The sequence below is a fragment of the Rhodococcus sp. MSC1_016 genome, from assembly GCF_023667485.2.
GTDB classification, from domain to species: domain Bacteria; phylum Actinomycetota; class Actinomycetes; order Mycobacteriales; family Mycobacteriaceae; genus Rhodococcus_F; species Rhodococcus_F oxybenzonivorans.
This window is the reverse complement of record NZ_JAMOZI020000001.1, coordinates 689298-802387: the sequence shown is the minus strand read 5'-3', so window position 1 is coordinate 802387 and position 113090 is coordinate 689298. Positions and strand designations below refer to the sequence as shown.

Annotated in this window: 122 protein-coding genes and 1 tRNA gene (2 of these 123 cut by a window edge); 37 read left to right on the top strand and 86 right to left on the bottom strand. The window is 65.9% G+C overall.

Translation table 11 applies throughout. The features are described from left to right. Positions 1-5529, top strand: the final stretch of a protein-coding gene (locus tag L1080_RS03685) for a non-ribosomal peptide synthase/polyketide synthase (RefSeq protein ID WP_459030329.1). The gene continues 21276 nt to the left of window position 1, outside the view; the window shows 5529 of its 26805 coding nt (coding positions 21277-26805); its start codon lies beyond the left edge, outside the window; the stop codon is at positions 5527-5529. Here the strand turns inward: L1080_RS03685 and L1080_RS03680 are convergent. From L1080_RS03680 to L1080_RS03670, 3 genes are all read right to left on the bottom strand, one after another. Further along, positions 5490-8459, bottom strand: coding sequence for a non-ribosomal peptide synthetase (locus tag L1080_RS03680; protein WP_250776271.1), 2970 nt, complete (start codon positions 8457-8459; stop codon positions 5490-5492). The genes L1080_RS03685 and L1080_RS03680 overlap by 40 nt on opposite strands. An 85-nt stretch (positions 8460-8544) precedes the next feature. Further along, on the bottom strand, positions 8545-9375 hold the full coding sequence (locus tag L1080_RS03675; protein ID WP_250776273.1) for an SDR family oxidoreductase: 831 nt from the start codon (positions 9373-9375) through the stop codon (positions 8545-8547). Beyond that, the gene (locus L1080_RS03670; protein ID WP_250776275.1) at positions 9372-10085 is read right to left on the bottom strand and encodes a thioesterase II family protein; all 714 of its coding nucleotides are present in this window, start codon (positions 10083-10085) and stop codon (positions 9372-9374) included. Before L1080_RS03670 ends, L1080_RS03675 begins: the two co-directional genes overlap by 4 nt. A gap of 259 nt (positions 10086-10344) precedes the next feature. Here L1080_RS03670 and L1080_RS03665 point away from each other — a divergent pair, with 259 nt between their 5' ends. The 3 genes from L1080_RS03665 to L1080_RS03655 all read left to right on the top strand — a co-directional run bounded on the left by L1080_RS03665 (position 10345) and on the right by L1080_RS03655 (position 14207). Next, entirely contained in the window at positions 10345-12648 is a 2304-nt protein-coding gene (locus L1080_RS03665) for a carbon starvation CstA family protein (protein WP_250776277.1), read from the top strand. Next, positions 12638-12832, top strand: coding sequence for a YbdD/YjiX family protein (locus L1080_RS03660; protein ID WP_250776279.1), 195 nt, complete (start codon positions 12638-12640; stop codon positions 12830-12832). The genes L1080_RS03665 and L1080_RS03660 overlap by 11 nt, the downstream gene beginning before the upstream one ends. Positions 12833-12965: 133 nt before the next feature. Beyond that, on the top strand, positions 12966-14207 hold the full coding sequence (locus L1080_RS03655; RefSeq protein WP_250776281.1) for an AI-2E family transporter: 1242 nt from the start codon (positions 12966-12968) through the stop codon (positions 14205-14207). Positions 14208-14214: 7 nt separating this feature from the next. Here L1080_RS03655 and L1080_RS03650 read toward each other — a convergent pair whose 3' ends face one another. Together L1080_RS03650 and L1080_RS03645 are read right to left on the bottom strand one after the other, a co-directional pair. After that, positions 14215-17196 carry an AAA family ATPase gene (locus tag L1080_RS03650; RefSeq protein ID WP_250776283.1) on the bottom strand — a complete coding sequence of 994 codons (2982 nt, stop codon included), beginning with the start codon at positions 17194-17196 and terminating at the stop codon, positions 14215-14217. After that, entirely contained in the window at positions 17193-18377 is a 1185-nt protein-coding gene (locus tag L1080_RS03645) for an exonuclease SbcCD subunit D (protein ID WP_250776285.1), read from the bottom strand. The genes L1080_RS03650 and L1080_RS03645 overlap by 4 nt, the downstream gene beginning before the upstream one ends. A 196-nt stretch (positions 18378-18573) precedes the next feature. On the opposite strand from L1080_RS03645, the gene L1080_RS03640 reads away from it, so the two are divergent. Continuing rightward, positions 18574-19452 (top strand): DUF6542 domain-containing protein, encoded by an 879-nt coding sequence (locus L1080_RS03640; RefSeq protein WP_250776287.1) that lies wholly within the window; start codon positions 18574-18576, stop codon positions 19450-19452. A 49-nt stretch (positions 19453-19501) separates the two neighbouring features. Here L1080_RS03640 and L1080_RS03635 read toward each other — a convergent pair whose 3' ends face one another. After that, positions 19502-20509 (bottom strand): 4-hydroxy-3-methylbut-2-enyl diphosphate reductase, encoded by a 1008-nt coding sequence (locus L1080_RS03635; protein WP_109332216.1) that lies wholly within the window; start codon positions 20507-20509, stop codon positions 19502-19504. Between the two features lie 142 nt (positions 20510-20651). Between L1080_RS03635 and L1080_RS03630 the strand changes: the two genes are divergently transcribed. Genes L1080_RS03630 through L1080_RS03620 form a run of 3 tightly spaced genes read left to right on the top strand, consistent with a single transcriptional unit; the run spans position 20652 to position 22756 of the window. Then, complete coding sequence (locus tag L1080_RS03630) at positions 20652-21272, top strand: lipid droplet-associated protein (RefSeq protein ID WP_109335266.1); 621 nt, start codon at positions 20652-20654, stop codon at positions 21270-21272. After that, entirely contained in the window at positions 21269-22525 is a 1257-nt protein-coding gene (gene xseA, locus L1080_RS03625; protein ID WP_250776289.1) for an exodeoxyribonuclease VII large subunit, read from the top strand. The genes L1080_RS03630 and xseA overlap by 4 nt, the downstream gene beginning before the upstream one ends. A gap of 3 nt (positions 22526-22528) precedes the next feature. Next, positions 22529-22756: an exodeoxyribonuclease VII small subunit gene (locus L1080_RS03620; RefSeq protein ID WP_250776291.1), complete on the top strand. Its 228-nt coding sequence runs from the start codon at positions 22529-22531 to the stop codon at positions 22754-22756. Positions 22757-22770: 14 nt separating this feature from the next. On the opposite strand, the gene L1080_RS03615 is transcribed toward L1080_RS03620, so the two are convergent. After that, positions 22771-23340, bottom strand: coding sequence for a DUF4245 domain-containing protein (locus tag L1080_RS03615; protein ID WP_250776293.1), 570 nt, complete (start codon positions 23338-23340; stop codon positions 22771-22773). Between the two features lie 191 nt (positions 23341-23531). Between L1080_RS03615 and glpX the strand changes: the two genes are divergently transcribed. Both glpX and L1080_RS03605 read left to right on the top strand, forming a co-directional pair. Then, positions 23532-24572 (top strand): class II fructose-bisphosphatase, encoded by a 1041-nt coding sequence (gene glpX / locus L1080_RS03610; RefSeq protein ID WP_159925240.1) that lies wholly within the window; start codon positions 23532-23534, stop codon positions 24570-24572. A gap of 91 nt (positions 24573-24663) precedes the next feature. Further along, complete coding sequence (locus L1080_RS03605) at positions 24664-26067, top strand: class II fumarate hydratase (RefSeq protein ID WP_250776295.1); 1404 nt, start codon at positions 24664-24666, stop codon at positions 26065-26067. Between the two features lie 64 nt (positions 26068-26131). Here the strand turns inward: L1080_RS03605 and L1080_RS03600 are convergent, their stop codons facing one another. Beyond that, positions 26132-26989, bottom strand: a complete 858-nt coding sequence (locus L1080_RS03600) for an acyl-ACP desaturase (RefSeq protein WP_208960920.1) — start codon at positions 26987-26989, stop codon at positions 26132-26134. 166 nt (positions 26990-27155) lie between these two features. On the opposite strand from L1080_RS03600, the gene L1080_RS03595 reads away from it, so the two are divergent. Together L1080_RS03595 and L1080_RS03590 are read left to right on the top strand one after the other, a co-directional pair. After that, positions 27156-28760, top strand: coding sequence for a serine hydrolase (locus tag L1080_RS03595; protein WP_250776297.1), 1605 nt, complete (start codon positions 27156-27158; stop codon positions 28758-28760). A gap of 23 nt (positions 28761-28783) precedes the next feature. Then, positions 28784-29215 carry a limonene-1,2-epoxide hydrolase family protein gene (locus L1080_RS03590; RefSeq protein ID WP_250776299.1) on the top strand — a complete coding sequence of 144 codons (432 nt, stop codon included), beginning with the start codon at positions 28784-28786 and terminating at the stop codon, positions 29213-29215. Between the two features lie 111 nt (positions 29216-29326). Here the strand turns inward: L1080_RS03590 and L1080_RS03585 are convergent, their stop codons facing one another. The 3 genes from L1080_RS03585 to L1080_RS03575 form a co-directional block, all read right to left on the bottom strand. After that, positions 29327-30694 (bottom strand): PhoH family protein, encoded by a 1368-nt coding sequence (locus tag L1080_RS03585; RefSeq protein WP_109332225.1) that lies wholly within the window; start codon positions 30692-30694, stop codon positions 29327-29329. 314 nt (positions 30695-31008) lie between these two features. Beyond that, on the bottom strand, positions 31009-32304 hold the full coding sequence (gene glyA, locus L1080_RS03580; protein WP_159925230.1) for a serine hydroxymethyltransferase: 1296 nt from the start codon (positions 32302-32304) through the stop codon (positions 31009-31011). An 80-nt stretch (positions 32305-32384) separates the two neighbouring features. Beyond that, on the bottom strand, positions 32385-33590 hold the full coding sequence (locus tag L1080_RS03575) for a DUF885 domain-containing protein (protein ID WP_250776301.1): 1206 nt from the start codon (positions 33588-33590) through the stop codon (positions 32385-32387). Between the two features lie 169 nt (positions 33591-33759). On the opposite strand from L1080_RS03575, the gene coaA reads away from it, so the two are divergent. Then, the gene (gene coaA / locus L1080_RS03570) at positions 33760-34692 is read left to right on the top strand and encodes a type I pantothenate kinase (RefSeq protein ID WP_109332232.1); all 933 of its coding nucleotides are present in this window, start codon (positions 33760-33762) and stop codon (positions 34690-34692) included. Between the two features lie 12 nt (positions 34693-34704). Here the strand turns inward: coaA and L1080_RS03565 are convergent, their stop codons facing one another. After that, complete coding sequence (locus L1080_RS03565; RefSeq protein WP_159925226.1) at positions 34705-35472, bottom strand: isoprenyl transferase; 768 nt, start codon at positions 35470-35472, stop codon at positions 34705-34707. Positions 35473-35633: 161 nt separating this feature from the next. Between L1080_RS03565 and trhA the strand changes: the two genes are divergently transcribed. Then, entirely contained in the window at positions 35634-36305 is a 672-nt protein-coding gene (gene trhA, locus L1080_RS03560) for a PAQR family membrane homeostasis protein TrhA (RefSeq protein WP_159925224.1), read from the top strand. On the opposite strand, the gene L1080_RS03555 is transcribed toward trhA, so the two are convergent. Genes L1080_RS03555 through mca form a run of 3 tightly spaced genes read right to left on the bottom strand, consistent with a single transcriptional unit; the run spans position 36306 to position 39534 of the window. Beyond that, positions 36306-38321, bottom strand: coding sequence for a thioredoxin domain-containing protein (locus L1080_RS03555; RefSeq protein WP_250776303.1), 2016 nt, complete (start codon positions 38319-38321; stop codon positions 36306-36308). Positions 38322-38338: 17 nt separating this feature from the next. Continuing rightward, complete coding sequence (locus L1080_RS03550) at positions 38339-38656, bottom strand: hypothetical protein (protein WP_284708783.1); 318 nt, start codon at positions 38654-38656, stop codon at positions 38339-38341. Continuing rightward, positions 38656-39534, bottom strand: a complete 879-nt coding sequence (gene mca / locus L1080_RS03545; protein WP_250776305.1) for a mycothiol conjugate amidase Mca — start codon at positions 39532-39534, stop codon at positions 38656-38658. Before mca ends, L1080_RS03550 begins: the two co-directional genes overlap by 1 nt. 193 nt (positions 39535-39727) lie before the next feature. Here mca and L1080_RS03540 point away from each other — a divergent pair, with 193 nt between their 5' ends. Both L1080_RS03540 and greA read left to right on the top strand, forming a co-directional pair. Continuing rightward, complete coding sequence (locus L1080_RS03540) at positions 39728-40153, top strand: DUF4307 domain-containing protein (RefSeq protein WP_109332242.1); 426 nt, start codon at positions 39728-39730, stop codon at positions 40151-40153. 227 nt (positions 40154-40380) lie between these two features. Then, a complete protein-coding gene (greA, locus tag L1080_RS03535; RefSeq protein ID WP_005238978.1) occupies positions 40381-40875 on the top strand; it encodes a transcription elongation factor GreA in 495 nt (164 codons plus the stop codon). A 76-nt stretch (positions 40876-40951) separates the two neighbouring features. Here the strand turns inward: greA and L1080_RS03530 are convergent, their stop codons facing one another. Then, on the bottom strand, positions 40952-42316 hold the full coding sequence (locus tag L1080_RS03530) for a C40 family peptidase (RefSeq protein WP_250776307.1): 1365 nt from the start codon (positions 42314-42316) through the stop codon (positions 40952-40954). Positions 42317-42570: 254 nt separating this feature from the next. Between L1080_RS03530 and L1080_RS03525 the strand changes: the two genes are divergently transcribed. Together L1080_RS03525 and L1080_RS03520 are read left to right on the top strand one after the other, a co-directional pair. Further along, complete coding sequence (locus L1080_RS03525) at positions 42571-42762, top strand: hypothetical protein (protein WP_250776309.1); 192 nt, start codon at positions 42571-42573, stop codon at positions 42760-42762. A gap of 22 nt (positions 42763-42784) precedes the next feature. Beyond that, positions 42785-43552: an FAD:protein FMN transferase gene (locus tag L1080_RS03520; protein ID WP_250776311.1), complete on the top strand. Its 768-nt coding sequence runs from the start codon at positions 42785-42787 to the stop codon at positions 43550-43552. 8 nt (positions 43553-43560) lie between these two features. Here L1080_RS03520 and ilvA read toward each other — a convergent pair whose 3' ends face one another. The 4 genes from ilvA to L1080_RS03500 all read right to left on the bottom strand — a co-directional run bounded on the left by ilvA (position 43561) and on the right by L1080_RS03500 (position 48029). Next, the gene (ilvA, locus tag L1080_RS03515; protein ID WP_159925216.1) at positions 43561-44793 is read right to left on the bottom strand and encodes a threonine ammonia-lyase; all 1233 of its coding nucleotides are present in this window, start codon (positions 44791-44793) and stop codon (positions 43561-43563) included. Positions 44794-44865: 72 nt separating this feature from the next. Then, positions 44866-46038, bottom strand: a complete 1173-nt coding sequence (locus L1080_RS03510) for a cystathionine gamma-synthase (protein WP_159925214.1) — start codon at positions 46036-46038, stop codon at positions 44866-44868. 21 nt (positions 46039-46059) lie between these two features. Further along, the gene (locus tag L1080_RS03505; RefSeq protein ID WP_159925212.1) at positions 46060-46575 is read right to left on the bottom strand and encodes a hypothetical protein; all 516 of its coding nucleotides are present in this window, start codon (positions 46573-46575) and stop codon (positions 46060-46062) included. 68 nt (positions 46576-46643) lie between these two features. Further along, positions 46644-48029, bottom strand: a complete 1386-nt coding sequence (locus L1080_RS03500) for a cystathionine beta-synthase (protein ID WP_109332248.1) — start codon at positions 48027-48029, stop codon at positions 46644-46646. Positions 48030-48164: 135 nt separating this feature from the next. On the opposite strand from L1080_RS03500, the gene L1080_RS03495 reads away from it, so the two are divergent. Together L1080_RS03495 and L1080_RS03490 are read left to right on the top strand one after the other, a co-directional pair. Beyond that, positions 48165-49187, top strand: coding sequence for an SGNH/GDSL hydrolase family protein (locus L1080_RS03495; protein ID WP_201453439.1), 1023 nt, complete (start codon positions 48165-48167; stop codon positions 49185-49187). Between the two features lie 108 nt (positions 49188-49295). Continuing rightward, a complete protein-coding gene (locus L1080_RS03490; protein WP_250776312.1) occupies positions 49296-50513 on the top strand; it encodes an acetyl-CoA C-acetyltransferase in 1218 nt (405 codons plus the stop codon). Positions 50514-50629: 116 nt separating this feature from the next. Here the strand turns inward: L1080_RS03490 and L1080_RS03485 are convergent, their stop codons facing one another. The 3 genes from L1080_RS03485 to L1080_RS03475 form a co-directional block, all read right to left on the bottom strand. Beyond that, entirely contained in the window at positions 50630-51484 is an 855-nt protein-coding gene (locus tag L1080_RS03485) for a Bax inhibitor-1/YccA family protein (RefSeq protein WP_201453438.1), read from the bottom strand. Positions 51485-51649: 165 nt separating this feature from the next. Next, a complete protein-coding gene (locus L1080_RS03480) occupies positions 51650-52777 on the bottom strand; it encodes a class I SAM-dependent methyltransferase (protein WP_250776315.1) in 1128 nt (375 codons plus the stop codon). Position 52778: 1 nt separating this feature from the next. Next, positions 52779-53486 carry a nitroreductase gene (locus L1080_RS03475; protein ID WP_250776317.1) on the bottom strand — a complete coding sequence of 236 codons (708 nt, stop codon included), beginning with the start codon at positions 53484-53486 and terminating at the stop codon, positions 52779-52781. 100 nt (positions 53487-53586) lie between these two features. Here L1080_RS03475 and L1080_RS03470 point away from each other — a divergent pair, with 100 nt between their 5' ends. From L1080_RS03470 to L1080_RS03460, 3 genes are all read left to right on the top strand, one after another. Further along, positions 53587-57084 carry a protein kinase domain-containing protein gene (locus L1080_RS03470; RefSeq protein WP_308202201.1) on the top strand — a complete coding sequence of 1166 codons (3498 nt, stop codon included), beginning with the start codon at positions 53587-53589 and terminating at the stop codon, positions 57082-57084. Positions 57085-57130: 46 nt separating this feature from the next. Further along, positions 57131-57571 (top strand): Fur family transcriptional regulator, encoded by a 441-nt coding sequence (locus tag L1080_RS03465; RefSeq protein WP_250776322.1) that lies wholly within the window; start codon positions 57131-57133, stop codon positions 57569-57571. A gap of 116 nt (positions 57572-57687) precedes the next feature. Beyond that, positions 57688-58557: a class II glutamine amidotransferase gene (locus tag L1080_RS03460; RefSeq protein WP_250776323.1), complete on the top strand. Its 870-nt coding sequence runs from the start codon at positions 57688-57690 to the stop codon at positions 58555-58557. Positions 58558-58568: 11 nt separating this feature from the next. Here L1080_RS03460 and L1080_RS03455 read toward each other — a convergent pair whose 3' ends face one another. Beyond that, on the bottom strand, positions 58569-58874 hold the full coding sequence (locus L1080_RS03455) for a hypothetical protein (protein ID WP_109332254.1): 306 nt from the start codon (positions 58872-58874) through the stop codon (positions 58569-58571). 134 nt (positions 58875-59008) lie between these two features. Next, entirely contained in the window at positions 59009-59770 is a 762-nt protein-coding gene (locus L1080_RS03450) for a hypothetical protein (RefSeq protein WP_250776325.1), read from the bottom strand. A gap of 188 nt (positions 59771-59958) precedes the next feature. On the opposite strand from L1080_RS03450, the gene L1080_RS03445 reads away from it, so the two are divergent. The 9 genes from L1080_RS03445 (at position 59959) to L1080_RS03405 (ending at position 67688) form a co-directional block, all read left to right on the top strand. Beyond that, positions 59959-60396 (top strand): hypothetical protein, encoded by a 438-nt coding sequence (locus L1080_RS03445; protein WP_250776327.1) that lies wholly within the window; start codon positions 59959-59961, stop codon positions 60394-60396. Positions 60397-60519: 123 nt separating this feature from the next. Further along, positions 60520-60891 carry a hypothetical protein gene (locus tag L1080_RS03440; RefSeq protein ID WP_250776329.1) on the top strand — a complete coding sequence of 124 codons (372 nt, stop codon included), beginning with the start codon at positions 60520-60522 and terminating at the stop codon, positions 60889-60891. Between the two features lie 245 nt (positions 60892-61136). Then, entirely contained in the window at positions 61137-62423 is a 1287-nt protein-coding gene (locus tag L1080_RS03435; RefSeq protein WP_250776330.1) for a competence/damage-inducible protein A, read from the top strand. Between the two features lie 302 nt (positions 62424-62725). Then, positions 62726-63208 (top strand): DUF2637 domain-containing protein, encoded by a 483-nt coding sequence (locus L1080_RS03430; protein WP_250776332.1) that lies wholly within the window; start codon positions 62726-62728, stop codon positions 63206-63208. Positions 63209-63717: 509 nt separating this feature from the next. Then, a complete protein-coding gene (locus L1080_RS03425; protein ID WP_250776334.1) occupies positions 63718-64845 on the top strand; it encodes a TIR domain-containing protein in 1128 nt (375 codons plus the stop codon). A 322-nt stretch (positions 64846-65167) separates the two neighbouring features. Further along, positions 65168-65620 (top strand): DUF4352 domain-containing protein, encoded by a 453-nt coding sequence (locus L1080_RS03420; protein WP_250776336.1) that lies wholly within the window; start codon positions 65168-65170, stop codon positions 65618-65620. 495 nt (positions 65621-66115) lie between these two features. Then, positions 66116-66433, top strand: coding sequence for a hypothetical protein (locus L1080_RS03415; RefSeq protein ID WP_250776338.1), 318 nt, complete (start codon positions 66116-66118; stop codon positions 66431-66433). Beyond that, on the top strand, positions 66430-66861 hold the full coding sequence (locus tag L1080_RS03410; RefSeq protein ID WP_250776340.1) for a hypothetical protein: 432 nt from the start codon (positions 66430-66432) through the stop codon (positions 66859-66861). Before L1080_RS03415 ends, L1080_RS03410 begins: the two co-directional genes overlap by 4 nt. 56 nt (positions 66862-66917) lie before the next feature. Then, entirely contained in the window at positions 66918-67688 is a 771-nt protein-coding gene (locus L1080_RS03405) for an SGNH/GDSL hydrolase family protein (protein ID WP_250776342.1), read from the top strand. Here the strand turns inward: L1080_RS03405 and L1080_RS03400 are convergent. The 52 genes from L1080_RS03400 to L1080_RS03145 form a co-directional block, all read right to left on the bottom strand. Further along, positions 67685-68965, bottom strand: a complete 1281-nt coding sequence (locus L1080_RS03400; RefSeq protein ID WP_250776344.1) for a polysaccharide deacetylase family protein — start codon at positions 68963-68965, stop codon at positions 67685-67687. The genes L1080_RS03405 and L1080_RS03400 overlap by 4 nt on opposite strands. A 1-nt stretch (position 68966) precedes the next feature. Further along, positions 68967-69641, bottom strand: coding sequence for a hypothetical protein (locus L1080_RS03395; protein WP_250776346.1), 675 nt, complete (start codon positions 69639-69641; stop codon positions 68967-68969). 30 nt (positions 69642-69671) lie between these two features. Then, positions 69672-70898 (bottom strand): hypothetical protein, encoded by a 1227-nt coding sequence (locus L1080_RS03390; RefSeq protein ID WP_250776348.1) that lies wholly within the window; start codon positions 70896-70898, stop codon positions 69672-69674. Then, positions 70895-71752, bottom strand: a complete 858-nt coding sequence (locus L1080_RS03385) for a hypothetical protein (RefSeq protein ID WP_250776350.1) — start codon at positions 71750-71752, stop codon at positions 70895-70897. The genes L1080_RS03390 and L1080_RS03385 overlap by 4 nt, the downstream gene beginning before the upstream one ends. Before the next feature lie 2 nt (positions 71753-71754). After that, positions 71755-72123: a putative phage holin gene (locus tag L1080_RS03380; protein ID WP_250776352.1), complete on the bottom strand. Its 369-nt coding sequence runs from the start codon at positions 72121-72123 to the stop codon at positions 71755-71757. Beyond that, complete coding sequence (locus L1080_RS03375; RefSeq protein ID WP_250776354.1) at positions 72120-72326, bottom strand: DUF7620 family protein; 207 nt, start codon at positions 72324-72326, stop codon at positions 72120-72122. The genes L1080_RS03380 and L1080_RS03375 overlap by 4 nt, the downstream gene beginning before the upstream one ends. Beyond that, the gene (locus L1080_RS03370; RefSeq protein WP_250776356.1) at positions 72323-72643 is read right to left on the bottom strand and encodes a hypothetical protein; all 321 of its coding nucleotides are present in this window, start codon (positions 72641-72643) and stop codon (positions 72323-72325) included. Before L1080_RS03370 ends, L1080_RS03375 begins: the two co-directional genes overlap by 4 nt. Further along, entirely contained in the window at positions 72643-73149 is a 507-nt protein-coding gene (locus L1080_RS03365) for a holin (RefSeq protein ID WP_250776358.1), read from the bottom strand. The genes L1080_RS03370 and L1080_RS03365 overlap by 1 nt, the downstream gene beginning before the upstream one ends. A gap of 2 nt (positions 73150-73151) precedes the next feature. Next, the gene (locus L1080_RS03360) at positions 73152-74447 is read right to left on the bottom strand and encodes a peptidoglycan DD-metalloendopeptidase family protein (RefSeq protein ID WP_250776360.1); all 1296 of its coding nucleotides are present in this window, start codon (positions 74445-74447) and stop codon (positions 73152-73154) included. Beyond that, positions 74447-74695, bottom strand: coding sequence for a hypothetical protein (locus tag L1080_RS03355; protein WP_250776362.1), 249 nt, complete (start codon positions 74693-74695; stop codon positions 74447-74449). Before L1080_RS03355 ends, L1080_RS03360 begins: the two co-directional genes overlap by 1 nt. A 9-nt stretch (positions 74696-74704) precedes the next feature. Next, complete coding sequence (locus L1080_RS03350) at positions 74705-76258, bottom strand: Gp37-like protein (RefSeq protein WP_250776364.1); 1554 nt, start codon at positions 76256-76258, stop codon at positions 74705-74707. Continuing rightward, positions 76255-77088: a hypothetical protein gene (locus tag L1080_RS03345; RefSeq protein ID WP_250776366.1), complete on the bottom strand. Its 834-nt coding sequence runs from the start codon at positions 77086-77088 to the stop codon at positions 76255-76257. Before L1080_RS03345 ends, L1080_RS03350 begins: the two co-directional genes overlap by 4 nt. Then, positions 77085-81842, bottom strand: a complete 4758-nt coding sequence (locus L1080_RS03340; protein WP_250776368.1) for a phage tail tape measure protein — start codon at positions 81840-81842, stop codon at positions 77085-77087. The genes L1080_RS03345 and L1080_RS03340 overlap by 4 nt, the downstream gene beginning before the upstream one ends. Further along, complete coding sequence (locus L1080_RS03335) at positions 81832-82236, bottom strand: DUF7426 family protein (protein WP_208961970.1); 405 nt, start codon at positions 82234-82236, stop codon at positions 81832-81834. The genes L1080_RS03340 and L1080_RS03335 overlap by 11 nt, the downstream gene beginning before the upstream one ends. Continuing rightward, complete coding sequence (locus L1080_RS03330; RefSeq protein ID WP_250776370.1) at positions 82217-82912, bottom strand: DUF7426 family protein; 696 nt, start codon at positions 82910-82912, stop codon at positions 82217-82219. The genes L1080_RS03335 and L1080_RS03330 overlap by 20 nt, the downstream gene beginning before the upstream one ends. Positions 82913-82915: 3 nt before the next feature. Continuing rightward, the gene (locus L1080_RS03325; RefSeq protein ID WP_250776371.1) at positions 82916-83710 is read right to left on the bottom strand and encodes a phage tail tube protein; all 795 of its coding nucleotides are present in this window, start codon (positions 83708-83710) and stop codon (positions 82916-82918) included. After that, on the bottom strand, positions 83707-84177 hold the full coding sequence (locus L1080_RS03320) for a minor capsid protein (RefSeq protein ID WP_250776372.1): 471 nt from the start codon (positions 84175-84177) through the stop codon (positions 83707-83709). Before L1080_RS03320 ends, L1080_RS03325 begins: the two co-directional genes overlap by 4 nt. Next, positions 84174-84497 (bottom strand): hypothetical protein, encoded by a 324-nt coding sequence (locus L1080_RS03315; RefSeq protein WP_250776373.1) that lies wholly within the window; start codon positions 84495-84497, stop codon positions 84174-84176. Before L1080_RS03315 ends, L1080_RS03320 begins: the two co-directional genes overlap by 4 nt. An 8-nt stretch (positions 84498-84505) precedes the next feature. Beyond that, positions 84506-84835: a hypothetical protein gene (locus tag L1080_RS03310; RefSeq protein WP_250776374.1), complete on the bottom strand. Its 330-nt coding sequence runs from the start codon at positions 84833-84835 to the stop codon at positions 84506-84508. After that, complete coding sequence (locus L1080_RS03305) at positions 84826-85200, bottom strand: hypothetical protein (protein ID WP_250776375.1); 375 nt, start codon at positions 85198-85200, stop codon at positions 84826-84828. Before L1080_RS03305 ends, L1080_RS03310 begins: the two co-directional genes overlap by 10 nt. Positions 85201-85216: 16 nt before the next feature. Continuing rightward, positions 85217-85633: a hypothetical protein gene (locus tag L1080_RS03300; RefSeq protein ID WP_250776376.1), complete on the bottom strand. Its 417-nt coding sequence runs from the start codon at positions 85631-85633 to the stop codon at positions 85217-85219. Between the two features lie 5 nt (positions 85634-85638). Next, entirely contained in the window at positions 85639-86547 is a 909-nt protein-coding gene (locus L1080_RS03295; protein ID WP_250776377.1) for a major capsid protein, read from the bottom strand. A 10-nt stretch (positions 86548-86557) separates the two neighbouring features. Further along, positions 86558-86932, bottom strand: a complete 375-nt coding sequence (locus L1080_RS03290) for a DUF2190 domain-containing protein (protein ID WP_250776378.1) — start codon at positions 86930-86932, stop codon at positions 86558-86560. A 2-nt stretch (positions 86933-86934) separates the two neighbouring features. Further along, the gene (locus L1080_RS03285) at positions 86935-88281 is read right to left on the bottom strand and encodes a phage protease (RefSeq protein ID WP_250776379.1); all 1347 of its coding nucleotides are present in this window, start codon (positions 88279-88281) and stop codon (positions 86935-86937) included. Beyond that, on the bottom strand, positions 88275-89693 hold the full coding sequence (locus L1080_RS03280) for a phage portal protein family protein (protein WP_374435430.1): 1419 nt from the start codon (positions 89691-89693) through the stop codon (positions 88275-88277). The genes L1080_RS03285 and L1080_RS03280 overlap by 7 nt, the downstream gene beginning before the upstream one ends. Then, complete coding sequence (locus L1080_RS03275; RefSeq protein WP_250776380.1) at positions 89671-91224, bottom strand: hypothetical protein; 1554 nt, start codon at positions 91222-91224, stop codon at positions 89671-89673. Before L1080_RS03275 ends, L1080_RS03280 begins: the two co-directional genes overlap by 23 nt. Next, positions 91202-91546 carry a hypothetical protein gene (locus tag L1080_RS03270; protein ID WP_250776381.1) on the bottom strand — a complete coding sequence of 115 codons (345 nt, stop codon included), beginning with the start codon at positions 91544-91546 and terminating at the stop codon, positions 91202-91204. The genes L1080_RS03275 and L1080_RS03270 overlap by 23 nt, the downstream gene beginning before the upstream one ends. A gap of 175 nt (positions 91547-91721) precedes the next feature. Further along, entirely contained in the window at positions 91722-92447 is a 726-nt protein-coding gene (locus L1080_RS03265; protein ID WP_250776382.1) for a hypothetical protein, read from the bottom strand. Positions 92448-92757: 310 nt separating this feature from the next. Beyond that, positions 92758-92901, bottom strand: coding sequence for a hypothetical protein (locus L1080_RS03260; protein ID WP_250776383.1), 144 nt, complete (start codon positions 92899-92901; stop codon positions 92758-92760). A gap of 1 nt (position 92902) precedes the next feature. After that, complete coding sequence (locus tag L1080_RS03255) at positions 92903-93103, bottom strand: hypothetical protein (protein WP_250776384.1); 201 nt, start codon at positions 93101-93103, stop codon at positions 92903-92905. Between the two features lie 13 nt (positions 93104-93116). Further along, the gene (locus L1080_RS03250) at positions 93117-93419 is read right to left on the bottom strand and encodes a hypothetical protein (protein WP_250776385.1); all 303 of its coding nucleotides are present in this window, start codon (positions 93417-93419) and stop codon (positions 93117-93119) included. Next, positions 93416-93706 (bottom strand): hypothetical protein, encoded by a 291-nt coding sequence (locus L1080_RS03245; RefSeq protein ID WP_208961986.1) that lies wholly within the window; start codon positions 93704-93706, stop codon positions 93416-93418. Before L1080_RS03245 ends, L1080_RS03250 begins: the two co-directional genes overlap by 4 nt. Positions 93707-94043: 337 nt before the next feature. Continuing rightward, on the bottom strand, positions 94044-94448 hold the full coding sequence (locus L1080_RS03240) for a DUF6221 family protein (RefSeq protein WP_250776386.1): 405 nt from the start codon (positions 94446-94448) through the stop codon (positions 94044-94046). Next, complete coding sequence (locus L1080_RS03235) at positions 94445-95200, bottom strand: hypothetical protein (protein WP_250776387.1); 756 nt, start codon at positions 95198-95200, stop codon at positions 94445-94447. Before L1080_RS03235 ends, L1080_RS03240 begins: the two co-directional genes overlap by 4 nt. Next, positions 95197-95478: a glutaredoxin domain-containing protein gene (locus L1080_RS03230; RefSeq protein WP_250776388.1), complete on the bottom strand. Its 282-nt coding sequence runs from the start codon at positions 95476-95478 to the stop codon at positions 95197-95199. The genes L1080_RS03235 and L1080_RS03230 overlap by 4 nt, the downstream gene beginning before the upstream one ends. After that, positions 95475-95873: a RusA family crossover junction endodeoxyribonuclease gene (locus L1080_RS03225; RefSeq protein ID WP_250776389.1), complete on the bottom strand. Its 399-nt coding sequence runs from the start codon at positions 95871-95873 to the stop codon at positions 95475-95477. Before L1080_RS03225 ends, L1080_RS03230 begins: the two co-directional genes overlap by 4 nt. Then, positions 95870-96109: a zinc finger domain-containing protein gene (locus L1080_RS03220; RefSeq protein WP_250776390.1), complete on the bottom strand. Its 240-nt coding sequence runs from the start codon at positions 96107-96109 to the stop codon at positions 95870-95872. Before L1080_RS03220 ends, L1080_RS03225 begins: the two co-directional genes overlap by 4 nt. Before the next feature lie 244 nt (positions 96110-96353). Beyond that, a complete protein-coding gene (locus L1080_RS03215) occupies positions 96354-96713 on the bottom strand; it encodes a hypothetical protein (RefSeq protein ID WP_208961992.1) in 360 nt (119 codons plus the stop codon). 189 nt (positions 96714-96902) lie between these two features. Then, on the bottom strand, positions 96903-97313 hold the full coding sequence (locus L1080_RS03210; RefSeq protein WP_250776391.1) for a hypothetical protein: 411 nt from the start codon (positions 97311-97313) through the stop codon (positions 96903-96905). Next, positions 97310-97645 carry a DUF6085 family protein gene (locus tag L1080_RS03205; RefSeq protein ID WP_250776392.1) on the bottom strand — a complete coding sequence of 112 codons (336 nt, stop codon included), beginning with the start codon at positions 97643-97645 and terminating at the stop codon, positions 97310-97312. The genes L1080_RS03210 and L1080_RS03205 overlap by 4 nt, the downstream gene beginning before the upstream one ends. 2 nt (positions 97646-97647) lie before the next feature. Then, a complete protein-coding gene (locus tag L1080_RS03200) occupies positions 97648-98409 on the bottom strand; it encodes a hypothetical protein (protein ID WP_250776393.1) in 762 nt (253 codons plus the stop codon). After that, positions 98406-98867 carry a hypothetical protein gene (locus L1080_RS03195; RefSeq protein ID WP_250776394.1) on the bottom strand — a complete coding sequence of 154 codons (462 nt, stop codon included), beginning with the start codon at positions 98865-98867 and terminating at the stop codon, positions 98406-98408. Before L1080_RS03195 ends, L1080_RS03200 begins: the two co-directional genes overlap by 4 nt. Continuing rightward, on the bottom strand, positions 98864-99196 hold the full coding sequence (locus tag L1080_RS03190; RefSeq protein ID WP_250776395.1) for a hypothetical protein: 333 nt from the start codon (positions 99194-99196) through the stop codon (positions 98864-98866). The genes L1080_RS03195 and L1080_RS03190 overlap by 4 nt, the downstream gene beginning before the upstream one ends. 112 nt (positions 99197-99308) lie before the next feature. Beyond that, positions 99309-100406, bottom strand: coding sequence for a hypothetical protein (locus L1080_RS03185; RefSeq protein WP_250776396.1), 1098 nt, complete (start codon positions 100404-100406; stop codon positions 99309-99311). A 43-nt stretch (positions 100407-100449) separates the two neighbouring features. Beyond that, positions 100450-101304, bottom strand: coding sequence for a PD-(D/E)XK nuclease-like domain-containing protein (locus L1080_RS03180; protein WP_250776397.1), 855 nt, complete (start codon positions 101302-101304; stop codon positions 100450-100452). Then, the gene (locus L1080_RS03175; RefSeq protein WP_250776398.1) at positions 101301-101624 is read right to left on the bottom strand and encodes a hypothetical protein; all 324 of its coding nucleotides are present in this window, start codon (positions 101622-101624) and stop codon (positions 101301-101303) included. Before L1080_RS03175 ends, L1080_RS03180 begins: the two co-directional genes overlap by 4 nt. Continuing rightward, a complete protein-coding gene (locus tag L1080_RS03170) occupies positions 101624-102052 on the bottom strand; it encodes a DUF4326 domain-containing protein (protein ID WP_374435443.1) in 429 nt (142 codons plus the stop codon). The genes L1080_RS03175 and L1080_RS03170 overlap by 1 nt, the downstream gene beginning before the upstream one ends. Before the next feature lie 41 nt (positions 102053-102093). Next, on the bottom strand, positions 102094-102477 hold the full coding sequence (locus L1080_RS03165; RefSeq protein ID WP_250776400.1) for a hypothetical protein: 384 nt from the start codon (positions 102475-102477) through the stop codon (positions 102094-102096). Beyond that, positions 102474-102791, bottom strand: a complete 318-nt coding sequence (locus tag L1080_RS03160; protein ID WP_250776401.1) for a hypothetical protein — start codon at positions 102789-102791, stop codon at positions 102474-102476. Before L1080_RS03160 ends, L1080_RS03165 begins: the two co-directional genes overlap by 4 nt. Then, on the bottom strand, positions 102788-103159 hold the full coding sequence (locus L1080_RS03155) for a hypothetical protein (protein WP_250776402.1): 372 nt from the start codon (positions 103157-103159) through the stop codon (positions 102788-102790). Before L1080_RS03155 ends, L1080_RS03160 begins: the two co-directional genes overlap by 4 nt. Further along, positions 103156-103338: a hypothetical protein gene (locus tag L1080_RS03150; RefSeq protein WP_250776403.1), complete on the bottom strand. Its 183-nt coding sequence runs from the start codon at positions 103336-103338 to the stop codon at positions 103156-103158. The genes L1080_RS03155 and L1080_RS03150 overlap by 4 nt, the downstream gene beginning before the upstream one ends. Further along, positions 103335-103529 (bottom strand): hypothetical protein, encoded by a 195-nt coding sequence (locus L1080_RS03145; protein ID WP_250776404.1) that lies wholly within the window; start codon positions 103527-103529, stop codon positions 103335-103337. The genes L1080_RS03150 and L1080_RS03145 overlap by 4 nt, the downstream gene beginning before the upstream one ends. 113 nt (positions 103530-103642) lie before the next feature. Between L1080_RS03145 and L1080_RS03140 the strand changes: the two genes are divergently transcribed. Next, on the top strand, positions 103643-103855 hold the full coding sequence (locus L1080_RS03140; RefSeq protein ID WP_250776405.1) for a hypothetical protein: 213 nt from the start codon (positions 103643-103645) through the stop codon (positions 103853-103855). Positions 103856-104008: 153 nt separating this feature from the next. Further along, positions 104009-104194, top strand: coding sequence for a hypothetical protein (locus L1080_RS03135; RefSeq protein ID WP_208962011.1), 186 nt, complete (start codon positions 104009-104011; stop codon positions 104192-104194). Between the two features lie 128 nt (positions 104195-104322). Here the strand turns inward: L1080_RS03135 and L1080_RS03130 are convergent, their stop codons facing one another. Genes L1080_RS03130 through L1080_RS03120 form a run of 3 tightly spaced genes read right to left on the bottom strand, consistent with a single transcriptional unit; the run spans position 104323 to position 105651 of the window. Beyond that, positions 104323-104535, bottom strand: a complete 213-nt coding sequence (locus L1080_RS03130; protein ID WP_250776406.1) for a helix-turn-helix domain-containing protein — start codon at positions 104533-104535, stop codon at positions 104323-104325. Beyond that, complete coding sequence (locus tag L1080_RS03125; protein WP_250776407.1) at positions 104532-105329, bottom strand: phage antirepressor; 798 nt, start codon at positions 105327-105329, stop codon at positions 104532-104534. Before L1080_RS03125 ends, L1080_RS03130 begins: the two co-directional genes overlap by 4 nt. 55 nt (positions 105330-105384) lie before the next feature. Next, positions 105385-105651 (bottom strand): XRE family transcriptional regulator, encoded by a 267-nt coding sequence (locus tag L1080_RS03120; RefSeq protein ID WP_250776408.1) that lies wholly within the window; start codon positions 105649-105651, stop codon positions 105385-105387. A gap of 303 nt (positions 105652-105954) precedes the next feature. Between L1080_RS03120 and L1080_RS03115 the strand changes: the two genes are divergently transcribed. The 3 genes from L1080_RS03115 to L1080_RS03105 all read left to right on the top strand — a co-directional run bounded on the left by L1080_RS03115 (position 105955) and on the right by L1080_RS03105 (position 108469). Next, positions 105955-106608: a hypothetical protein gene (locus L1080_RS03115; RefSeq protein WP_250776409.1), complete on the top strand. Its 654-nt coding sequence runs from the start codon at positions 105955-105957 to the stop codon at positions 106606-106608. 130 nt (positions 106609-106738) lie between these two features. Next, positions 106739-107170, top strand: a complete 432-nt coding sequence (locus L1080_RS03110; RefSeq protein ID WP_250776410.1) for a hypothetical protein — start codon at positions 106739-106741, stop codon at positions 107168-107170. 87 nt (positions 107171-107257) lie between these two features. Next, entirely contained in the window at positions 107258-108469 is a 1212-nt protein-coding gene (locus L1080_RS03105) for a tyrosine-type recombinase/integrase (protein ID WP_250776411.1), read from the top strand. Between the two features lie 22 nt (positions 108470-108491). Here the strand turns inward: L1080_RS03105 and L1080_RS03100 are convergent. From L1080_RS03100 to L1080_RS03075, 6 genes are all read right to left on the bottom strand, one after another. Next, a tRNA-Leu gene (locus tag L1080_RS03100) sits at positions 108492-108565 on the bottom strand. Positions 108566-108615: 50 nt separating this feature from the next. After that, complete coding sequence (locus L1080_RS03095) at positions 108616-109560, bottom strand: Ppx/GppA phosphatase family protein (RefSeq protein WP_250776412.1); 945 nt, start codon at positions 109558-109560, stop codon at positions 108616-108618. Beyond that, entirely contained in the window at positions 109557-110111 is a 555-nt protein-coding gene (locus L1080_RS03090; protein WP_159925188.1) for a DUF501 domain-containing protein, read from the bottom strand. The genes L1080_RS03095 and L1080_RS03090 overlap by 4 nt, the downstream gene beginning before the upstream one ends. Further along, a complete protein-coding gene (locus L1080_RS03085) occupies positions 110108-110833 on the bottom strand; it encodes an FtsB family cell division protein (RefSeq protein WP_250776413.1) in 726 nt (241 codons plus the stop codon). The genes L1080_RS03090 and L1080_RS03085 overlap by 4 nt, the downstream gene beginning before the upstream one ends. Before the next feature lie 33 nt (positions 110834-110866). Beyond that, a complete protein-coding gene (eno, locus tag L1080_RS03080; RefSeq protein WP_159925184.1) occupies positions 110867-112153 on the bottom strand; it encodes a phosphopyruvate hydratase in 1287 nt (428 codons plus the stop codon). Between the two features lie 185 nt (positions 112154-112338). Further along, positions 112339-113090: the 3' portion of a lytic transglycosylase domain-containing protein gene (locus tag L1080_RS03075; RefSeq protein WP_374435469.1), read on the bottom strand. 19 nt of this gene lie beyond the right edge of the window; only the last 752 of its 771 coding nucleotides appear in the window; its start codon lies off the right edge, out of view; its stop codon occupies positions 112339-112341.

Genomic DNA, 113090 nt, shown 5'->3' with positions numbered 1-113090 from the left:
GCGTTCCTGCCTGTGGACCCGGGGTACCCGCGCACCCGCATCGAACAGATGCTGACCGACTCCGGCACCCTGCTGGGTCTCAGCTGTTCCGAGCACCGCGACCAGCTGCCGGACACCACGTCCTGGCTGTTCGTCGACCGACCCGACTTCCGCACCCGGACGGAAAGCTACTCGGCCGCTCCGGTCGACGACCGGGATCGCCGACGGCCGTCGCGGATCGACCACCCGGCCTACCTGATCTACACCTCCGGGTCGACGGGCGTGCCCAAGGGTGTGGTGGTCACGCACCGCGGTCTCGGTCCGTTCGCCGCAGCGCAAGCCGAGCTGCTCACACCGCACACCGATTCCCGCGTGCTGCATTTCTCGTCGCCCACCTTCGACGGTTCGCTGTTCGACTACCTCCTCGCGTTCGGTTCTGCCGCAACGATGGTGATCACGCCACCCGGAGTGTTCGGTGGCATCGAACTGACCCGGCTGATCGAAGCCGAGCGGATCACACACGCGTTCGTGCCTACCGCCGCACTCGCCACAACCGACCCCGCGGACCTCGACACCTTCCGCGACGTGGTGGTGGGTGGCGAGGCGTGCCCACCCGGTCTAGTCGACAGATGGGCACCGGGGAGGAGGCTTCGGAACGGGTACGGGCCCACCGAAACGACTGTGATGTGCAATATCGGTGATCCGATGAGCGACGGAGCCGACATCACCATCGGAAAGCCGGTCCGCGGCGTCGCCGAGCTCGTACTCGATGCGCGTCTGCAGCCGGTGCCGGCGGGAGTACCCGGCGAGCTGTATGTCGCGGGTCCCGGATGCGCCCGGGGATACCACCGGCGGCCGGGGCTGACAGCACAGCGATTCGTGGCTGATCCGTTCGGCGGCGGTGAGCGCTTGTACCGCACGGGCGACATCGTCCGATGGCGACGTGAGGACCACTCACTCGAATACCTGGGCCGCAGCGACTTCCAGGTGAAGGTCCGCGGTTTCCGGATCGAGCTGGGCGAAATCGATGCCGCGCTGACCCGCCACCCCGCTGTCGCGTACGCGGCCACGATCGGAACGACGGGACCCTCCGGCGATACCGTGCTCGTCTCCTACGTCTTGCCTGCCGAAGGCATGGAGGCCGTTCCTGCGGAACTCACTGCATACCTCGCCGAGTCGCTTCCGGCCTACATGGTTCCGGCGGCCATCGTGACGATCGAGGAAATTCCGTTGACGCGGGTGGGCAAGCTCGATCGCGCCGCGCTACCCGAGCCCCAATTCGACCGCGGCGCGGATACCGCGCGCCACACCGCGACTCCGATCGAGGAGACGGTCGCCGACGCCTTCGCTGCCGCACTCGGACTCGACCACGTGGGCATCGACGACAATTTCTTCGAAGCGGGCGGCAATTCGCTGACTGCCACCCGGGCGGTAGCGCGCATCAACAGTGCTCTGCACACCGATATCGGCGTGCGCACGCTGTTCGAGGACCTGACCCCGCGCACCGTGTCGAGCCACCTCGTTCATCGAACGAACAACGTTCCGCATCCGTTGGTCGCGGGTCCGCGGCCGCGGTGGATCCCCCTCTCCCCCGCCCAGAAACGCATGTGGTTCCTCAACCAATACGACACCACCTCACCCGCCTACAACATCCCCCTCACCCTCCACCTCACCGGACACCTCGACACCACCGCACTCGAACACGCCCTCACCGACCTCACCACCCGCCACGAAACCCTCCGCACCACCTACCCCCTCCACCACGGCCAACCCACCCAACACATCCACCCACCCACACCCCACCACCTCCCCACCACAACCACCACCGAAACCCAACTCCCCCACCACATCACCAAAGACACCACCACCGGATTCGACGTCACCACCGACACCCCACTACGCACCCACCTCTACCAACTCACCCCCCACCACCACATCCTCACCCTCGTCCTGCACCACATCAGCGCCGACGGCCACTCCCTCACCCCACTCCTGCGCGACCTCGTCACCGCCTACACCGCCCACACCCACCACCACACCCACCACCACACCCCCCACCTCACCCCCCTCACCATCCACTACGCCGACTACACCCTCTGGCAACACCAACTCCTCGGCACCACCGACGACCCCCACAGCCTCATCACCACCCAACTCCACTACTGGAAAAACACCCTCCACGCCCTCCCCGACCTCCTCCCCCTCCCCACCGACCACCCACGACCACCACAACGCACCCTCCGCGGGGATCGCCTCGGGTTCCGCATCGATCCCGAACTGCATCGTCAACTGCGTTCGACGGCGCGCGCGAGCAATTCGACGCTCTTCATGACGTTGCACGCCGCGTTCGCCGCCCTGCTTGCCCGATCGACCGGCACCGAGGACATCGTCATCGGTACACCTATCGCGGGCCGCACCGAACCCGCCCTCGACGACCTCGTCGGGATGTTCGTCAATACGCTGGTGCTGCGTACTCGGGTGACGGCAGCCGCATCGTTCGCCGAACTCCTCGCCGACACCCGGGAAGTCGACCTCGGCGCCTTCATCCACGCCGATCTGCCGTTCGAGCAACTGGTCGAGGCCCTGGCTCCCGTCCGCTCCACCGCGCATTCCCCGCTGTTCCAGGTGTCCCTCGAATTCGACAGCAGCGCACCGTACGACCTCGAGATTCCCGGTGTCACTGTCCATCCCGCAGAGGGCACACCGGCGACGGCCAAGGTGGATCTCGAGTTGGTGGTCACCGAGGAACTCGACACCGCGGGAGAGCCGGCGGGAATCACCGCCGGATTCACCTACGCCACGGACCTGTTCGAGCCGGCGACGATCCGGAACCTCGCGGACCGGTTCCTCCGTGTCCTCGAACAGATCGTCGCCGAACCTACGGTCGTGGTCGGCGACATCCGACTCGGTGACGAGCAAGCACCCACCGCAGGACCGCGCGGGTGCACTCCTCAACTGTGGCCCGAGATCCTCTCCTCCGCCGCGCGGGCACGTGGCGACGACGTGGCCGTGTCCTGCGCAGGCCGCCACCTCACCTACCGGGAACTCGACGAACAGTCGAACAGACTGGCGCGGTGGTTGGTGCATCGCGGAGCCGGGCCGGAAAGCTCTGTGATATCAGCCCTTCCGCGCTCGATCGAATCCGTGGTCGCTCTGTGGTCGGTGGCGAAGTCCGGGGCCGCCCTGGTGCCCGTCGACCCCACCTATCCCCCTGCGCGCATCTCCCACATGCTCGACGACTGCGGGGCGCGGCTCGGCATCACCGTCTCGGAGTTCCGGGCAAAGCTCCCCGATGAACTGTCGTGGCTGGTTCTCGACGAACCCCGTTTCGACGACCGTCTACGAGGATTCCCGGCTGCCGCCGTGACCGACGCCGACCGCGCGGCGACGCTCCGCCTCGACCACCCCGCGTATCTCATCTACACCTCTGGATCGACGGGGACCCCGAAGGGCGTCGTGCTCACCCACCGCGGTCTGACCGATCTCGCCGAACAGGAACGGACGCGGCTGAAGGTGACCGCCGAAGCTCGGGTGTCGCACCTGGCGTCCCCGAGCTTCGATGCGTCGATCTTCGAGATGATGATGGCGTTCTGCGCCGGTGCCCGCGTCATCATCGCGCCCCCGATGACCTACGGCGGGCCCGCGCTGGCCGAGTTCTTCGTTCGGGAAGGGGTCACCCACGCCTTCATCACACCCACCGCGCTGGCCACCCTCGAACCCGGCGGACTCGGCACGGTGGGGGTCCTCACCGTCGCGGGCGAGTCGTGCCCCTCGGCCCTCGTCTCCCGCTGGGCCGCCGGCCGTCGGATGGTCAACGCGTACGGTCCCACCGAAACGACCATCATGTCGCACATGAGTGAGCCGTTGACTCCGGGCGACCCGGTCACCATCGGCCTGCCGACCCGCGGATTTGTTGCCGCCGTGCTGGACGACCGACTCCACCCCGTCCCGGCGGGCACACCCGGCGAACTGTACCTCGCCGGTCCAGGACTCGCCCGTGGATACAACGCCCGGCCCGCGACAACGGCGCACCACTTCGTGGCCTGTCCCTTCACGGAAACCGGTGGCCGGATGTACCGCACCGGCGACCTGGTGCGTGCACACTCCGACGGCACGCTGGAGCATCTGGGACGCACCGACTTCCAGATCAAGGTCCGAGGCTTCCGGATCGAACCGGGCGAGATCGACACCGCGCTCACCACTCACCCCGACGTCTCCTTCGCTGCAACTGTCAGCAGACCGGGTCCGGGCGGCACCCCCGTCATCGTCACCTACATACAGTCCGATACCGGATCGGCCGATCCGGAGGCACTGACCGCATACCTGTCCACACTGCTGCCCGCGCACATGATTCCCGCCGCCATCGTTTCGCTCGACCACATCCCACTCACACCCGCCGGGAAACTGGACCGAAGCGCCCTGCCGGAGCCGGCGTTCCGTCCGGAATCCACCCCGTCCCGCAGTCCTCGAACCGCCACCGAACGCGTCGTTCTCGACGCTTTCGTGGATGCACTCGCACCGGACAGCGGTGACACCGACGCCGGACGGATCGGTGTGGATGACAACTTCTTTGCTCTGGGCGGCACCTCGTTGACCGCGATCGGCGTGGTCACCTCCTTGGAGAAGCGCCTAGGACGCACGGTGCCTCTGCAGGCGCTGTTCCTCGATCCGACGACGGCAGGGCTGGCCACGCGGCTCGATGCAGAATCGGAGGCTATCGGCGAGGCCGTCACCGTCGACGCGGCACTGCGTGTGCTCGTTCCGCTTCGACCGAGCGGAGCTCTCCCACCCCTGTTCTGTGTGCATGCCGGGATCGGACTGGCCTGGGCATACACCTCTCTCGTGCGCCACCTCTCGCCGGACCGTCCCGTATACGGGTTGCAATTGCCCGCCATCAGCGGCGGCTCCGAATACGAGTCGATCGACGAATTGGCCCGGCGGTACATCGACGAGATCAAGGCAGTTCAACCGGACGGCCCCTACCATCTCCTCGGCTGGTCGCTCGGTGGGACAATCGCTCACACCATGGCCACCGCACTGCACACCGGCGGTGACCGAGTTGGGGCGCTGGTTCTGCTGGACAGCTATCCGGGCAATCCGGACGAGGAACACGCCGCGGCACTGCCGATCCCGGAGTTGCTCGCGGGACTCGGCGTCGACGCCGGCACACAATCACAGGAAGAGGAACTGACGTACGACGAGGCCGCACTCCTGATACAGCGCGCATACGGATCGTCGGTGGCCGGGCTCACCGCCGAGCATCTTCGGCGAATCAACGAGGGATATGCCAACTCCACCCGCATCCTGGGCCGGTTCACGCCCGCATCATTCTCCGGGGATCTGCTGTTCTTCACCGCGAGCGGCACCACACAGAACGGCGGTGCCGTACGCGCCGTCGACGCCTGGCGAACCGCGGTTGACGGCACCATCCACGAGCATGCGGTCGCGTGTAGCCACAACGACATGATGCAGCCGGAACCTGCCCGAGAGATCGGGGCCGTCGTCGAACGCTATTTGTCCACCGAATCCACCGGGTCCGCCGAAGGATAGAGTCTGTCCAGCGTCTGGCAGATTCCCCGGATACTCGGCCGGAGATACAGTTCACGCATCGGCAGTACCGGTAGGCCGAGTCTGCGCATCATGCTGTCGGCCTTGATGGCGCACAACGAGTTTCCGCCGAGCTCGAACAGGTTGTCGTCGGCGCCGACGGGAACCCCGAGGACGGACTCCCAGATGTCGGTGAGAGTGGTAGCCAGATCGTTCGTCGATGTCACCTCCGGTGCCCGAATGGGTGGCGGCGGGAAAAGCCTATCGGGCACCGGAAGTCGGGCAGTGTCCAATTTTCCGTTGATCGTGAGAGGAAGCGCGTCGACGATGGTGATGGTGCGCGGCAGCATGTACTCGGGCAGGAACGTGGCAGCGCGTTGACGTATCGACGCCGGTGTCCCGCCGCGCGAGACCACGTACGCATCGATGCCCGGTCCTGCCGGATCGTCGTCGGCGTCCGTGGCCACCACTGCCGCAGCCGTGACCTGAGGGTCGTCGAGCAGCACACCCCGCACCTCACCGAGTTCCACCCGAAATCCACGAATCTGCACCTGAGTATCCAGCCGGCCCAGGTGCTCGAGAGTGCCGTCGCCGTGAAGGCGTCCCCGGTCGCCCGTGCGGTAGAGCTTTTCGCCGTTTCGCCAGCACACGAACCGTTGCTCGGTCAGTTCGGGCCGGTTGAGGTATCCGAGCGCGACGCCCGCTCCCCCGACATAGATTTCACCGGTCACACCTGTGGGCACGGGACGGCCACGATTGTCGAGCACTCGCACGGACCACCCCTGCAACGGCCTGCCCACCACCTTCGAATTCGACAACGCGTCCCGCCGCGTCACGGTGTGGGCGGTGACGTGCACGGTCGTCTCGGTGGTCCCGTACATGTTGACCAATCGGCATGTCGACTCCGGGTAGCGGTCCATCCACGACACGAGCATGCGCGTGTCGAGCGACTCCCCACCGAAGACGACCAACCGGAGGTGGTCCAAGCTCGGCAGTTCACGGTCGGCCACCATGAGTTGCCCGAAGGCGGATGGTGTTTGGCTCAGCACGCTCACGCCTTCCTCCTGGAGGAGGGTGTGGAATTCGACGGGTGAGCGGGATATCCAGTACGGCACGATGACCAACCGGGCGCCTGTGAGTAACGCACCCCAGATCTCCCATACCGAGAAGTCGAACGCCGAAGAATGGAACATCGACCAGGTGTCATCGGGGGCGAGAGCGAATTCTGTGTCGGTGGCGGCGAGGAGAGCGAGCACATTGCGGTGGGGAATGAGCACACCTTTGGGACGGCCCGTCGACCCGGATGTGTAGATCACGTACGCCACAGCGGCGGCCTCGCCCACATCGGCCTCCGGCCCGGGTGAGCGGGCCCCGTCTGGGTAGGCAGCACTCGCCGCGGCCTCGAGATCCTGCGGAGACACCGCGCGTATTCCGTCACCCCAGCTGATGTCCGGCCGGTCGGTGACGACCAGGCGAATCCCGGCGTCACCGGCGGTGTACTCGAGGCGGTCCGGTGGGTGCCGGAAGTCCATGGGCACGAACGCCGCACCCACCTGGAGAATCGCCAGCATCGTGACGATGAGCTCGATGGATCGGTCCAGGCACACGCCGACACGATCACCGGGGGAGGCACCACATTCCCGGAGTCCGGCTGCGGCCCAGCGTGATTGCTCGTCCAATTCGCCGTAGGTGAGTGTACGGCGGCCCTGCACCAGCGCGACCGAGTACGGCCTCTCACGGGCTCGTTGCCGGAACACGGTGTCGATCCGCTGCGACCGGTCCGGCACGCCGTCCGGTCCCGTTTCGGCCACGGCGAGGTGATCATCTTCGGACACGAACACGTCGTCATGCTCGGATCCCGACCCTTCGACGCCGAGCCGGCGGAACATCTCGACCACGTGATGTGCGAATTGCCGCGCCGCCTGTTCGTCCACCACATACGGTTGCGCGTGCACCTGCAGCGATGCGTCCCCCGACTTTTCGACGACCACGGCGAGAGTGAGCGGAAATGGTGGGGTCTGGCAGGGCAGCCATCGTCGCTCCGAGCCAGGGTATCCGCAGGCCCCGCCCAGGACGCCGACCGGAACACTGCCGGCGCTCTCCCGGGCAGAGTCCGAAGAGTCGGTACTGGTTTCGGTGTCGTCATCCGCCGCCATCGGTGGTTGCGAAACATGTTCAGGTGCAGAACCTTCGGCACAGTCGATCGACAACACACCGAATTCGTGCTGTCCTCGCAACACATCCACGGGTCCTTCGGGAACCGGCGACCACAGACCGACTCGCACCGTGTCGAGGTCTTCGTAGCGCCCCAGGACCCTCCCGGCCGCGAGTGCGACACGGGCTGTGTCCTCACACTGTTGCCGTCCCAGCGATACCTCGACCAACGCGGGGTGTGGACTCGGTTTCCGACCTGCCATCCAGGCGAACCGGGTGCGTCCCCCCGGGATCGTTGCCGGCGGTGGCAGCAGGGCACGCCCGTCGGGGCACCGCCGCACAGGTTCCGCGGTGAGGGAGTTGGGATCGCGGTTACCCAGAAGGACATCCACCACCGTGCTCAGAGACGGTGGATCCAGGTCGCGGCGATCCGCAGTGACGACGAGATCGGCCACGCCGTCCGAGTATCGCAGCAGCACAGCCCGCATCACCGGCCCGTCGATACCCATCGGCCTGCGCAGTTCGGCATCGAGTCGTCGTCGTGCCACCGAGTCGGTGGAAGCAGCGTCGACGCGTTCGATCCACAGCCGCGGATGCGGCACTTCGTTGCCCCACCACCGGTTACTCGCCGCCTCGAGAGTGCGTGCGACGGTATCGCCGTTCCACCGCTCTCGATTCAAGCCTTCGTCGGCCGAGGAGCCCAGGGGAATACGCACCGACAGTGCATGGCCGTACGCCGTGCGCGCCAGCCCAGCCCGACCCCAATGGGATTGGTGCATGTGTCGATTCTACCGAAGAACCGTTCCGAGGCGCCTGCCGAGAAGCGCCCGGGCGCACCGCGGACCTGCCTCTGGATTGGTCGTGTCACCGCGCCGAGAAGCCGCCGTCGACCGTGACGACCGATCCGGTGACCCTCCGTGAGTCGTCGGACGCGAGCCACCGGGCAGCCGCAGCAACATCCTCCGGATCGATGAGTGCATTGTTCGGCTGCGACTGCACGAACACGGACTCGTGCTCCTCCACTCGAATGCCGAGCGATCGAGCGATCTCGGCCAGCATCCGGCCTTCGAAGGCGGGACTGTCGCGGACCGATCCGGGGCACAGCGCATTCACGCGGACACCACTGGGCGCATAGTCCAGTGCGGCGGCCTTGGTCAGGCCGACCAATCCGTGTTTGGCGGCAACGTAACCGGCGAAGCGTCTGTACCCGACGATGCCCGCGGTGGAACTGATGTTGATGATGCTGCCGCTGCGTTGCGCCACCATGATCCGTCCCGTGGCGGCGATCGCCCGCCACGCCCCCGAGAGGTCGACGTCGATCATCAATCGCCATTCGTCCTCGTCGATCTCGTGGACGAGCGTTCCCGACGGTGCCGCGATTCCCGCGTTGTTGACCAATACGTCGACGTGGCCGAATCGTTCGTGTGCCGCGTCGACGGCAGCGTCGATCTCGCTGCGCACCCGCACGTCCACCGCGCGCGTCAGCACCGCAACTCCGTGTCCGCGGCACAGGTCGGCGGTGTACTCGAGCTGGCTCGTGGAGCCCAGTGGGTAGGGAACACCCGGAATGTCCCCGCACACGTCGAGCAACATCACGTCCGCCCCGCCCGCAGCGAAGTCGATCGCACAGGCGCGTCCGATGCCCCGCGCGGCACCGGTGACGACGGCGGTCTTGCCTTCCAGAGAGGGGCTCATCGCGGTTCGGTGACCGAGAGGCGGGACGCGACGAGTCGTAGGAGGGCATGCGGATGGTCGGTGAGGTACATGTGACCACCGTCGAGTTCCACGACCGTGCTCTCGCCGGTGGTGACCTCTTTCCACTGCGCTGCCTGTTCGGCGCTGACGAGATGATCCTCGCGTCCACGAAGCGCGGTGACCGGGATGTCCAGCAGCGGATGCGGCGGCGGCCGGTAGTTCTCGTGCATCTCGACGTCGGCGCGGAGGACCGGAAGGAGAAGTTCCCGCAGTTCGGGATTCTCCAACGCCGGGTGCGAGTAACCGGCGAGTTCGTTTACCTGCGCGAGGAAACCCTCGTCATCCAGGAGCGACGCACGTATCTCCCGGACCGTCGCCGGACCGGGCGACCCGCTCACGAACAGATGGGTGAGCGGCACACCGCCTTGACCGGCGAGTCGATGGGCAAGCTCATAGGCAAGGACCGCGCCCAGGCTGTGACCGAAGATCGCGACCCGCTCCGCACCTTGCCCGATCGGCAGCACCCGGGGCAGCAGGTCGTCGACGGCCTCCGCGACCTCGGTGAGAGGAGGGTCCACGAACCGCTCCTCGCGCCCGGGTAATTGCAGCGGCGCGACCTCCAGCCCTCGCGGAGCGAAACTCCGCCACCCCCGGAAGAACGACGCACCGGAACCGGCATACGGCAGGCATACGAGCACGGTCTCACTCATAGCGCGTCTCCGTTCGACGAAGCTCCTCGTCCGGCAGTTCCGGCGCTCCGCCGCGCGGATGCGGGCGAGCCGTCGAAGTACCGGGTTCTTCCTTCAGCCTGCCCGGGTTCGCGCTCAGATAAACGGGCGACATTTCCCGGGTCGGCTCACACTGGCAATGTGGGGGCAATAGGGTGACGGAGGCCATAACACCGGAAGCCGTGCCCACACCGTTCCCCTGCCACACAATGACGGCGGGAACGATGGAAAGGAGATCGAGATGGCTCTGAAAGCCGCCCCCGAACCCGAGGTCGAATATCTGAGGACGGACCCCGATCTGCCGCCGGTGGGCGTCGTGGACCGCACCCCGATTTCCCCGACGGCACGGATCGTCTTCATCGTCCTGGGCATTCTCGGCGGCATCGCGTGGGCGATGATCGCGTTCGTCCGCGGCGAGAACATCAGTGCCGTGTGGTTCGTGGTCGCTGCCGTCTGCACCTACCTCATCGCCTACCGCTTCTATGCGCGGCTGATCGAGAGCAGGATCGTCAAACCCCGTGACGATCTGGCGACACCGGCCGAGATTCTGGAGAACGGCAAGGATTACATGCCGACGGATCGGCGGGTGCTCTTCGGGCACCACTTCGCCGCCATCGCCGGTGCGGGACCACTCGTCGGCCCAGTACTCGCCGCGCAGATGGGCTACCTACCCGGCACCCTCTGGATCATCATCGGTGTCGTCTTCGCCGGTGCCGTGCAGGACTTCCTGGTCCTGTGGATTTCGACGAAACGGCGCGGGCGCAGCCTCGGGCAGATGGCACGGGACGAACTCGGACTGGTCGGTGGTGTCGCCGCCATGATCGGCGTGTTCGTCATCATGATCATTCTCATCGCCGTCCTGGCCCTGGTGGTCGTCAACGCGCTCGCCGAAAGCCCCTGGGGTGTCTTCTCCATCGCGATGACGATTCCGATCGCCCTCTTCATGGGCGTCTACCTGCGATACCTCCGACCCGGCAAGGTGGCGGAGGTTTCTCTCATCGGCGTGGTCCTCCTGCTCGCCGCCATCGTCGCCGGCGGCTGGGTCGCCGACACCTCCTGGGGCGCCGACTGGTTCACACTGTCCAAGGTCACCATCGCGTGGCTGATGATCGCCTACGGATTTGCGGCGTCGGTCCTGCCCGTGTGGCTTCTACTCGCACCGCGCGACTACCTGTCGACGTTCATGAAGATCGGCACGATCGTTCTTCTGGCAGTCGGAATCCTCGTCGCCCGGCCCACCATCAAGATGCCGGACGTCACCACCTTCGCGATCCAGGGAAACGGCCCCGCGTTCGCCGGATCGCTCTTCCCGTTCCTGTTCATCACGATCGCGTGCGGCGCGCTGTCCGGCTTCCATGCGCTCATCGCGTCCGGCACCACCCCCAAGTTGCTGGAGAAGGAGAAGCAGACCCGCCTCATCGGCTACGGCGGCATGCTCACCGAGTCGTTCGTCGCCATCATGGCGCTCGTCACCGCCTGCATCATCGATCAGCACCTGTACTTCGCCCTCAACGCCCCGTCCACCCTGACCGGTGGAACTCCGGAGACCGCAGCCGATTACGTGAACGGGCTCGGACTGACCAGTCCCGACATCTCCCCCGGCACCCTGTCGGAAGCCGCCGAGAACGTCGGTGAGGAATCGATCATCTCGCGCACCGGCGGTGCACCCACACTCGCCTTCGGAATGTCGGAGGTGCTGAGCCAATTCCTCGGGGGTACTGCGCTCAAATCGTTCTGGTACCACTTCGCGATCATGTTCGAAGCGTTGTTCATTCTCACCACGGTGGACGCCGGTACTCGTGTCGCCCGCTTCATGCTCTCCGATTCCCTCGGCAACTTCGGGGGACCGGCCCGCAAGTTCAAGGATCCGTCGTGGCGCGTCGGCGCCTGGGTGTGCTCGCTGGCTGTCGTCGGACTCTGGGGTGCCATCCTGCTCATGGGAGTCACCGACCCGCTCGGCGGCATCAACACACTCTTCCCGCTGTTCGGAATCGCCAACCAGCTCCTCGCTGCCATCGCCCTGACCGTGGTCCTCGCCGTCGTCATGAAGAAGGGCCTCTTCAAGTGGGCGTGGATTCCCGGGGTGCCGCTCGTCTGGGACCTGATCGTCACGATGACGGCGTCGTGGCAGAAGATCTTCTCGGGCAACACCTCCATCGGCTACTGGTCCCAGCACGCCGCTTTCAAGGACGCCAAGGAAGCCGGGAAGACGAGCTTCGGTTCGGCGAAGACACCGGATGCCATCGACGCGGTCATCCGCAACACCTTCATCCAGGGAACACTGTCGATCGTCTTCGCCGGACTGGTCCTGGTCGTGGTGGCTGCCGGACTGCTCGTGTGCATCAAGGCGTTCCGGGCCGGCGGTCTACCCACCACCGAGTCGCCCGAGCAGCAGTCCAAGATCTTCGCACCCGCCGGTTTCGTGCCCACCACCGCCGAGAAGGGGCTCGAGAAGGAATGGAACGACCTGATCGCCGAGGGCGTCGTGCGCGCGCCCGGTGCGGCCCACGCGGTCACCGGAAAGGCGCATCACCATGACGAATAGGGTTGTCGGAGCTCTCCGGACGGCTTGGTGGTGGACGGGCTCGTTGATGGGCGATCACGACTATTCCCGCTATGTCGACCACCTCCGCCGATGTCATCCCGATGCAGCCGTTCCGAGCGAACGCGAGTACTGGCGCGCCCGGTACGCCGACGCCGACGCGAATCCGGGTGCCCGTTGCTGCTGACCGCACACGGCGGCGCTGTCAGTACGATCGGCTGGACGGGCAGTCGGCACACGCGGTCAGTGCCGTCACCGGTCCGCCCTCGCGGACCGGGGCGATACGGCGGATATGTCTGTGAGACGAGGGAGGACCAACTGTGGCGGAGCAGGAAGCCCCGGCAGCGCCCGGGCAGGAGATCACCAAACCCGATCGCGGGCATCTCATCGGGCTCGGCGGTATGTGGTTGGCCAAGTGGTCGCTCGTTCTCGTTGCGATCGCGCTCGGAGCGTTGCTGTTCGGGTGGATCATCGAGAAGCTCTGGGTGATCGTCCTCCCAGTGCTCCTCGCGATCGTCGTGTGCACCGTGCTGTGGCCGCCGACGCGGGCAATGACCAAACGAGGCATTCCCCCGGCGGCCGCCGCGGCGACCACACTCGTCTTGTTCATCGCGGTGCTGGCAGGCATCATCGCCGGCATCGTGCCCTCGGTGGTCAGCCAGGCTCCTGAGCTGGCAAACAAGGCCACCGAGGGCATCAACCAGGTGCAGGACTGGTTGCAGGGTCCGCCGATCAACCTCAAGGACGACCAGATCGACGAGGGTATTCACACCATCATTGCGAAGGTCCAGGAAAGTGGAACGGTCATCGCGTCCGGCGTCTTCACCGGCGTCAGCACCGCGAGCTCACTGCTCCTCACCCTCGGCCTGGTGCTGGTTCTGTCGTTCTTCTTCATCAAGGACGGACCGCGCTTCATCCCCTGGCTCCACTCGGTGAGCGGCGGCCGGGCCGGCCGACACCTCGAAGTCGTGCTCGGCCGGATGTGGGACACCCTCGGCGGATTCATCCGAACGCAGGCGCTGGTGAGCCTCATCGACGCGGTGTTCATCGGCGCCGGACTGCTCATCCTCGGGGTGCCCCTCGCGCCGGTCCTCGCGATCCTGACCTTCATCGGTGGCTTCATCCCGATCGTCGGTGCCTTCGTCGCCGGGGCGCTCGCCGTCCTCGTCGCCTTGGTGGCCAACGGGCTCACCACCGCAGTGATCGTGCTGATCATCATCCTGGTGGTTCAGCAGATCGAGGGCAACGTGCTCCAACCGGTTCTGCAGAGCAAGAGCATGAAACTGCACGCGGTCGTGGTGCTGCTCGCCGTCACCGCGGGCGGGTCGGTATTCGGCATCGTCGGCGCCTTCCTCGCGGTGCCTACCGCCGCCGTGGCCGCCGTCGTGGTGCGCTACATCGGCGAACAGATCGACGAGAAGAGTGCCGAGGCCAACATCCCCGACGACGTCGCCGCCGACGAGGACATCGACGATGCCGAGCGGGAGGGCGTGACGATCGACGAGGCTGCCGTGGCTCCGAAAGGTATCGCTCCCAAAGCGATCACACCGCAGGCCGAGTGATCGGTGCTCAGCCCGCGATCACCTCGAGCGTCGAGCCGGTGCGTCCACGAATCACGTGGAGGCGACTGGGGATTCGCTGACGCATCTCGTCGACATGGCTGACGATACCGACCACGCGACCACCGTCCCGTAGTTCGTCGAGCACGCCCATCACCGAGTCGAGCGTATCGGCGTCGAGGGTGCCGAACCCTTCGTCGATGAACATGGTGTCGAGGACGACGCCGCCGGACTCCGCCGCGACCACGTCGGCGAGACCGAGGGCCAGCGACAGCGAGGCAAGAAACGACTCGCCGCCGGACAGCGTCTTCGCCGACCGCACGACGCCGGTGTAGTCGTCGCGGATATCGAGTCCGAGGCCACCACGACGCCCACGCGGGCCGGCCTCGTCGGTGTGGACGAACGAGTAGCGGCCAGCGGACATCCGGCTCAACCGGGCGGACGCCGACACCGCGACCTCCTCGAGCCGGGCGGCGAGCACATAGGAGCGCAGCGACATCTTGCGTGAGTTCTGACCACGACCGGCGATCACCTCGGCGAGCGCGGCCAGTTCCTCGTGTTCCGCCTGCATCGGGGCGATGGCCGCGGCAGCTCTCTCGAGCTGGCCGACGAAACGCTCGAGGTCGAGTAGTCGTCGTTCGGCCTCCGACGCCACCGCCACCGCGACGTCGACCGCCTCCGTTGCGACGTCGTGTGCCTGCTGGACGGACACCAGGTCGACCGGCGCTGCATCTGCGACGGCGGCGATCTCCGGTTCGTCGAGTATTCGGCGGGCACCCACCTCGGCATCACGGGCAGCGGTGAGTCGGGCGTCGATTTCGTCCTGTCGGGCAACGGGACGCACCGCCGCCACCGCGTCGCTCGTTCGGTCGAATCCTGCTTCGCGAGCGAGTAATTCGGCCTTCGCGGCGAGTTCCTGGGCTGAAGACTCAGCGGCTGCTCCCTCGTCCCGGGCGTCGAGCAGTTCGGACGCGGCGTCCGCCAGCACCGCGATGCGGGCGCGGCGGGCCGCGGGACTCTCGTCCTCGCCTGCGGCCTCACGCACCCGCGCCCGGATCTCCTCGAGCTGCGCGGCACCCGAGGTGATTTTCTCGGCGACGGTGGCAGCCTCGACCGCAAGATCGTGCGAACGAGTGTGCAGTTGCGTCTCACGGTCGCGGAGCTCACCGAGATGACGGGCCCGCGACGCGGCCTGCTCGCCGAGGTCGCTCGCATGGCGCAGTGCCGCCTCCGCGGAGGCGAGTTCGGCCCCGAGGTGGTCGGTGTCGCCGTCCCCGCAACGCTGGACCAGAACGTCGATTGTGCGGTCTGCCGTTGCCAGAGCCTCCGCCGCAGTGTTCACCTTCGCGGCGGCCTTCTGTTCCGCTGCGAGGGCCGCATCCTCATCTGCCTTGGTGACCGACAGTTCGGACTCCGCCGCGGGGTCGGGGTGCTCCACCGAACCGCACACCTGGCACGGTTGACCGTCCTCGAGCGTGCCCGCGAGTTCGGCGGCCATCCCCAGAATCCGGCGCTGCAGGAGCGTCAGCCAGTGTTCGCGGGCATCCTGGTGTGTTCGCCGGGCGTCGAGCACGGCGCGCTCGAGTGCGTCGCGGCGGTCACGGCACTGCCGAAGCTCTGCGGCGGCCGCGGCGGCGTCGGCCGCGCGAGCACGAACATCCTCGAGCCCCGGTAAAGACACACGAGCCTTCTCGGCCTCGTCGAGCGCTCGCTCCGCGACCCGAATGGCGCCGGGCAGCTCCTCGCGTTCGCGGGCAAGCTCCGCGCGGGTGTCGGCCAGCCCGACTTCCCGGGCGCGCAGCCGGCCGAGTTCGACTTCGAGCCGGTCCCCCACTTCCGCCTCTGCGAGCACACCGTCGAGGCGGACAATATCGTCGCGCCACGACCGGATGCAGGTTCGAAGACGTTCACGCTCTTCACTGTTCGGCGGCCACGACAATTGCTCGACCACCTCGGCGCCACCTGCCGTCGAACACAGCCGGTCTGCGATGGCGGCAACCCGCCGCGCCGCGGTCGCCGCCTTGTCGCGGGCAACGTCCGCTTCGCGGACGACGACGGCAACCGGCTCCGCCCGCCGCGCTGCGGCGACCTCGGCGGCGAGAACCGCCCGTTCCGAAGCTCCGGCCTCGTAGGCGGCGAGTTCGGCCTCTGCCCGGGCACGCCGGTTCTGGAGTTCGAGGATTCGGCGCGCCTGCGCCAGAGCATCTCGCGTCAGGGCCGCGTCCGACTTGACCTTCTCGAGGTCCTCGACGGCAACATCGCGGGTGGCGCGCGCCTCTTCCTCCAGTTTGTGCGCCCACGTGACAGGGTCTGCGTCCGCCCCGCCCTCGATACCGGCTGCCGTGGCGACCTTGGCGATCAGCACGTCGATGGAACGCTGATGCTCGTCCAGGTCATGAGCGCTCGCTCGCCGCCGATTCAGGAACCACTCCTCCGCCGTCCCGAACCGCGTGGTGTCGAACAACCGCTCGAGGAGCTGTCCGCGTTCTTCGTTGTCGGCACGCAGGAAACGGGCGAACTCACCCTGCGGAAGGAGCACCACCTGGAAGAACTGGTCGGCGCTCATCCCCATCAACCGGCCGATCTCCTCGGCGATGTCGGGGATTCGGGACAGGTGTTCTCCTCGCCCGTCCAGCCAGGTGAGAGTCGCTTTGGCGTTCTCCTTGATTGTTCCCGAACCGCGACGTTTCGGGCGTTCGAATTCGGGACTGCGGACCAGCCGGAGGCGGCGACCGGAAATGGTCACCTCGAGCGTCACCGTCGGCACGGAACCGGCCGGCGCATGGTCGGAGAGGAGCCGCTTCCCGTCCTTGCGCGCACCGGGAACGGTGCCGTACAGCGCGAAGGCCACCGCGTCGAGCACCGTGGTCTTGCCCGCACCGGTTTGCCCGTGCAACAGAAAGAGGCCGTCGGCGCCGAGTCGGTCGAAATCGACCTCGACCGAATTCGCGAACGGTCCGAACGCCTCGACTTCGAGTCGATGCAGTCTCATGCCGACTGTTCCAGCACCACGACCCCGGCCGTGTCTTCCCCGGCACGGTCGGCATGACCGAGCGCGGCCTCCACGAGGCGGACCTCGCGCGGGGACGGCTCGCTGCGCACATCGGTCAGGAAGCTGCGGGTGATCTGCACGTCGCTGCGCCCGTGTACCTTCTCGCGATACCGCAAATCCTCGGTGCCTGCCGGTCGCTGCCATTCCAGGTGGACGGCGAACGGAAATCGGGTCTGCAGAGAGCGCATGGCGTCGACGGGGCGCTGCGGATCGGTGAGGACCGCCGACACGTAGCACTCCTCCGCGTCCTGGAAATGCTCGTCTTCGAGTAACTCTGCCAAGGTGCCGGTGAGCTGTCGTAGCCCGCGGACCACGGGTAGATCCACCCGCTCGACACGGCGGAGCCCATCCGCGGCAAGGTCGACCAGGAAGACGGCCTTGCGGTGAGTGCGTTCACCGAAGGAGTACGGCAGCGGCGACCCCGAGTACCGGATGTGCTCGGCCAGCGTCTGCGGTGAGTGCAGATGGCCCAGCGCGACGTAGTCGACGTCGCCGAACGCCGACGCCGACACGGTCTCGACCCCACCGACCGAGATGGACCGCTCCGACCCTGTGGCCTCGGCCCCCACCACGAAGGCATGAGCCAGCACGACCGACCTCGTACCCGGTGCGTCGGCGGCCCTGGCGTCGAGGTCGGCGCGCACACGATCCATGGCCGCATCGAGAATGTCCGCGTGCGATCGGGCAGCGGGGACGCCGAGCTGAGTGCGGGTGATCTCCGGTTCCAGGTAGGGAATCCCGTAGAACGCGACGGGACCGTGCTCGTCGTCCAGCACGACGGGGGAGGTGATGCCGGCCACCGTGGTCATCAGGTGCAGACCGCCCGCCCGGGAGAAGGCGGCGCCCGCGCCCAGCCTCGCGGCGGAGTCGTGGTTGCCGGACGTGGCAATGATGACGGCACCGGCGTCGCGGATCTCTTCGAAACCGCGGTTGCACACCGTGACGGCGTCCGCACTGGGAATCGAGCGGTCGTACACGTCCCCGGGAACCACCACGACGTCCACCGAATACTCGCGGACCAGTGCGGCGATCGAGTCGAGCACCCGGGACTGATCGGCGAGCAGATCCACTCCGTGGAACGTGCGTCCGATGTGCCAGTCCGACGTGTGCAGGATCCTCATGTCTCGGACGGTAGAGCACGGTGCCGACAAATCCCGAACACCCCCGCCGCGTGGCGGGCAACCGATCGGGGCTGCCCGGACAGAGGGCGACGTCGTGGCTCCAATTCGTGAGGAACGGCACAATTACCGTGCAAGTCCGGTCTCCGACCGGTCACGCCAACGGCGATAGTCGACATGTTGCCGCTACTGTCGTTGTGTGTCTGCAACCCAACGTGCTCGCTCCGGGGTGCCGCTCGATCGGCAGTCGATTGTCGGGTCGGTTCCCGGTCTCCCCTGGTGGGGTGTCATTCTTCTGGCCGTCGGAGTCACCTGTCTCGGGTTCGTGGCCGATGCGGCCGGCGGGAGCGAACTCACCGCGGCGTTCTCGACGTTCTATTTCCTCGGCTGCGTCCTCGCGGTGGTGGCTGCCGGCAACGGCGCCCTCTTCACCGCCATCGTGCAACCGCCGCTGATCCTGTTCGTCGGCGTACCGCTGGGCCAGAGCCTGATCGCGGAAGAGAACAGCACAGCCCTGCGAGACCTCGCCATCAATGTCGCGTACCCGCTGGTGAACCGGTTCCCGATCATGCTGGCCGCCACGGTCGTCGTCCTGGTGATCGGCGGGCTGCGGCTCTTCCTCCTCCAGCAGCGTCGAACCGGGCCCGCCCGTACGTCGGAACGGCGCCGCACGCCTCGTTCGGTACGCGAGGGCACGCGCACACGTCGAACCGCACCGGACGCCGACGAGTCGGCCACGAGGTTGCGGCCGAGGCGTTCCGCCCGGGAGCACCCTCGCTCCTCGGCGCGGCGGGCCGACAGCCCGCCTCCGCGTCGGTCGGCGTCTTCGGGACGCCCCACTCCCCCGCCGCCGGTATCCGACAGGATCTCGCAGGCACCCCGCTCTACCCAGGTACCGCGCAGCGCACAGCCGTCCCGGTCCTCCACCGAAGCCCCGCGATCGGCACAGACACCGCGATCGACCCCGCAGCGGCCGACGGCCCGCTACCGTTCCACCGACGTGCCTGCCCACCCGATCCCTCAGGTGCGCTACCGGGACCGCTACGAACCACCGTTCGAGACGGAGCAGCCCCGCTGATTCCGGGCGGTCGGCACGGTGTCAGTGCTCCTCGGCGGTCGGCACAGTGTCAGTGCCGGGCGGCGCGAAGCTCCCGGGGAAGCGCGAAGACGAGTGTCTCGTTGGCAGTCGTGACCGGCTGGACGTCGTGGAACCCGTGTTCGGCCAGTAGGTCGATCACACCGCGCACGAGAATTTCCGGCACCGAGGCGCCTGAAGTGATGCCGACCGTGCGAACACCGTCGAGCCACGCCGGATCCACCTCACGGGCGAAGTCGACGAGGTACGACGCTTTCGCGCCGGCTCCGAGAGCCACCTCGACGAGGCGCACCGAGTTGGACGAGTTGCGGGAGCCCACCACGATCACCAGATCGCACTCGGGGGCCATCGCCTTCACCGCCACCTGACGGTTCTGGGTGGCGTAGCAGATGTCGTCGCTGGGCGGATCCTGCAGGTGGGGGAACTTCTCCCGCAGCCGCGCCACGGTCTGCATGGTCTCGTCGACGCTCAGCGTGGTCTGCGACAGCCAGATGACCTTCGACTCGTCGCGGACCGAGACGGCATCCACCGACTCGGGTCCGTCGACCAGTTGCACATGGTCTGGGGCCTCGCCGGCAGTGCCTTCCACTTCCTCGTGGCCCTCGTGGCCGATGAGGAGAATGTCGTAGTCGTCGCGGGCAAAACGTTTCGCTTCCTGGTGCACCTTGGTGACCAGTGGACACGTCGCATCGATGGTGCGGAGATTGCGGGCTGCGGCCGACTCGTGCACGGCCGGCGACACACCGTGCGCAGAGAATACGAGCAACGCACCCTCGGGCACCTCGTCGGTTTCGTCGACGAAGATCACGCCGCGCTCGGTGAGCGTTTCCACCACGTGGCGGTTGTGCACAATTTCTTTGCGGACGTAAATCGGGGCGCCGTGCTTCTCCAGCGCCTTCTCGACCGTCTCGACAGCGCGGTCGACGCCGGCGCAGTACCCACGGGGTTCGGCGAGCAGCACTCGCTTCTCACCGCTCGCATGCACTCCCGAATCTGCCGAACGTGTGATACCCACATTGAGTGGAACAGCCGAAGACATGGTTCCAGCGTACGGGTCACCCCCCGGCTAGGACACTTTCGCCGGGCCTCGGGAGGGGTACTGTGCGCGTCATCGAGTCGAGTCGTCCACGCTGTGGGCACGTCGGCTACCCAAACGTGCCGATGTCAGGCAGGCTGTGAGCATGATTCGTCCCCCGTTCGTGGCGCGCGTCGCCGCTGGAATCGCCGTGACGGCCGTCGAAGAAGCCAGGAGGCTGCCCACGACGGCGGTCACTCTGCCGATGACTGCGGTCAGCCAGGTGCTGCAGACCACGATGCGTGTCCAGCAGACCATGACGGCGCTGGCCATCAAGGGTGACCAGGCTTTTGCCCTCATCCACTGGTCGCACGACGAAGAGCAGCCGTCCTGGGCGGTGTTCGACGAGGACACCGACGGAGAACCCGACATCGAGGACGCGCCGGACGATCGTCCCGCCGGGCCCGGCCGCTTCGCGCTGTACTCCCTCAGCCCTCAGGGTGACGACCTCGCAGAGAAGTCCACCGCCCCCACCGGCCCGAAGGCTCCGAGTACCAACGGTGTGGCGAAGACCACGACCCCGAAGCCCGCCTCCGCAGTCGCCGAACCCGAGATCGCCGCCTACCTCGACTATTCGTCGCTGACCCTTGCCCAGTTGCGGGCCCGCCTGCGCTCGCTGTCCGTCGAGGACCTGACAGCGCTGCTGGACTACGAGACGGCAACCCTTGCCAGGGCACCCTTCCTGACCATGCTGACCAATCGCATCACCACCGCCAAGGCCAAGTGACTTCCGCCCAGTCCCGCGCAGCCAGTACAGCACCGAGTACCGCCGACAAACCGTGGCCGGTTCGCACCGTCTCGGCCAAGGTCGCACAGTGGATCGACCGGCTCGGGAGTGTGTGGGTCGAGGGTCAGATCACCCAGATCAATGCCCGTCCCGGTACCCGGACGGCGTTTCTCGTGCTGCGCGATCCGTCCGTCGACATGTCCCTCTCCGTGACGTGCTCACCTCAGCTGTTGCAGAACTCCCCTGTCCCCCTCACCGAGGGCAGTCGGGTGGTGATGTTCGGGAAGTTGTCGTTCTACACCGGCCGCGGATCGGTGTCGCTGCGAGTGACCGAGATCCGCGCGGTCGGAATCGGCGAACTCCTCGCCCGAATCGAGAGGCTGCGCGCGCTTCTGGCTGCGGAGGGCCTGTTCGACCCCCGGCTCAAGCGCCCGCTGCCCTTCCTTCCCGGGACCGTCGGCCTGATCACCGGCCGAGCAAGCGCCGCCGAGCACGATGTCCTCAGCGTGGCGCAGCGCCGCTGGCCGGCCGTCCGGTTCGAGATTCGTAACACCCCGGTGCAGGGCGTCACCGCAGTGCCGCAGATTCTCGACGCGTTGAAGGAACTCGACGCCGATCCGCACGTGGATGTGATCATTCTGGCCCGCGGCGGCGGAAGCGTGGAGGACCTGCTGCCGTTCTCCGACGAGACCCTCTGCCGGGCGATCGTCGCGTGCACCACCCCGATCGTCAGTGCCATCGGACACGAGCCCGACAGCCCGCTCAGCGATCACGTCGCCGATCTGCGCGCCGCTACCCCCACGGACGCCGCCAAACGGGTGGTCCCGGACGCTGTCGCCGAGCAAGCGCTGGTCAGCGAGCTGCGCTCACGCAGTGCGGCGGCGCTCCGGAACTGGGTACAGCGCGAATCCCACCTGATCTCCCAGCTGCGGAGCCGGCCGGTGCTCGCCGATCCGGTGCGCGCTCTCGACGAGCGGGGCGACGAGGTCGAGCGACTGCGCGAGGCGGGCCGCCGCGACATCGCCAGGGCAATCGCCGCCGAGAGCACCACGATCGAGCACCTGCGGGCACGGTTGACCACCCTCGGACCCGCGGCCACGCTCGCCCGCGGCTATTCCGTCGTTCAGCGGATCGTGCCCGACGGCGATCCCGAGGTACTGCGTTCGGTCGACGACGCCCCGCCGGGCACCCAGATTCGCGTTCGAGTCGCCGACGGCGCAATCCGTGCCGCGGTGATGGGAAAGGACAAGTAGGACATGAGCAACACCGGGAACGACACCGACATCGCGGAGCTCGGTTACGAGGCGGCACGTGACGAACTCGTCGACGTGGTCAAGGTGCTCGAACAAGGCGGCCTCGACCTCGACGCGTCACTCGCCCTGTGGGAGCGCGGGGAGGCTCTCGCAAAGCGGTGCGAGGAGCACCTCGCAGGAGCCCGCAAACGCGTCGAGACCGCGCTCGCGCACGCCGACGACGAGAGCTGACGAATCGGCTGCGATCAAGCCGGGAGGATCGGGGCTTCGGCCGCGGCCGCGGTGAGCTGCTCGAACGCCTCTTCGGAGGCGCTGCCCGTGACGAGGAGCCGGACGTCGCCGAAGTCGGAGACCCAGATCGGTTCGACTCCCTCACCGCCGTACACGATCCACGTGTGACCTGCGATATCTTCCGTACCGGTCGCCCTCCGCGGACCACCGGCCACGAAGGGCACCAGCACGGTTTCGAGCGCGTTGCTCTGCGTCAGCTGGATGTACCGACCGGCCGGCGTGATGAAGCCGACGGTGCTGGAGTCGCCGCCGCCGTCACCACTGACGATGCTGCGGCTCCCCGAGTTGGGTGTCCAGCCCTCGGGCGTCTCCGGCTGCCGAACCGGGAACGGAAGGTCGTTCGCGTCGTACTTCAGCGCAGCGTCGATGTCGAAGCTGGGAATCGGCCCGGTCGTGGGACCGCCGGGGCTGAACGTGCACTGGCTGGCGATACCGGCGATCAGCACGCAGAACAGGACAAGGGGTACGAGCGACCACACCATGTCGCGGTTGTTGTGCAGGATGCGCGGTTTATCGGATGCCACGCACACCAGTATCCAGGGTCCGCCCCCGAACGACGATTCTCGGTCCCCGATATGTCGCCCCAGCAACGCACGTCACACAACTTTCTGGGAGAATCAGCCCTGAGATTCACTCGACAGTCGGCGGCCGACAGGCCGACCGGCACAGCGTCGACGTACAACGTCGACCGGAACTGCATCAGGAGGCACTGCCCATGACGGCCAGCACCACATCGAGACGCCGCGAGGCCCCGGACCGAAACCTTGCTCTCGAATTGGTCCGAGTCACCGAGGCTGGTGCAATGGCTGCCGGTCGCTGGGTCGGCCGTGGCGACAAGGAGGGTGGCGACGGAGCCGCCGTCGACGCCATGCGTCAGCTCGTGCACAGCGTCTCCATGCGCGGCGTCGTCGTCATCGGCGAGGGCGAAAAGGACGAGGCGCCGATGCTGTTCAACGGCGAAGAGGTCGGCAACGGCGACGGCCCCGACTGCGACTTCGCGGTCGACCCCGTCGACGGCACCACACTGATGTCCAAGGGCATGCCCAACGCCATCTCCGTCCTTGCTGTCGCAGAGCGCGGCGCCATGTTCGACCCGTCGGCCGTGTTCTACATGGAGAAGATCGCGGTCGGCCCCGACGCCGCCGACGTCATCGACATCACCGCGCCGGTGGCCGAGAACATCAAGAGGGTCGCGAAGGTCCGCAAGGCTTCGGTCTCGGACATCACCGTGTGCATCCTCGACCGTCCCCGGCACGCCGAACTCATCCACGAGGTCCGTCAGACCGGCGCCCGGATCCGCCTGATCTCGGACGGTGACGTGGCAGGCGCCATCGCCGCGGCCCGGCCCGAGTCCGGCACCGACATCCTCCTCGGCACCGGCGGTACGCCGGAGGGCATCATCGCCGCCGCGGCCATGCGCTGTATGGGTGGTTCGCTGCAGGGCAGGCTCTCTCCCACCGACGACGCCGAGCGCCAGAAGGCCATCGACGCCGGTCACGACCTCGACCGCGTGCTGACCACCGAAGACCTGGTGTCCGGCGAGAACGTCTTCTTCTGCGCCACCGGTGTCACCGACGGCGACCTGCTGCGTGGTGTCCGCTACTACGGTGGCGGCGCGTCCACCCAGTCCATCGTGATGCGATCCAAGTCGGGAACCGTCCGCATGATCGACGCGTACCACCGCCTCGAGAAGCTTCGTGAGTACTCGTCCGTCGACTTCGACGGTGAGGACGGGGCGGTTCCGCCGTCCTTCTGAGCGCCTTCGCCGCCCGTGCGCCTTTCTGGTAGCTCCTGCAACCACAACGGCGCACGGGCGCGCAGCGTCCGGAAGTGGCAATGTTTGACCCATGACGGAGAGCAACGAGCAGCAGTACCGGATCGAACACGACACCATGGGTGAGGTGCGGGTCCCCGTGGACGCGCTGTGGCGCGCGCAGACGCAGCGCGCCGTCGAGAACTTCCCGATCAGTGGTCGAGGTCTCGAACGCACCCAGATCCGCGCCATGGGCCTCCTGAAGGCGGCGTGCGCGCAGGTCAACAAGGACCTGGGGCTCCTCGATCCCGAGAAGGCCGACGCGATCATCGCAGCGGCAGGTGAGATCGCCGAAGGCAAGCACGACGACCAGTTCCCCATCGACGTCTTCCAGACGGGCTCCGGAACCAGCTCCAACATGAACGCCAACGAGGTGATCGCCTCGATCGCCGCCGCAGCGGGTGTCGTCGTCCACCCCAATGACGACGTCAACATGTCGCAGTCGTCGAACGACACCTTCCCCACCGCCACTCATGTGGCCGCGACCGAGGCGGCGGTGAAGAACCTGATCCCGGCCCTCGACCACCTCCGGTTGGCCCTTCTCGACAAGTCCACCGAGTGGAAGACGGTCGTGAAGTCGGGACGCACCCATCTCATGGATGCAGTCCCGGTGACGCTGGGTCAGGAGTTCGGGGGGTACGCCCGGCAGATGGAAGCCGGCATGGAACGCATCGTGGCGTGTCTTCCACGGCTCGGCGAACTGCCCATCGGCGGCACCGCGGTCGGCACCGGCCTGAACGCCCCGGACGGTTTCGGACCCAAAGTGGTGGCCGAACTGGTCAAGGCGACGGGCATCGACGCGCTCACGCCGGCGAAGAACAGTTTCGAGGCGCAGGCGGCGCGAGACGGTCTCGTCGAGGCGTCCGGGGCGATGCGCACCATTGCTGTATCCCTCACCAAGATCGCCAACGACATCCGCTGGATGGGTTCGGGTCCGCTCACCGGTTTGGGCGAGATTCGGCTTCCCGACCTGCAGCCCGGAAGTTCGATCATGCCCGGCAAGGTCAATCCGGTTCTCCCGGAGGCCGCCACCCAGGTGGCTGCCCAGGTAGTCGGCAACGATGCCGCCGTCGCCTGGGGTGGGGCTGCGGGCGCATTCGAGTTGAACGTCTACATCCCGATGATGGCCCGGAACGTTCTCGAATCGTTCACCCTTCTCGCCAACGTCACGCGGCTGTTCGCCGACCGGTGTGTCGCGGGCCTGGTAGCCAATACCGATCACCTCAGGACCCTCGCCGAGTCTTCGCCGTCCATCGTCACGCCCCTGAACTCGGCGATCGGATACGAGGAGGCGGCCGCCGTTGCCAAGCAGGCCTTGAAGGAGAAGAAGACGATCCGGGAGACCGTCGTCGACCGCGGTTTGATCGGTGACAAACTCAGCGAGGAGGAGCTGGACAAGCGTCTCGACGTGCTCGCCATGGCGAAGGTCAAGGACTGACCTCCAGCCAGACATGACGATGGCCCGCACTCCTCGGAGTGCGGGCCACCTTCGTTACCGTTCCCTACAGCAGTGCGGACAGTTCCTCGCGGGCCTTCTCGCCCTCGGTCCCGAGGTCGGAGCGGCCGGCGATGTTCCACGCCGCGAGAAGCGGTGCGAACACCTTCTCGCGCTGGTGTGCGGGATCGTAGATGCCGGCTTCGGCGAGCACCGCAGTGCTGTTCTTCCCACCGGGCAACTCCACGCTCGGCACGTCGAATGCGTCGATCCGCGAGGCGATGGCGCGCACCATCTGTTCGGGCGCCACTGCGAACGCGGCTTCGACGACGTTGCGGTAGAACACCGACTGCAGTTCGTCGTCGGCGGCCAGCCGCGTTTCGATCGACGCCACCAGCGGGTCCTCGGCGAGGGCGGCGGTGTTCTGGTGCCGGACGGCCGCGGCCTTCTCTTCGAATGCCGAGTTGGCGAGCATCTCGAGCAGGTGCATCGGCGGCATGGCGTATCCACGCACCATCTCGTCCATCCGAGCGCGCTCGAGTGCGACAGGATCGACCGCGCGGGTCACCATCAGATAGTTCCGGAGCACGATGGAGTGCCGGTTCTCCTCTGCGGTCCAGCGGCCGACCCAACGCCACCACGGGCCCACCATGGCCAGGTGCTTGGCGATCTCCCGGTGGTACGCGGGCACGTTGTCGGCGACGAGAACGCCCACGGTGAGTGCAAGTGCCTCCACCTCGCTCAGGGTGGACTGATCGGCCGACCAGTCCGTGCCACCCATGAATGCGAAGTTCTTACCCTGGTCCCACGGGACCAGGTCGTGCGGCAGCCAGCCGTCGGCCTCGGCGATGTGACGAGCGAGATTCTCCTCGACCACAGGAGCCAGTTCGGTGAGAAGGTGCTTGTCCGTGAATTCAGTCGGCATTCGCATACCGTAGCGTCCGCGTGCTCGCGCAGGAATCTCGAGCACGCGGTCACCGGCTCGCCCAGCCCGGACCCGAGCCCGGATCGGCGGAAAAGCCCCAGGTCACCGAGCTTCGTGGTTACGCTGAGAGTTCCCGATTTTCGCCGGCCCGAGCAGAGGACCTCCAATGCGCAGACGTGGGAACTCGATGACACTGTTCTTCGCTGTCCTGTTGGCCGGGTCGCTCGTCACGGGGTGCACCGACAATGAGCCGTCCACCGACACCGCCAGTTCTCCCGCGTCGACAACCGCCCGGGACAAGCCGGCCAATCCCGCAACCGTCTCCGGCGTCGACATACCCGACGGCCGAGTCGACGACGCGGTCGGACGCCTGGACGACCTGGTGAAGAATCTCATGGACAGCACACACGTGCCCGGAATGGCGGTCGCGGTGGTGCACGGAGGGCGAACCGTCTATGCGAAGGGATTCGGCGTACGCGAAGAGGGCACCGACGAGATGGTGGACGCCGACACCGTCTTCCAACTGGCATCGCTGTCGAAGTCGGTGGGGTCCACGGTGGTCGCGCACGAGGTGGGGACCGGCGTGGTCGGCTGGGACACGACCGTGGTCTCGAAGCTTCCGGGTTTTGCGCTCGCAGACCCTTGGGTCACCGAGCACGTCACGGTCGGCGATCTGTACTCGCACCGCTCTGGTTTGCCGGATCACGCCGGTGACGGACTCGAGGATCTCGGCAACAACCAGCAGCAGGTACTCGACAAGCTTCGGCTCGAGCCGCTCAATCCGTTCCGTATCACGTATGAATACACCAACTTCGGGGTCACCGCCGCCGCCGAAGCGGTGGCCGCGGCATCCGAAACGGATTGGGCGACGCTGTCCGAACGGGCGATCTACCAACCACTCGGGATGGACTCGACCAGTTCCCGGTTCGCCGACTTCCAGGCGCGCAGTAACCGTGCCATCGGCCATCAGCTCGTCGACGGCAAGTACGTCGCCGACGCCGTCCGCGACCCCGACGCTCAGTCACCGGCCGGCGGCGTCAGCTCGTCCGTCAACGACATGAGCAAGTGGCTCACCATGCTCCTGGGCGACGGCATGTTCGAGGGCAAGGAAATCGTCGATTCGAAAGCCCTACTCCCCGCGGTCAGTCCGCAGATCGTATCGAGTCCCCCGAGCTCCCTCGACGCGCGTCCAGGGTTCTACGGATACGGCTTCAACGTGTCGACCACTTCTGCCGGCCGGGTCTCCCTCAGCCACTCGGGTGCCTTCCAACTCGGGGCCGCCACCAACTTCGTGGCGATCCCCTCGGCCGACGTCGCGATCGTCGCCCTGACCAACGGCTCGCCCACCGGAATTCCCGAAACCCTGACCGCAGAATTCGCCGATCTCGTCCAGTACGGCGAGATCCGCGAAGAGTGGAGGGATCTGTATTACCAAGCCATTTCCCCGATGCTCGACCCAGAGGGCAGCCTCGTCGGCAAGGACGCGCCCACCAACCCCGCTCCCGCGCAGCCACTTCCCACGTATACAGGAACGTACAACAACGCCTACTGGGGTCCGGCCGTCGTCAGCGAGAAAGACGGTCAACTCACCTTGCAACTCGGACCCGCGGGGCAGACCTTCCCACTCGAGCATTGGGACGGAAGCATTTTCACGTTCAGGCCCAGCGGCGAGAACGCCCCGCCCGGCACAGTGTCGGAGGCAACGTTCGCGGGCAACAGTCTAATTCTGGAGTACTACAACACAGATGGTCAGGGAACGTTCGTTCGCTGAACTCACTTCGAGCAGGAAGTACCATGGAACCCACTTCACAGTCTATCGATACGGTTTCACCGTCCGACACCGCCAATATTCGCGTGGTTCGCGAATTCCTCGACGCCCTCGTTGCCGGCGACCCGGATACCGCCCGCCAGTATCTGCACCCGGACATCGTGTGGCACAACGTGTCTCTGCCCAAGATTCGCGGGATAGAGTCGGTGATGCGGATACTCCGGGGGATGAGCAGGCCCGGTGTCGGGTTCGATGTCCGGTTGCATCACATCGCCGACGAAGGAACGGCAGTGCTCACCGAACGCACCGACATCCTCATCTGGAATCGGTTGCGCACCGAATTCTGGGTGTGCGGCACCTTCGAGATCGAGGACGGCAAAATCCTCGTCTGGCGCGACTACTTCAGCAACCGGGCATTCCTGTGGGGCACGCTGAAGGGACTGGTTCGAATGTTCTGATCCGGCCCGAAGCGTCCGCCCAATGTCCCATTCGGTCCAGTTCTTCTGTTCCGATGCGACATTGGGCGGACCTCGAGCTTTATCCAGGAGCTACGGCGCTTTAGCCAGGAGCTACGGCGTGGGCCCGAATTCCTCCAGCATCTCCGTCACGAGTGCTGCGATCGGCGAACGCTCACTGCGAGTCAGCGTGATGTGGGCGAACAACGGGTGGCCCTTCAGCTTCTCGATCACCGCCGCGACACCGTCATGGCGCCCGACCCGCAGGTTGTCGCGTTGAGCCACATCGTGCGTCAGAACCACGCGCGATCCTGTTCCCAGCCGGGACAGCACCGTGAGCAGAACGTTACGCTCGAGGGACTGCGCCTCGTCGACGATCACGAACGAATCGTGCAGTGACCGTCCCCGAATATGGGTGAGGGGAAGAACTTCCAGCATCCCGCGACTGATGACCTCTTCCATCACCTCGGGGCTCGCCAGGCCGTCGAGGGTGTCGAACACGGCCTGGGCCCACGGGCCCATCTTCTCACTCTCGCTGCCCGGCAGGTACCCGAGTTCCTGACCGCCCACCGCGTACAACGGCCGGAATACCACGACCTTCCGCTGAGTTCGACGCTCGAGCACTGCTTCGAGTCCCGCGGTCAACGCCAGCGCCGACTTGCCGGTTCCGGCCTTGCCGCCCAGCGACACGATGCCCACGCTGTCGTCCATGAGAAGGTCGAGGGCGATGCGCTGCTCGGCCGAGCGTCCGTGCAGGCCGAACGCTTCCCGTTCGCCTCGCACCAACTGCACCCGCTTGTCGGCGTTCACCCTGCCGAGGGCGCTCGACGAACCACCCAGAAGCCGAATTCCCGTATGACACGGCAGCTCCCGCGCCTCCTCCAGGTCGACGACACCCTCGGAGAAGAGTTCGTCGATCGACGACGACGCCACGTCGAGCTCCGCCATACCCGTCCAGCCGGAGGGAACGACGTCGTGAGCGTGGTACTCGTCAGCGGGTAAACCCACCGCCCCTGCCTTGACACGGAGCGGGATGTCCTTGCTGACCAGAACGACGTCGCTGCCCTCCGCTTCAAAATTCAGGGCGCAGGCGAGGATGCGGGAATCGTTACTGTCCGTGCGGAATCCGACCGGAAGCACTGACGGGTCGGTGTGGTTGAGCTCGACCTGCAGGGTGCCACCCTCCGTGCCGATCGGCACGGGCTGGTCGAGACGACCGTATTCCAGGCGAAGGTCGTCGAGCATGCGCAGCGATTCGCGTGCGAACCATCCCAGCTCATGGTGGTGCCGTTTCCCCTCGAGTTCACTGATGACGACGAGAGGAAGCACGACACGGTGCTCGCCGAACCTGGCGACGGCCCAGGGGTCGGACAGCAATACGGAGGTGTCCAATACGAACGTACGAACTCCCGAAGCCGAGTTCTTGCCGGAGGCTGCGGACGTACGTCCTGATCGGGCTGAGACGGAGCGTGATGCAGTCACGTGAGGCTCCTAGGTCTGCGCGGCACCCACGCAAACTCGGTTCGCTGGACCGGTCCGTCCCTGGTGTGTCAAACCACACGAGGGCCGGGCGCCGGCCCCCTCGTACTGAATGTTCCAGTCACGATCAGGACCTCCCGTACAAGCAACTTCCCCGCTGCCTGTTACTTCCGACGGTACTGCCAAACACGCCGGACGGCCGTGCGAGCGGCGGGCGTGTCGGTGAACATCGGGTTACGCGGAGAAGGCGCCTGCGGCGCCTGTGCGCCTTTCTGGTTGCTCCAGCTACCAGAAAGGCGCACGGGCGGCGGAGCCGCCTAGATGAGGCGCCAGTCCTCGAGGCCCTCGTACAGCGGGAAGTCGGCGGCCAGCTTGGTCACGCGGTCGCGCAGTGACTCGACGTCGGACGAACCGGCCAGAGCCGTACCGATGATGTCGGCGACCTCGGTGAACTGCTCGTCACCGAACCCGCGGGACGCGAGCGCGGCGGTGCCGATGCGCAGCCCGGAGGTGACCATCGGCGGGCGGGGATCGAACGGCACTGCGTTGCGGTTGACGGTGATGCCCACCTCGTGGAGAAGGTCTTCCCCCTGCTGGCCGTCGAGCTGCGAATTGCGGAGGTCGACCAGCACGAGATGCACGTCGGTGCCGCCGGTGAGGACGCTGACCCCCTTGCCGGACACGTCGGAGGCGGTCAGGCGCTCGGCGAGGATCTTCGCGCCGGTCAGTGTGCGCTGCTGACGGTCCTTGAACTCGTCGGTGCCGGCGATCTTCAGCGACACGGCCTTGGCGGCGATGGCGTGCATGAGCGGTCCACCCTGTTGTCCGGGGAAGACGGCCGAGTTGATCTTCTTCGCCCATTCCTGCTTGGCGAGAATCAGGCCGGAGCGGGGACCACCGAGGGTCTTGTGGACGGTGCTCGACACGACGTCGGCGTAGGGGACGGGCGACGGGTGCAAGCCGGCGGCCACCAGGCCGGCGAAGTGCGCCATGTCGACCCACAGGTATGCGCCGACCTCGTCGGCGATGGACCGGAATGCCGCGAAGTCCTCGTGCCGCGGGTAGGCGGACCAGCCGGCGACGATCACCTTCGGCTGCGCGGCGACAGCGATCTTGCGGACCTCGTCCATGTCGATACGGTGGTCTTCCTTGCTGACCCCGTACGACTCGACCTCGTAGAGCTTGCCGGAAAAGTTCAGCTTCATGCCGTGCGTGAGGTGGCCGCCGTGCGCCAGGTCGAGGCCGAGGAGCTTCTCACCCGGGTTCATCAGCGCCATCAAGACGGCGGCGTTGGCCTGCGCGCCCGAGTGCGGCTGGACGTTCGCGAAGTCGGCGCCGAACAGTTCCTTGGCACGAGTGCGCGCGAGGTCCTCGATGACGTCGACGTGCTCACAGCCACCGTAGTAACGGCGACCCGGGTATCCCTCGGCATACTTGTTGGTCAGCACGCTGCCCTGAGCCTGCAGCACCGCGCGGGGAACGAAGTTCTCCGAGGCGATCATTTCCAGGGTGTCGCGCTGACGGGCGAGCTCACCAGCCATGGCCTGGGCGACTTCGGGGTCGAGTTCGGCGAGGGGGGCCGTGTTGACGTCGGTACCGGGCACAGCGGTCATCGAGGAATCTCCAAGCTGGATGCGGAAACGAATGCCCCCAGTCTACGAAGAACCCGTGCGTACTTGACAACCGCCCAGTGTTAAGAAGTACTCACGGGGCGGAGGGCACTGGGAACGAGGGGTTCGTCGAGGAGCCGACGAAACCGTTCCGACCGCTCCGCGCCCACCGGGACCTCCGCCAGCCAGCTGCCGAGCAGGCGGTATCCCTCGACGTAGGTGCTGGTGTAGGCCCGCCACAGGGGCGAGGACAGGAAGCGCAGCGACTGCCGCGCCCGCTCGGGGGTCGACAGGCTCCACCGTTGCAGGAACAGGGCGACGTCGTCCGCGCTGCGGCGCTCGTCGTGCAGCATCAGCGCAGCGTCCTGGCGGACACCGAGCAGCTGACCGGACGCCGCCGACAGTCGCTGTGCCTGTTCACCGTCGAATCGCAGTCCGAGGTCGGCGTAGATTTCCTGCGCCCACAGACCCCAGTTCTCACCGACGATGGATTCGAGCGCGAGGTCGGCAAGACCCTCCGCCATGAGGCACTGCGGGGTGTTGACGAGAAACAGCGTCTGTTCCAGCTGCCCCGCGCCGACGAGTCCGGCTTCCTTACGGCAGTGCTCGGTGTGATGGCCCGGGTACGACTCGTGCGCGATGAGCCGAGGCAGATTTGCCATGTGCTGTTTCAGGTCGGAGTTGATGGCGACCGTGGAGCGGTAGTTTCCGAGGTAGTAGTTGAACCCCGACCACGGCTTGTCCCCGACCACCTCGTACTCGACGACCTCGGCTTCGGGCAGGGCGTAGTGCTCGCGCACCAGGTCGCGCAGGGCGCTCGAGAAGGCGTCGACGCAGTCCTTCAACCGGTCAGCCGGTATCTCGTCGGCGGCGCGGTGGGCATGGACCCGCTCGGTGAGTGTGCCGGTTCCGGGCAGCACGGTGTCCATCTTGCGGTGCGCCTCGCGGTACTGCTCCTCGTCGCCGCGTGTAATGCGAACGTCGAAATAGGCCTCCACCTCGTCGACGAACCCGACGTCGTCCCCGGCGAACTTCCGTCCCGAGCATTCGAGTGCCCGCAAATGGACGTCGAGGAACCGCGTCCGCTCGTCGGACAGACCCGCGGACGGCAATTCCGCACGCAGGGTTGCTGCTGTGCGTGCCAGTTCCCGCGGGTCGGGCCGCGGCGCGTTCTCGACCTTCCGGCGCAGCGCCGGGTCGCCGGTGTACGCATCGACGAATCCCTCTTCGAGCCGATCGAATCCCAGCCCGAGCAGCAGATATTCGCGAACCAACGAATCCGATTCCATGTCGATCGACCTTAGTCGGACAACCGTGTGCGTGACCCGCCGACAGCTCAGCCTGTGGCACCAAGCACAATCCGACTATGCAACCGCTACTCGCCAGCGCGACGACGACGGCCGAGATTCCGGGCGTGGACGGCTCACTCCCCCAGTCGCTCGAGTGTGAGCGGAACTGATGGCCCGGGCAAGCGAATCCAGCCCGTACGTCGAATTCGACCGGAAACAGTGGCGCACGCTGCGTAAGTCGACTCCGCTGGTGTTGACCGAGGAGGAGTTGTACGGACTCCGAGGCCTCGGCGAGCAGATCGACCTCGAAGAGGTCGCGGAGGTGTATCTTCCGCTTTCCCGTCTGATCCACCTGCAGGTGGCCGCGCGACAGCGGTTGTTCGCCGCGACCGCGACGTTCCTCGGTGAGAAGCATCCGGATCAGCAGGTGCCGTTCGTCATCGGCGTCGCGGGAAGTGTCGCGGTCGGCAAGTCGACCACGGCGCGTGTCTTGCAAGCACTGCTCGCCCGCTGGGAACATCACCCCCGCGTCGACCTGGTGACGACGGACGGCTTCCTGTACTCCACCGACGAGCTGAACCGGCGCGGGATCATGCACCGCAAGGGTTTTCCGGAGAGTTACGACCGACGCAAGCTGCTGCGGTTCGTCACCGAGGTGAAGTCGGGCGCCGAGGAGGTAGCAGCACCGGTCTATTCGCACATCTCGTACGACATCATCCCCGGCCAGTACCACTTGGTGCGCCAGCCGGACATCCTCATCATCGAGGGTTTGAACGTCCTGCAGACCGGTCCGCGTCTCATGGTCTCGGATCTGTTCGACTTTTCCATCTACGTCGATGCCCGCATCGAGGACATTGAGGCGTGGTACATCCAGCGCTTCCTGGCCCTGCGCCAGACGTCGTTCGCCAATCCGAACGCCCACTTCCACCACTATGCGAACCTGTCGGACCGCGACGCCACCGCTGCCGCTCAGGAAATCTGGCACAACATCAACCGACCGAACCTGGTGGAGAACATTCTGCCGACGCGCCCCCGCGCCACCCTCGTGCTGCGCAAGGACGCCAATCACTCGATCAACCGGCTGCGCCTGCGCAAGCTGTAACCGGGTGGTCGCTCAGACGCCGAATCTGCGATGCCGGGCCGCGTAGTCGCGCAGCGCGCGCAGAAAGTCGACCCGACGGAACTCGGGCCAGTACGCCTCGGTGAACCAGATCTCGGAGTAGGCGCTCTGCCACAACAGGAACCCCGACAGCCGCTGTTCTCCTGACGTACGAATCACGAGGTCGGGATCCGGTTGACCCGACGTATAGAGATGCCCGCCGATGCCGTCGACTGTGATCGACTTCACCAACTCGTCGCCCGACAACCCTGCGAGGAGTTTCTCGCAGAGCAGCGACTGGACGGCGTCGGCGATTTCCTGCCGGCCGCCGTAGCCGACGGCGACGTTCACATGGGTGCCGGTTCGGCCTTCGGTCCGCTCCGCCGCCTCCCGCAAGCGGCGCGACTGCTCGGCAGGCAGCAGGTCCAGCGCACCGACGATCTTGACACTCCAGTTCTTGTCCGGTCCGGAGATCTCTTCGACGACATCGGTGATGATCTCGAGAAGAGTGTCCAGTTCCTCCGCGTCCCGGCGCAGATTCTCGGTCGAGAGGAGATAGATGGTGGCCATCTCGATCCCGGCCGCATCACACCAGCCCAGCATCTCCGAGATCTTGAGGGCACCCATCCGGTGTCCGTGACTGACGTCGGTGAAGCCGTTCTCCCGGGCCCACCGCCGGTTGCCGTCGCACATCACCGCTATGTGCCGAGGGTGCTGCAGACCTTCGAGCCGCGCGAGCAACCGTCGCTCGTAGATGCTGTACAGCAGTCCTCGCACACTCACCGGGAGATCACCATGACAGCCAAGAGTACGCCGCTGCCGATCGCGATTCGCGATGGCGGTCACACGTGGTGCACCGTGGTCCTACCGACGGGTACGCTCTCCCCACAAGCGAACCTACGGTTCCGTAGGTTCGAGTCGCGAACAGCGAGAAGGGGTGTCCTGTGACAGCTTTCGGACTCGACGAGCTCCCGGTCAAGCCGCGTCTGCGTGGGTGGATTCACCTGTGGGCGTTCGGTATCTCGGTCATCGCCGGGCTGGTCCTCGTCCTCGTGTCCGGCCTCCGAGTGTCAGCGGAAGCGGCCGTCGCCACGGCGGTCTACAGCGTCACCGTGTGTGGCGTATTCGGGGTCAGCGCCACGTATCACCGAGTGCACTGGAAGACCACGTCCGCCCGCACGTGGATGAAGCGGGCGGATCACTCGATGATCTTCCTGTTCATCGCCGGCAGTTATACACCGTTCGGGCTGCTGGGCCTGCCCTCGAGCACCGGACGCACACTGCTGATCGTCGTCTGGGCCGGTGCCTTCGCCGGCGTTGCCCTGAAGATGCTGTGGCCGACGGCGCCGCGGTGGGTCGGTGTTCCGCTCTACCTGCTCCTCGGCTGGGCGATCGTTCCGGTGGCGCCGGAGCTGACCTCCGAGGTCGGGGTCCTGCCCATGGTGTTGCTGCTCATCGGCGGCATCCTGTACTCGGTGGGCGCCGTGCTGTATGCCACGAAGTGGCCGAATCCGTGGCCGGCCACCTTCGGGCATCACGAGTTCTTCCATGCCGCCACCGTGATCGCGGCGTTGTGCCACTACATCGCCGTCTGGCTGGTCGTGTTCGGACAGTAATTACCGGCTCAACGCCTCGGCCAGGTCGCCGATGGTCGACACCGGACGATCACAGACGAACCCGCGGCACACATACGCCGCCGAATCGCCCCCCACCAGCGGCCGGTCGGCAAGCAGCGGCGACGAATCCGGTTCACCTCCGACCACCACCGCACCACCCGGAGCGAGTCGGCGAGCAGCGTCCAGCAGCCCGGTCTCGCCGTTCGTTGCCACCGCCACCTGGATCGGCCCACGCACCGACGCCTCGGCCACGGCGAGCCAGTGTCCCGCCGACCTCGGTGCCCGTTCGAGGAGCAGCGCCACCCGGTCGAGTGACGCGGCGGCCGCGGCGGCATACCGGGCCGAGGTGCCCGCCTCCGCCACCGCCGCAGCGGTGAGCAGGGCCTCGGCCAGGCACGAGGCACCGGACGGCGTGGCGCCGTCGACCGGGTCGCGCGGACGGGTCACCAGGACTTCCGAATCATCCGCCGTATCGAACCAGCTGCCGGGCTGCTCGGCGTCCGCGAAGTGTCGCAAGGCACGCTCCAGCAGGGCCTCGGCGGGTTCGAGCCATTCGGCGTCGCCGGTCGCCTGGAACAACGCGAGGAGTCCGGTGGCGAGGCACGCATAGTCCTCCAGAATTCCCACGGGTTCGCCCACCACCGACCCCAGCGAGGCGCGGCGCAGGCGACCGTCGACAAGGTGCAGGTCCAGCACCGTCCGGGCACACTCGGCGGCCGCGGAGATCCACTCCGGCCTGCCGAGTCCGGCACCGGCCTCGGCCAGCGCCGTGATGGTCATCCCATTCCAGGCGGTGACCACTTTGTCGTCCCGGCCGGGCTGCGGCCGGATCGCACGGTGAGCGAAAAGAGCGTTCCGCACGCGACCCCACCGCTCCCAGTCGTCCGGATCCTGGAGGAGTTGCAGCACCGACGCGCCTTTTTCGAAGGTTCCCTCCGGCATCACGGTCAGCAGATGCGACGCCCACTCGCCGTCTTCGGCGCCCAGCACCTCGACGAGCTGTGCGGGTGTCCACACATAGGTCAGCCCCTCGACGCCCTCCGTGTCGGCGTCGAGCGCAGACGCGAACGAGCCGTTCTCCGTACGCAGGTCGCTAAGCAGGAACTGCGCGGTCTCCTCGGTGACGCGGACCGCAAGCTCCGAACCCGTTCGCCGACCGAGGTGGGCGTACACGCGCAGTAGCTGGGCGTTGTCGTAGAGCATCTTCTCGAAGTGCGGCACGACCCACTCGGCGTCGACCGAGTAGCGGGCGAAACCGCCGCCGAGCTGGTCGTAGATCCCGCCCCGCGCCATCGCGGACGCCGTGCGCTCCACCGTCTCGAGCACCTTCGCCTTCCCGGAACGCTCGTAGGTGCGCAGTAGACCCTCCAGCAACGCAGACGGCGGGAACTTGGGCGCACCTCCGAACCCGCCCCGTGGAATGTCCTCGTCCTTCAGCACGGCAGCAGCAGCCGCGTCGAGAAGCGCGGCATCCACCGCGACATCCGCAGTAGGTATGCCGCCGGCTCCGCGGCGCAGTTCCGTCGCCACCGACTCGGCGGCATTGTCGACGTCGCTGCGCCGGTCCCGCCACGTGTCGGCGATGGCGCCGAGCAGCTGGGTGAAGGACGGCATTCCGCCGCGTGGCGCGGGCGGGTAATAGGTCCCGCAATAGAACGGTGCACCGTCGGGAGTGAGGAAGCACGTCATCGGCCAACCGCCCTGGCCCGTCATCGCCACGGTGGCGTTCATGTACACGGCGTCGAGGTCGGGACGCTCTTCCCGGTCGACCTTGATGCACACGAAATGCTCGTTCATCAGCGACGCGACGGCGTCGTCCTCGAACGACTCGTGCGCCATCACATGACACCAGTGGCACGCGGAGTATCCGATCGACAGCAGAATCGGCACATCACGTTCACGCGCCCACTCGATCGCCTCCGGCCCCCATTGCTGCCAATGGACCGGGTTGTCGGCGTGCTGCCGCAGATAGGGGCTGGTGGACCCGCCGAGTGTGTTGCGTGCGCGTGGGTCCATGTCCAGCTCCTCTTCGACTACTGCTGCAGCTTCGGTGGATTGTCGGTGGGACCGGAGGGCCCGCTCGTGGTCCCGTTGTCCCCGTGCAGTGCGCCGCGGTCGGTGCCCTCGTCGGCTTCCTGGTCGGGTTCGGGATGGTCCGGTTCGAAGGTCTCGGGCAGATTCTTCAGCTGCTTGTTCATCGAGCGCACCAGTAGCACCACGCCCGCGAGCAGAGCGAGAATGACCACCAGTCCGATAGGCGAGGCCTTACCGAACTCGGGACCGGAGGGCGTGCTGGGCGTCTGCGCCAGCAGTTCCACCGTCCCGGCGACGACACCGAGCGTCAACGACATCACTGCGACTCGTCCGGGTGAACGCCGGCGAACAGGTCGTTCTCCGGAATGGAGGTGGTGACCCGGGTCTTGGCGAGTTCGAATTCCTCGGTCGGCCAGATTTTCTGCTGGATCTCGAGCGGAACAGCGAAGAACGAACCGTTGGGGTCGATCTGGGTGGCGTGGGCGCGCAGGGCGTCGTCGCGCTGCGGGAAGTAGTCGCCGCAGGTGATCTGCGTGGTGACGCGCGCCATCAGATCACCCTGCTCGGTCTTCCACTTCTTGAGCCACTCCGCCATCGGGAATTCTTCACCGCGGCGTTCGTACTCCTCCTGGAACTGCAGGAGACGTTTACGGATGAACCCGTGCGAGTAGTAGACCTTCTGCACTTTCCACGGCTCGCCCGCGTCGGGGAACTGCTGCGGATCCGCGGCCGCCTCGTAGGCGGCCATCGACACCTCGTGGCAGCGGATGTGATCGGGATGCGGATAACCGCCGTTCTCGTCGTACGTCGTCATGACGTGGGGACGGAATTCGCGGATGGCCCGGACCAGAGCTTCGGTGGCCACCTCGAGCGGCACCAGCGCAAAGCACCCCTCCGGCAGCGGCGGCAGCGGGTCACCCTCGGGCAGTCCCGAGTCGACGAATCCCAGCCACTGGTGCTGGACACCGAGGATGCGAGCGGCCTCGGACATCTCCTCGATGCGGACCTCGTGGATGCGGTCTCGCACGCCGGGCACGTCCATCGCCGGATTGAGGATGTCGCCGCGTTCACCCCCGGTCAACGTCACAACCCGCACTTCGTTGCCCTCGGCGGCGTAACGGGCCGTCGTCGCCGCACCCTTGCTCGACTCGTCGTCGGGATGGGCATGGACGGCCATGAGACGGAATCCGCTCACGTATTCGTTCACCTCAACTTCGCCAGTAGCCGTTGCCGGCTTGTTCGTGTCGTACGCTCTTCGTCCTCCGCCATCGCTTGACGGCGCACCGACGCACATCCTCTATAGTTCCACCCGATAGTTCCGCTTGCAGCCGTGACCCCGCTCGAGTGCTGGAAGCAGTGAGGAACTGGAGCGGTGTGAGAGCAGAGTGATGACGAGAACGCTTCCCCCCGGCCGATACACAGGTGCAGCGAAGCCTGCACGGCCGAGGCGCTGGATCGCGTGGGCGCTCGGCGCGGTCGTCGTAGTGCTCGGGGTGATTGTGGCGTTCTCGGCCTACGACAGGTTCACGATTTCCGACATCGACAGCGAGGCCACATCGTTCGATCTTGTCGACGACTCGCGGCTCGATATCACCTTCACCGTCACCCGTGACGACCCTTCGCGCCCGGGGGTGTGCATCGTCCGTGCACGCTCCAAGGACGGATCCGAGACGGGACGGCGCGAGGTCTACATCGCCGGAGGGCCACATCAGACGGTGAAGATCACGGCCCCCGTCTACACGTCCGAGCCGCCGGCCATGGGTGATGTGTATGGGTGCAGCCTGGACGTTCCGGCGTATCTCACCGGCGGCTGACCAGCCGCTCCCCGAGCGACCGTTCGGGTTCTCCGCCAGTTCCGACCTCCGATCGTGCTAGAATCGGCTGATACACGGTTCCGGTTTGGAACCGTGTATTGCTGCATTGGCGGCAAGGTGGATCTGTGTTCGGCCCCGGCCGGCTGATCCGCCGAGCCGTTGATCACTGCTGTTGCAGTGGTCTGTCGAGGGAGCCCGGGGGCTCCAACTACGAGGGAGTGATCGAGATGACCGAGACCCAGGTGACCTGGCTGACCCAGGAGTCACATGACAGGCTCAAGAGCGAACTCGACCAACTCATTGCCAATCGACCCGTCATCGCCGCCGAGATCAACGAGCGACGCGAAGAGGGCGATCTCAAGGAGAACGGTGGCTACCACGCGGCCCGCGAAGAGCAGGGCCAGCAGGAAGCTCGTATCCGCCAGCTCCAGGAGTTGTTGAACAGCGCGAAGGTCGGCGAGGCACCCACCCAGTCCGGCGTGGCGTTGCCCGGCTCGGTGGTGAAGGTCTACTACGACGGCGACGAGAAGGACACCGAGACGTTCCTCATCGCCACCCGCGAAGAGGGCGCACGCGACAACAAGCTCGAGGTCTACTCCCCCAACTCACCGTTGGGTGGGGCACTGCTCGAGGCGAAGGTCGGCGAGACGCGCGAGTACACGCTGCCCAACGGCAGCAGCATGAAGGTGACGCTCGTCAGCGCTGAGCCTTACCACAGCTGATATCGGCTCTGCTTCACAGAACTCCGGTCCGGGCGATGCGCCCGGACCGGAGTTTTTTTGGTGGTGCAGTTCGCGCTCAGATGATTCTGCGGGCCTTCATGCCGGAGAACACCGCACCGATGCGCACTACGTCACCCGTGGTGGGTGCGTGGAGCATCTGGCCGTTTCCGACATAGATCGCCACGTGCCCGGGACCACCCGACTGCCAGTTTCCGAAGAGCAGGTCGCCCGGTTTCGCCTCCGAGAGCGGGATCTCGACGCCCACGCGCCACTGAGTCTCCGAGGTCCGGGGCAGTTTGATGCCGGTGGCGGCGTACACGGCGAACGAGGTGAGGCCGGAGCAGTCGAACCCCCCGCCGGACGGTCCGTTGATGTTGCCGCCGCCCCACACATACGGCAGGCCGATGAACCGCATCGCCATCTCGACCACCCGGCTCGGCTCCCCGGCGCCGACACCGTAGAAGAACGGCGACAACATCCGGGCGAACGATTCTTCGAGCGACCGGATCCGTGCCACATACGGCTGGGTTTCGTGGACGTAGTCCGGTTTTCCGGCGGGCATGCCGCCCGACGTGCGCACCGCACCCGCACCGGCGTTGTAGGCCGCAAGGGTGAGGTCGAGGGTGTCACCCTTGACCACGCCTTGTTTCTTCCAGGCGTCGATCTGCGCGTGGAGGTCGCACAGCATCTGGCCGGACGCCATCATCGGGTCGGCGACGCCGTTGATGTCCACCTTGCCGTCGCCGTCCGCGTCCTTGCCGTATTTGGCCCAGGTGCCGGGCAGAAATTGACCGGGTCCGCGGGCACCCGCCCTCGACACCGGCGAGGCCGCCCCATGTCTGAAGCCGTTCTCGACCGAGTACAGAGCGGCCAGGGTCGGCGGTTTGATTCCTTCACACAACGAGCCGGCCTTGCGGATCCAGGGGGCGAACACGGCGATGGCTCCGATCGGGGCCAGTGAGACCCCGGGAAATCCGGCAGGAACCGAGGGAATCAAGGATCCGAGGCCGCTGATGATGGCGGGGACGCCGGGGACGGCGGCCAGCCCACCGATCACGGTTTGTGCACCCGAGGCCATCGGCGCCGGGGGCTGGTCGAGCGGACTGTCGGGGAGGACGAGTGCCTGCTCGGGTCCGGGGACCGGCGGGGGCGGCGCCGGCGGTGCGTCTGCAGCAGGCGGCGCCGGAATATAGGGATCGGTCGCCTGCTTCACCACCTCGGATGCGTCGGTGACCATTTGCTCGGCTTGCTGTCGTGCTGGTTCCGGGAGAGCCGAAATGGCGTCGTTCACCTGTTTCTGAACGTCGGGAGAAGCTTGCTCTACAACTTGGATAGCGTCCGCCGCTTGGTCTTTCACTGGCTGCGGTATGTCTGCTCCTTGAACCATTGCCCCCGCTGCTGTGGTGATCGCCACGATGATCGCCGCTGCATCAACTGACATACGTGCGCTCCTCCTCCTCGGTATGCCGAACCGAGTAGGTTCACGTTACGACGGGGTACAGCAGGCGCGGGCCGAATTCGGCAGCTTGGGCAACAGCCATTTCGTGCGGTGAGCAGGCTTCGGGCCGTCGCACACGACCGTGCGTGCGTGTTTCCACCCGACCCGACTGCACTCCACCCCTCTGAGCCGGCCTCGCATCGCTCTCCGAACTGATTCCCAGGTTGCTCACAGGTTCGTCGTGGAAGGTGGTGGACATGAGTGAAGATCGACGGAATGCCCGCCTGCTTCCCGTTCGGCGTGCGCTCGCCGCAGCCGGGATCGCCGGGTTGGTCGCCGGTGGCGGCATCGCGGCCGCCGCGGACGCCTCTTCGTCCGACGCGGCCGTCGCCGCTCCCGTCGTCTCGGCAGGCTTCGGAACACCGGATGCGGTGTCCAGCGGATTCTGAAGACGCGGAAAGTAACCACAGCATGACCGGTGCGCGTAGCGCGACCGAATGGTCGACGTGGGGTGGGCACGTGCGTGTCGTCGTCACCGCCCCGGGCGCCCTCGATTCGGCCGCCAACCTGGTGCGCGGCTATCTCGCGGCAGCAGACGCCGCGGTCAATCGCGAGCGATCCGACGCCGAGATCCACTCTCTCCGGCACGGGAAGAACAGCGTGACCCCACTGTTCGCCCGATTCATCGCCGATGCACTGTCTGCGGCACGGATCACGGACGGAAAGCTCGACCCCACGTCGGCATCCACCACCCACTCCTGGCGCACGGTCGGGGTCGACGGAACCGAGGTGACGCTGCCCGAGGGAGTGCAGCTCGATCTCACGGCCACCGCTCGCGCGAGCTCGGCAGACCACTGCGCCTCGACCACCGCCGAACTCCTCGGCTGCGGCGTGCTGGTGGCCCTGGGCGGCGACATCGCCACCGCCGGACCTACGCCGCCGGGTGGGTGGCAGATACAGGTTCAAGACCTGCCGGGCGACCCCACCTGCCAGGTGTCGATTCCGTCGGGTGCGGGCGTGGCGACCGCCAGCACCGTGAAACCCTTGCGTCCCGACCCGATGGCGTTGTGGCGCACGGTGTCCGTGGTGGCCGACTGCTGCACCACCGCCCACGCGACCAGTACGGCGGCGGTCGCGATGGGCGGCGGCGCCGTCAGCTGGCTGGCCGAACTGAAGCTACCCGCGCGACTGGTGGATCAGGAGTTCCGGGTGAGCACCGTCAATGGATGGCCACACTAGCGGCGCGCTCAGTGCTGCAGCCGAACGGCGTATCCGGCGGCGTCGAGCGCGTCGAGCAGATCCTGCCGATGTCCCGGGCCACGGGTCTCTACGGTGAGGAATACCTCCACCTCGTCCAGTGCGAGTGAGCCACCGGTCCGGGAGTGAACAACGTCGACCACGCTGGCCCCGTTCCCGCTGACGACTTCGAGGAGGCCGACCAGACCACCCGGTCGGTCCGGAATGGTCACGTGCACACCGAGATAGCGTCCCGACGCGCGCAACCCGTGGTTGACGACATGGGTCAGCAGTAGCGGGTCGACGTTGCCGCCCGACAGCACGGCGCAGACCTTTCCGGTGAGGCCGAGCTCGGCCTGGGCGCAACTGATCAGAGCCGCCACCGCCGCGGCGCCGGCGGGTTCGACGATGAGTTTCGCGCGCTCTAGGCACAACAGCAGGGCGCGGGACAGCGCGTCCTCGCTCACCGTGACGATGGCATCGACCTGAGTGCCGACGTGCGCGAACGGGACGTCGCCCGGTCGGCCGACCGCAATGCCGTCGGCCATGGTGGACATGCTCGCCAACGGCACAGGACGGCCTTCGGCGAGCGAAGCGGGCCACGCGGCTGCTTGCTCGGCCTGGACGCCGATGATGCGCACGTCGGGACGCAACTCCGACACCGCGGCGGCGATCCCCGCAATGAGGCCACCACCGCCCGTCGGAACGACAATGGTGCCGACGTCCGGCTCCTGCTCCAGAATTTCGAGGCCCACCGTCCCCTGCCCTGCCACGATGTCGACGTGGTCGAACGGGTGAATCAGCACCGCCCCGGTCTCCGCAGCGAATTCCTTCGCCGCCACCAGGGCGTCGTCCACGGTGTCACCGGTCAGATGCACGGTCGCGCCGTAGGCCTTGGTTGCGACGAGTTTCGGTAGGGGCGCGCCCGTCGGCATGAAGACGGTCGACGCGATGCCCAGGTCGGTGGCCGCCCAGGCCACACCCTGGGCGTGATTACCGGCACTCGCGGCGACGACACCACACGCGCGTTCCTCCTCGGCGAGATTCGCGATCCGGTAATACGCACCACGCGGCTTGAAAGAACCCGTGCGCTGGAGATTTTCGCACTTGAGCGACACCTCGTGCCCGCACCGCTCGGACAACGCCCTCGATGCGATCACCGGCGTCCGGCGCATCACGGGGGCCAGCAGCCTACGGGCTGCCCTGATCTGCTCGAGCGTGACGGATTCCACGCGGGCCAGCATAGGGCGCTCCGCGCCCCGTGCGCCTTTTTGGTAGTTGCCGCTACCAAAAAGGCGCACGGGCGGCGAAGCCGCCTACTTCAGCGCCTGCTCGATGTCGCCCACGAGGTCGGCCGCGTCTTCGACGCCGACGGACAGCCGCACGAGGTCGTCCGGGACCTCGAGCAGCGAACCGGCGGTGGAGGCGTGCGTCATCGCACCGGGATGTTCGATCAGCGATTCGACACCACCGAGCGACTCGGCGAGGGTGAAGATCTCGGTTCGCGAGCAGAAGTCCAGCGCCGCCTGCTTGCCGCCGGCGAGCCGGACGGAGATCATGCCGCCGAAACGACGCATCTGCTTCTCGGCGATCTTGTGACCGCTGTGCGATTCGAGGCCGGGGTAGATGACCTTGGAGACGGCCGGGTGCCCGGTGAGCAACTCCACGACCTTTTCGGCGTTGTCACTGTGCCGCTCCATGCGGAGGGCGAGGGTCTTGATGCCGCGCAGCGTGAGGAAGGCATCGAAGGGACCGGGTACGGCGCCGGCACCGTTCTGGAGGAATGCGAATGCCGCGTCGAGTTCTTCGTCGTTGGTGACCAGTGCGCCGCCGACGACGTCGGAGTGGCCGCCGATGTATTTAGTGGTCGAGTGCAGGGCGATGTCGGCGCCGAGCTGCAGCGGCTGCTGCAGGTAAGGCGACGCGAACGTGTTGTCGACGACGATCTTCGCGTCGGCCGCGTGCGCCACCTCGGTGAGCGCTTCGATGTCACCGATGGTGAGCAACGGGTTGGTGGGGGTCTCGACCCACACCAGTTTTGTGTTCGGCCGGATCGCGTTGCGCACGGCATCCACATCGGACACCGGTACGGGGGTGTATTCGATACCCCACTGGGAGAAGACCTTGTCAATCAGGCGGAACGTGCCACCGTAGGCGTCGTTGGGGATGACGAGGTGGTCGCCCGGGCGGAGGACGGCACGCAGGACGCAGTCGGTGGCGGCCATGCCCGAGCCGAACGCCCGGCCGTACGTGCCCGACTCCAGGGCTGCGAGGTTGGCCTCGAGCGGCCGGCGGGTGGGGTTGCCCGTGCGGGCGTACTCGAACCCGTTACGCATGCCGCCGACGCCGTCCTGTGCGAACGTCGAGCTCGCGTAGATCGGGACGTTGACGGCGCCGGTCTGCGGGTCGGGGTCGAATCCGGCGTGCACGGCCTTGGTGGAGAAACCCTGCCAGCTGATGTTGTCCGCTTTGCTGCGCTGCTCACTCATGTAGGCCAGCGTAGTGGGGACCTAATCTTGCAGATACTTCGCAATCGCGAATGCGACGTCGAGCTTGGTCTCGTCGCTCACGGAGGGGTCGATCGCGTTGACGATGATGCTGTGTGTCGGCGTGAGCAGTGCCATGGCGACGACGTCGAGGACCACCCCGTCCACTGCCGTGGACCGCGGATCGGGGATCACATTCGTCCCGTTCCTCATCTCGACGATGACCACCGGGTCCGTCGCCTGCGGCTTGACGGACGCCGTGAGGGTGCTCAGCACGTTGGCCGGCCCCTTCGACCACGAGCAGGTGGGATCGGCGGAGCCCGGCAGGGCTGCCTCGGTGAGATACGGCCGGTCCGATACCAACGACCCCAGCACCTCCGTCAGGTGGTCGCAGTCGGTCGACTCGGCCACCACCGCAGAGCTGGGTTTCGCTGTCGCCACCGATGCCGGCTGGGCGACACCGTCGACCGCCTGCCCGCACCCGGCAACCATCAGTCCGATGATCGGAACCCCCACGACACGACACAGACGAGCACCCACTGATTTCCCCCCTCGGATGTGGAACGGGCCGCCCGCGTCCGGCGAGCAGCCCGTCCCGATGTCTCGCCCTAGGACCCGGCGCTGAGGAAACCGAGCAGGTCGTGGCGAGTGATGACGCCGGCCGGCTTACCGTCGTCCACCACCATCAGCGCGTCGGTATCCCCCAGCGCCTTCGTCGCGGCCGACACCGGCTCACCCGAACCGATGAGCGGGAAAGGCTTGCTCATGTGCTTCTCGACCGGATCGGCGAGGTGGGCACGGCCTTCGAACACGGCGCTGAGAAGGTCGCGCTCCGTCACACTTCCCGCGACCTCACCGGCCATGACGGGCGGCTCGGCCCCGACGACGGGCATCTGGGACACCCCGTACTCGCGGAGGATCTCGATGGCGTCGCGCAGCGTCTCGGACGGGTGCGTGTGAACGAGGTCCGGGAGCTCGCCGGACTTGCCGCGCAGCACGTCGCCGACCGTCTTCTCGTCCGGCTTGCCGTCGAGCGGGGTGCGGAGGAAGCCGTAGGAGGCCATCCACTTGTCGTTGAAGATCTTGGACAGGTAGCCGCGTCCGCCGTCGGGGAGGAGAACGACAATCACCGCGTCGGGACCCTCACGCTTGGCGACCTCGAGTGCGGCGACGACGGCCATGCCGCACGATCCGCCGACCAGCAGGCCTTCTTCACGCGCGAGTCGGCGCGTCATCTCGAAGGAGTCGGCATCGGAGACGGCGATGATTTCGTCGGGGATGGACGGGTCGTAGGCGCTCGGCCAGAAGTCCTCGCCGACACCTTCGACCAGGTAGGGACGGCCGGTGCCGCCGGAGTACACGGAGCCCTCGGGGTCGGCGCCGATGATCTTGACCTTCCCGCCCGACACCTCCTTGAGGTAGCGGCCGGTGCCGGTGATGGTGCCGCCGGTGCCGACGCCCGCGACGAAGTGGGTGATTTTTCCGTCGGTGTCGGCCCAGATCTCGGGTCCGGTGGTCTCGTAATGGCTCTGCGGACCGCCCGGGTTGGCGTACTGGTTCGGCTTCCACGCGCCGGGGATGTCGCGGGCGAGGCGGTCGGACACGCTGTAGTAGCTGTCGGGGTGTTCCGGCGCGACCGCGGTCGGGCACACCACGACCTCGGCGCCGTAGGCCTTGAGGACGTTGCGCTTGTCTTCGCCGACCTTGTCGGGGCACACGAACACGCACTTGTACCCACGTTTCTGTGCCACCAGGGCCAGCCCGACGCCGGTGTTGCCGGACGTGGGTTCGACGATGGTTCCGCCCGGCTTCAGCTCGCCCGACGCCTCGGCGGCGTCGATCATCTTGACCGCGATGCGGTCCTTCGAGCTTCCGCCGGGGTTCAGGTACTCGAGCTTGGCTGCAACGGTCCCGTGCTCGCCGCCGATAACCGAAGTGAGCTTGACGAGAGGGGTGTTGCCGATCAGGTCGACGACGTGTTCCGCGATGCGCATGACTCCATGGTCCCAGATGCGCAGATCGGATGCTCACAGACGTCCGGCACGGGGCATCGGACGCGGCTAGATTGGTACGGACGCAGTCCGCCGGAACCCGTGAGAAACACACCAGGTAGCGGAAAGGTGAGTGCAGTGCCGAAGAGCACCTGGCAGACCGGAGTGAAGGCCGGCGCCACGGCGGTAGTAGCGGGATCGAGCGCAGGAACACTGTCCTGGGTGGCGTACTCATACCTCATGTCGCAGGCGACGGCGGCGAGAGGCGTCATCGGACGCAACGTCGCGAAACCGCCGGAGGCCGACGGCGTGTACGCCCCTGGCAGCGCGGACGTGGAACGCTGGCGTCGCGGCGCACCGTTCGACCTGCACCTGATGATCTTCGGCGACTCGACCGCTGCAGGCGTGGGCTGCCTGACGGCGGAGGAAGTGCCCGGCGTGCAGATCGCCCGCCGCCTCGCCGACGAGACGGGTAAGCGGGTTCGGCTGAGCACCAAGGCAATCGGCGGTGCCACCTCGCGGGGACTCAGCGGCCAGGTCGACGCGATGTTCGTGGCGGGGCCGCCGCCGGACGCCGCCGTCATTCTCGTCGGAGCCAACGACGTCACAGCGAAGAACTCGATTCGCGCCTCGGCCCACAGGCTGGGTGAGGCCGTCGCCCGATTGAGGGAGCACGACTGCGCCGTTGTCGTCGGGACGTGCCCCGACCTGGGAGTCGTCACAGCCATACCGCAGCCCCTGCGCACCGTCGTCCGCACGTGGGGCCTGCGTCTGGCGAGAGCGCAGGCGGTCGCGGTCACCGCGGCGGGGGGACATCCGGTTGCGCTGGCCGATTTGCTGGCGCGCGAATTCCTGGCTGCCCCCGACCGAATGTTCTCGGCCGACCACTTCCATCCTTCCGCTGCGGGATACGAACTGGCGGCAATGCAGATCGTGCCCGTCCTCGCCACCGCACTGGGCATGTGGCACGGCGGCCCTCTCCCGGACCTGCCCGAGGTCTCGGAAGCAGCCGAGGCACGCAAGTTCTCGACGCGAACACTCGCCTCGCTCAATCGCTTTCTGTGGCGACGTGCCGCGCGACGCCGTGCGACGGGTCGCCTCGACGACCTTCTCGGAATCGAGGAGGCGTCGGCGTCGCGAGTCCGGAAGGCCGCCCAGTGAGACGGAGATATCCGCGCACGGAGGCGACGACGTAGGTTGTCTGAACAGCCATGAAATCGGTGGCCTGCAACACAGTGCAGACCTCCGCAGCCGACAAAGGAGTTATTGATGCCCGAGGCAGTAATCGTCTCTGCAGTACGTTCACCGATCGGTCGGGCCATGAAGGGCTCACTGAAGTCGATCCGCCCGGATGATCTGACGACGCAGATGGTTGCCGCGGCGCTGGCGAAGGTCCCCGAACTCGACCCCACCGAGATCGACGACCTGCTCCTCGGGTGCGGCCAGCCCGCCGGGCAGTCCGGGTTCAACATCGCCCGCGTCGTCGCCGTGCAGCTGGGCTACGACTTCCTGCCCGGTGTGACCGTCAACCGGTACTGTTCGTCCTCGCTGCAGACCACCCGCATGGCGCTGCACGCGATCAAGGCCGGCGAGGGCGACGTCTTCATCTCGGGCGGTGTCGAGTCGGTGTCGAGCTTCGTCACCGGCAACGCCGACGGTCTGCCCAACACGAAGAACCCCAAGTTCGCCGACGCCGAGGCCCGGACCGGCAAGCTCGCCGAGGGCGGCGTCGCCTGGACCGATCCGCGCGAGGACGACCTGCTGCCCGACGTCTACATCGCGATGGGTCAGACCGCCGAGAACGTGGCATCCGCCACCGGCATCAGCCGTGAGGAGCAGGACCGCTGGGGTGTCCGGTCGCAGAACCGTGCGGAGGAGGCCATCAAGAACGGCTTCTTCGAGCGGGAGATCACCCCGGTCACCCTTCCCGACGGCACCGTCGTCAGCACCGACGACGGCCCGCGCGCCGGCACCACCTACGAGGCCGTCAGCCAGCTCAAGCCGGTGTTCCGGCCGGACGGCACCGTCACCGCCGGCAACGCCTGCCCGCTCAACGACGGCGCCGCCGCCCTGGTGATCATGTCCGACACCAAGGCCAAGGAGTTGGGCCTGACTCCGCTGGCCCGCATCGTGTCGACCGGCGTGTCGGGTCTGTCGCCCGAGATCATGGGTCTCGGGCCGATCGAGGCCGTCAAGAAGGCGCTCGCACTGGCCGGGAAGAGTGTCTCGGACATCGACCTGTTCGAGATCAACGAGGCCTTCGCGGTCCAGGTCCTCGGTTCGGCCCGTGAGCTGAAGATCGACGAGGACAAGCTGAACATCTCCGGTGGCGCCATCGCCCTCGGCCACCCGTTCGGGATGACCGGGGCCCGCATCACCAACACCCTGCTCAACAACCTGCGTGAGCAGGACAAGACGTTCGGCGTCGAGACCATGTGCGTCGGCGGCGGGCAGGGCATGGCCATGGTCCTCGAACGCCTGAGCTGAGGCGGCTCCGCCGCCCGTGCGCCTTTGTGGTAGCTGGAGCAACCGAAAAGGCGCACGGGCGCGAAGCGCGAGAAGGCCCCCGAGAGCATGCTCTCGGGGGCCTTCTCGTGGAACTGCTAGTCGTTGTTGAAGTAACTCAGCAGGCGGAGGATCTCGACGTACAGCCACACCAGGGTGACCGTGAGTCCGAAGGCGACTCCCCAGGCGGCCTTCTCCGGCGCCTGAGCGCGGATCAGCTGGTCAGCGGCGTCGAAGTCCAGCAGGAAGCTGAAGGCGGCGATACCGATGCAGACGAGGCTGAAGATGATGGCCATCGTGCCGCCGTCACGCAGTCCGAGCCCGCCTTCGACGAAGAAGCTGGCGATCACGTTGCCCAAGGCGAGGACGACGACACCGATGAGAGCGCCGATGATCATCCGCGTCAGGCGGGGCGTGACTCGGATTGCGCCCGTCTTGTAGACGACGAGCATGCCGAAGAACACACCGAACGTACCGAGGACTGCTTGGCCGATCAGCGCCGCGCCACCGACTCCACCGAACGTGATGTCGGTGAACATGAACGACAGCGCCCCGAGGAACAGACCTTCCGCGACGGCGTAGGCCAGCACGATCGCCGGGTTGTCCATCTTGCGGCCGAAAGTGGCGATCAGCACGAGGACGAGACCGACCAGGCCGCCACCGATGACCAACGGCCCCGCGAGCCCCGCGTCGTTGGTGACCAGGAAGTAGGAGATGATCGCCGACACCGTGAGCACACCGAGTGTGATTCCGGTCTTCGTGACGACATCGTCGATGGTCATCGAACGGTAGTCGGGGCCCGTGCGGTAGGGCTCGGCCTGGGTGTACTGAGGCTGACCGAACTGCTGCGTGACCTGCGCGGCGCCGGCCGTCGTAGATCCGAACGAGGCGTATCCGCCGTTGCCCTCTTGTTTGGGCAGGTTACGGAACACCGGGTTACTGGTGGTGCGCACCGTGCACATCCCTTCTCGTGGCTCGCCGGGTGAATCCGGGTTCTCTCATATGATGAACGTCCGGCACCCCACCGCGAGTTCCCGTTCTTCGCTTCGGGTCGGACAATTCGGACTCTACCGGTGCCGCAGTGGCAGCCGCCAGACGAGTGCCCGGCGGCGCGGCGATCAGGCGATCGACCGGGTCACGGTGAATTTGGCGTTGCGGCCGACCACGTCGGTGCGCCCGACCAGCCGTTGCAGCCGGCCTCGATACCCGAGATGAGAGTTGTACACGGTCCACATTTCGCCACCGGAACGGAGTACCCGTCCCGCCTCGGCGAACATCTTGATGGCGACACCGGTGTGTACGGCCGCGCCGACGTGGAACGGTGGATTACAGAGGACGACGTCGCAGCTTCCGGTGGGCAGTGTCGACATCACGTCGTCGCGCAGTGTGCTCACCCGGTCGGCGACTCCGTTGACACGGGCCGTGGCCGAAGCGGATGCGACTGCGGCCGCCGACTGGTCGGTGGCGATGACCGAGATGCCGGGCCGCAGCCGAGCGAGGCTGACAGCCAGGATGCCGGTGCCGCAGCCGAGGTCGACGGCGGTCTGCGCGGCGGGGTTCACGCGCGGGAGGAAGTCGAGGAGGCACCGGGTACCGATGTCCAGTGTGGAACCGGCGAACGCGGCTCCGTGGGAGACGACATCGAGGCCGAGCTCGTCGATATGTTCGGTGACCGGGAAACTTGACCGAGCGGACGCCACCGGACCGCTCGCGATCAGCACCCGCGACTTCTGCCGCCCGAGTGTTGCCCGCACGGACGCGAACGAGCGGTGGAGCACCTCGTTCATCCCGGTGGAAATGTGCTTGTTCCGGCCGCCGGCGAAAACCACCACGCCGGGGTCGGCGTGACGCGCGATCGCCTCGGCGATCTCGGCGAGCTCGCTCAGGCTCCGCGGCAATTGCAGCAGGACCACGCGCGCACCCTCGAGTAGGTCCTGCCCGAGGGCGCACTGCCGATAGCACGACGTCAGACCTGCCGCCTCAGCGTTGCGGGCCAGCGCCTGCTCCCCCGTCAGCGGATCCTGGAACACCCGGATGCCGGTGGAGGCGTGCGTTACCGCGGCGCCGAGTGTGAGCGCACCGTAGTGGTCCCCGATCACGGCGACGGTTCCCGCAGGCGCGTCCGCTAGAGCGGTCGTGGCCTCGTCGAGGATCAGACGGTCTGCGGCGTCGACGGCCACCAGGTTCGGTGCCTCGACATCGGGGCGGCGCCGCAAGAGAGCGAACAGTGAATCACGGTCGAGCACGTTACTGCGACACCCACTCGACCACGTTGTCGACGCTTTCGCGGTGGGTACGGAATTGGTTGACCGGGTTTCCGGGGTCGGCGTAGCCGAACGAGACACCGCAGACGACTTTGCGCTCCTCCGACAGCGAGAAGAAGTCGCGGATATAGGGCGAACTACCTGCGAGCGCAGCCTGGGGAATGGTGGCGACCCCGAGGCTCTGCGCCGCGAGGAGAAAGCTGTCGACGTACAGGCCACAGTCGACCGCGCCGTAGGTTCCGAGCGCTTCATGGGTGGTGACGATCGCGACGTGCGGCGCCCCGAAAAGGTCGAAATTCTTCATGGTCTGTTCGGCCGAGGCCGTCCGGTCCCCGGCCGCTATGCCCACACTCGAATACAGCTGCATGGCACATTCCCGGCGACGCAGCTTGTGCTCACCCCGGTACTCGCGGGGAAAGTCGAAGTCCGATTCTTGCGGATGGCTGCGCACGTACTCTGCGAGTCCCGTACGGAACCGTTCGGTTCCTTCTCCCTCCGTGATCGCCACCTGCCACGGCTGCGTGTTGCACCACGACGGCGTCTGCTGCGCCAACTCGAGGATCCGCTCGATCACCTGACGCGGCACCTGATGGGGCAGAAAGGCCCGGCAACTGATCCGCTCGTCGAGAAGCGTGGCGAAAATGCCTGCGGCCGGGTTCGTGTCGGGTGCCGCAATTCCGGTGTCGGTCACGTAGAAATCTCCTCAGGTTCGCTCGCTCTCGAACACGCTCTCGGGAATGTGCGACCGCGATATGCTGGCGTCAGTGCACCGAGAAGGTGATGTCATGAGTGTGCCACGAGGCCCGGAAGGAGAAGCCGGGCCGACCGACTCGGATCCGCGAACAACTACGCGGGTCGCCGTCACCGACATCGTCGCAGAACTCTCGGCAGAAGGGTTCGACGATGCACGGGAGATCGGCCGGGGTGGGTTCGGGGTCGTCTACCGCTGCCTCCAGAGCGCCCTCGATCGCACAGTGGCCATCAAGGTTCTCTCGTCCGACCTGAGAGACGAGGATCGCGCGCGGTTCCTGCGCGAGCAGCGCGCGATGGGCAAGCTGTCCGGGCATCCCCACGTCGTCGACATCCTTCAATCGGGGGTGACGCCGAGCGGCAGGCCGTACATCGTGATGCCGTATCACCCGCGCGATTCACTCGAGGCCTGGGTACGCCACGAAGGACCCCTGCCCTGGGCGGAGGTGCTTCGGGTCGGGATCAAGTTGGCGGGGGCGCTCGAGACGGCGCATCGCGCGGGGACGCTGCACCGGGACGTCAAGCCGGCCAATATCCTGCTCACCGGCTACGGCGAACCCCAGCTCACCGACTTCGGCATCGCCCGCGTGTCGGGCGGATTCGAAACTACGTCGAGCATGATCACCGGTTCGCCCGCGTACACCGCGCCCGAGGTGCTCCGGGGTGAGCCCCCTTCCGTGGCGTCGGACGTGTACAGCCTCGGCGCCGCATTGTTCTGCCTCCTCACGGGACATGCTGCGTTCGAGCGCCGCAGCGGCGAGAGGCTCGTCGCGCAGTTCCTGCGGATCGCCACCCAACCTGTTCCGGATCTTCGGGGGGAAGACGTTCCGGACGACGTATGCTCCGCGATCGAACATGCCATGGCCGACGATCCGGCCGATCGTCCTGCAGGCGCAGCGGATTTCGGCCGAGAATTGCAGGAGGCGCAACGCAGGCACAATCTCGGCATCGACGAGATGGCACTGCCCTCCACGGTCGGCGAATTCCCGCGTGTGGAACAGTCGGCAACCCCGACCACTCAGTCGGCCGTGTCCGGACGCGGCCGCAGTTATCGCCGGCGCTCGGGCGCCACACCCCCCAGCGCCGCGGCTCGCTTCCGTCCGCCGACGCCGATGCGGTTGCTGGTGCCGCGGACCCGGCCGCTCGAGATGCTTCGACGAGGGCACCGCCGACGTCTGGCGTTGATCCACGCACCCGCCGGGTTCGGGAAGAGCACGGTCGCCGCGCAGTGGCGTGACGAACTCGTCCGCGAGGGCGCCGTCGTCGCCTGGCTGACCGTGGACAACGACGACAACAACGTCGTGTGGTTCCTGTCCCACCTCGTCGAGGCGATCCGCCGGGCCGATCCCTCGCTCGCCGACGAACTGGGGCCGGCACTCGAGGAGAACGGCGAGGATGCCGAGCGGTACGTGCTCACTTCGCTCGTCGACCAGATCCACGAAGGCCGGCGACACGTGGTGGTGATCATCGACGACTGGCACCGGGTGTCCGACCCGAAAACGATCGAGGCCATGGATTTTGTCCTCGAGAATGGTTGCCACCACCTCCAGATCGTGGTGACGAGCCGCACCCAGGTGGGACTTCCGCTGGCGAAGCTCCGCGTCCGGGACGAACTCGTGGAAATCGACAGCATGGCGTTACGTTTCGATCTCGGTGAGTCACAGCGATTCCTCGTCGACATCGGCGGACTCGAACTCGCCGACGCCGACGTCGAGGCGCTCGAGGAGACAACGGACGGATGGGTCGCGGCACTGCAACTGGCCTCCCTGTCGCTGCGGGACCGATCCGATCCCGGCGACCTCATCCGGCACATGTCGGGGCGGCATCACGCCATCGGTGAGTACCTGGCCGAAAACGTCCTGAGCACCCTCGAACCCGCGCTACTCGACTTCATGCTCGCGACCTCGATCACCGAGCGTGTCTGCGGCGACCTCGCGTCGGTGCTGGCGAATGTGCCGCGGGGGCAGGCTCTGCTCGAACAAGTCGAGTCACGGGACCTGTTCCTGAGGAGCCTCGACGACGACCGGGAGTGGTTCGAATACCATCACCTGTTCGCCGAGTACCTTCGCCGGCGCCTCGAACGTGATCAGCCCGAACGAGTTCCGGCGTTGCACCGCGCCGCCGCGCAATGGTTCGCCGACCACCACTACGTGAGCGATGCCGTCAATCACGCCCTGGCGACGGACGACCTCGACATGGCGGTGACCGTCGTCGAAACGCAGGGGATGCGCCTGGTCGAACACTCTCGAATGGTGGCCTTGCTGGGTTTGGTGGAGAAGCTGCCACCCACTGTCGTGGAGTCCAGCCCTCGCATTCAGATCGCCGTGGCGTGGGCGAGCATCCTGCTCCAGCGGGCGCCGGAAACCCTGCGCGCGCTCTCCCGCGTTGCTGCCGCCCTGGAACATTCCCCGCTGAGCGAGTCCGAGCGCGCGGACATCCGGTTGGAGGGCGACGTCATCAGGGCCGTCATCGAGGTGTCGGCGGATCGCGTCGCCAAGGTCCCCGAGCTGATCGCCGAGGTGTTCGCACGGCCGGAGGCCCTGCGCTCGTGGATCGTATCCGCCGCCGCCAATCTGGCGTCCGCCGTCGCCATCGCCAGATTCGAGTACGGGGAGGCCCGTCGCCTGCAGCAGTGGGCTATCCCCTACCACCGGCAAACCGTCGGCGCGTTCAACCAGATGTACGGCTACAGCTTCGCGGGCCTCGCCGCCATGGAGCAACTGGACATCGCTGCCGCCGAAGAAGATTTCCGGCTGGCCGTGCAGGTGGCGACGAAAGCGAGCGGTGAGCACTCGCACGCCGCACGACTTGCCGGAACGTTGCTCGGCGAATTGCTGTACGAGCAGGGTCATCTCGACGAGGCCGAGCGGCTGCTGGACGAAAGCTACGAGCTCGGCCGGGAGGGTGGGCTGGTCGACTTCATGATCGCCCGCTTCGTGACATCAGCCCGGTTGAAGGCCGGGCGCGGGGATTTCGCTTCGGCGGCCCGGCACCTGGACGAAGGAGCCACGGTGGCCACTACGCTGGGGCTTCCTCGACTCCTGGCCAGGGTTCAGAATGAGCGGGCTCGTCTCGGACTTCCACCGTCTCCGCCAGAGTCGCAACCGCCTGCGACGCCCCTGCGCCCACCCGATTTCGGTTATGCCGAGATAGTCGCGCAACTCGACGATGCGACCGCGATCCGCGGGCAAATGACGGATCAGCCCGGTATCGCGTGCGAACGCGCCGAAGCATGGGTGCGCCGAGTCGAAGCGCAGAACAGGCCGAGGGCGACTTTGCAGGCCAAGCGCCTTCTGGTGGCGTGCCTGGTTGCGGCAGACCGCGTCGACGAAGCCAAGCCGGTTCTGGCCGAGGTGGTCTCGACCTGCGCTCGAATCGGGTTCGTGCGCTATGTCGTCGACGGGGGCCCCCGAATGATCCCTCCGCTTGCCGCCCTGCTGGCGGACAAGCAGGGCGGACGCTGGCCAGCCGACTGGCCGGAGGTTTCCGCCGACTTCCTCGCCGCCGCGTTGGCAGGCCACACACCTCTGGAAAATTAGCGTTCGCTTTATTGACTACGTCAAGAAACGGTGATGCAGTGTGATCGTGGACACACACACTCGGCTGGCCGGCCTGCTCCGCGGTGCTTCGCTGCGAGTCACGGCGCCCCGGGTAGCGGTCCTCACCGAGGTCCATCGGCAACCGCACTCGGACGCCGACACCATCACGACCGGTGTGCGCAACCAGCTGGGTTCGGTGTCGACCCAGGCTGTCTACGACGTTTTGCGAGCCCTCACCGAAGCCGGGCTGATCCGTCGTATCGAACCGCCCGGATCCCCGGCTCGCTACGAGACCAGAGTCGGTGACAACCACCACCACGTCGTGTGCCGAAAGTGCGGTTCGATACGCGACATCGACTGTTCCGTAGGCGAAGCACCCTGCCTGACACCCGATTCCAACCACGGTTTCGTCATCGACGAAGCCGAGGTTCTCTATTGGGGCACCTGCCCCGACTGCCACGCGCACGCGTCGGCCACCAGTGGGTGACGAATTCGAGGAAACAAGCAGCGCCGATCCAGCGCGGTACCGGCCTTTCGCCACGACGGCACCGCCGGACGACCTATCGTGGAACGGTTGATGCTGCCTGCCGAAAGGTTGCTCGCATGTGCCGGTTGTTCGGTTTGTCCGCTGCTCCACATCGTGTCCGTGCGTCGTTCTGGTTGCTCGATGCGCCGGACAGCCTGACGCAGCAGAGTCACCGGGAACCGGACGGCACCGGGCTGGGGACGTTCGCCGAAGACGGCACTCCGGTGGTGGAGAAACAGCCGCTGGCCGCCTATGAGGACACCGAGTTCGCACAGGAAGTGAAGCATCGGTATTCGAGTACGTTCGTCGCGCACATACGGTTCGCCACCACGGGCGAACTGTTGCCGGCGAACACGCACCCGTTCACACTGCGCGGCCGAATCTTCGCGCACAACGGCGTGATCGGAAATCTGGCGGCTCTCGACACCGAATTGGGCCCCGACCTGGACCTTGTGGAGGGTGACACCGATTCGGAGCGCTTCTTCGCCCTCGTGACCCGGCACATCGACCGGAACGGTGGTGACGTCACGGCCGGGCTCAGCACAGCGGCGCAGTGGGTGGCGGACAATCTGCCCGTCTACGCCCTCAACCTGGTGCTCACCACCCCGGAGGAACTCTGGGCGCTGCGCTATCCGGACACGCACGACCTCCTGGTTCTCGAGCGGCGACCCGGTGGCCCGAGCGGAAGCAGGCATCTGCAACACACCAGCAGCTCAGGCCGAGTCCGGGCCCGGTCCGAGCACCTCGCTCAGCATCCCGCGGTGATCGTCGCGAGCGAACAGATGGATGAGGACCCGGGTTGGACCCCGCTACGGCCGGGCGAGCTGCTGCACGTCGACCGGAACCTCACAGTCAGCCGCGAGGTGGTCCTCGACCGACCACCCCGCGACCTCATTCATCTCGATGACCTCGACAGCCGGGCAGCCGCCGCGCAGCACGAAAACTAGCGAGCAAGCACCTACTGCGCGGAGAGACCCGGCTGGGTGTCGATCCGGCTGGGTCCGCCGTTGAAGGTGCCCGCCTTCCCGAAGGACCATTCGCCGTCCTTGCCACAGACCAACACCCCGTTGCGGTCACCCGGGTTCGCGTAACCGATAACGGTGGTGTTGCCGTTGGCGTCGTCCTGCACGATGGGGCACCCCTTTCCGGGGCCGTTGTTGGGGTCGACGGGGACGGCATTGGCCGTGGTTGCCGCACCCAGAGCGCCGAGGATCGGCAGGGCTGCGAAAGCGAGAGCGGCAATGGTTCGGCGGGTGTTGATCATTCGGTCTCCAGAAGATGTCGGGTAGGTGTCTTGCTGACAGGTACTACTGTGCCGATTGCGGCGCACGGTTTTAAGCAACCCCAGGGGTGGGATCCGCTCACCTACCGCGTTTGCCGCACACGCCTTCAGCGCACCTACTCTGCCCAGTACTCCAGCATCGGTTCGCTTGCGAGTTGGTTCGACCCCTCGGTGATGACGAGAGCGTCCGGAGACAGCGAATACTGCACACCCGCATTGGTGACCGCGAAACCGGTGGCGGTGCGCACGGGATCGTCGATCTCGACGGATGCCCCGTCACTCAGTCGCACACCCTTGTAGTAGAGCCGGCCCACGCCGGTCTCACAAATGACGACGAGCGACTGTGTGGTGCGGCCGAGCGCCACCGCCGGGTTCGACGAGTTGCAGCGCGCACCCGACACCCCCACGAATCCCTGACCGTCCGTCCCCGACGACTGTGGCGGCGGCGCACCGGTTCTGGCCGGATTCGCGCTCGGAGTGAGGCGCACATTCTGAACGGTGACCGCGACGTCACCGGGGAGAATCGTCAGGTAGCCGTCGCCCTGCACGATGCCATTCGCGATGATGCACTCGAAGTCGCCCGTCAGGCAGGACAACCGTTCCCAGTACCCGTGCGAAGCAGTCGGACTGACGACGTACTCGCCGGGCTGAATGTCGGCGCCGACCTTGAAGGTCCCATTGTCGGGTAGGGATTTCGGCGTCGGCGGAAGGGCCGCAGCCGGGGGCGGCTGCACCGGGACGGGCTGCACCTGGGCGGCGACGGAGGAGCTCGGAGGTGGCACGGTTGTGGCCGCGGGAATCGCGCGGGGATCGTTTTGACCACTGCAGCCGACGAGACAGAGCAACAGGGCAGGCACCACGATCGAGAGCGTCTTCACCAGGTCAACCTCAGCAGTATCGGGTCCCACGCACGAACGGCGCAGCTACTCGATTGGTCGGTCGACCTCCGCGGAACGTTACGTGCCGTTGTTCGTACATCCAGCGAAGCCGAATTCGAGATGACATACTCCCGGTGGTTCTCGTCTCGTCTCGTCCCGGTCACCGAGTTCTCCGGAAGGACACACCGATGAACGTTCCTCTTGCCGCCCGATCCGTAGGAATCGCCGCCGCCGTCACCGCCCTCGGCCTTTTTGTAGCACCGACCGCGTCCGCGGAACCCGACGACGTCACGGTCGACATCGTCGGAGACGACAATGCGGTGGTGATGGGAGTGCGGTACGACGCCCCCGGGGCCGTCGTCTGCATCATGGCCGTCGTACCCGAAGACGGCACCGTTGCTGTGGCGACGGTCGGCCCCACCATCGTGATGGACGGAGACGACGTCGACCTGAAGGCCGCCGTCGAGCCCGGCGACTACACGGTGCAGTGGAGTTGCTCGAGCGTGCCGGCGTTCGAGCAGTGGGGTACCACTCCCCCGATGACCACCGGCACCGCGACGCCCGTCGCCGTCACCGTGACCGGAACGCCGGGGTCCGGCGGCTCCGGGAACCCGTTCGGAAGCTGACATGCGATCAACAAACCGCTGGTGAGCGGGCTGAGCCAGATATTTCCCGGGCGGGGCGTAACGAAATAGGTGTGAACGCGGATTCTCTCTATGGAATCCCGCAACGGACAGGAACCCACCGCCATGTCGACCGTCACTCATATCGATACCGCCCGCGCCCGCCGCTCCCGTAAGGTTCTCTTCATCGGGAACCCCACCGGATACAACGAGGTGTCGCAGTGGGCGATGGTCAAGCAGTCCCTGGTGGCGGACGGATTCGAGCCGGTCCGGACCATCGACGGCCCCACCCTCTGCGCGATCGTCACCGATGACGTACTCGACGCCGCCGGCTCACCGCACGACGCACGAACCATCGAGCACGCCCGCGAGCAGGGTGTGCAGTGCATCAGCGTGACCGACACCACCCGAATCTGGCAGGCCACCGCCCGCGTCCGCGCCCGCATCGCCCAGAACGCCCCCGCCGCACGGGTCAGCCCGCACCACCAAGGGGCCTGACGGCCTACGCAGAGACCTGGCCGTTTACTGTGCCCCCAGTCGGACTCGAACCGACACTGTGCGGATCAAGTCCCCGGAAGTGGATCCGCGTGAACTCCACTGGACTCGATATCTGTTTATTCGCAACGTATTTCGTACATGCTCGTCCGTGCCGATCCATCTCCGTTCGTACCGACTTCTGACACCTCGCGCAACAAACTGTGCGGGTGTCCGCGACGATTGTCGGTCGCAAGTATGGTCGAGAAATGACTGTGCGAGCAGGTGTGGTGGTCACGGGTACAGAAGTCCTGGCCGGTCGAGTCACCGACAAGAACGGCCCGTGGGTGGCCCAGCGACTACTCGAAATGGGAGTGGACGTCGCACACATCACGATCTGCGGTGACCGGCCCGATGACCTGACCGCACAACTACAATTTCTCGCGGATCAGCACGTCGACTTGATCGTCACGACCGGGGGCTTGGGTCCGACCGCCGACGATCTCACCGTGGCGACCGTTGCCGCTCTGTACGGCCGCGAATTACACCTCGACGAGAAACTCGAGCAACGCATCCACGCAATCGTGCAGCGATGGCGAAGCCGACTGAGTGCTGCAACCGACTCCGAGCCACTACGGGCAGGTATCCGCAAGCAGGCAATGGTTCCGAAGGGCGCGCATTCCATTCCTCCGACCGGAACCGCCCCCGGTGTCGCGATACCTGCCAACGACTCCGGGACACTGCCCGCTGTCCTGATACTGCCCGGCCCGCCTCGTGAACTGCAGACGATGTGGCCAGCGGCACTCGACAGCGCGCCGATCGTCGAGGTCTTGGCCCAGCGCGCGCAGATCCGTCAAAACACCATCCGCGCGTACGGTCTGTCCGAAGCCGACCTCGCCGCGACACTGCGGACCGCAGAGCGCCAGATCACGGGATTCGACGACCTCGAGATCACCACCTGCCTGCGGCTCGGAGAGCTCGAAATGGTGACCCGCTACGCAGAGTCGGCGGCAACCGCATACACGGAACTCGCAGGTCTTATCGACGAACATCACGGCTCACAGGTCTTCTCGATTGACGGGTCCACCATCGACGACATCGTGGCGAACCGGTTGGCCGGCCATCGAATCGCCACAGCAGAATCGTGCACGGGTGGCATGATCGCCGCACGTCTCACCGATCGCGCAGGCTCGTCGGCCTACGTCATCGGCGCGGTGGTGTCCTACGCGAACGCGGTCAAGTCGGACCTTCTGGACGTTTCCGCCGAGATCATCGAAGAACACGGCGCCGTGAGCGAGCGGGTGGCGGCCATGATGGCAGAAGGCGTGCTGAGCAGACTGGGCGTCGACATCGCGGTATCTACCAGTGGCATCGCAGGACCAGGGGGTGGCACCGATCTCAAACCGGTCGGCACTGTCTGCTTCGCGATCGCCTCCACGGAGCGACCGACCGTCACCCGTACACTCCGGCTCCCCGGCGACCGCGCAAGCGTACGTGCGCTTTCCACCACCGCGGCCATGCACATGCTCGCCGACGCATTGGGGCCTGCCCAATAAGCGAAATCGCTTACGCGAGGTGATCAAACAGTAGTTACGTGCCCCCAGTCGGACTCGAACCGACACTGTGCGGATTTTAAGTCCGTCCGATGGGCGAGCTGAGACGAGGCGGAACGCGGCGACCAGCCGCTTTGCACCCCTGAGCGAGCCAGAAGAATGCCCGGCGCGGCACGAGTTGTGACAACTCGGTGACAACTTTCGTGCGCGACCGAGCCCTTCGCCTTGCTCCCCGCTAGAAATCAGAAATCCCCCCGCAGGTGTACGGACCTACGAGGGGACCTATCAGCCAGGAGCACCCGGCCATGACAATTCTTTCACGCCTGCCCGATGTCGCAGCGACTCCCGCTCGCGCGACCGCCGTCGGCGCGGTCGCCGTCACTTCCCTCGCATCGTGGATGAGCTTCACCTCGCTGTCCGATCTCGCCGTCCACAACGGAATCGCGGATCACCAGAGCGCCGCGTTTCCGTTGATCGTCGACGGCCTCACAATCGTGTCGACCATCGCCGCCGCGACCCTCTCGAAGGGTTGGCCGCGGGCCTACGCGTGGATGCTGCTGGTGCTCGGCACCGCAGTCTCCGTCGCTGGGAACTCGGCACACGCCGTCACCAACGGAGGGGGCCCGATCGCGGTCGCCATCTCCGTCATTCCGCCGCTCGTTCAGCTCGCCAGCATCCACCTCGCCATCACGCTGGCGCACGAGGAATCGCCGCGAACACCCATGCCGTCCGCAGCACCTGAGCCCGTCACAGAGGAGGTCGACGAGGAGCTGCTCGCCGCGGCTTGAAACCGCCCGGCCGGTAAACCCAGCGCACTGCCACTCAGCCCTCGACCGCACGCGGTCGGGGGCCGGCGGCGCATGCTTCCCGCGCGCCGTGCGCGCGCTAGAGATCCTCCCGGGCGCCCGGCCCCCTACGCTGCAGACATCACGGGCGACGAGACCACCGGTCCGTCTGCGGAGCGGCCACCCGTGCACGGCGGCGTCCGCACCGTCGCCCCGCACTCGCGGCAGTAGTGCGACCGATGGCCACCATTGCTGGCGGAGTCACAGGCACATACCTCCCAGCCGACGATGCATGTGTTCGGCCCGAGTGAGTGCCCATTCGGACAACAGCGTGGCGCGGGCTCGACGGACTTCATGACGAAAGCTTCGCACACACGTTCGAAGTTTGATACCGTCCATTTCGCCCCGGCGAGGAGGGAAGCCGAGCCGGGGCCTCAAGAAGTAAGTGACACCCGACGATTCATTCACTTGGCCGATACCGACCAACCAGTCTGTCTGGTTCGATTCGCCCCATGACGACAAGTGAAGAGCCTGCAGGATTCTGGAGTTACGTCCACGCCGACAACGATGCGGAGCACGGACGTATTCTCCGACTATGTCAGCTGATCGAAGCGGAGTATTCGCTGATCACAGGCAACGAGATCCACATGTTTGTCGACAGGACCGACATTGGTTGGGGCGACAAGTGGCGCAAGACCATCGACGACGCGCTGGCCGCGACCACGTTCTTCATTCCGATCGTCACCGCTCGATACCTTCAGCGGACGGAGTGCAGGCGTGAGCTCATCCAGTTCTCAAAGCACGCTGAGAGGCGCGGGGTAAAGGAACTCCTGCTTCCAATCTTGTACTCCGCGGTGTCAGACCTCGAGGAGAATTCAGAGGATGAGGTGGAGGCGATTATCGCCTCCACCCAGTACGAAAATTGGACAGCGCTGCGACTTGAGGAGGAGCACAGCGCCAAGTACCGAACGTCCATCAACAAGCTGGCTCTTCGCCTCGCCGAGATTGCGGAGACGATCGCAGAGCGACCGGAAATTATCGACGTCGGATCTGAAATCGACTTACTAGATGATGAAGATGCCGATAACGCTCCGGGCATTCTCGACAGCATGGCCGAGGTGGAAGAACTGTTCCCAGTTTGGACGAAAACTATTGAGACGCTTACGTCGGAGATCAACGAGATTGGCGACATCTTCACCGAGTACGCGCCGCAAATGCAATCCGCAGGACAGGCGGGACGGTCAGCGGGCGCCTCAGCCAAACTCGCAGTTGCGCGACGCCTGGCAGGCGAATTAAACCCAATCGCCGACCGGATCATTTCGACTGGTTCGCAATATGCCGATCAGACGCTCAGGATGGACGGGGCGATTTCCGGAATCCTGCTGAGTGTCGCCAACGATTCGACTTATGACAGAGATGGATTCAAGACCTTTGCCACCGGCATTCGACAACTTCGCGACGCTGGCGAAAAAGCGATCCATGCGCTCGATGGCGTACACGAAAGCGCGCAGAATGTCGGGTCGATGAGTCGTGACCTGCGTAAGCCTCTTGGAAAGATCGCACGAGCGATCCAGCGGTTTACTGATGGCCAAGGCTTGTTCGATGAGTGGGTCCGCCGAATCGACGAGATCGAGGGGTGATCGCGGTAGATTCCCTGAGGTCGTCTGGTTTGATACGCGCATGATCACACCGACACCCGACGCCGATCGGGACCCGGATGCTGCTTGGCAAGATGGCTACGACCTAGGCGTCGAACACGGCAAGACTCTCGCCGAAGGCCCATCGCCCTGGCGGTGGGCGCTACTCGGTGGCGGTGTGGTTGCGGTTGTCGCCGCAGTCGCCATTGCCGCAGTCGCAGTGATCGGGAGCGACGATTCCCCGCCTGCCTCCGCCCCGGCGGCAGCGGTTTCCGAAGGCTCGCCAACCTCGGTCGCGCCATCGACAACTGCGAGCAGACCTGCATTGGCACAGGTCGGACAGCGCGTCCAGAATGGCGGCGTTGCGATCACCATTAACTCGGTAAGCGCCACCACCTCAATCTCATACCAGGTCGAGGGATACCGAGGGCAGTTCTCGCCGGAGAACGCACGGCCGGGCGGCCAGTTCGTCAGCGTGCGCGCGACCGTCGAGAACGTTGGGCAGATTTCAATGGACTTGACCTGCGGCTACCCGATCGGGAACAAACTGATCGATTCCAACGACCGCCAATTCGACACCTACGACAGCCTCTACCGGGTCGAGGGAAATCCGGGCTGCAATGACAACCTGCAGCCGGGATTCTCGAGTGAGATGACATGGGTCTATGAGCTCCCACTGACCTCAACGCCGACGATGTTCGGCTTCTACGACTCCGAGACACAGTCGGTCTCGAACGTGAAGTTCATCGACTTGGGTTCCGTTCCGCCGGCGAAGTGATCGTCATCCTCTAGACGCGCCAAATGCCCCCATCCTCGCGAAGAGGATGGGGGCGTTTGTCGTGTAACGAGATCGTCGGTTGAAGCGGTGTCAGTGGTGCCCCGTCGGTCGCGTCAGTCGTGTTTCGCGCCGGCGGGGCCCGCCCATTGTGTGGGTTTATGGGCGGGTCATTCGCGTGGTGGATTGGCGCGGTGATGCCCGCGCAGGGAGAATCCTCGCCATGCCGAGATGCACAGGTTTCGTGTCGTGATTAACGCGACGACTCCCGTCCACCTGCTTCACCTCCTGGCCGGGGAGGTGAAGCATCACGCCGGAACCGCGGCGCACCTCGGCCTTTCGCTAATGCAACAAGGGCTCGAGACGGACGCCCTATGGCGGACCGCGGATCTTTTCGTCCACAGCGCCGCAACCGTCGCGGCAGTTTTCACTCCTCTTCCAAGTCGCCGCAAGCGCCTACAGGCTGCGTTTCCTGACCGAGGTCGCGATCTGGCTGCGATGTTCGACATCGACCAGTCAGACCTCGCGGGGGTAAAAGAGCTTCGTGACAGTTTCGTTCACATCGATGAGCGATACGAGGAATTCTGGATGGACGAACCGACCCACAACCTAGCGATTCGGAACGTGGGACCGGCTGAAATGTTCCAGATGTCGGGCCAACGCTTCCACCACTGGGACGACACACGCAACCTTCTGACATTCGGAGGGGCAGAGGTCGATGTGGCGAAGACTGTCACGGTAATGGGCTTGCTCCTTCAGCGTGCACCAGGCGTCGAACAGGAACTCTGGGAATCGATCGGTCGATCCCCGAGGTGAATCAGAGCCAGGGCATCCGCGTAGTAACGCTCGCCGCGCTCCCGTTCATCGCGGTCCTTCTCGGCATCTCCGCGTATGCGGGATTCCGTACACAAGAGATCCCAGAGCGCCCGCTCCCCGGCACGACCCAACCGAACGTCGTGACCTGTGGCAGCTACCTCGGTGGCGGCACCGTCTCCGAGGCGCAGGAGACAGCGACTGTCGCCGCGTGTGCCACGATCTCCGCGACGAGCGGGCTGGTCGTGTGGGCGGCGTGGGGGCTTGTGTTCGCGGTCGCCGCACCGCTCTTGTTGTGGATCATCTTCGGTCGCTCCGACCCTCGCCCCGAGCCTGTGACCCCGCCCGCGTCGCCCCAACCGCACCTGTTCGGGTACGACCATCCGCAACCGGGCGACCTCGGTTGGTATCAGCGGCCAGGAGAACCCTGACCTGTCGTTTGGGTGGCTGAGTTGCGGAGACCGGGCGGTACGGAAGAATGCGGCTCATGCCACCGACGAAGCGGAATTCCACCCGAGCGAAGAGCAAGCCGAAGGCAATTGCCTTCTGGACCCTGATCGCACTCACTCCGGTGGCCGTCGCTGCCGGGTTCGCGTGGGATACGCAACGAGGGGCGGTGGCCGCCGACAGGATCAGCGGGCCACCGCCCGTCGAGGACTACACACCACCCCAGCCCGACCCGGCCGTGGTGACCCGCCCAGACAGCGGCCCGCTGAAGGTTCTATTCCTCGGCGACTCCCTGACCTTCGGCCTCTACGCCTCCAATGACGCGGCCGGGTACAGGCCACAGCTGGTCGAAGAAATCCGCGAAGGCGGACCTGTCCAAGAGCTAACAGCGGGGCAGGTCGGCGGGAAAGTCGCCGACATCACGCCGCAGTCCTACCGATCAGGCGGCTTCTCGCTCGCCGTCGTGGAACTCGGGACAGCCGATGTCAACAAGACCGACCTCCCCACCTTCGAAACGAACTACCGGAACCTACTGACGTCGGTCCGGGCAACATCGCCCGATGTGGAGTTCCTGTGCGCCGGCACCTGGCAGGATTCAAAGCTCGGCGACCCCTACGACCAGGTGATCGAACGACTCTGCCTGGAGAATGGCGGGGCATACGTCGACCTGTCCTCGCTGTTCCTGGGTGAGGGATATCGCGGCCCGGCCAACCTGCCGAAGCACGGTGGCATCAGCGATAACTTCCACCCCAACGACTACGGTTACACGGCGATCTCGGACGCCCTTTTGTACCGCCTCAGGATCACCTAGAGCGCCATCCGCGCAGTCGCTTCCTGCATGGTCAGCACGTCACACCCGGACGCGGCGATAGCATCGAGGATCTGCGTCAGCTTCGCCGAGTTAATGGCGTTGCCGTCGCCGCCCGATTCAACGATCGCGTGCGCCATCAAGATGGTGATGCCCTTGTCGTTGTGCGCCTTCGTCAGCCCGGCCGTGATGTTCGCGATGGACTGATTCACGTTCTGCGCCTGCATCGAGAAGAGCCGCGCAGGTGTGATCGTCTCGGGAGTGATCAGCGGATTCGTCGCGATCCGTGACGTCTGCCAGTACCGCGAGATGATGCCCTCGGTCCTCGCGTCATGCACCCCGAGCGGGTACGAGTGCGAGGTGGAGTCATAGCCCCAACCCGACTGCCACGCCTTGATCGCTTCGCACTCGTCGATCAACTGCTGATCGGTCAGCCCGGTCAACCCAAGTCCATGCGAGGACAGGGAGTAGCAGTGCGCGCCGATCTCCCACCCGTAGGTGTCGTGCAGCTCGGCGACCTGGGCGTTGGTCAAGAACACGGACGAGTTCGACCCGTGCGCGCCGGGGATCGGCATCAGTGTGGCTTTCCAGCCACGGGCGGACAGCGCCGTGCGGAGAGTGGTGTACTGCGTCACGTGTGAATCGTCGGCGGTGATCACCACGGCACCGTTCGCGTTGACCCCACGCGGGTCGCGGTGCACGAATTCCAGACCGTGGAATCGAACTTCAGTGACGCTCGCCGCCGCGGTGGCAGTGACGATGATCGACTGGATCGCGGACCATGGTGCGCCAGTGCCAATGTTGAAGGTGAAGGCCGACTGTGGAATGTCGAGGATCACCCACCGGCCGACCTGGATGACGGTGCCCGTCTGCGCGGCGTCCTTCGAGATCGTCGCAATGGACGCGTTCGCGCCGGACGAGGTGCCGACGTTGACGAGGATCTGCGTCCAGTTCGTGTCGAGGACCTTCACGAACAACCGGACGTTGCACGCGGACGCATCGAACGGCGCGCCGAGGATCTTCGTGACGTTCATGTTCCCAGCGGACGTGCCGTTGCTCTTGAGGCGTACGCAGCGGTCGCCGAACATGGCGTCGGTCGTGTAGGCCGCCGTCGAGTCGGTGTAGTTGATCGCGGCCTGTGAACCCGCGATCGCCCAACCGGACGATGCCTCGTTCATCAGGAGAGACAGGATCGGCCGGGCGGTGGCGCGGCCGCGGCGGGCGGCGAACTTTGCATCGGCGAAGCGGGGTGCCAGTCCTGGCGCGTCGAGGATTCCCATGTCAGCTCACCACAATCGCGGGTACGGCCGTCGCTGCGCCAGCGGCGTTGCGGGTCACGGCGGGTTGGGTATAGGTCTTCGTCACGGGTGAGCCGTACGTGATCGTGTAGGCGTCCACCGCGCCGGGGAACGATGCGCTCAGTGCGGTCGCGGTGTACGTGCCCGGTGTGCCGTCCGGCCATACCACGGGCGCACTGATCGCCGCCTCGTTCGAGTTCCGGGTGATCGTGCCCGCGATGAGCAGATCAGGCGTGCGGGCGAGCTGCTTGTACGTCTCCTGCTGCGGGGCATAAATACCGTTTCCGACCTCTTCGATCGCGGCGGGTAGACCGTTCACCCGGGTCGCGTCGATGGTGGTCGGCGGGTCCGCATTCGGCGGGAGCTCGGTGCGCAGTTCGACGATGCGCCGCTCCCCCGTGGCGTCCGGGATGGTGATCGCGTACGGGCCCAACGATGGTCGGAGGGTTCCGAGGTGAAGCCGGATGAACGCGGTCCCGGGTGAGAGCGGTAGCGTCTCGAGGCCCTCGGCGGTGATGGGGATCTGCAGGCGTTTGTCGGTGACGGTATTCCCGCTGACATCGCGGAGTTCGTCGGTCGACCAGATCTCTGCGTATGCCTTCGGATCCCAGTCGGCGTCACCGACGAGATCGACGAGGGTGTCCTTGATGGTGATCACAAGGAAGTCCTTTCCGGATCGACGGTCTTGTCAGGCCGCGGTTGAGAGCGAGTAGTAGTCGAACGCCGGCGACCACACGAACGATGCGCGTGTGACCAGTAGTCCGTGTTTGCGGTTCGTGGGGGGGCACAAAGCGCTCACCCCACCGGCGAACAATGGGATGTTTCCGTTGACTTCCACCCACATGTAGTCGCCCTTGACGCAGGCGGCGACGAGGTCGTTGTCGTCGACCGTGTAGTCCATCCCGGACAGCACCGTCCACGACACGTTCGTGAGGGTTCCGGTGCCGTGCAACATTTGGAGCCTGTCGCCACGGATATCCACGCCGAGGAAGTTGTTCATGGCCGCGTTCCCGCGCAGCAAGATCACCGAGCTGCACACGACCGTGGAGTCCTGGATACGCGTGTCGACCCGCATGTCGCCACTGGTGGAGTCGGTGTTGGCCCAGATGCCCCGGCTGCCGTCACTGGTTCCGGTGGAGCCGTACCAGTTGCTTCGAATGCCGGAGTTCACGCCGACCTTGGTCCACTGGCTACCGACATCGGAGTTGTTCGCTCGGTTGAAGTCGTCTTGGAACAGCGGGGTGGTGGACCAGGTTAGGTCCGGGGGCCGGTCGTAGAGTTTGAAGTTCCGCATGTAGCTGAAATTGGACGTCTGGTTAAGAAAGTTGAGGGATCGCTTCCCTCTGCTCGGCCTCTTGTCGGAAGGCATCGTCCAGAAGATATACAGCAGGTTGTCTACGAAAATGCGTAGGTGTTTGTCCTCGTCGAACCACATCTTTACGTTGTGCCACTGTCCATTGAAGGGGTTCGGCACCCCGTTCTGAATCAGAACGGTGTAACTGGACGAGTTCAGGACGGTGACCCGAATGCTGTCTCCACCGTTCAATGCGTTTCTCCAGAAGCACAGGAGAGGAGTGCCGACCAGAGACGAGAACGAGGGGTCCGTCCAGGAGGGGGCCAGCCCCGCTCCCCAGAACTGTTCCTGGACGGTGTTGGCGTTCAGGAATACGTCGAACTCGCAACCCCAGTTCGGGGTGAATGGCTGATGCTCGAACGAGACTCCGCCGAACTCCATGATGGTCTCGGAGTAGTCGTGAATGACCAGCAGGTTGTTCTCCAGTTTTACAGTGCGGCCGGAGTTGACTCTCTTCCACGGAACGGCGATGGGGTTCTCGTTCGAGCGCTGATGCGGGCCGTCCAGATCGGCCCACCCCGCCCACGCCAGCGGGCGATTGCGTCTCAGGAGGAAGCTCACAGGATCGCCCCGAACACCGCCACCTGGAGAACCGTGGGAGACACGGATCCGGTGATAGTCGAGACGTTCCAGAAGACACGTTCTTTGTCCGTCACGTCGATATTCAAGTTCGAATACGAGGCTCGGGTCTGGTTCGCCGACAACGTGGCCGTGTGGATCACCGAATTGGACGTACCAGCGGCATTCCACTTCTTGGTCTGCAACACCATTCCACCCGGCTGCGATTGCAAGGCAATGTGAATGTCGGTGATCTTGCGCGTCTTCCCGGTGGGGACGTTCTGGCACAGTCCGATCAGGAGCTCGTTCACTCCCAGGAGAACGTCCGCCGAGGAGACCACGCACTCGGCCTCCCAGTAGGAGGCGTTGTCGTAGGCGATGTCAGCCGTCTCGACCGCGGCAGCGGCTTGGTTCGCGGCCTCCTCGGCGGTGTCGACGGCGTCACCGGCAGCCTGGTCGGCGGTCAAGGCGAGCGTGTAAGCAGCGTTGGCGTTGGAGTACGCCGTATCCGCCGAGGACTGCGCGGTGGCGACATTCGTTGTGGTGGTCGACCGGAAACCGAGCAGGTCGGCGAACCAATCCTTCACGCCTTGCACCGCGTTATTGATCGGGGTCACGACCAGGCCGTTGATGATGTCCGCGATCTGGTTCACCATCTGCTGCACGGTGCCCAGCCCCGAGGTCAGGTCGTTCACCCACGTGCCGACATCGTTGAGGTTGCCGTCTTCGACACCGGACAGGATCTCGATCAGGTCACCGATGATCGGCACGTCGCCGACGAACTCCTGCAGCATCGGCACCAGGTAGTCGACGAGATTGATGTCGCCGGCGGGGACGCGGCGGGGTAGGTGTTCCACTGCTACTCCCCTCCGGCGTCCTCGGACTCGGACTCGACCTCAGCCGCGGCGGCTTCGGCCTTCGCGAGCTCGGCGCGCTTCCTGCGGCGGTCCTCGTTCTGCTCGCGGACCAGTGCCCAGAGCATGACGACGTACGAGATGATCCCGAGGGTGTAGACGATCAACCGGACCACTTGCCGGCCGGGGTATTCCGTCGACACCCACGTCGCCAGACTGATCTGAACGAGGACCAGCGACAGAATCACCGACTTGACGAGGTAGATCTCACCGATTCGGTTGCGCCACCACGGCGACCGCGTCACGTACGTCAACGCGAAACATCCGACCAGTCCAGCAAATACCAACAGCGTCCAGTCTGCGACGTTCTTCACCGACCACCTCCCCATGCCTGCTGCAGCAGCTCGGTGTATCCGTTGCGTTCCAACTCCGCTCGCACCACCCTCGCCACTCGTGATTCGGTCGTGCTCTTACGTTCGGTCTCGATGCGGCGATCCACGGCGTAGGCGTGCTCTTCGGCGGCGGCCCGCGCTTCGGCCTGGGCCGCGTCGACGTCCCTCGACCACGGCCACCTCATATCGGCCCCGCGTTCCCCGCGGCTTCTGACCGTTGCCCGGTCGCCTCACGGATCGCCTGAACGACGTGCGCAGACAGCTCACCGGTGACGGCCAGCTCGGCGTTCGTCGCGGCGAGGGTGGCCATCACCGACTTGTCCTCGGCGCGGCCACCACGCAAGTCTTCGAGCGCGTCGTCTTTCGCTTTCACAATTTCTCTGTGTGCCGGACCGTAGATGATCCACCCCTTCACCAGGGCCACTCCATGGAAAAGGGCGAGCACGATGAGGACGGACACCGTGCTCACCCCCTCCCACGCGGAGGGCGAGAGGACGGACATCAGCCGTCGAGTTCAGTGTCGGTAACCTCGACGACCTCACCATCCACAGGTGCCAGCGTCGGCAGGCCCTTCGCGGACCCACGGTTCTCGGTGAGCAGTGACGTCACCACGGACAGCAGAACCGTGGTGCCGGCGATCGTCAGCGAGGACGGCCAGTCGATGTCAGTGATGCTGCCCGTGAGCGGGATCGCCGCGGCGAGAGATCCGGCGCCGGTGCGTACGGCCCGGTCGGCGAGATCGACGAGGAAGTTCCCCGACGTGACAGCCGTCGCGCTCGACACCGCCAGAATCAGCGACACCAGGGCGGCCAGCGCGGCAGCACCGAGGAGGCTGGTCCACGACACCGACACGATGGTGACACCGGCGCCGAAGAACACCAGGACGTTCTGCAAGAACGATCGGCCGGCGCGGTCGAGGGCGTCCAGCCAGAATGCCCGCGAGTCGAGGCTGCGCAGCTCGACCGTTGCTTCCACGGTGACGGGGACGGTCTTCGGGAATTCAGCCATGGTCACTTACCTCCGTTGATCTTCGCGAGTACTGCCTGTGCGCCTGCGTCGCCCTTGTCTGCCTGGCGGCGGACGAGGTCGATCGCGGCCTTTACGCCGTTGAGCGCGTCACGCTCGGTCGACTCCTCGTGAATCCGGGCGTCGATGTTGAGCACCATTCCGGCGAGCGTGTCGACCGGCTCGTCGTTGGTGCGGTACTTCGAGCGGGACGGCAGCTTCTGTGTGAGTTCGGTGTAGATGCGTCGCTGCTCGGCGTCGGACAGTGCCATGAGAAACCCCTCCTCAGGAGTTGTTGTGTTACCGGCTGCCTTGGCGAGCAAGACGTCCCACGGGAATCCGGGGCCGGGGTCGGTGTGATCGGTCGAGTGCCAGGCATCGACGGTGTCTGCGTGGCCGCCGACGCCCTTCTGCCCTGCTCGCATCTGTGCGCCGCTGAGCTTGACGAGCGGGATTCCGTAGCGGTCATGCCAGTCGCGGAGCACGCGCGCGCCTGCGTCGAGCTGGCGGCCCTGCGCGAGCCACTCGGCGCGGGACTGTGCGGCGCGGCCCTTGAAGCACAGGTGCAGGCCACGCTCGTTGGCGGGCGAGCCCGCGGCCCAGGGGATGTAGTTGTCGTCGTTCGACCGGCCGATCCGGCCGTCGCGGCCGACGAGGAGCGTGTACGACGCCTGCGCCCGCGGCTGGGCGAGCCAGCCGAGGAGATCCTCGATCTTGCCGTTGGGGTCTCCCTCGTCGGTGTGGACGATGGCGAGCGTGCAGTTCGCAGGATTGCGGGGCCCGTCGTCGTTGGGTGAGAGCATCGTGACGTCAGCCTGTAGCTGTCCCACGGGTTTACCTCCTGGTGCGGGTGGTGGTGCGGCGCCGGGGTAAGCGGCGCCGGCCAGCCACGGAACGGGGTCGAGTCGGTTCGGGCCGGGTGGCGACCAGATGTAGCGGTGCACCTCGAAGTGCAGATGCGGCGCGACTCCGCCGTTGGTCCTGCTGTCGGGATCGATGCGACCGATACGCTGGCCGGCCGCGACGCGCTGGCCGACGCGCACCTCGGGGATCACGTGCCCGTACACGGTGAGTCCGCTGCCGTCCTCGGTCGGGTGATCGATGTTGATCCACCGGCCGAACCCAGTCGCGGGGCCTGCCGCCGTGACGGTTCCGCCCTGCGCGGCGTGGATCGGCTGTCCGCCAGACCCACCGTTGCGGCCGTAGTCGATGCCCCAGTGCATCGAGTTGTCGAACGTCCGGTACCCGAATCCGCTGGTGACGTAGAAGTCACGAGCCACTGGAATGTATCTCTGTGTCATTAGCAGTTCCTCCATTCGCCGTCAGTCCAATAGCCATGAGTGCCGCAGTTGTGACACAGGATCGATGGGCTGATGGTGTTCTCGTCGACGAGCTGCCATCCGCTGCCGCCGAGTGGGAGGCGGGCCTCGGCCGTGCCGAAGTTCTCGAAGCTCCAGTCGGTGCAGCGGTGGCGGAATATGACGACGCCCTGCTCAGGGACGATCTGGACGGTAGGCCCATCGATGCCAATATCAGGGTTGTTGCTCATGACGCTCTCCTAGACGCTGTTGGCGATGCCCCGCGTGGTTTGCGCGAATCCCTGCATGTTGGTGATGAAGTTCGTCCACGCGCCCCGGACTCGTTTGTCCTCGCCGAGGATCGGTGTTTCGACCATCCGGCCGTCCCGGGAGTCCTTCACCGTGACCGAGGAGACGTATTGCTCAACGGTCGTGCCGCGGTCGTAGAACGTGTGGATGTCACCGACGTCGTACCGGCGGCCGGTGTTGTCGTCGACACCGAAGCTGTTGCCGCGCCCGTCCGGGCCGCCGGAGGCGACGGTCAGCGCAATGGTCTCGCCGCCGGAGTGATCGTTCAGTGAGCCCTGGCCGACGGCGTAGGAATCGGCCGACCAGGCGGCGGTGTTGTCGGCGAACACTTCGCCGAACGCGTCGTCCTTTCCGATGTCGTCCTCGAGGTCCTCGTCGTAGAACTGCTGGTACGCGAAGAAGATGTTGTCGAACAGGTCGCCGACGACCAGGCCGAGTCCGAGACCGGGCGCAATTGCGTTGAGCAGCAGTTGGATTGCGAAGTTCGCTCCCCACTCGATGACCTGGTTCATAATCTCGGGGGCCTTGCCGCCGACGATGGCGCGGGTGGCGTCGGCGTGATCCTCGCTCATGTCGACGTGCAGGATCTGCCCGCCGGCGGTGTTCCACTGCAGCTTGCGCATGTCCCGCTTCTTGCGGGTGTCGAACACGTATCCGGCGCGGTCCATCTTCCCCCAGGAGTCGGGGTCGAGAAGTCCGAGGAAGTTGTCCGGGTTGAGGAAGTTCAGGAAGTTGTCGCTGGTCGAGTCGATAACTGATTGCAGCTGCGCGAGATTCGATGTGTTGAACACGTGCGGCGGCGTGCCGGTGCCGTCCCACAGGTCCATCTTGTAGCCGAACTCGAACCGGTTCCGGGTCAGCTTGAACAGTTCGTCGAGCTGGGTGAACCGGGCGGAGACGACCGCGACGTTCCCGACGGCCGTGTTCACCAGGTCGAGGAGGTCGTCGAGGGTGGCGATGTCGTCGAGGTCCGGGAGGTCCTCCCCTACCTGGTGCAGTGGCAGCGCCCCGTAGATCGGCTTGTCGAGGCGTGTCCAGTTCTTCGCTCCGAAGTACTTGCACAGGAAGTCGGGCTCGCCGGCCATGACGTCCTGCTTGCCAGTGAGGCCGACCTGGACCTCCGGCGGGAACAGCGGGTTGACCCACGCGGTGGCGCGCTGCATCTGAAACTTGTAGTCGAACCCGGTGAGGGACACCGATTCCTTGCCGGGCTTCCCGGTCAGTCGGCGTTGCATCAGGCGGCCGGTGTACGGGATCCCGTTCCGGAACGTGCGGACGTGGATCGCTTTGCGGCGCAGTCCGGTCAGCTCGGGGATGAGCCGGTGGTCGGGCTTGAGGTCGATCTGGAAGTTCGCGGGATCGAAGAAGTGCCAGCCGAACTCGGCGGCCTTGTACGAGCCGAGCGGTGTCCACTCGATCTTCGTGCCGTTACGTTTGCCGAGCTCGATGTCGAAGCCGTCCACCGGCGCGGCAGTCGGGCGCGCATACCCGGGTGCGTTGATCACGCTGCCGTCCCGTACAGCTGGGGCAGGGTGACAACCAGCTTCGTGGCCGACGTGGTGCCCGTGCCGGTGATCGTCAGCGGGATGTCGAGAGTGTCGGCGGGCGCTCTCTTGTACCACCGGCGGCCGGGCCACGTGCGGTCAGCACCGGTGTGGTCGTGGATCTCGAACCAGTTCGGATCCGTTTCGATCGTCCACGTTTGGCCGGCGCCGATCGTCGGCAACGGCACCGCCTCACCATTCAGGCCCAGCGTCGGCGAGGTGATCGGGCCGGTCAGCGCGAAGTGCGGCCACACGTCCTCGTCCGAGACGTTGTCGACGGTCGCGCCCGCAAAATCCGCCGCGAATAGGGTGCGCACGTACGGGTCGGTGCGCCACCACGACTCATCCGAGCGCAGGGCGACGTCCCTGATCTCGAAGTACCCGAGCCGCTGCGTCACGCTGTATGTCGGACTGGGCAGCACAGACGCCAGCCGCCACACCTGAAACCTGCGGTGCGGCTGCCCCTCCCGCAAAGAGTCGACCCAGAACTCCCCCAGCCGTCGCCCCGCCTGGAACCCGAGCGAGCGACGCAGCGCCTTCTCCACCGACACCGCCTGATCACCCGGCATCAGCTGCGAACGGATCGTCATCCCGATCACGTTCGGGTCATACATCGTGTCGCGCCACGACACACCAGCTTGGTTGGCGTTCTGGTCGTCGTCGTGACTGAAACCAGCACCACCGAGACCCGTCGGGTTCAGGGTCCGGATCAACGTGCCAGGTTCGTCGATCTCACCGATCGGCCACTCCACTTCGTCGACACCGACGATGGTGAACTGCTCCGGCCTCACGCGAGACCTGCCTTCGTGAACGACACGGTCGGCACACCGTTGGAATCGACGTCGATATCCACCTGGATCATGCCCCCCTTCTGCAGCGTCTCGGTGATCTCCTCGAGCTGCTGCGTCATCTGATCGAACGCCTGGCTCAGGCCGGGGATGTCGTTGTTTCCGGTGTCGAACGAGGGCACCATCTTGGACAGGTCCCACTTCCCGGACTGAGCCATGCCGATGATGTTCGAGGCGCCGGAGACCGCGGTGAATCCGATGCCGGTCGCCAGGGCGGCGGCATCGTAGAGGTTCTTCGGCTTCATGTAATCCTCGGTGTCCGGCCCGGAGTAACCACCGAATCCGCCACCGGAGTACTCCGCGACGCCGAGCCGACGTCCGGTCTCCCGCCAGATCGCCAGTGCTCGTGCACGCTTCGACATCGCGAACGGGATGTAGGCCTCACCTTCGGTTTCCGGCTCACCGAACACTCGGTAGTCGCCCGGGCGGACGATCTGCGGTGAGTGGTCCTCGATGCCGCCGCCGGCGTACATCTTGAGATTCCCGATCACCTTCGGCTGCCGCTCCTCCGGCTTACCCGTGTCGGCTCCGGCCTTCAACGCGTCGACGAGGTCACCGAAGTTCGTCACACGAACGTCCTGTGTGCCACCTGACATCGACGAAGACGACGAGGACGGAGACGAGTCACCGGACGCGGGCGATGTGCTCGCGCCACGGGCAACCGAGTCGGCATACAGCTGGTCAGCCTCGGCGAGCTCAGCCCGGTAGTTCGACCCATCCGCGGTGCCCGACTGCTGCACCTTCTGCGCGGCGTCGGCCGGGTCCATGCTCTCGTAGTCGAAGTCGTCGAGCTTGTCGTAGAACATGCCGACCGCCTTGGCCGGATCCTTCCGGTCCTCGAGGGTCCCCCACGCGCCGTTGTCCCGCTGCTGCAGAATGCCAGCGTTGTCGCCGTCCATCCCGTGGTCGAGGTTCTGGAGATCCGTCTCGGCGAGCCCGGCGGCGATGGCGGCCTTGATGCCCTTCTCGGAGATGCCCCGTCGGCGGCCCTCTGCAACGATCGTGTCGACGAGCTTCTCGCGCTCGGTGCGGTTGTCCGGTCCGGTCGACGACTTGGTGGACGGCTCCCCCAACGGCTCCATCGCGGCCGCGTGCACGTGGTTGGTGTGGTCACCGGCGTCCGCGTAGAAGCTATCCGGGACGAACTCACCGTTCTTGATGCAACGGCCGAACCTCGGGTCGATGTAGATCAGCTCGGCGAGCTGGTCCTTGTAGTTGTCGGCAAGGTAGTTCGCCAACGCTAGCTGCTCGTCCGTGTTGCCCGACCCGTTGGAAAAGTCCACCGCCTGCCCGGCACCGTGTAGGTCCGCAGCTCCGGGACGGTAGGTGTCTGTCACCTGGAGGGCAGGGAACTTCGACTGTTGGATGCCGATGAGGCTGTCGACGATTCCGCCGTCCGCGAAGGCCATCTTCCGGCCCCTCAGTACGGCATCGACGACGGAGTGGTCCTCTTCGATCCCCACAGCGCGCAGGTTGCTGTCGTAGTTGCCGTTCACGATCATCTGCCGCATACCGAGGGCCGCGGCGACCAAAGGGTTGGACTCCTCGACGCCGAACCGGCGGGACCGATCCGAGTACTGTCCGCCCAGCAGCGCCCGCCACCCTGTGGGATCGGTACCCGCGGTGAGGCTGCTGGGGTCGCCGTTGAAGACCTTGTTGTATTCGTCGTTGATCAGGCGCATCCCGAAGCGGCGGGCCACTTCGGCGAGGATGTTCATCGACCGAGCCCGCTTGTTGAATGCCAGCGGGATGAACGCTTCGCCCTGCGTTTCCGGTTCCGCCCACTGGATCAGGTTGTTGCGCGGGGACATGATCGTCGCCCATTCGGGCAGCTTGTCGAATCCTGGTGCCGCGTTGAACCCACCGGCGGCGAACTTCCCAGCCATGATGGCACCGTCAGCCTGCGGTGCTGCGGGCCCGTACTGCGGTCCGTTGTTGCCGGCGCCATAGTTCGTCGGTCCGGCCACGTTCTTCGGTGACCCGTCCGCGTTGAAGTAGGCGTTGGCGTAGAACTCAGCCCTCAGCTTCACGGTCGCCCAGCGGTCACGCTCGATGAACGCCCTGACGTCCGCCTCGGCCTGATCGGTCGGGGCGGTGATCTTCACCGTGCCGTCGGGAAGTGTCTCCACGATGTAGCCGACCTCGCGGAGCTGATAGATCGCTTCCTCGGTGAGCGCCTGGGTGTGAATCGTCTTGCTGTCTGGGACATCGAGCACCTTGCCCTTGAGCACGTCGAGCGCGTACTGCGCTTCCGGCATGCCCTCCTGATTGATGACCGTGTTGATCAATTCCGGCGTGAGGCCGAGGGTGTTGACGTAGTTGAGGGCGGCCTCGTTCGTCATGCCCAGGGACATCAGCTGCTCGATCAGCGCGACTCGGTTGTTGCCGTACTGCGCGGTGAGCTGCTCGATGGTGTTGCCCGCTTCGATGCCGGTACGGACCTGCTCGGCAAGTCCGTCCTTCACCTCCGTGATGGAGGCGGCGAGCCCGGGCGGGACCATCTGGCCGGCTGCCCCGGTGAAGCCCTCGAGCTTCATCTTCGACCCGTCCGCTTGGATCCCGACCTCACCGATCGACTTCGACATCTTGGCGGTGGCATCGTTGAAGGCAGCCGAGTCCTTCATGTCCCCCGCGGCTTCGTTCCACTTGACCTGCATCTGATCCACCGCGGGGAGCAGGGTGTCGCGGATACCGTCCGCCGCCCCGATAAGCACGTCGTGGACGCCTTCGCCGCCGGTGCGGGTTGCGTCCGCGAGGTCGCGGAGCTTGCCCGCGGCGTCACCGGTGGCGAGCCCCATCAACTGGCCGAATCCGGGGATGGCGTCGCCTACCGAGATGATATTCGCACCCATTTCGAGGAACGACGCGCCAGCCTCTGCGGCCGATCCCGAGAAATCTGCGAGGCCTCGTAGGCCACCTTCGACGAAGTGGAGCACACCCTTCGCCGCTTCGAATCCCGCGTTGCCCATGTCGATGAAGAACTGGATGACACCGGCCCGGTTGTTCGAAATCGTGTCCGCGAAATTCTGGATATACGGACCGGCTGCCTGCGCAAGGGCCCCCTTGAGTCCATCCGCTGCGAGTCCGATTGCCCGGGAGGCACCTTCGACTGAGGTGGCCGCGTTGCCGCCAATGGTGCTGGCGAGTCTGCCTGCGGCACCTTCGAATTCGCCGAAGTTCTTCAGCGCCTCCGACGGGTCCCAGGACTTCCAGACCTCCATGAAGTCACCCGAGGTGTCGCCGAGCAGCGCGAGGATGGCCTGCTCCTGCTTGATCGGGTCCTTCAGTGACCGGATTTTGTCGAACATCTGGTCAAAGGCCTCGTTGCCCTTGTCGCCACCTTCGACGAAGGCGTCGTACATTTCCTTACCGTTGAGGCCGATGTCGTTGAGAGTGGAGACAATGGTGTCGCCCTCTTCGTCGATTCGGCGGCCGAATTCACGTAGAGCATCACCCGGAGCGTCCGCGTTCCAGGCTCCGTTGTCGGTGGCCTGCTCGATGAGGGCGAGGGCCTGCTCGGCGGAGACGCCCGCATTCTTCCAGCCAGCCGAGTATTCCCAGATGACCTCGAGGAGATCCTCTCCCCTGTTCGCGCTGCCGCCGACTGCGTTGGCGATCATGTCCGACGCTTCTTGCGCGGAGGATGCCAGCCCCGTCGACATCAGCGCCGACACCGCCTTCACCGATGTCGCGACGTCACCATCGAGGGCAGTCGAGATGGTGTCCAGATTGGCGATCACCGCTTCGGCGTCGCGCTGGCTGGCAGCGGGGTCGATGATGCCGTTCTGCAGCGACAGCTTCAGCGTTGACAGGTTTCCCTCGACGGACTCACCGAACACATCCGCGTAGGCCTCGCCGGCGGCCAGGCCGAACTTGCGGGCCTGCTCCTCGGTGATCCTGGTCTGTGCCTGGAACAGGTCGAGATTCTTCTCCTGCGCCATGCCGTCCTGGATGGCCTTCGCGAGGAGTGCGCCGGCGGTGAGACCGAGAGCGGCGACACCGAGCAGCGACCCTGCAATCGGGCCCGTCTTGCCCGCAAGGTCACCGACCTTGTCGGCGAATCCGGACAGGAATTCGCCGCCCATCGCTCCACCGGATGCACCGAACTGACCCGCCGACTGCGCGGCGCGGCCGAGCGCGCTGGAGAACCGGTTGACCTGGCCGTCGTCCGGGATGGCCTCACGCATGCTGCGGCCCGCGCGTTCGCTGGTCTGCATCAGATCGCGCAGACTGGTGCCCGCCTGCTCGGCCGCGCGGGACGCTTCCCGCTGCGCGCGCTCGGACCGCTGCAGCGAGATTGTGTAGTTGTCGTTCGCCCGCTCAGCGTTCCGGGCGATCCGTTCGGCGTCACCACGCGCCTGCGTGAGCTGCCTCTCGATTCGCTGCGCCTGCTCCGACGCCTGCCCGTGCTCGCGGACCGCGTCGGCCAGCCGACGCTGGACGACCTCGACACGCTCCTGGGCGGTGACAGCGCGGGACGCCTGTGTACGGGCAGCGGTGTACGCCTTCTCGGTGTCCTTCGCCAGCTCCCGATACGCCTGGGCCTGCCGCGCCGCACCGCGCTGCGCCTGCGTGGCCGCCTGATCCGACGCCTGACCCAGCTGGTTCAGGTTGTCGCGAGCACCCTCGAGGCCCTCGTTGAGGCTGTCGTCACGGAGAGTCAGCTCCGCGTACAGCTCGGCGACTCTAGTCGCCATCAGCCACCGCTTCGGCCACCGGCGCCGCGTCGTCTTGCGACATCAGCCGCTCGATCAAGACATCGATGTCGATGACCTCTGTGAGGTGATCGAACAGCCAGAACTGCCGGCCCATATCCACATCCACCGCGAAGTGGATGATCGCGGTGCGACCCGCGTGGTTCCGGAATGGGGCAGGGAGTTCGTCCTCGACCATCTGATCGTGCGCCGGCCCGAGGATCTTGATGATCTCCTCATGCATCACCTGCGGGTGCAGCTTCTTCTTCCAGATCAGCTCGGCGAGCCGGTCGGCCTCACTCACGGTGGGCGACGGGATCCGGTACACCATGCCGCGGATCGGCAGGTACAGGTCGGGGTCGTAGATCTCGTCGAGATCAGTGAGGATCGTTGCCATCGTGATCCTTTCGCTCGTCGATCGCCTGCCGTAGCTGGGAGGTCGGGGCGCGCACGAAGCGTGCGACGCGGACCTCGAACCAGCGCCACGGGCGTCGGGTGAGGATGTCGGAGCCGAGGTCGATCCCCTCGGATTGGAAGTCCAGCTCGAGCTCTGTCCACAGCTCGAGGAGGTCGGGCCATGTGATGCGGCGCTTGCGGGCCTGTGCTTGCTTCCTGAACGCTGGTGCCATGTGCGGTGGGTTGTACCACTCGCGGTCACCGAACTCTTCCCGGTACGTGCCACCACCGGGGTCGAACGGGCCGTACCGGCCGGGCGCCGAATCATCCTTTGGCTCCGCAGGTTGTGTATCTGCAGACTTCGGGGCGACCGTTCCGGTAGTCCAGTACTCGACGGCGGCGCTCTCGTCGAGGGTGTATTTCGCGGTCACGGCCCGCCCGACGCGGAGGACCTTCTCAGCCGCAATCTTCGCGGCGACAAGGTCGTCCCATGCCGAGCCGAGGAGGCGGCGGATCTCGTCGAGTTCCTGCCGCCTCGACCACCGCGGCTGGTCTGCGAGCTTGCGCTGCAACCGCAACACCGTGTCCGCCGAGGCGGCCTCGACCCGGAACTCCCGACCACCGATGGTGATACGGAAGCCCGGGTCGAGGTACTCGTCGACAGCGTCGAAAGACACTGGCTATCCGGCGGGGTGACCCTGACGGACCACCGTGACGGTGACCTCCGGGGAGGTACCACCGACGAGGGTGGTGATCTGAAGGGTGGGCACATCCACGCCGGCCAGAGCCCCGCCGAAGGTGACGACGTACCCGGCGGCGTTGCTGCCCGTGACCGTGGCATTGCCCGACCCGATCGGGGCGAGACCGGTGATCGCGGTCTGCAGCGTGGCCGCATCGAGCGAGGACACGGTCAGCGCTGCCGTCTCGGCCGCGAGCACCTTCACCTTGAAGCTGGTCGGCGCGCTCACGATGTCGATGCGCTGGATCTCGTTCACCGCGACGGCGGTCGGCTTCTCGATCACGTTGAGCTTGCCGTATCCGGTGATCGTGATGGTGCCGCCCTGTAGACCGGTCTTGTCGCCGCCCGCGGAGGTGAAGTTGACGGTGCCGCGACCCTCGTACGCGTCGGGCAGGCCGTCGGTGCGCCACCACTGGATCTCGGCCATGCCGTCGGAACCGACCTCGACACCCTTGGCGCGCAGGTACTCTACGCCAGGATCGGGGGCCTTGGTCGGGTCGAGCTTGCGGCCGACACCGATGGTTGCGACCCATGCCTTCTCGGTGGAGATCTGAGCACCCCAGGCGCCGGAGTGGTAGTCGCCGGCCTCCTGCAGGGAGTCGGAGATCGGGGCGTCGAAGCTGTTGATGCCCTTGATCCAGGTCCAGACGCCGTCGATCTTGACGCGGATCGCCCAGTTGCGGGCGAGTGTGGCGTCCATGTTCGAGGTGTCCGGGGGCATGAGGGGTGCGGTCATGATATTTCTCCTGGTGGGTTGAGGGTTATCCGATAGGAGTCGGCCCGCATCAAGCGGTTGTTCGAGTCCGCGACGGACTGCGCCCGCACGACCCTGCGGACATCAATGACCCGGACACCGCCAGGCCACGTCTGTGGTTGGTAGAAGTGATCCGGGACGTGCAGGTGGTTGAAGAACCGGTCGGCAAGGTCGTCGGCGTCGACACTCGCGTCCTCGGCGGTGCGGAACCGGAGCCGGACGTAGTAGTCCGGGTTCCAGTGGTCGCGGTCCCGGGCATCGTTGGTGACGGTCGCCGACACCGCGGTGTCCGGGTCTGCGGGCAACTCCCGCCACACGAACGCCGGAAGCTCCGGATCCTCTTCGTAGACGACGTCTTCGGCTTCGCTGTACTGGACCAGGTCCAGCTCGACGAGCCGCAGACCGAGGGCCTTGAGCAGTTCGTTGCTGGTAGTGGAGAAGGTCGTCATCCGCCGAGCCTCCGCCGGAGTTGTTCAGCGAGGATCTGCTCGACGACTGGACCGAACTCGTCGACCGCCTTCTTGAGGAACAGCGCCCCGCCACCCTGTGGGTGTTCGAAGTCGGTGCGGTAGTGCTGCTTCACGGCGTACTCGGTGCCGAACCCGATCCTGACGGAGTCACCTTCGACGCGGACGAAACCACTGGCCTTCATCTCGCCGGACAGATCGGGGGCCAGTGCTTTTGCGTCATCAAGCAGGGCCTCCCCGCAAAGGCGGAGATCCTCCTCGTCTGCGCCGACGACGTTCGGTTCCCATCTGATCTGTGCCATCGAACCTCCTACGAGAGATCGAGCCGGTAGAACTTCGGCAGTGCTGGCAGGCCGCTGTCTCGGACGGCTTCGGCGACGACTTTCACCTTGGCACCGCCGAATCGCTCGGGAAGGGTCACGAGCGATTCGGCGGGGACCTTGGGTGTTCCCACAGGGAGCGTGACCCTCGCTGTGGTGACGACCTCGCGGCCGTCCGCGTCCTTGACGACGTCACGGGTTACCGTGACCTTCGCCTTGAGGGACTTGTCCGGCGCGGCGTACGACTTACCGCGGGCGTTGCCGCCGAGGTACCGCTCGACGGTGATCGGCCAGACGAAGAACCGATCGATCATCGACATGGTTCGTCCCCAAAGTTCCACGACGGCCTCGGCGTTTCCGACAGACCGAACAGCTTCAAATGCGCACCGGTAAGTACCAGCGTCGCTGTCGGATTCGACAGCGTGGCGGACTCCACCGCGTCGTCGAGACTCACCGAGAACGACGTCCGGCCACGGAACTCGCCAGGTGCCAGCGCGTCCGCGACCATCTCAAGCTGAACGAACTTGCCGGTCGACCCGTACTCCGTGTTGGTGTCGACGTCGGACACCTGTCGGCGGATGAGGTTCGCTGCCATCTCGAGCAACAGCGTCGCCCGAACCTCGTTGTCGACCGACTGGGGGCGGAGGTACTCCTCCAGTTCCGTGAAGTCGGCGAAGACAGTCACTGCCGCCCCCTTCCGATCACTTCGTGCCGAACTGGGCGATCAGGGCTTCCCGAGTCGCGGCCTCGGCCTCGGCCCGGGGCAGTCCATCCTTGCCGTCGGTGAACTCATGGAGAGCGACGACGTAGTCCTCCCAGTCCTTCGCCAGCGCGGCCCGCTTCGGACGCACCGGCGCGCCGAGGTCACCGTCGCCGGTCGACTCGTCAGCGTCACCGCCGGGGTTGGCGTCGCCGAGATCCTTACCGTCGACGGGAGCTTCCTCAGCCGTCTCAGCCAAGTCGGGCTGCGGTTCCGGTGGTGCGTCGAACACCCCGAACTTCTCGTACTGGTCGATGACGTCCTGAGGGATGTCGACGACCTCACCGCGGTAGGCGAAATGCCGCACGCCATCTTCGAACCACTCGAAGATGGCGTGCCAGATGGTGCGTTCGGCCATGGTGATCAGCCCGCCAGACCGGTGACCTTGCGGACGCTGTACGGGTTGGTCACCCCGAACACCGGCAGCACGTACGACTGCACCCACGACGTCTTCTTGCCCGGCTCGCGCCAAGACTCCGTGGTGATGCCCTCCTCGTAGTCGAGGAAGCCGACCGCGCCCTTCTCCGCGACGTACGCGGTGCCGGCGGTCACGCGGTTCGAGGAGAACAGCTCGATCTTGTAGTAGTCGAGCAGCGCCTGCAGCGCGGGACCATAGGTGGTGGCGAGGTTCGCCGCCTCCTGCGGGTTCACGATCCACACGTTGTACGTGACGCCGAGCTCGTCCTGATCCGCGAGGAGCTGCGCCTTCGCGAAGTCGGACTGAGGGAGCGCGTTGTTCGCGGTCGGGCTGACACCATTGGTCACCGCGGTCGACCAGTTCTTACCCACGAACGTTCCGGCGCCACCGAGCGCCGTGATTGCGGCGTCGAGCGCGGCGATCGTGCGGGTGTTCACCTTCCGAACGATCGTGTTCGACAGTGCGGTGGTGTTGCGGTTGAGCTCGGTGACGTTGTTGCGCTTGCGCGCCTCGTCGGAGATCGGGAACTTACCTCCCCAGTCCTCCACCTTCGCGAGCTTCTCGTCCAGCCGATCCGCGGTGACGGTCGGGTACTCGTCCGTCGGACCGCGCTGCTCGATGTCGCGGCTGGTGTACAGCTCGTTTGCGGTCGCCTGCTGGTAGCGCACCGCGCCACCGGTGACGGGCTGACCCGAGCTGGTGAAGATCAGCGGGGCGATGAACTTCTGGAGGGTCAGATCGGAGATCCGGCGACTGATCAGCGAAGGCTGATTGAGCGCCAGGTCGACGGTGATCTGGTTGTTGACGATGACGGGCCCGCCGAGCGGGTAGGTCACCGGGGAGGGAGTAGGCATGTCCGCCCTTTCAGTAGAGGCTGATCTCGGCGTCGCCGCCGGAGGTGGCTGCGGTGACGGCGTAGCCGACGGCTATGCCCGATGTCTTGGTGATCGCCTGGCCAGCGGTGCCGACCTCGACCTCGGCGAAGGCGGCGATGTTGGCGGCCGCCGTCACGAAGGTCACGCGCGAGTTGCCGCGCGCGACACCGACGATGTCGCCGGACGCCGCGTCGTACTTGGACACACCGCACACCCGGCCAGCGGCGTCGGCATGGGCGACGGCGATGTTGCCGCTCGACCGGTTTCCGGAGATCTTCAGGAACCGCTTGCCGATGACTGCGGCGCTGGCTCGGCCGCTGAGGTCGCGGCCGGGCTCGTACACACCGATGTTCTCGTTCGCCATGATCAGGCCTCCTTCGTCGAGGCCGGTTCGCCCGGCCAGCTGTAGGTTCCGAGGTCGTCATTGCCGACGTCCTGTCCGTGCCCGACCTCGGCGACGGGAATGAGGCCCTTGGCCAGCGACTCAATCGTCGCGGTGGTGCCCTCGCGATCGGCGGCCAGCGAGGCGAGCCAGTGCTCCCGTCGTGCGGGCGGGAACTTGCCGTCGCGGATCGCTGCGGACACGAGGGACTCGTCCGATGCGCGGACCTGCGCCTCGAACGCTCTACGTCCGAGCGCAGCTTCAGCGAGCGCCGTTTCCCACTGGCCGCGATCGACAGTGACGACATCGTGGCCGGACGAAGCGGAGACCGGCTCGGCCGGCACCGTCTCCGTGCCCGGCGCCGGGGTTTCGCTGGCGCGCTCGGCGAGTGCCTCGTCGAGGGCAGCGATGGTGGTTTCCTCGTCGGCGTCGGCCGAAATGCCGAGGCGCTCCACGAGGGCTTCCTGCAAGGTGGCCATGGGCCCCTCCTTTTCTGTGACCCCCACCTCGGCGGCAGAGGAGTTCTGGGCGGCACTGGGCCGCGATTCTGCGTGGGACGCGAACGCCACCACGGGCTTACTGAGACCTGCACGCGCGGCGACGTATTCGACCTTCACCGGCTGCGGATCACCGAACTCGACATCGCCCTCACCGCTCACCGTGTACGGGACACGGATAACGGAGTCGTCGGCGTCGTCCTGGACGATCAGCTCGGGCGGGTCGATGAACAGTTCCCGGATCCACAGCGACCAGTTGGTGCCAGGGCCTGCGTAGTAGGCCTTGCGCACCTGGTCGACTGTGGTCGAGGCGAGTGCTGCCTTGGCCATAACGGGTTCCTCCTTCTGAGGCGCTTTCGCGTACAGGTCGTAGAGCGATTCGAGAGTTCCGATACCCGGTCGCACGACACCGAGCAGCGCAACGGCGTGCACGACGAACGGGTGGGTGTGGCCGAGCTGGCAGACGTACTCGTGCTGAAACTCACCCGACCGGTCCGGGTACGCCGACGCGATGACCGACCGGCCTTGCTCGTCCGCGTCCGCGAGCCACGCTGGGACACCAACGAAGTCGCCGACCAGGGTCTGCCCGTCATCGGTGACCGAGAGGTTGTCGATAAGACCGATCGACGGATCCCCCTCCCCCGGTTCGCCGGTGTGCCCGAACTTCAGCGTCGGCCGGCGGACAGCGGGGCAGTCGAGAGCGGCCACGGCGGCGGCCAGGTCTTCCGAGGAGGGATGCCAGTCTGTGGCGTTGGAGATGTTCCACCAACCGACCGAGGCGATCTCCACTCGCGGAATCGTCGCAAGCAGCGGAGCTTTCGGCACATCTACCACAGCGTCAGCGCTCCGTTCGACTCGATCCGCGCCGTCGGTGTCCGCGACGCGCGAGCGGACTCCACTGGTGTGGTCTGCTGATCCGGGGTCCACGGCTCCGTCGGCGGCGGTGTGTCCTTCGCGGGCAGGCCGTACTGCTGACGTGCGTACTCCTCGAGCGAGCGGTCGAGGCGGATGAGACCGGCATCGATCAGTGTCTTCAGCGCTTGCGCGGTCAGGTCCTGGCGGGATCCGATCTCGTCGAACACCAGGCGCGGCGCCGGCGCTTCTTCGCCGAAGTTCAGGTCGACCAGGTCCTCGATGACGTGGGCCTGCGCGGTGTCGCGGAGGGCTTCGGCGATCGTCTGCGTCGACTGGGTGAACGAGTCCGACTGCACCGACGCCAACGCGTAGCTGCCACCGCGGTCGAGGTTCAGGAAGTGCGCCAAGCCAGCGAGGGCGATCTGCTTGTCGTGGTATTCGATCGCCAGCCGAATGTCCGGCAAGTTGCCCTGAACGCCGAGCAGCTGAAAGTTCGCACCATTCGGCAGCCCGATGCCGGACTTCTCACCACCGCGGTATTCGGTGGCCATGTTCTTGTATGCGTCGACCGTGCCTTGATCCGCACCCTCGGGGGCCGTCGCGACAGGGACGCCCATGCCGTTGCGTCGAGCGACCGCGGCCTCGATACGCATCAGCTCGTCCTTGAGGAGCCAATGCTTGTATGCCGGGCGAAGTAGCGAGTTCCCCATCCACCGGCCGGGATCCATGTCGCGGACGTACGCCACGAGTCGATCGACCGGGATGCGCACACCACCGTCGAGGATGTTGGACACCGTCAACGATGCGTCGGACGGCTGCGCCTGGATGATCGAGTCGAGGCCGCCGTCACGGGCGACGTTCATCTTGATGATCGTGCGCTGCGGCCGAGGTGCGAGCTTGTGCAGGGCGAGCCTGTTGCCCTCGATGCGGTAGACCTGTTCGAAGTAGCTGTGCCCGTACTGCAGGCACATCAGCGCGACGCGCACATGCTCGACCCAGGAGAAGCGGCCCTTCGTCCTCGGCTGCACTTTGTCGTCAGTCGATTCGCCGACGATCGCCAATCCGAGGTTGCGGGCGACGAATTCGGTCACCTCGTCGCTCGCACCGTTCTGGTCGATGCGCCACGCGGTACGGCGGATCGGCAACCCGATCGCGTTCAGGACCGACGAGACACGGCCGTCCTCGCGGCCCATCCGCGCGTAGATCCGGTTCGCCTGCGGCCATTGGAGGTCGGGGACCTTCTCCTCGTCGACCCACTGCTGCCATCCCATGGTTTCGCCGTTGACGTAACCGATCTCGTACGTCGGCGCCGTAGACGTCTCCACTGTGTATGAGGGCGCGAGCGCTGCAGTCAAAACATCACCCCTCTCAGAAGGCGGCGGACAAGGCATCGAACTCGGCGGGGCCGGTGGCGGCCTCGTATGCCGGAGGAAGTGCTTCGGGTTTCGGCTCTTCGACGCCGTGGGTCAGGAGTCCGAGCCTGGCGAGGGTCGCAGCCACGAGCGGAGCGAGCAGCACCGCTGTGTCGTAGTCCCACCCGAACGCGCCACCGGACATCGGCTTCTTTTTGACGCCATCGATGGAGTTGTTCAGGCGCGGATCGTTGGTGTGCTCGAGCTGTCCGGCGAGGGCATCGTCGAGGAACCCGACACAGGCCTGCCCCATCTCCTGACCCGACGTCAGGACTGGTTCGATTCGCTTGAGCTTCAGCGCCGGATTCAAGCTGGTAGCTGGCGATGTCCGGTTCATCATCACCACACACGGGTCGACTGATTCGACGATCGCAGCGATGGTCTCCACCACGCCGGTCGAGGGGCGGTCGAGGTAGCCGATCTCGATGTGAATCTTCCCGGTCGTCGTGCGCTGGGCCATCGCGATCGAGTACCAGTCCAGGTGCCGGTCGACCGCAATCGCGATCGGCCCGGTCAGCTCTGATCTACCCTCCATGTCACTCCACGCCTCCGCCGTGATCACCGGCTCGTGGACCTCGGCCAGTTCCGAAGGCCAGTCGCCGCGGCCGAGGTACTCGACATCGAAGCTCTTCATGCCGGCCTCGGTGGAGAACTTCCGCAGCTCGCTCGCCAGCTTCTTGTCGGTCTGGATGACCCCGAACGACGGGTTCGCCCAACGCCAGGTCTTCGGATCGGTTCGGTCGAGGGAGTCGGGCGCCATCCACTCGGCGAAGAACAACCCCTCGTCACCGTCGAGGCCGCGCTGGCGGACCGCGGCCAGGACCTGTCCGTTCGGGTGCTGGTCCTGGTTCACCGCCGACGAGGTGTAGATCGTCTGCGGGTCGTCCGAGTTCATCTTCGTGGGCGACAGCGCCGCCATGTCGGCTTCGGTGAGGTCGTAGGCCTCGTCGTAGATTTCGAGGTCGACGCGGTCGAGGCCGCGGCCGGCGTTCGCTGACCGGGTCGTGAACACCACCTCGGCGCCGCTCGCCAACACGATCGTGCCGCGACCCTGCGAGCACGTGTGCGACTCGACGCGCTTGAGCATCCACGGCGTCGTCTTCACGATCGCCCAGGTGCGCTTCCACAGCGCCTTCGCCGTCTCCCACTGCTGAGCGGAGAACACGATCTTCTCGCCGAGCTTGAACAGCCCGTACAGCACCCGAAGCGACAGGAGCAGCGACTTGCCGTTCTGCCTCGGGACGATCAGGCAGCACTCGGGGTGCGTCCATGTCCCGTCGGGGCCCTTTGACATGATCTGTTCGAGTGACCATGACTGCCATGGGATCGCCCGAATCCTGGACGCCGACCTGAACCCGAGTTCGGCGGCCTTGCCCCCTAGTTCGGTGTTGCCAGGAGTGAACGCAAGCGAGTTGGGTGTCTGTCGACCTTCGAGCTTCGGCCACTCCGACGCGATGATCTCGGCGAACCGAGCATCGACATCGTCCTCACAGATCGTCGAGAGGGTCATACTCGCCGCTGTCGGAGGCGTCCTTCAGTCGGCGGATCTCCGCGAGGAGCTGCCGCAGCACCGTGGCCAGTTGCCGTGACTCCTGGAGCGCCGAGTCGCAGCGGATCTCGAGGACCTCGGCCTCGCCGCGTGATGCCACGAGGCGGAGCCAGAGTTCCTCCTCGCCGGACAGGATCCGGTCGAGCTGGTCGAGCCGGTCCTTGATCCGGCAGGCCTCGACGACCATGACCGTCAGGGAGTACGGGTCGGGGTCGTCGTGGAGGGAGTCGAACAGCCGGCGCCCGGCGGTGCCGAGATCGTCGGCCTCGGCGAGGAGGGCCATCGTCACCCCCTTACGCACATCAGATGCTGGTCAGGCGGCTCCTGGTGCCGCAGCGGTCAGCTGAGCCCCGGCACCGCTGCACGTAGGTTCAGAGGCCGTACAAAAAAATGTGGACACTGCCCCGCCGCCGAGTGTCCGACCCCCCCACCCCTCGATAATTCTGGAGGGATGGGGGTCACCAGGTCATGCTGTTGCCTGCCCAGCCGCCCCGTGTGGCGGCGAGGGCGGGGCGGGTGTGGTCGCGGCTACCGTCGCCGCGTTCCTTGTTGCAGCGCTCGTGTAGGAGCCTGTCTGCGACGGTTCCGCCCTTGGCTCGGGAGATGGTGTGGTCCGCGTTCAGTGGCTTGCCGTCGAAGTTGCGGGCCGGGTCTCGGTACATGGGTTGGCCGCACCACCAGCAGGCGGTGCCGTCGGTGTGGGCCTTGACGAGTCGGTCGCGTTGGTTGCGGTGTGCTCGGCCGAGTTCCTTGTTCTTGTTCCGGGCCGGCCGCGCCGCGGTGTCGTCGTCGGCCTGGGCTTGGCTGTCGTACCACTGGGCTGCCACTGCCAGGATCCGTCTCGGTCGCTCGGTCTTGCATCTGCTCATGACGACGTCGCGGCCGGGGTCGATGGTGACGACCTGAGCGCCGATGCGGCGGTATCGGTCGAGCAGTGCATCCGATGGGGTGGAGTGGATGAGGTAGACATCGCAGTCGTTGAGGGTCAGCGCCTTGTCGATGGCCGCTTGCCTGGCTGCCTTCGCTACGGCTTTGACTGCGTCGCTGTGGTCGTGGGTGTTGCCGCCCTCGCGTGGTGGTGTGAGGGCGTTGGCGATGAGGTCGAAGTCGATGATGGCGTCTTCGGGCCGGGCGTGTTCGCTGCACCAGGTCGACTTACCTGCGGCCGGAGGTCCAGTCACCACGTAGAGCACTGCAGTTCCGTCTCAGCCTGCCGCCAGGGGAAACATCTTGCATGCCTCCAATAACCCGGAAGAATGAAATATGCAGCGAATTCGCGCTGCACTAACTGAAACGAGTCTCTATGACCCTCTTCAACATCGAAGCATCTGGCCTGCCTCGGCAGGAGGCCGAGGACCGAATCCGATACCACGCAAAGAAGCACGTGGTGCTCGACCAGACCTGCAACTGTACGCGCCGGGTTTGGGAAAACATCGCGCGTGGATGCGGGTCATTCGGGCTCACTTACGCGATGAGCGTTGACCTCGACAGGATCTAACATTCACGGCGAGCGGGCGTCTGTGCTCGCAGCTTCGTAAGCATGCTGGTGATCAACACTCGTTGGGCTTCGGTGCCTGAGCGTCGGGCTTCGGTGAGCTTGGTCTCGAGGTCGTAGATCATGTCTTCGAGGCTGGGCATCTCATCCCCGCTTGCCGCGGTACCAGGTTGGGAAGCGGGGTGTGACGCCGTCGTGTTGCCCGTGGTCGCAGTGGATGTGAACGGCTTCGATGTGGATGGTGGTGTGCGGCTGTTGGTCGCTGTCGATGCCGTTGGCGAGTTCGTGCATGACGCCGGCGGTGAGCTTGGCGATGGACTTGACGACGTGGCGGTAGAGGTCCATTGCGGCTCCTGTGTCAGCGGGGTGGGCCGAGGATGGTGTTGGGGTCGTGTCCGCGTGCGCGCATCTCGTCGGTGAAGTGTCCGAGTGCTGCGCCGGGCCCGAGGGCGAACTGTCCGCTGGGTTGCCAGTGGGCGCCCATGATGTCGCGGAGCATGGCTTCACACAGCGATGTGTCGCCGGTGGCTTGGAACTCACGCAGTCTGGGTACGAGGCGGGTTTGCAGTTGGTGGAGCTGGTCTGGTGTGGCGTCTTGCCGTGCCGCGGCGACCTTGAGGATGAACGAGAGTGTGCGGCCGATCTGGTCGGTGGCGTTCATGCTTTGCTCCGGTAGCGTCCGCGTTCTGCTCGCCAGTCGTCGAGTCGGCCGGTTTCGATGCGGGATCCGATGGCGACGGCGAGGTCAGCGAACGTGGCTGCTGCGTCTTTGCCGGCGGCCTGGTAGGTCTCGATGAGTGTGGTGACTGGTGTGGGGTCGACGTTCTTGGTGGGTTGGAAGCCGATGGCCCCGCTGTCGGAGACCCAGAGGATTCCGATAGCGGGGCGCATGATGGCGGTCCATTGGCCGTGACCGGTGCGTTGGTCGAGGGGGTTGGTGTCTGGCATGTGACCTCCTCGGGGTGGTTCCGACCGGCAGGAGCACCGACGCGCGATGGAGGCGAGCGTCATCCCGAGGGGTGGTGTTCCTTGGATTCCGTGTTCCCCGGCACGAATCAAACAGGGGCGGTGACTTTGACCGGGCGGATAGTTTGAGTCCCGCTCGCAGCTGCGCCAATACACACAACATGCTGCGCGCTTTCGATTCCGTGGCCCCGCTGGGGTACGCATTGCGGGCGGTGACGTTGACGAGCGGGAAGTTGGGGAGCTGCGCTCGTGGAGTGTTCACACGACGCGCGCAAGCGCAGCGTATCAAACAACCAGGCCGAAACTCGAGTGCTGAGACTTAAGCCCAGGTCGGGTCGTAATCGGGGTGGTCGGCGTAGACGGCGGCCATGTGGCGCAGCGCGATCCGGACGGGCAGGTTCCCGTCGTAGCCAGGCACGGCCCAGCTGGGCCAGTGTTCCAAGAGGGTGAGGGTCGTGCGCTTCGCGTTCACCTCTCTCAGCACCCGGGCGGGATCGTGGCGGGCCATGTGTTCCGCGTTCGGGATGTAGACCTCGTTTGCCACGTCCCAGTAGTGGCCTTTGCGGTCCTCGGCGATGTGGCACCGGTCGGGTTCGTCGTTGTATTGCGAGTTGTGGTGCTCAGTCATCCAGACGCCCGGCTCTTTTGCATCGGGGTGCAGTGCCTGCCGCGCAATGGATTCGTCCTCACGCAACCGCGCTTCGATGAAGTCGGTGATGTTCACGCGCTCTCCTTGGTGTGTCGCGGCCGGATGGGGTGTGCGAGGTGGGCGTCCATGACGTCGCCGACAACGTACATGGTTGGCCAGTCTGGTCGCCATGGGCCGGGTGCTGGTCGGGCGTAGCCCTGTTCGCAGAGGTACTTGACCCGTCGGGCGCCGAGGTGCCGGTATTCGTCGCCGAGTTCGCGGGCGACTGCGGTGATTCCGGCCTGGTTGAGGACGGTTGCTCGGGCGGCTTCTGTGCGCGCGGTGTTGTCGGGCTCTCGGAATCTCGGCCAGACGATGCGGCGGATGACTTCGACGGCGTCGAGGATGTCGTTGACGGCTGTGTCGGCTCCTTCGGTCATGCCGAGTGAGATGAGGTGGCGGTTGAGCCATTTCGAGAGGTCGGGTGTGTTGTCGAGGTTGTATCCCGGGGGGACCCGCTTCTCGTCCGGCCGGAGTGGGCCGACGAACTCGCCGTGCCAGTGTGTGTATCCGATGGGCATGTATTCGAGGTCGCGTTGCTCGCAGACGGCGCGGACCCATGTGCCGAGCACGTGGTGAAGTGTCTCGCCTGCCTCGGATGCGTCTTCGCTGAACGGAAGTGGCTGCTCGGATGGTCGTTTCGGTCTGCGGTTGCCGCCGCGCATGCTGAGCCGATCCTGCTTGGTGAGGGCGATCTCGAGGTCGATGCACAGTTCGGGGATCTCGCGGAGGGTGGTGCTGATCAGCTTGAGGGTGTGTCGTGGGATGTACAGGTGGTCGACGCTCACGCTGGGTCTCCGTTCTCGGCGAGGTAGGCGATGGCGGCGAGGTCGCCGGCGAGCTGTGTGAGCCGGTCGGGCCTGTGCCCGGACCAGTGCTCGGTGCCGGTGGCGAGTCGGACGATGACGACGGGGGTCTCGAGGTGACCGAGCTTCTTGAGATCGTCGGTAGCGTCCGGGTCCTCGGCGAGGTCGACGCTGGTGTAGTCGACTCCGAGATCGTCTAGTTTCCGCTTGGTGGCCCGGCAGGGCATGCAGGCCGGTGAGCTGTAGACGGTGACGCTCATAGTTGCTCCTGGAGTTCAATTTCGAGCCACAGTGATCCGGGTTCGCCCTTTTCTGCGGGATGGATCACGGGCATGGGTTTGGTCATCCACTGCGGGGTGTCGTCTTCGACGAGTCCGTAGCCGGGGTATTTCGGTGTGCCTTTGGCGAGTGCGTCGCAGCAGGGTTTGAGGGTGGCGACGAGGTTGTCGGTGTCGCGGACCCCGTTGCGGGCGGGCCGGTAGTGGAGTGTGACGGTGACGTGCGGGACGCCGCGTGGGAGTCGCTGCCGCTTCGCTTCGATGTGGACTTCGTCGCGGAGCTGTCGGGTGATGCGTGCCTTGACCTGATGGTGGAGGCGCTGATTCATCGAGAGCGGCGGCTTGGTCCCGCTGAGGACGATGGTGTGAGTGGTCACTGCTCCCCCACCTGCCGGTCGATGCCTGCCACGTAGTCGGGTCGTGGTGCGCGCGGTGGACGACCGTCAGGCGGTGTGGTGTCGGGCAGCTGGGCGGTGTCGGGCCATTCGACGAGTCGGACGCGGTCGAGGCACGGCATCTTGCGTTCGTACCCGTCAGGGGTGACGCACCTTCGCCCGATTTCTGCGTGGCAGTGAGGGCACACGACGGTGGCCGCGAATTCGTATGGGTTCATGGTCGACCCCTGTGGATAACTGGGGTTCGGCCGCGCGAAGCGGCGGCATTCTGGTAACCCCGAGCGATGAATCCTGCCCGAAATTCGCGCACGTTGCTTACGTAAGACGAAGAGATTTTCCGCAAGTAGTTATCTACGTCCGTTCGTACGTTCGTACGTAGGGTAATGCCATTGTCAAACCGGAATGGCAAACGAACGTTTGCCATCGATTTGCCATGAGTTTTGCCATATGGCAAAAGTGCCCTCAGTCGTTCCATCGGGACTCCGCCCCCTTCCTGCCTGCCGCTGATCGTGTTTCGTGTAATGCCTGCTGAACGAACCCAACTGCCTGTTTCGTGCCGTAGTTCTTGATGCGGTAGTTGCTGGGTGGTTCGACCTCCCACAGGCCCACCGCGACGAGCAATTTCGCCTCGGCCGGTGTGCAATGAATGAACGGGAGAACGGCTTTCTTGATCAATCCGTCTGTGCCGTTATCGGCCGCGTAAAGGTAGGAAGCGACGTAAACGAACGCCGCTCCCTTACCCTTCGGGCTCATTCCGAGGAGATCGAGAATCTTGTCGTGGGTGGGCAAATTGGTGTCTGTCCGTGCCCATGAAAGGCTCACGCACTCCTCCTGACTGGTGGACCGGATGGGTCGTCTGGCATCACGCCACCCCCTTCGGTTGCCCGCAACCCTCGAACCATGCGCCGCAGCTGCACTCATGCGCGCCGTCGTGGCCGGTCGGGAGAACGCATACACACGTCTCTCCGCCGTCCTTCCAGACCGGGCCGACCCAGTGCCCGCACGACCCGGTCACCACAGCGTTGGCTCCAGTTCTGCGATGCCGTGCGCCAGGAGCTGGTCGACGACGAGTGAGACGAAGTCGGCTCCAGCCTTGCGCTGGCGACGCGCTTCGGCCCGCAGCTCGGGCGGCATGGACACGACCCACCGCGTGATCTCGGCCCAGGTGAGCGTCGCTGTGTGCGCGGGGTCGTCTCGCTTGCGCTCGCGCAGGTAGTCGCCGACCGCGGTCATCGCGAGACCCCAGGGGTACGTGGTGCGCCACATGCCAGCGGCACGCCACTCCTGGTCGAGGGTGGTGCCGACGCCCTGCATGTCTCGGATGTTCTTGCACCAGTACTCAGGTGCGTCGGCGAGGCCGAGGATCATCCACGGGTCCAGCTCACGCAGGAGTCGCAGCTGGATGGGCGTCAGTGCGGTCATGACGCCACCGGTTCCCAGGTCCATACGTTGTCGCGGCAGACCGTGACACGGTATGTGCCGGGCGGTTCTGGCGGTCCGTCGAGGGAGGCGAGCAGACGGTGAAATCGGCACTCTTCGAGTTCGTTCTCGACTCGCTCACGTAACGGATGCCGCACGGTGAACTCGTCGACACGCAGGGTCACGATGTGCTCGGTTTCGCGGACGTCGAGGATGTCCGCGACGGCTGTCGGGTTGGGGCAGACAGGATTGCTGCACGCGATGTAGCCTCCGTAGCCTGCGAACAGCGTTGCGCCGCAGCCCATCGGGCAGTAGCCCTTCACGTTGATCGTCATGGTCACTCCCTGATTTCGTTGATTCGGTCGGCGAGCCACTCGCAGTAGGTGCGGGTGCTGCCGGGATACAGGCGGACCGGATAGGAGTCGTGGTCGCCCGTGAGGTATCCGCGGACCCCGTTGATCGCCGCGCCGTATGCGCGGTACACCTCGGCGCCGTTGCGCCAGTCGCGGATGGCGGCCTGCCACTGTTTCGCGCGTACTCGACGGATGAGGTCCCAGCCCCACTCGAATGGGTCGACGAGCGAGAACGCAGCCGACTGGTCGGCGAGCGTGCGCAGCGAGCTGTACTGCGGGCAGCTGGTGATGACGTCGGCCGGGTCGGCGCAGTGCCAGACTGGGAACCAGACCTGGGTGATTGGCCGGCTACCGGCGATTCCCGATCCCGTTGTTGAGAGATCCCACGGATCGTCCGATCGCAGTGGGTCGGAGATCAGTCCGACGCCGCGGACGTCGAGCGTGGGGTGTTCACCGCGTGCGATCTCGGCGGCGACGTTGCCGGCGAGCGCTCCCCCGCCGGAGTAGCCGGTGATGACGACGGGGTTGGGGTCGCGGCGGATGTAGTCGAGCAGCATCGTCCGGCCGGACCGCAGCGAGCTATCGAATGACGATCCGAGCGGCGCCGGGACCGGACCGTACTGCGCCGACCACGGCACCTCGATGACACGAAACCGCTTCTGATCGAGGTGTTTCGTGACGTTGGCTAGCATGCTCGTCTCATCCATGGGTTCGCCGATACCTCGGCAACGGAGAACGGTGATCACTCGCCACCGCCTTCCGGCCCGACGAGTTCGAGGTAGACCTCTTCAGGCTCAGGCCACTCGGCGTCCACGAGGTAGCGGCCGGGCGGTTCGTCGAGGAGGAGGTCATGCTCTTCAAGATCGTGCTCGCGGACGACGCACCCGTTGTAGGGCACGGTCCATCCGTAGCCGCTGTGCCAGGTGTGGACGACGCCGTGGAACTCGAACTCTTCGACGCCGTCCCACGGGAGCGAAGGGCACGAGCACACCAAGCAGCCGTCACACTCGCAGGTGTCCAGCGGTTCGTCGGGTCCGTTGGCGGCAGATACCCCGCCGACCTCGTGCGGCTGGTCGCATTCCTGCCAGCCGGTGCAGTGCGGTGGGCCTGGGCATTCGAGGTCGTACGCGTACTCGTCGTCGGCACCCTGAAGTTCGGGGTCGATGCGCTTCACGAGGACGTGGAGTTTGCGGTCGCTGCTCATGCTGCGACCTCCTGCGGTTGGTGCCGCTGCGCCAGCTCGAGCACAACGTCCGGTGTGTCAGGGTGCAGTTCCGGTTCGACGGTGTCGGTGCCGCGCAGCAGGTACTGGACGGAGTGCGCGCCCCCGGCCTCCCCCGACTTGAGGACCCGCAGACCGATCACGCGGGCAGAGGTGAGATTCCAGATGCTGCCGTCGATGCTCGCGTACTCAAGGACGAGGCTCGCCGGGAAGACGCTGTAGACGGTCTTCGGGTCGGGCATCGGCGGCTCGTCGTCGACACGCACCTGGACGGTGCGCATCCACCGCTGATCGATGATGTGGTCGCTCATGCCAACCTCTTTTCGAATCCGTTTGCCAGCCAGCCGAATGCCAGGACCGCGCCCATCCCCGCCCCCGCCGCCGTGAGGGCGACGGCGAGGACGAGGGACGCGAGGGTGCGGGTCACGCGGGTTCACCGGCAGGCTCTTCGCCTGTCTCGAGGAAGAGGACCGTGGAGGCGGCCTCGGCGGCGGTCAGATCCTTCACCGCGGCGATCTCGCGGCCGACGCGTGCGGTGAGGAACGACTTCCGCTCCTCGATGTTCTTGATGCCCGCCTTGGTGAGTGCCGCGGTGAGCTTCTTCAGCTCCTCTGTGGTAGCCGGTTGCGGCCCGTCTGGTTCGGTGTCCTGTGCCTTCTCCTCGGTTGGTCGCTCCTCCTGCTGTGGTGGGGCCGCAGCCTCGGTTGGTCGACCACTCTCGATATCCGCGGCCGTGACACGGCTCGGAGGGAACGCCTCGTCGCGGGTGATCTCGCGGTTCTTGATCGAATTGAAGACGATCCCGAGGTCGCCGAGATCTTGCTCGGTCCACTCATCCGTGGCGCGGCCGACCTTCTCCTCCAGCTGTTTCCGCGTGACGCGGATCCCCTCGAAGTGCTCGATGCTGTTCGCGATGCGGGTGGCGAGGGGAATGCCGCCGCCGTCCTGCAGTGTGCGGTGGCAGAGTTCGGACGCCTCCTGGACGAACCAGTCTGGGAGGACCGCGAAGATCGTCTCGCGGACGCGGCGGGCGCCGGCGTTGGCGTTGTTCTCGTAGATATCGCGCATGTCGACGAGCTTCTTGGTGCCCTGCTTCGTGTCTCGCTTGTGCGGGACGATGAAGGTGATGGCGTTGCGGGCGTTCGTTTCGAGATCCCAGGCGAATGCCTGCATCTCCGACTCTCCCTTGTCGTCGTCGCGGCGCAGCTCGGCGACACCGTACTGGATGTTGCCCCAGCAGCGGGCCAGCTCACGGGCGAGGTGGATCGACGGCCCGGTGATCGCTTCAGTACCTCGGCGGTAGGTGAAGAACGCCCGCTCGGCGACGGCCTTCTGGGCAGTTGAGTCACGCATCTCTTCGACGGCAAACGTCTTGCTTCGGCGATTCTGCTGGGCTACGAGCACGGCGGCCTGGACCTCCGCGACGGCGCGGGACTGCTCGATCGCGGTGGCCTGGCTGACCTGTGTGCGGGCACCGGCTGGCTCGAACGCGGGCTGGTAGCGGGCAGGGCTGTTCGTCATGTGTGAGTCCAATCGGAGTGAGGGGTGGTTCGGCGGGCGCCGATCACCACAGGAGCGAGTTCTCATGTTGGCGCCGCCACCATGCGGGCAGGCTGACGAGGTGGACATCGTCGCTGTAGTCCGGCCACAAGCCGGACTCCATGCAGGCGGCGAAGATGTCGATGGCCTTGCGGTTGAGCTGCCGTCCGACCGCAATGTCGTCTGAATGCAGCTCGACCACAGAGACGAGGTAGGGCGGATTCTTGTCCTGGACGATGAACAGAAACACCGGGTCGTCGGCGATGCCAAGCTCGATCAGGCCGTCGATGTAGAACGGTGCCTGCTGCGCGTACCCGAAGTCGGCGGCCGACTTGGAGAACTTGTCAGGGTTCGCGGAGGTGCTCGACTTGTAATCGACGATGACGACTCGTCCGTTGATGGTGAGCCTCGGCATCCAGTCCGGCCGGCACCGGAGGCGAGCACCGGTGACGGGGTCATCCCAGTACATCGACAGCTCGGGCGTGCCCGACTCGAGGAGGGCTGCGGCGTGCCGGTTACGCCGGATCGCGGCGGCCATGGCGCGGACCTGCTCGACCTCCTTCGTGAGCAAAGGAGTCTTGCCCTCGGCGTAGATAGCGTCCCGCTCAGTCTTCGCGGCCTTGGTCGTCCAGTTGTCGGCCTTCACCTCGACGGTCTCTTCCCCGACGCCGAGCACGAGGGTGTGCGCGGCGTGACCGAGGTCGAACGCCTTCGTCGACTCACGCGGGTGGTCCTGCGCGTAGCGGAACTGAGCCGGTGTCGAGGGCGGCAGCAGGGCCCGCGCGCCTGACGACGACAGCGACGTCTTGTCACCGTGGTAGATGTAGTCGGGAATGTCGGCATAGACGCCGATCCGGTCAGGTGCGAGCAAATCGCTCACGCAACACCACCTACCTGTGGTCGGTCTGGTCGCAACGTGACCTGATAGCAGGTGTTGCACATGCCCTTCGCGCCAACGGTCTTCACGCCGGGTGGTCTCGGCCGGAGGTCGGATCCGTTGCGGTTCACCATCTGGTGGTTGCAGACGGCGCAACGCTGGGCGACCTCGGTGTCGACGTCGATCAGCCCGAGCATCGCCAGCAGTTCCGCGGCGTCCGTTGCGTCAGTCGAGTTCGCGGCAACAGTGCGCATCGCCCGCTGCGCCACCTCGTCCGGGGTGTCCGGGATGTCCCAGACCGCACGCTGCACATCGATCTGCATCAGCACTTCACCCCCACATTCGCGAGTTCGAGCAGGACATCGGCATGGCACGGCTGATCGTCCGGGCACCAGCACGCGAGGTCCTTGCCTGCGAGTTCAGATCGGATCTCGTCGACGGTCACCGGGTTGTCGCGTGGACCAATGCGATGCCACCTGGGGTCGCGCAGGTGCACGGCGCTTCGAGTCAGCGCCTCTCGGTACAGGGCGACCGCGTCGTCGCGGGTCAGGTTGCGAATCTCGCAACGGGTGACCCGATCATCCGCGTGGAAGAAGTCATGCCGCATCCCCGCGGCAGAGATGCGGTCCTCGAACTCCCAGTCGGCACCGGTGACGGCGCCCGGTACGCATGCGAGCCCATTCGGCCCGCCTAGCGTGAAGGGGTTGCCCCAGCGGCTGCCCCGTCCGACGTAAACGGCACCGTCTGGCATCCGCCAACCCTTCGTCCGGCGGCGCTGAATCCGTTGCGGCATCACAGCACCCCCAGTCCGCGGTCGACGGCGGCGTCGTGAGCCCGGTCGGCGGCCGCACCGTCGTCGAGTTCGCCGCCGTCCGGACCGCGCTCGTCGGCGAGCTGCTTCTCCAGTTGGTCGGCGGCGCGAAGCAATGCGGCGGCCACCTTGCGTGCGTCGTCCGGGCCGTCGACCCATCCGACGTCGATCTGGATCTCATCCGCCTCGATGTGGACGAGGGCGTAGTCGCCGGCGAAGTGCTCATCGGGGAGCTGCACAACTGCGTACAGGGCGAGCACGGCGTCGGCAATCGGCCCCCAGTACTTTTCGTTGAACTGGAAGGCGAGTGACTTGTTGTCCCCGGCATTCTTCAGAAGCTTGGTAAGTTCATCGCGGGTCGTCATGCCTGAGCCTCCTGGTGGCGTGCGCACTCGGCAGCCCACCGACTGCCGTTCTCGTCGTCGCTCTCGATGTGCCAGCCCTCAGCTGACGCGGCGTGCCGTTCCTTCTTTTTCGGGAAGAACTCCTCGAACGCGGCGGCAGCAGACTTGGTGAACCGCTTCGTGCACACCCCGTCGATCTCGCCGTTGGGTCCGACGAGAAGCCAGTGATCCTTGCGGGGTCGGTTTTCCTCACGCTTCGCGAGCTGTTGTTCGCGCATTCCGGAGTGCTTCGCATCGACCTGAGCCTTGTGCTCCGCCAATGTCATCTCGCTCATGCCGTCACCGCCCAGGCCCAGACGATGAAGCCGAAGACGCCGCCGAGGATCAGGCACAAGGCCCAGCCCATCCAGGAGCGCCACTCGAACGTGAGCCAGTCCTCGAGCTTGTCCCACACCGTTGGCTCGGGTGCGTCGTCGATCGCTGTAGCGAGCCCGTCGAACAGGTCGGGTGTCGCCGGGTACGGCATCGTCAGTCCGGTCGCTTCGGCGGCGGCCTGAATGAACTCTGCGTCGGACACCGGAAGTCCAGGCTGCTGAAGCCACGTCGCACGGAGGTCGCGGTCGAGCTGGTCGTGGATCGGGGTCGACCAGTAGTGGTCGTCGAGGTCGTCGCCGTCGATGCGGGCGTCGAACGTTGCTGTCATGGCATTCTCGTTTCATTCACATGCTGGGGATGAACGGAGTGGATTGCTTCGGTGTGAGACATCAGGCCGCGCGCGAACTCGGCGACGAACTCGTCAGCAAGGCGGCTGTGATGGTCGACGAGGACACGGGCCCGCTCGGTGTGCGGGACATCGGCGAGAGTGGAATCCAGGTCACTCATGGGCGCACCGTGATCTCGTCGCCATAGACCACATCGGTGGTCCCGTCGGAGTACGTCACCAGCCACATGCCGCCGCCGCGGCGCAACGCATTCGCGACGGACGCAGACGCAGTACCGAAACCCACGGAGGCCGGGGCAACCTTCTCGATCTGCACAGCCGTGCGCACCGTCGTTACACGCAGCGTTGTCATCGCGACTCACCGCCGTCCGGCGAAATGGTCGCGGAGGACGCGGCGGCGCCGTGACTGCCGTCATCGTCGCCTAGGGTGGTGACGCCAGAATCAACACGCGGAGGGGGAACTGAATGGCAGCCGACGCTCGACTTGATGACCTTGCTCGCAGAATCGATGCGATCCCTGACTCGCTCCCCAGCGTGAAGTCGATCTACCAGGCCGTCCATACCCTCGCGTCGAACAACTCGCGACCCGCCACTGCCGCCGAGATGATCGACGCCATGACCAAGGGGCTCGACGAGCTCGACGAGCGACTCGCCTCCAGCGAGAGCGACGCGAAGTAGGACCACGAGTTCCTCACGCACGATGGCACGGACGTCGGCATGCGTGAGGTGCTTCGGCCCCGACCGGTTCGGCAGAACCGCCAGACCCTCCTTTGTCAGTCGACGCAGGTACGCGTCGTTTACGCTTCCCCCAGCAGAAGGAGGAGGCGCATCGTGGCCCGCATCATCTTCAATGGCGTCACTTACGACATCAGCCAAACCAGGCTCGATGCGACCCGCGAGCTGCTCCAGCGATTCGCCGAGGGCAAGACCATGGGTGTCGTCATGTCCCTCGCCCACGACGGCGCACGACACCACCTGTTCATCACCCCGGGCGCGCCTATCACGCTGATCGAGTAGGGCAGCGTCCTCGCGGCGATGCATCTCCTCGTGCGCCTCGATGTCCTGACGCAGCTCGTACTCGTCCTCAGCCGTATCGGGATGGGAGCCACTGATACCGAATCCGCAGTCGTCGCACTTGTAGAGGATCACGCCGCGCCCCTCCCCTGGTCTGCGAAGTGCTCGTGTTCGTAGATGTACCGGGCGATCTCGGCGTCAGAGACCTTGCGGCCGCGACCGAGGTCGACGAATCGCAGCTCCCCCGCGCCCCACATCTCGCGAACCGTGGACGCATGGACGCCGAGCAGCTCCCCCGCCTGGGCAGCGGTGAGGAGGCGCGTCGGAACGACTGTGGTGGTCATGCGGCATCACTCAGCGTGAGCTGACCCGATCCACCGAGAAGGTCGTGCAGCCGGGCAATCCCCTTCACCGTGACGCGGAGCGTTGGCGCCGGCAGCTCGTACTCACCGCTCTTGGCGTTCAGGAATGGTCGGGCTGGTCGCTCGTACAGGCGGCCGGTGTCGACCTGCTCCTGCCGGGCTTCCCAGCCGCCACGAGGATTCCGCGAGCGGAAGATCCAACGCTTGCTGTGCATGAAGTCGAACAGTCGATCACGACCGATCCGGATGTTCGGATCCTGCGAGAGAATCTTCGCGGCCTCAGCGACGCTGTAGTTGCCCTTCGCATCCGCGAGGTTGTTCCACGCCCGGGCCGGTGCCTCGAGTTCCGCGATTTGCTGGTCTTTCGCCTTCAATGTCGCGGCCGCCTCAAGAAGTGCCGTCGCCATCAACTCCGGTCCCGTGAGGGTCGGAACCGTTGAGTACGTGCCGGTCTTCCGGATCGTCGGCAGCACCTCGTGGGTCAGCCAACGCTTGATCACTCGCGCCTTGATCGACTGGCTTCCGAGGATCGCGGCGTAGAAACCCGCTTCCGAGATAACAATCAGCTTTTGTGCTCCGCCAGGGGTGTGCAGATCTCGCACACCCTTGTCTTCGTCGTCTAGGCGCCTCGTCATCGCCGAGGTTGCGCTGTATTCGAGGATGCGGGCGACGTCGGTGGCGACGAACCAGGGCTCACCGTCGATCACGACTGTGCGAAGGGACGCGGTTTCGTACCGGAACAATTCGACAGACCCGGTATTCTCTGTGTCAGACATTGGTTCTCCGATCTGTGTCGTGGCCGTCAGCTGTTGCCTCAGCTGGCGGCCTTTTCTATGCCGCGGATACCTTGCGGCGCGATGGATGTTGCATTGCTTTGCGCGATATTTCAGGCACAAAAAAGATGTCCATCGGGACGACGAGGGCCTCGCAGATCAGCTCGGCCGTGCGGGGTTTGTTGACCGCCTGCGTTCGCCCCGCAATGAGGTTGTCAACAGTTCCCGGAGCGCATTCGGCGTACTTGGCGAGACGTCGATTTGAGAATCCCTTGCGGTCCATTCTGTCGATCAATGCGTCTCGCGCTACGAGTTGCATTCTCATGCCACTGGGCCACCTCCTTCGATTGGAACGGTGTCGGCGCGTGTCTGATTTGACTCCCATATCCTCACCCCTGGTTAGGCATTCTGTCAAGCGTTGCAATGGAGAGTATGCCGCAATGCTAGGCAGAAGCGCAATAGGAACGCGGCTACATAGCCGCTGGTGCAGGGTGCCGACAAGAATTTTCGAGACGTGTTGTTAGGCGCGACCGGTCACCACCTGTGGGTTTGTTCGAACGGTATGGTTGCGCAGTGCCTAACATTGCGAAGTGGACACGCCATCGAGTGACACGAGACGGTGATTGCCGTGAGTGATGAACCGAACCTTGCAGTGCTGATCGCCGACAGGAAGGGCACGCGGTCCTATGACCGCCTTGCCGAAGACTGCGGCGGTACGCCGAGCTCTGGCCGGCTTCATCAGATGGCAACGCGACCGCTGAAGAACTTCCCGGACCCCGACAGCATTCGGGGTATGGCGAACGGACTCGGCGTCACGGTCACCGACATCGTCATGGCAGCCGCGCGCTCTCTCGACTTGCCCGTCTACACGGGCAACGATCCCAGCGCGCTATCCATCGGCGGCGCCGGCACCCTTCCCGACTCGGCGAAGGAGGCCCTGACGTCCGTGGCACGCGAGTTCATCAAGCTCACATCCCAACACGAGACGGATGGAGAAGCAGATGCACAAGTCACGGAATCGCGGACGGAAGAGAGCAGCCCGGAGCTCGGCCGCGCAGGCGGCAAAGCGCGCAAGTCAGGAGCCCCCATGACGCCCGCCGAGCACGTCCAGGCCGAAGACTTGACATTGGACAATCAAGGCGTGGCCCCTGACGACGCGGGAAAGCAGAACGACTACGCACTGGCGCGCCGTGCAGGTGAGACCGAGGAGCGTCGGCGGCGGAGGATTGAGGGTGAGCCGTGGGATCAGGCCGACCCGGAAGGTCCGGAGACCGGTGCGTAAGAACAAGTTTCAGTCAGCGCCTGCTGTGACCTGGACCGCTCCGACTACCGACCAGTAACTCGCCTTTCGAACGAATGTTCGAGTAGATTGTGGGCCTACCACAGGACACCGACACATTTGGACGGGGCGCATGGCTCACCGATGGCATCCATGGCGGCATCTTCAGCGGTGCTATCCGCACCTCGAAGTCACCTTCCCTAGTTGCCTGAGGTTCCGATGCCTGGGCGAGTGGACCGCCGACGGCATCAAGATCGACAGAACATCGAACCAGCGGGAACGTCGATGCACCCTCACCCACGAGATCGTGCATATCGAACGGGGCCCCGTGCCCAACGATCCGCACCTCGCCGTCCGGGAAGAACGCGTCGTCGAATGCATCACGGCGCGTAGGCTGATCAGCCTCGAGACGCTCATCGACGCCCTGGTGTGGAATCGGCTGCGAGTCGACGACGAGCTGGCCGAGGAACTCTGGGTTGACCTGCCGACGCTGGAGCACCGCGTTCGGGATCTCACGGACGGCGAGCGCCGGTACATCGATCAGGAACTCGAACGCAGGGCATGATCAACACGAGAAACCCCCGCGCTCATAGGTGGTGAGCGCGGGGGGCGAGGCGGAACCCGAACAGTTTCAATGAAGGAGCGTACCCGGATGGTGCGACAGCAGTTGCCTCCGCAGATCAAGAAGGTCGAGCTGGAGAAGAAGGTCCGCGGGAAGCCAATGGTGCGCTATCAACTCACCGTGGATGTGGGCGCCGACCCGGTGACCGGGAAGCGGAAGCAGTTCCGGAAGCGGTACGCCACCGAGGCCGAGGCCCGGGACAAACTGTCGGCGATCCTGAACGACGTGTCCCGCGGTGTGCACGTGCACGCACAGGAGACGACCGTCGCCCAGGTCCTCGACGACTGGCTGGCATCGAAGCACGCACTGAAACCGTCCACCGCGAACGGGTACCGGGTGACGTTCGGCCCGGTGTTCGAGCAACTCGGCACCGTCCCCGTCCAGAAACTCACGCGGCGGGACCTCGACACGCTCATCGCGCAGCTCCGCGCCGGCGCCCTGCCGACGGCGAAGGGCAATGCACGGAATCCGTGGACGGCGCGCACCGTGAACTACCTGCTGACCATCCTCGCCGCGGCGCTGGACGATCAGGTGAAGCAGGGAACCCTCGTCCGGAACGTGGCCAAACTCGTCGACAAACTGCCGTCCGAGCAGAACGAGATGAACACGTGGGAGCCCGAGGAGGTCGAGAGATTCCTCGAGCACACCCGCGACGACCAGTACGCGCACGCCTGGTTCCTCGCGCTGTGCGGTCTGCGCCGCGGTGAGATCAGCGGGCTGCGGTGGCGGGACATCGACCTCGACGCGCAGACACTCACCGTCGCCACGTCGCGGGTGTCGTTCGGTCAGACGATCAGCGAGGGCGGGCCGAAGTCCCGCCGGTCCGCGCGAACCCTGCCCATGCCGGACGACCTCGTCGGCTCACTGAAGGCGGCGAGGAAGCGGCAGGCCGCGGATCGGCTGCTGCTCGGCGGTGCGTGGGCGGACACCGGCTACGTCGTCGTGGACCGGGAGGGCAATCCCCCGACCCCGAACACGCTCACCTACTGGTGGGGTCGGTCGGTGAAGTTGGCCGGCGTCCGGCCGATCCGGCTGCACGACGCCCGGCACACCTGCGGGACGCTGATGCATCTGCGGCACGTGCCGATCGCCGTCATCGCGGCCTGGCTCGGGCACGCGAGCGCCGCGTTCACCATGTCGATCTACGTGCACTCGCAGGACCCGGCGCTGCTCGCCGCCGCGAGTTCCTCACCGGTCGTGACAATCCGTGACAAAAACGGGAAGGAGGCCCCCGGCAGCTGAGCCGGAAACCTCCTCTGAGCTGTGCCCCCAGTCGGACTCGAACCGACACTGTGCGGATTTTAAGTCCGCTGCCTCTGCCAATTGGGCTATAGGGGCTGCTGGTCGCCGAGGTGGTGCCTCGGCGACGTCGCGCAGATCAGATTAGCTCAGCCGATGGACATCGCAATTCCGTCGAGGATGTCGTGCTCGCTGACCACGAGTTCGTCGATGCCGGCTTTGCGTTCCAGCTCCTCGGCGAGTGCGAGGGTGACGATCGCACCGCCGCCGATGACGTCGACCCGGCCTGGGTGCATCGGCCCGAGTGCCGCCCGCTCGTCGTGTGTCATGGCGATCAGCGACTCGCAGACCTCACGCAGCCGGGGTAGCGGGACGCGGGAGAGGTGGACCTGCTCGGCGTCGTACTCGGGCAGTTTCTTCGCCAGCGCGGCGATGGTGGTCATCGTGCCTGCCACGCCCACCCAGGTCCGGGCCTGCTCGACGGGCACACGGGCGAATGCTTCGTCGAGGCGCTCCTTCGCGAAGGTGCGTGCCGCGTCGACCTGCTCGGCGGTGGGCGGATCGTCGTGCAGGCATCTCTCGGTGATCCGCACACAGCCGATGTCGGTGGAGAACGCCGCGTGAACGCCGGACTCGTCACCGAGCACCACCTCGGTGGAACCGCCACCGAGGTCGACCACCACGAACGGACCCTGCGCCGCATCGAGTTCGCCCACAGCACCGTTGAACGACAACCGCGCTTCCTCGTCCCCGGTGATCACCTCGGCTCCGGCGCCCGCGATCACCGACCCCAGCACGTCCCTGGTCATCGAGAAGAAGTCTTCTCGATTGGATGCGTCCCGGGTGGCGGAGGTGGCGACCATCCGGACGGCTGTCGCGCCGGCGTCGCTGATCAGGCTTGCATATTCACTGAGTGCGATTCGCGTGCGCTCGATGGCCTCGGGTGCGAGTCGACCGGTGGCGTCGACACCCTGCCCGAGCCGGACGACGCGCATCTCACGGCACACGTCGTGAAGTGCGCCGTCGGTGTCGATGTCGGCGATGAGTAGACGAATCGAATTGGTTCCGCAGTCGACGGCCGCTACCCGCGTCACTGTTGGGCGCTTTCGAGGTCGTCGATACCCGGCCAGTCCGCGGGAATGGCCGTGCCCCTCAGCTTTCCACCGGCAGCCGACGCGGCGAGGGCGACCGATTCGTCACCGAGCGGATTGACCCCCGGACCCTTTGCGAGCGAATGGGCCATCAGCACGTGCAGGCACTTGACGCGGTCGGGCATACCGCCGCCAGTGAAGTCGGTTCCCAGCGATTCGATCGCGTCACGCTCTGCCAGGTATGACTCGTGCGCCCGCCGGTAGGCGGCCGCCAGCTCGGGATCGGAAGCGAGGCGCTCCGTCATCTCCCGCATCACGCCAGCCGACTCCTGTCGGCTCGCCTCTGCGGTCAGCCGCGGGTCGGTGAGGTAGTACAGCGTCGGGAAAGGGGTGCCGTCGGGAAGCTTCGGCGCCGTCTTCACGACACCGGGGCGACCGTCGGGGCTGCGGTATGCGATGTCGAGCACTCCACGCGGTTCGCGCCCGAGCTGGGCGGCAACGGCGTCGAGGTCTTCCTGCGACACGGGGTGGGACGGGTCGGACGAAGTGGTCACCCGGTGGGTTCTCCTGGTTCTAGCGGTGCGGGCGGCGGGGGCACGGGAGCGGGGGCCGGCGTGGGCTGTGCCTCGGGTGCTATCGGAGGTTCTGACACTGTTTTCCACAGGTCGGAGTACCAGGGGCCCGCCATCTCGGCGTCCTTCTCTTCCCGTTTCTCCGGTTCCTTGTAGTCGCCGGGCAGCTGCACCTGGTACGGCGTGTCGCCGGGCCGGACCCAGCGGAGCCGGCCGCGTGCCTGCGCCTCGATGTAGGCGGGGTCGGAATAGCGTTGCTCGAGAATACGCAGTTCGGCGAGCTCTTCCTCGAGCTGAACCTGTTCAGCGGCAAGCCGGTCGGCCTCACCTCGCTGGGTGAGGTATGTCCGCAGCGGAACCGCGAGGGTCAGCGCGAGGAGGAGTACGACGACGACGAGGATCAGGGCGCGGCCGGTCGACAATCCGAGAATGGTGTGTTCGGAGCGGGGAATTCGGGCCGCTACGCCGGTGGCGCCGATCCGGCGGGGACGGGCACGACCGGGCAGCACTTTTCCGGTGTCGGCACCGTCGGGAGCTGCAGGCTTGCCTTCCGCGGAACCCGGCGGAGTCGACTTGGTGGTGCGGGGTCGCCGTGCACCACCGGGGACTCCGTCGGTCCGGGTTCGCCGCGACCGTTCACCACGCCCGGCGGCCCGGCCGCCCGGACTTGCTCCGGACGACCGCGGCCTACCGCGTTGTGCCACTACCCAGATACCCCTTTACTCGACAGCCGAGAATCAGCCCTCGTAGGCGAACCGCGGGAAAGCGACCTCGCCGGCGTAACGGGCGGCGTCGCCGAGGTTCTCCTCGATGCGCAGGAGCTGGTTGTACTTGGCGACGCGCTCGCTGCGGGCGGGGGCGCCGGTCTTGATCTGACCGCTGCCGACGGCGACGGCGAGGTCGGCGATGGTGGTGTCCTCGGTCTCGCCGGACCGGTGGCTCATCATCGTCTTGTAGCCGTTGCGGTGCGCGAGGTCGACGGCGTCGAGCGTTTCGGTGAGCGTGCCGATCTGGTTCACCTTCACCAGCAGCGCGTTGGCGGCACCCTTGACGATGCCCTCTTCGAGCCGCTCGGGGTTGGTGACGAACAGGTCGTCGCCGACGAGCTGAACCTTGTTGCCGATCTGATCGGTCAGGGCGACCCAGCCGTCCCAGTCGTCCTCGCTCAGCGGATCCTCGATCGAGACGAGCGGGTACGCGTCGATCAGCTCCGCGTAGAAGTCCGCCATCTCGGCCGCGGTGCGGTTACTGCCCTCGAACTTGTAGCCGGCGCCCTCGGTGTAGAACTCGGTGGCGGCGACGTCGAGCGCGAGTGCCACATCGGTTCCCAGAACCAGGCCGGTCTTGCCGATCGCGACGCTGATCAGATCGAGCGCCTCCTTGGTGCCTGCGACGTCGGGGGCGAAGCCACCTTCGTCACCGAGGCCGGTGGCCAGGCCCTTCTCCTTCAGCACCGCCTTGAGCGCGTGGTAGACCTCGGCGCCCCAGCGCAGCGACTCCTTGAAGGTGGCGGCACCGATCGGCGCGACCATGAATTCCTGGACATCGACGCCCGTGTCGGCGTGTGCGCCGCCGTTGAGAATGTTCATCATCGGGACCGGCAGCACGTGGGCGTTGGGGCCGCCGACATAGCGGAAGAGGTCGAGACCCGACGAGTCGGCAGCCGCGCGGGCCACGGCCAGCGAGGCGCCGAGGAGCGCGTTGGCGCCGAGGCGGGACTTGTCCGGGGTGCCGTCGGCGTCGAGCAGGGCCTGATCGACGGTGCGCTGCTCGGTGGCATCGATCCCGATGATGGCCGGGGCGATCTCGCTCAGGACCGCCTCGACGGCCTTCTCGACACCCTTGCCGTTGTAGCGGTCGCCGCCGTCGCGCAGCTCGACGGCCTCGTGCTCACCGGTGGATGCACCCGACGGGACCGCGGCGCGAGCGAAACTTCCGTCGTCGAGCAGCACCTCGACCTCCACCGTGGGATTGCCACGGGAATCGAGGATTTCACGGGCTCCGACCTGCTCAATGATGGACACTTACAGACTCTCCTTCTATGGGCTTCGCACTGTGCACCGACGGTCCGATGGTGCCAGGACACCAGATCGTGCCAGCACACAGCGTAACGGCACAGCGTAGGGGGCGCGGGATGGCGCGCCTCGGTCACCGTGATCCGCCGGTGTGCTGCTCGAATTCCCACCTGATGGACCGGCCGGTAACGAGGTTACGGACGGACTCCCACCGAGTACGCCGACGCCCGGTCACGCACGAGGGTGAGGTACTCGCCGGACAGGTTGTACGCCATCAGCGCCGACTGCCACCCTTCCGGTTCGGTGAGGTCACCGCCGCGGGCGCACAGGTAGCGGGCTGCCGTCAGGGCCGCGTCGTCGATGTTGTCGGCATCGGCCACACCGTCGCCGTTGGCGTCGACGCCCCATCTCTTCCACGTTTCCGGAATGAACTGGAGCGGACCCATAGCCCGGTCGTGCACGGGGTCGCCATCCCATTCGCCACGGTCGGTGTCGGGAATCTCCGCCACACCTGGGCCTCCGTCGAGGGGAATGCCGCGAATTTCGGGGGTCACCTGCCCGGTCGGGGCGACGGAGGAACCCTGATGGGTGCCGTGCCTGCTCTCCACGCTCGCAATTCCGGCGAGAGTGGTCCACCCGATCCCGCATTCGGGAGCGGTGGCGGCGAGAACGGCCGCGGCGTAGCCGTACGCCTCGAGTGCGGTTGTGCCGATACCCACGGCGTCCGTCAACTCTGCCGACCAACCGCGCAGCTGGTCGGCACTACGTCCCGGCGCCTCGATGTCGATCGGCGGAGTGGGCGCACCCGGACCAGGCGGGATGCCCTCCGGTATCGCGACACGCGGCTCCTGCTCCCGCGAGCAGGCACCGTAGGCAACCGTCACGACCACCAGCGCCGCGAGAAAGGCGATCAGGGTTCGGGGCCATCGAGAACGACGCTTCGGCG

Coding starts and splice junctions, on each gene's coding strand:
- L1080_RS03540 (WP_109332242.1), top strand. CDS start 39,728: ATGACGAGAACGCTTCCCCCCGGCCGATACACAGGTGCAGCGAAGCCT.
- L1080_RS03490 (WP_250776312.1), top strand. CDS start 49,296: ATGCCCGAGGCAGTAATCGTCTCTGCAGTACGTTCACCGATCGGTCGG.
- L1080_RS03325 (WP_250776371.1), bottom strand. CDS start 83,710: ATGACCGCACCCCTCATGCCCCCGGACACCTCGAACATGGACGCCACA.
- L1080_RS03365 (WP_250776358.1), bottom strand. CDS start 73,149: ATGGCTGAATTCCCGAAGACCGTCCCCGTCACCGTGGAAGCAACGGTC.
- L1080_RS03300 (WP_250776376.1), bottom strand. CDS start 85,633: ATGGCCGAACGCACCATCTGGCACGCCATCTTCGAGTGGTTCGAAGAT.
- L1080_RS03270 (WP_250776381.1), bottom strand. CDS start 91,546: ATGGCCCTCCTCGCCGAGGCCGACGATCTCGGCACCGCCGGGCGCCGG.
- L1080_RS03405 (WP_250776342.1), top strand. CDS start 66,918: ATGCCACCGACGAAGCGGAATTCCACCCGAGCGAAGAGCAAGCCGAAG.
- L1080_RS03205 (WP_250776392.1), bottom strand. CDS start 97,645: ATGACGATCAACGTGAAGGGCTACTGCCCGATGGGCTGCGGCGCAACG.
- L1080_RS03210 (WP_250776391.1), bottom strand. CDS start 97,313: ATGACCGCACTGACGCCCATCCAGCTGCGACTCCTGCGTGAGCTGGAC.
- L1080_RS03175 (WP_250776398.1), bottom strand. CDS start 101,624: ATGCAGATCGATGTGCAGCGTGCGGTCTGGGACATCCCGGACACCCCG.
- L1080_RS03555 (WP_250776303.1), bottom strand. CDS start 38,321: ATGGACCCACGCGCACGCAACACACTCGGCGGGTCCACCAGCCCCTAT.
- L1080_RS03150 (WP_250776403.1), bottom strand. CDS start 103,338: ATGAGTGACCTGGATTCCACTCTCGCCGATGTCCCGCACACCGAGCGG.
- L1080_RS03680 (WP_250776271.1), bottom strand. CDS start 8,459: ATGCACCAATCCCATTGGGGTCGGGCTGGGCTGGCGCGCACGGCGTAC.
- L1080_RS03120 (WP_250776408.1), bottom strand. CDS start 105,651: ATGAGAATGCAACTCGTAGCGCGAGACGCATTGATCGACAGAATGGAC.
- L1080_RS03230 (WP_250776388.1), bottom strand. CDS start 95,478: ATGAGCGTCACCGTCTACAGCTCACCGGCCTGCATGCCCTGCCGGGCC.
- greA (WP_005238978.1), top strand. CDS start 40,381: ATGACCGAGACCCAGGTGACCTGGCTGACCCAGGAGTCACATGACAGG.
- L1080_RS03280 (WP_374435430.1), bottom strand. CDS start 89,693: ATGCCTTGTCCGCCGCCTTCTGAGAGGGGTGATGTTTTGACTGCAGCG.
- L1080_RS03455 (WP_109332254.1), bottom strand. CDS start 58,874: ATGATCAACACCCGCCGAACCATTGCCGCTCTCGCTTTCGCAGCCCTG.
- L1080_RS03145 (WP_250776404.1), bottom strand. CDS start 103,529: ATGACAACGCTGCGTGTAACGACGGTGCGCACGGCTGTGCAGATCGAG.
- L1080_RS03105 (WP_250776411.1), top strand. CDS start 107,258: ATGGTGCGACAGCAGTTGCCTCCGCAGATCAAGAAGGTCGAGCTGGAG.
- L1080_RS03445 (WP_250776327.1), top strand. CDS start 59,959: ATGAACGTTCCTCTTGCCGCCCGATCCGTAGGAATCGCCGCCGCCGTC.
- L1080_RS03195 (WP_250776394.1), bottom strand. CDS start 98,867: ATGAGCAGCGACCGCAAACTCCACGTCCTCGTGAAGCGCATCGACCCC.
- L1080_RS03500 (WP_109332248.1), bottom strand. CDS start 48,029: ATGCGCATCGCGGAACACGTCGTCGACCTGATCGGCAACACCCCTCTC.
- L1080_RS03190 (WP_250776395.1), bottom strand. CDS start 99,196: ATGAGCGACCACATCATCGATCAGCGGTGGATGCGCACCGTCCAGGTG.
- glpX (WP_159925240.1), top strand. CDS start 23,532: ATGACGGCCAGCACCACATCGAGACGCCGCGAGGCCCCGGACCGAAAC.
- L1080_RS03250 (WP_250776385.1), bottom strand. CDS start 93,419: ATGAACGCCACCGACCAGATCGGCCGCACACTCTCGTTCATCCTCAAG.
- L1080_RS03525 (WP_250776309.1), top strand. CDS start 42,571: ATGAGTGAAGATCGACGGAATGCCCGCCTGCTTCCCGTTCGGCGTGCG.
- L1080_RS03170 (WP_374435443.1), bottom strand. CDS start 102,052: ATGCCAGACGGTGCCGTTTACGTCGGACGGGGCAGCCGCTGGGGCAAC.
- L1080_RS03650 (WP_250776283.1), bottom strand. CDS start 17,196: ATGAGACTGCATCGACTCGAAGTCGAGGCGTTCGGACCGTTCGCGAAT.
- L1080_RS03110 (WP_250776410.1), top strand. CDS start 106,739: ATGGCTCACCGATGGCATCCATGGCGGCATCTTCAGCGGTGCTATCCG.
- L1080_RS03425 (WP_250776334.1), top strand. CDS start 63,718: ATGACGACAAGTGAAGAGCCTGCAGGATTCTGGAGTTACGTCCACGCC.
- L1080_RS03275 (WP_250776380.1), bottom strand. CDS start 91,224: ATGACCCTCTCGACGATCTGTGAGGACGATGTCGATGCTCGGTTCGCC.
- L1080_RS03375 (WP_250776354.1), bottom strand. CDS start 72,326: ATGAGGTGGCCGTGGTCGAGGGACGTCGACGCGGCCCAGGCCGAAGCG.
- L1080_RS03520 (WP_250776311.1), top strand. CDS start 42,785: ATGACCGGTGCGCGTAGCGCGACCGAATGGTCGACGTGGGGTGGGCAC.
- coaA (WP_109332232.1), top strand. CDS start 33,760: ATGGCCCGGGCAAGCGAATCCAGCCCGTACGTCGAATTCGACCGGAAA.
- L1080_RS03575 (WP_250776301.1), bottom strand. CDS start 33,590: ATGGAATCGGATTCGTTGGTTCGCGAATATCTGCTGCTCGGGCTGGGA.
- L1080_RS03260 (WP_250776383.1), bottom strand. CDS start 92,901: ATGCCCAGCCTCGAAGACATGATCTACGACCTCGAGACCAAGCTCACC.
- L1080_RS03340 (WP_250776368.1), bottom strand. CDS start 81,842: ATGGCGACTAGAGTCGCCGAGCTGTACGCGGAGCTGACTCTCCGTGAC.
- L1080_RS03245 (WP_208961986.1), bottom strand. CDS start 93,706: ATGCCAGACACCAACCCCCTCGACCAACGCACCGGTCACGGCCAATGG.
- ilvA (WP_159925216.1), bottom strand. CDS start 44,793: ATGCTGGCCCGCGTGGAATCCGTCACGCTCGAGCAGATCAGGGCAGCC.
- L1080_RS03360 (WP_250776360.1), bottom strand. CDS start 74,447: ATGACACAGAGATACATTCCAGTGGCTCGTGACTTCTACGTCACCAGC.
- L1080_RS03660 (WP_250776279.1), top strand. CDS start 12,638: ATGACGAATAGGGTTGTCGGAGCTCTCCGGACGGCTTGGTGGTGGACG.
- L1080_RS03290 (WP_250776378.1), bottom strand. CDS start 86,932: ATGGCGAACGAGAACATCGGTGTGTACGAGCCCGGCCGCGACCTCAGC.
- L1080_RS03590 (WP_250776299.1), top strand. CDS start 28,784: ATGGAACCCACTTCACAGTCTATCGATACGGTTTCACCGTCCGACACC.
- L1080_RS03620 (WP_250776291.1), top strand. CDS start 22,529: ATGAGCAACACCGGGAACGACACCGACATCGCGGAGCTCGGTTACGAG.
- L1080_RS03460 (WP_250776323.1), top strand. CDS start 57,688: ATGTGCCGGTTGTTCGGTTTGTCCGCTGCTCCACATCGTGTCCGTGCG.
- L1080_RS03645 (WP_250776285.1), bottom strand. CDS start 18,377: ATGAGGATCCTGCACACGTCGGACTGGCACATCGGACGCACGTTCCAC.
- L1080_RS03415 (WP_250776338.1), top strand. CDS start 66,116: ATGTTCGACATCGACCAGTCAGACCTCGCGGGGGTAAAAGAGCTTCGT.
- L1080_RS03295 (WP_250776377.1), bottom strand. CDS start 86,547: ATGCCTACTCCCTCCCCGGTGACCTACCCGCTCGGCGGGCCCGTCATC.
- L1080_RS03665 (WP_250776277.1), top strand. CDS start 10,345: ATGGCTCTGAAAGCCGCCCCCGAACCCGAGGTCGAATATCTGAGGACG.
- L1080_RS03185 (WP_250776396.1), bottom strand. CDS start 100,406: ATGACGAACAGCCCTGCCCGCTACCAGCCCGCGTTCGAGCCAGCCGGT.
- L1080_RS03310 (WP_250776374.1), bottom strand. CDS start 84,835: ATGTCGATGATCGATCGGTTCTTCGTCTGGCCGATCACCGTCGAGCGG.
- L1080_RS03530 (WP_250776307.1), bottom strand. CDS start 42,316: ATGTCAGTTGATGCAGCGGCGATCATCGTGGCGATCACCACAGCAGCG.
- L1080_RS03430 (WP_250776332.1), top strand. CDS start 62,726: ATGACAATTCTTTCACGCCTGCCCGATGTCGCAGCGACTCCCGCTCGC.
- L1080_RS03670 (WP_250776275.1), bottom strand. CDS start 10,085: ATGAGTGAGACCGTGCTCGTATGCCTGCCGTATGCCGGTTCCGGTGCG.
- glyA (WP_159925230.1), bottom strand. CDS start 32,304: ATGACCGCTGTGCCCGGTACCGACGTCAACACGGCCCCCCTCGCCGAA.
- L1080_RS03335 (WP_208961970.1), bottom strand. CDS start 82,236: ATGGCAACGATCCTCACTGATCTCGACGAGATCTACGACCCCGACCTG.
- L1080_RS03315 (WP_250776373.1), bottom strand. CDS start 84,497: ATGGCACAGATCAGATGGGAACCGAACGTCGTCGGCGCAGACGAGGAG.
- L1080_RS03510 (WP_159925214.1), bottom strand. CDS start 46,038: ATGAGTGAGCAGCGCAGCAAAGCGGACAACATCAGCTGGCAGGGTTTC.
- L1080_RS03630 (WP_109335266.1), top strand. CDS start 20,652: ATGATTCGTCCCCCGTTCGTGGCGCGCGTCGCCGCTGGAATCGCCGTG.
- L1080_RS03125 (WP_250776407.1), bottom strand. CDS start 105,329: ATGTCTGACACAGAGAATACCGGGTCTGTCGAATTGTTCCGGTACGAA.
- L1080_RS03355 (WP_250776362.1), bottom strand. CDS start 74,695: ATGAGCAACAACCCTGATATTGGCATCGATGGGCCTACCGTCCAGATC.
- L1080_RS03435 (WP_250776330.1), top strand. CDS start 61,137: ATGACTGTGCGAGCAGGTGTGGTGGTCACGGGTACAGAAGTCCTGGCC.
- L1080_RS03675 (WP_250776273.1), bottom strand. CDS start 9,375: ATGAGCCCCTCTCTGGAAGGCAAGACCGCCGTCGTCACCGGTGCCGCG.
- L1080_RS03635 (WP_109332216.1), bottom strand. CDS start 20,509: ATGTCTTCGGCTGTTCCACTCAATGTGGGTATCACACGTTCGGCAGAT.
- L1080_RS03220 (WP_250776390.1), bottom strand. CDS start 96,109: ATGAACCCATACGAATTCGCGGCCACCGTCGTGTGCCCTCACTGCCAC.
- L1080_RS03155 (WP_250776402.1), bottom strand. CDS start 103,159: ATGACAGCAACGTTCGACGCCCGCATCGACGGCGACGACCTCGACGAC.
- L1080_RS03320 (WP_250776372.1), bottom strand. CDS start 84,177: ATGACGACCTTCTCCACTACCAGCAACGAACTGCTCAAGGCCCTCGGT.
- L1080_RS03130 (WP_250776406.1), bottom strand. CDS start 104,535: ATGACCACCACAGTCGTTCCGACGCGCCTCCTCACCGCTGCCCAGGCG.
- L1080_RS03370 (WP_250776356.1), bottom strand. CDS start 72,643: ATGTCCGTCCTCTCGCCCTCCGCGTGGGAGGGGGTGAGCACGGTGTCC.
- L1080_RS03160 (WP_250776401.1), bottom strand. CDS start 102,791: ATGAGCGAGATGACATTGGCGGAGCACAAGGCTCAGGTCGATGCGAAG.
- L1080_RS03440 (WP_250776329.1), top strand. CDS start 60,520: ATGTCGACCGTCACTCATATCGATACCGCCCGCGCCCGCCGCTCCCGT.
- L1080_RS03600 (WP_208960920.1), bottom strand. CDS start 26,989: ATGCCGACTGAATTCACGGACAAGCACCTTCTCACCGAACTGGCTCCT.
- L1080_RS03400 (WP_250776344.1), bottom strand. CDS start 68,965: ATGGGAATCCTCGACGCGCCAGGACTGGCACCCCGCTTCGCCGATGCA.
- L1080_RS03165 (WP_250776400.1), bottom strand. CDS start 102,477: ATGACGACCCGCGATGAACTTACCAAGCTTCTGAAGAATGCCGGGGAC.
- L1080_RS03605 (WP_250776295.1), top strand. CDS start 24,664: ATGACGGAGAGCAACGAGCAGCAGTACCGGATCGAACACGACACCATG.
- L1080_RS03140 (WP_250776405.1), top strand. CDS start 103,643: ATGGCAGCCGACGCTCGACTTGATGACCTTGCTCGCAGAATCGATGCG.
- L1080_RS03255 (WP_250776384.1), bottom strand. CDS start 93,103: ATGGACCTCTACCGCCACGTCGTCAAGTCCATCGCCAAGCTCACCGCC.
- L1080_RS03550 (WP_284708783.1), bottom strand. CDS start 38,656: ATGTCGTTGACGCTCGGTGTCGTCGCCGGGACGGTGGAACTGCTGGCG.
- L1080_RS03595 (WP_250776297.1), top strand. CDS start 27,156: ATGCGCAGACGTGGGAACTCGATGACACTGTTCTTCGCTGTCCTGTTG.